The sequence below is a fragment of the Pseudomonas sp. EA_65y_Pfl2_P78 genome (assembly GCF_963970495.1).
Taxonomy (GTDB): domain Bacteria; phylum Pseudomonadota; class Gammaproteobacteria; order Pseudomonadales; family Pseudomonadaceae; genus Aquipseudomonas; species Aquipseudomonas baetica_A.
Genome location: NZ_CAXAON010000005.1, coordinates 53,434 through 168,776, shown reverse-complemented (window position 1 = coordinate 168,776; position 115,343 = coordinate 53,434). Strand labels below are relative to the sequence as shown.

Genomic DNA, 115,343 nt, shown 5'->3' with positions numbered 1-115,343 from the left:
CCCTGATACCCAGCATCGGATTCTGTTCCACGAGATAGGTCTTTTCCGCCGTAAGCGTAGCAGCCTCATCAGCCCACAAGTCGGCCAGGCGATACCAGACCGGCTTACCTTGAAACAACTCGCAGACCGCGCTCACGTACCGGGTAAGCGCCTCTCGAACAGAACGCTCCTTCAGTCCGGCCCCATACCTGCGCAGGACAAACTCGCTGCGCAGCAGACCTACTCCGGAAAAGAACTTCGCGACCGCTGGCGCAGGCAGCTCACCACTTAATGACAATCTGAAATTCATCTGACCCTCGTCGAGTATCCATCGCAGTACAAAAAGCCGAAATGATCAGCGGCCATGAATCCAAATCGTTTGTAGAACTCAATGACAGAGCCCTTCTCCAGCATGATAAAACCCATGCGGCTTCGGACGACTTCCGATAACCCGAGCACTTGATTGACCAGCCGTTCACCGAACCCGCGACCACGATACGCAGCCATCACAAACACACCAAACAACAGGAAGTCCCGGGCACCTGTCGCGTTTCGAAAAAAAACCACTGCGGCGCCCCCGGCGACCTCTCCCTCAGGGGTGCGCAGTATCAATGTCTGCCCCTGGTGACAATCCTTCAACAACCACAAAGGCACGGACGTCAAACCGCACTGGCGCTGCGAACACTGGTAGCGTTTCAGCAAGGCCGAAGCGGTGAAGTCATTCGTCAGTTCACAGCGCCAACCATCGGGCCACGAGCCTTGCCGACGGTCGCCCCATGCGGACTCGACAGGTACAAATCCTCCCGAAAGCGCGACTACGTTTTTGAATCCCTCTCTGGACAGAAAAGCAGAAGTAGAGCTGGCGGCCCTCGAAGGCACTTTTACCAGCAATCTGGCTCCCTCCCGACACCACAATCGGCGTCTGCGCTTGAGCACTGCCAGCGAATCAAAATACAACGTACGCCCCTGGGAACAGAGACCACGCTGCGAACGCGTCAAGTGCCGGATGTGGAACAACCAGTCGGACCATCCCGCATAGTGGCAACGTCCCAGGTGAAGGACAGGACCGGCGTGACGAATCATCCAGCGGTAACCGTGTGATAAGCAGCGAGAACATGCAGCGCCTGTTCCTCCCAATGATCAAGGACAAGCCCCGCTGTACCGAATGCATGGCATAGCTCTTGCGATACATCGACCTTGAACAGCGCCGGATCGCATGCAGCAATCATCGTATGGGTCATGCACACCAACCGATACCGATAGAGAGACTGCTTGAGCGATGCATTGTCCATCACTCCGTCCTTGCTGTTTTCATGCAGCGCGATGAAGTTCTTCTTGAACGGTGCAAGGGCCGACCACAAAAACCCTGCCTGATCTTGAGCCGCTTGCCGGGAAACATCCTTCGACAACTGGCGCAATCCATCGATCAACTTCAACAATTGATGTTTGTTGGCGAAAACGGGACTGCCATACAGACACGCTACTCCTCTTGCCAGAATGCTCGGTAATCCACTGAAGACCGAAGATGCCCTCTCCTCCCGGGCGTGCTGCCCCAGCAAACAGAGCGCATCGTTGTCCAGGGCGGCGTCCGCCAGATGTTTGATCCGGACAATGAACTCCGAACCAAACACTAGCTGCAGCTCATGTTCGACACCCTCGTTGTCGTCTGGACTGTGTACCACCGACAAACTGCGCTCGCACCATGCGGTGAGTGCTCGCAGTTTCCCGGCTTTTGGCTCAGCCATGCGACTGCTGCCTTTGAGGGATGCAATGTAAGGCTGAAGTCCCTGCGGGCGGGCTTGACGGGATCGGACGGCCAGCACGACTGAACCGCCTGCCGTAAAGGAGCGAGGTGAGAGCCAGTTCGACAGCGTCCTGCTCTCCCCGCGGTCGTGGGTGATGCGGTCCTGGTAGAGCAACAGCACCTGTGGCATCGAAAACCGATGAGACATCGCAGCAACCACATAGATATCGGCATCTTTCAAAGCCTCAAGGATGGGCTTGAGTAAATCCTGGTTTATGGCATCCGGCGTTACCGTAATCAGCCCCAGTTCTTTGTCAGGCGTAGGCATATGTTCCTCTCACTACAAGTTTCGGCTGATGCCCCGGGAAATAGTCTGGCAAAGCTCGAATGCCTCTTGCGGTGCAATTTCATTGACAATCGAGTACAAAAAACCACGCGAATGGGCCAATGCTTCATCGCTCATGTCCAGGCCATATTTTTTGGCGAAGCCGTAGATCGGAATATCTGCGGCGCGCTGCGCCAGCCGTACCGAGTCGAGGGTTTCCTGAAAGGAATCACGCCATATTCCGATGTTTCTGTCAGAGTCGAATTCCATGTCGGTCATCGTAGCGAGCAGAGCGCGGAACTGGTCCTCGTCCTCGGGTGGATCGATGACCGAGAAAAATTTCTGTAGGGCTACAAAGTGCGAAGGGCTTGAAAAGTGGTCGGCGATGATGATGTCCAACGCGTACTCAACAGCACTGTGATGAAAATCAAGGCGCCTTTTCTTGGTCCAGTCTTCTGGTAGCTCGGCACTGTCAAGGAGCAACCCGGAGCCTCTGAGACCTTTATAAAAGTCTCGAAATCCGTCAGCCGAAAGCCCCATCTTGCTGTAGGCCCAGCCACATTTTCTTTTCTCCAGCGTCGACCAGTCGCTGCCGTAATGAATGATCCAGTCAGCAATCAGGTGAGCCTTTATTTCTCGGAATGGCTGTGGTTTTTCAGCATTGGTTGCGCAGGTACTGGCGGTCCTCAGAATGTGTTGATAAGCCCAGTCATGGCAATGAAAGATATTCGGGATGAGCATCGTCAGAAATTTTCGAGTGTATATATCCGTCGACGAAAACTCTCCACTTAACTCCGCTACGTAACAATGTCCAAGCGTGTCCATGGTCGGTCCTATATACGATTGGACAAGGTACGGGAACGGACAAACTCGATGCATTCACCCAACATGGATGTCATGTCTTGATCCGATATCTGCGCCAGCCCACGGTCAATGCATGAAGCAAGCAAACTTAACGATTGGGGAGATTGAGCCAGCCCAAACTTCTTCAGCCCAGCAAACAATACCCACTCGCCGGTATTTCCAGCGCGCCCTACCCGCTCCTGAAAACTTTGCAAGTCATGGCGAAACACTTGACCGTCCATATCAAATTTATCAGCCATAAACCCCAGATTCTGCGCCAACTGCCTCGTATCTATCGCGCTGACGCCCTGCTGGACGGTGCGAAAGTAGCGCTCCACCGGTTGATTTCGGGAAATCCAGGTATCAATCGAATACTCGACCATCGTATGTGAGAAGCCCCGGTAAGAGTCTCTCTCGATCAAGGGATTTCTCATTCCTCGGGATTCGGCTGTGGCAAAGAACTCATCGTACAGCTTGGAAAAAATGCCCATTTTTCTATACGCCCAGCCTTTCCGCGCTCTTTCATCTCCCGGGCCGTAGTGCACCCACCAATCAGCCAACAAATGCGAGACTGCAAGCTCTTGGCTTTCAGAGCGTTGGCGTGGAATAAAACACTGTTGATAGCCGATATCATGGCCACGCGCATAATCCGGAAAAGTAATATAGCCGACGCCTTCACCGTATATATCTTGACTTGACCAGAGCTTACAACCATCAGAAATAAAGCAATGACCGGTGATATACATAGCCTACTCCTGAACAAACTCAAGCTCGCCAAAATCAGAACCGATGACAAGGCCTTTTTCTGCCCGCCACTGTGGACTGTAGATCGTACTTAAATATGACCTTCCGCCATCGGGAAGCAATGCCAGAATACGCTGATCAGTTCCTTCGTTCTTTTCAATATACTTTTTGGCCGCAGCCAGAATCGTCCCTGAAGAACCTCCCACAAATAAGCCTTCTTTCTGGAAACAATCAATGGCGGCTTCTACGGACTCCGCATCTGACACCAGGATGGTTTCGTCAATCAGCGACATGTCTGCGATATCAGGTCGAAAGTCCCCACCAATGCCTTCAATCCAGTAAGGTGAGGCGTCGACCTGTTCTTTCTGAAAATGATTGATATGTGTACTGCCCTGCGGGTCAGCAAGCACTACTCGCAATCGGCTGTTACGTTGTTTCAGGTACGTCGCAACTCCTGTCAACGTACCCCCGGTGCCCAATCCGCAGACCAGCACATCGAGCTTGTCGCCGAAGGTGTCCCAGATCTCTGGGCCCGTGGAAAGAGAGTGTGCTTCGACATTCGCCTGATTACTGAATTGATCACAAAACCAGCCGTTTGGAAGATCGCGTGCTATGCGTTTAGCCACATTGACGAAGTGCTGAGGCGAGGACGGTGCAACCGCATACGGACAAATCACCACCTTGGCACCGTAAGTGCGCAGCAAATTGATCTTCTCGGTACTCATCTTGCTGCTCATCACCGCAATCAAGGGATGATTATAATAAGCGGCCGCCATCGCGAGTCCCATAGCGGTATTGCCTGCTGTCGCTTCTACGATAACACCGCCTTGCGCCAGAACACCGCTGGCGCGTGCGCTTTCAACCATATGAAAACCAATGCGGTCTTTGATCGATCCGCCTGGGTTGAGGAACTCACATTTTCCATAAAGGTTGAATTGTCTTGAACCACTGAATTTTTCAAGTTTAAGAATAGGCGTGCGACCTACCATACTTTTTAGATCCGGAAGGATATCCATATTTACTCCCCGATAATTGCAGCCATTTCTTTTACGGTTATGGTCGACTTGTAGTCTTCATCGATAACGCCTAACTCATGCAGACGCTCAATCGCTTCCTGGCGTGCCGTCTCCTGCACCGAGTCAAATGAAGTTGACTGCCAACGCGCGATGCTCTTTACCCACTCCCGCCCCACTTTGACATGCATCAACTCATCGGCATTGGTGAAGTCCAGCGCATTGGCGGAAAACTCGTCTCCCGACAACCTTGCTTCAAGGGAAAAGCGGCGCAGGCTAGCCACCTGCTGAAGTTCTCCAAAGATATTGATCTGGGCGAATGCCGTATAAGGCTGCATGGTTGTCCGTACATCGATGCCAATTGTGCTGCAGGGAACTTCGAAGGGGTCATAGCCCGACCGGCTTAACCACTGCTGGCCCATTTCGGAGTGGCGTGCCTCATCGGAAACCAATCGCGCCAGAAACAATTCGAACTCGAAGTTTTTGCCCCCCAGGTCGAACAACACATTGGCAAATGTTTCGATGGCATCCAGTTCGTCACGTTGTGTGCGAAAGGTGTCCATGAATCTCGATACGCGCTGATTGCCACCTGGCACCGCACTCGGGAGATCGCCAGTGGAATAGTTGCGACTGTGCGAAAACACTTTCAGCCGCGGGTCTCGCCGAGCCTTGCACTGGCGCAATACAGATGTACCGGCCGGTGCAGATTGCTTCACGGAGGCTTTATCGCGTAACTCGACGAGGATCAATTCTCTGATGTATGCGGCAAACTCCTGACTCCAGGCGACAGAAACCTCACCCGCTGCATAACAGCATGAACTTTTAAACCACGTGAGGGCTTCTTCTAGAAATCTCTGTGTTTCTACAAGCATTTGTCTGGATGGCATGTCCAGGACGGGATCACTGAGCGACAGGTACTCGCTGATTTTGTGCTCAATCACTCGGAAATAGCCCAGATAGACGACACTGACAAACACAAGATCCGAACCTGCGTTCAAGGCTGTCGTGCATGAGGCGAACCCGGAAATACCCTGCCACTCTTCAATTCTGTCTTTATCGATCCTGAGTTCACTCAATCGTGTCCGAAACTTTTCGACCGACAGGGAACAGGCATAGAGGTGATGAGCCGCTTCGATTTCCAGCTCATAAGAGCGAATCGCTACTAGCGAGCCAGCAATAATGTGGCTCGCACGTCTGAGCAGATTCAGAATATCGATGAGTTTTTCAGCGGCCTGCGCAACGTTATATTCGGCGCGCATATGACGACCTGACGGTTCGAAAACAATCTCGCCCAATGCTGGAGACAGTCTCGTGAGCATGTCATTGATAGACGTCGCATGAGCGTCACTGCGCACATCAAATGGTTCCATGAGTTACCTCCCTGATTGAGTCGACTAGTTGTGCAGCAAGGCACATGACGGCACGTCGAGACTCCAGCCCCACCGATATCCTCATGTAGGAGGGAGCATTGGACTGGTTAAGTTGACTGCCTTCGTAACAGCGGATCGAGGTTTTCCTCCAGCCAAAGCCGGAACGAATATCAAATGTTTCTCCATGACGCCGACTGAACATCTGCCATTGGCAGACGACCGCACGATGACTCTCAACTAACTCGGGCGAAAAATAATCCTGTCCCTGACGAGGTATGAGCGCAAAAAAAATCAGACAACCGTGAGCACCCGAACCGTTGGCAGTATCGCCAAGAAAATCACGCTCCAGCGTTCGCAACAGAGAAAGCTCCTCCTTAACCTGTGTTAACGCATCCATGAACAACTGCACGTTCAGTTGGTGAAGCTCCATACGGTAGTGGACGCAGGTGATATCCGAATGCCGGATGAAATTGAAAGCATGCTCCTGAAGATTCTGTCCTGAAAACCTGGCGATCTTGCGACAACGATCGACGCTCGAAGCCCGGCCAAAAATCAAACCTGCACTGATGCTGTTCGTGACAAACTTTGAAAGACTGGCCAAGTAGACGACATCACCCGGGTAGTTCAGTGAAACGTCGGCATCGGGAAAGCCGACGATAGTCTGATCACAAATGATCATTGGCCACTTCTTCCCAAAATCCACCTGAGAGAAATTCGGCAATGATTCTGGTGTCGGGCAATTGGTCGCCGTTTCCACCACGAGCAACTTTGGTGAAAACTCGCGCAGTGCAGACTCAAACGCCGGAATGTCCAGAAAATCAATACTATGAATCCGACAGCCGATGACATCTACAAAATGCTCAAGGACTTCATTGGTTTCAAAATAGGAGCTTTTTCCGACAAACACGGCATCCGTCGGCTTCAATCCAACAGCATTGATTGCCACCGAGATGGCAGACATTCCGCTATTGAGCAGCAGTGCCGCCTCTACATTCAGCACTGCTGCGAAGCTGCCTTCCAGTCGTCGCCTCGAACCATGTTCGTAAATGTCCCAGATCGTATTTGAGCTTTTGCCATTTGCCTGGGCCTGAGCATCGCGCCAGTATTCGTCCATGGAGGAATAACAAGTCGCAATGGTTGCTCGGGCATTCAGAATATTGGCAAAGTTTACCGCTGCAGTTTCGTATTCTGTCCAGAGCATGGCTTCCTCGGCTGCACCGATATCGGCTCCATGCTGGTGGCGTCCCCAGTACTGATCGTGAATGCGGACAACATGCTCAACCAACTCGAGTAATGAATGCGAAATTTCTGCATGACGCAAGCACGTCTCTCGCAGCTCTTCTATTATCAAACGATACAGTCTTGACAAGTAATTTATGCTGATATCCGTATTCATGCCTTTGTCCGGTAATAAATTAACGAATGGCTGGGTCACCCACTCGGGCACGAACCTCATTCTTGATTTTTTTATAGTCCAGCTCACCATCTAGCGAACAAAAATCATCGGGAAACACGGTTTTCAAGTGACTGTAATGCACAACCACCGCATCTACGCCCGCCATATCCAACTGCTTGAAACTATCGGGCCCGATATAACCGGCGATATGTAAAGGAATATTTTTTTCCGCGGCTATTTCCACGCAATGCTTCAACAGCGTCATAACCGCGCCAGGGATTACATCAGCCGTCAATCTGTCCCTGGCTATACCCAGGCAAAGGCTGCGTAGATCATTCAAGCCCACGACAAAGAGTTCTGCGGAATTGAACTGCGCCAGATCCAGCGCCATTGCCGGCGTCTCGATCATGGCCCCGATCTTGTTAGAGAATCCAAGCGCTCGCATACGTGCGGCAAGCCTTTCGAACTGGGCGACCGAGGTGACATAAGGAATGATCACATGCAAATTACGATTTGCCTTTGCACATTCGACCAGCATGCTGACCTCCAGATCGAAGGTGGCGGGTATCTGCAAGGCCCTGGCTGCTCCACGCAAGCCCATCATTGGGCTCTTTTCATACAACGGCACATCGCACCCTTCAAAGGTGTTTACTTCACTGCTTTCCATCTCGACGAGCCGGTACCAGATATCTTTGTTTCGTGTACATTCACCAAGTTTTCCAATGTAGTGCCGAATACCGTCTCGCACTTGTTCGCTGGTAATGTAATTACCGAACAATCGACACAGGTATTCCCCCCGAATCAGGCCGACACCTGCCACATGCGAAATCACCTGCGGGGTAACCGGCTCGCCGTTCAACCCCAGATAGCGCGCCGTCATTTACTCGCGACCATGACAGTATGGGAAAGGGGAATGCCTGGAACTTGAGTAGTTCGCTCGACGACATCGACCTGACGGAACCCGAACTCATAAAGAATTGCGATCCATTCATCTTCCCGCAAATGAGCCCCGGGCGAATCGAGTTTTGTTTCATTCAGGCAAGTGTTAAAAAAAAGGTCGACGAACACCTGATATTCGGCGTCGAATACATCATCGATACAGTTTTCAATGACAACCAGTCTTTTTTTGGTCTTCTGAACAGCCGTGCGAATCAAGTCTCGCGGGAACTGTTCATGATGCAGAACGGTGGACAGCACAACAGTATCGGCTTCAATGCCTTCGAAACTCACGTCAATCGATTCAAATGGGCGAATTCTGTCAATCCAGGGTCGCCAAGTGTTAAGAACATCTTTTGGTCGCTCGACCAAATGCACCGGCTGCCCGGTCATTTTCTCCAGTTCGATAGCCAGTGCACCATCACCGCAGAGCAGATCCATCGTCACCCCTTCCACGTGAGGCGCAATCAATTCGGCGAGATAAGCAGAGCGGGCGTGATCGAGAACCCGATTCCAGGTATCGCGCAACCCCGTCCGAGTAAGTTCATGGCGCAAGTGTGACAACGCCAGATGTGACGAGTGCTCATAACAGTCAAGAAAGCCACGCTCGATTCTTTTGAGAACAGAATCGGATGCCCCCATGGTTTTCAATATCGGAAAAAACTGCTGGCTGATTTGCGTCTCCAGGCTGGAAAAGACGCGCTCCCTCACGCAACTATCCATTGAATTCACCGTTCATGTCCTTGGCGACGGAAACTCCCTGCAGCAGCTTTTTTTCCACGAACACTTTCAGATTTTCTGCCGAAACATCTTGAGGAATCTGGACAGACAAATAAAAAGCCAGGAACTGGGGAACGTTCATCGTCCTAAGTTTTGGCAGTCGCCATTTCCACCGGTCACAACTGGCCCTGCCTAAAAAAATCTGTGCATCAGCCAAGCTGTTGAGGAAATAACACAGCTTTAAATAAGCGCTTTCGGGATCTTCAGCCTTCAGGCTTCTTTTGGTTCCTTTGACAAAATCCTCGCTCTCCATCAGATGAAACAGCGCATTCCATGAGAAGAACGCGTCCTCGTCAAATCGAGCTTTCACTGAAGCGAATCCCGATTCATTGAAGAACGGTTTACCGATTCTGAAGCGATGCAGGATTTCGACAGCCTTGTCCCTGGGGACGTCACCCAACGACCGATAGTTTTCATGCAGGGACTGACGACTGATCGGTTTGAGGCGGTCCAGTGAATCAAACAACTTCAGCAAGTTTTCCTTGGCATGAAACTCGACATCGAATGACACACCCTCGACTTCGATGTACTGAATTCCAAACTTATAATTGTGCTGATCGTTTTTTCTTTCGCTGTCAAAATCCGCAGCGCGTCGCTGCAGGGAATCTGCAGTGGTCAACACATAGATATCAAAATCGGAATCTTCGTCGCCCAGTCCATCGAATAGAGAACCGCTGGCATAGCCAATGTCATCAGGCGCCAATGCGAGCACTTTGCTCAGTTGCTCAATGGCTCGTTTTATTTTTGGTTTATTGAAAACCCCATTGATCATATCGAGTTCCCCTCTCTGGGCTTGCCCAAGTCCGTGGTCAGTTTTGTTTTATTCGTTGTTTGGCGATATTTTTTAATGGCTCGTCTCCGACCCGATGCAGCGTGCCAAAAAAACCACCCCAATCGACTTCGGAAAACGACTCGAAAGCATTGATGACATTCGACTGGCAAGCAGAGGCTTCATACAATCGCGCGTCGACCGGCACACATTGAATCAATGGTGTACTCGTGCGAAAAATGACGGGCTCATTTTCTTTACGCAGTTTTATTACGGTAATAAGCGGGCCATGCCATCGTTCACTTTCAATGACGCCTTCAATCACTTCATAGGCACTGCGCTGCGGGTGATTGATCGGCCCTCTTACTTGCAAGGCAATATGTTGCGAACTGCGTACTGAATAACCGAGCCAGATCTGAATACAGCGTTCTTCCGGCAATGCGGTCAAAAAAGGAGGCGACGCGCCCTGATGGGCACCAAGCCGGGAGTCTACAAGACCGGCCATCCCTGGAAGTTGGGCACTTTCCAAAACATACCATTCGGTAAATGCTCCATAGCTCCAGAGAATTCGGTCCTCTTTGAGGACGACAGCGAAGTCTATGGGCGCATAAAACAACCAACCGATTTTGGAGGCCATTTTTACAGGGCGACAATAGCGCAACGCACGCGCACTTAATGCATGTTCGGCAAAGCCGGCTTTGACAGGATCCGGAGCGTCAGGGTAAATCCTGCAAAGATCAAAATTTGACATCTAACCTCCATAAATCCCTTTTGAGGCAAGTAATGCACCTCCCCTCCATGGGGAAAGGAGGCGCACCGGTACTTACTTGACCTTCTCGTGCCAAGCGCCACCACCGCCTACGGAAACATAACGCTTATCCGCAACATCCGATGGCACAACGAGGTGGGTGACGATATTTTCTCCAAAAGGAGTTTCAACGCCCTGAACGAGTTCCTGAGCCTCAACTTGAGCACTGACAAGACCTTTAGCGGCTGTATTCTCAGTCATGATTTTATTCCTGATGAATGTGAGGTGAGTTTCTTTTTTTGTGACTGTTGTTGCCGGTCTAAAAGTAAACACTTGCTCCGCCGTGTCAACGAGCAGCAATCAGCCGCCTGGCAAAAACCAACTCTTCGCAAGCTTTCGGCAACTATGCAAATCCATATTTTTTAAGGTTTTTCCAAAACGCCATCATCTAAAACCTAAAAATTAAATAACACTGAAATCAATTTGGTTGGCAAAAAAAATGTAAAAAAATTGGATCCAAGCAATTTTATAATCTATGGTTCTGCGACACACATACCTGTTCGCGTCGAAAACCTGCGAGTGCAAACTGCAAATCAAGTAACCATCCGGATACTCTACCTGTGCACTCCCGTGACCATTTTGTTAAGACTGGTACAACCCGCTCGCACCTTCATCGACTACCAATAAAAGACGAACGGGTTTCACCATCAGAGATTTCAGCTATGACAACCGACACACCCTCCGCCGATAGCAACATAGCGTTGATCGGCGACATCCGAAGGAATGTTGAGACTGACAATACATTCCGTCAGACCAAACGGAGTTTGAACTTCGTCTGCCTGGATCTCGTTTTCGACCTCATCACATCCTTTTTCAAGTTCTTTACTCATAGTGTTCTCCATGACAATGATCATTTACACCGCTCAGCCGAGCGGCTCCTTAACTGTTGATGAGTTATGAGATTCTGCAAATACCATATGATTCTAATGAGACATCTTCTTATGCCTCAAAAAGAATGTAGCCTTATAGGCTCGCTATTATCCATGGTAACTCGCCAGGCGCGCATCACTTCAATGTCAATTCACCACCCGGCTTGACGCCTTTTTGGATCTTACCTATTTTTATTTATTGAGGCAGTGTCGAGTACATTTTCTTACAGGGATGAACCAAGCACTTTATGGATAAAAAACACCAGCTGTACACCTATGCTTTTTTCTCCCGTGCCAGCGGACAGATCATCGGCGCTTACTTCGTACTTTACTTATCCCATGTCACTTCAAACAGCTTGCTAATATCACTACTACTGGCACTGCCCATTGCGGTTCAATTAACGGTTGGCCATCTTCTGGGCCAACTGACTAAAAGACTCGGGGCGGCACACACATGCAGTTCCGGGATGATCTTCCACGCACTGAGTTACTTGGTTCTGACGTTGACGCCTTCGCTATTTCTGACCACGACAAGTCGATTGTTAACGGGCGCTGGCAGTTCCCTGGGCCGAACAGTTGATTTATTGATCACCAGCGTTAGTCGTCACCTCGATCTTACGATCGAAATGTCCAAATACAATGCTGCTCGGTCTTTTGGTGCGTGTCTTGCGCCAGTATTGGGGTCCGTCATCATTCTGGTGCTTCCGATAGAACCTCTTGGTTACCGGGTTATTTTTGCGTTCTCGACTTTGTTCTGTCTTGTCTCGCTATTTTTTCTGATGTCTTTCATTTCTGCCAACCATCATCAGATTACCGAAGATGCAAAGGAAAACGGCGAGGCAAATTCGAGAAAATTGCGGCTGTCCGAACGGATTTTCTTCAGCGATACCTCTTTTTGCCTAATCCTCATGTTGATGCTTCTGACCATCGGCAATGAAGGTTTCTACCGGACTTTTCCATTATGGTTAACCGGCGTGTCCGGATGGAAAGATGAATATTTCGGCATCTTCGGGGCGGCACGCGCACTCTTGGGCGTCGCATTTCTGTTCTGGGTATCGCCAAAGATCAACGCACGCTACAAGCCTTATCTCAATCAGCTCAATGTCGCTGCAATCGCCCTCCTTCTGATGACCTTTGTCATGATGCAGAGCTCAAGCATCGCCGTCATTGTGGTATCGATTTCGCTCAACTCCCTTCTGTTTGCCTTCGTAACCAATAACCTTTATGCATCGTTCCTGACGTCCATTCCTCGCAGCGCTCGTGGCCCTGTTTTTTCAACTTACTTGAGCCTGAGCATGATTGCCCAAGCGGCCGGGCCGTTTGTTGTCAGCGGACTTGTGCCCGACAAAAGCCATATTCCCCTGGTGTCGGGCTTGATCATGTTTTTGACATTGGTCGGCTCGATCAGGCTGATGTACGCGAGGAGATCGGAAAGTGCTTATGGACAGTAGCCTGGATTCGATGCTGATACGGCACCTTGAACACAACCTCAGAGCCAACCTGCTGATCCGGTCGGCCCCCATGACCGGAAAGACCCAGGCAATCCATGCAGCGCGGCAATGGGCTACCTTGCATCCGCATTTCGACCTGGTCTGTTTCGCGGCACACCACACGCCGTTTGCCAAGATGCACAAGCAACTTTTGAATACCGCAGAATACGTACAAAACCGGCACACAGTATTCGTGATCGATGACATTCATCTGCTGGACACCTACCAGCTTGAGTGCATGGCAATGGCTGCAAAAAAATCGTCTCAGGTAAGTGTCATCGGACTGGGATTGCCTGTCGAGCCACTGGCGGACGCCTGCAGATCCAGTGCCCTCTTCGACTTGATCAATGAATACCGGGCAGCATCCGGGCTATCGACTCAGCAACGGATTCCGGCACTCGATCAAGAAGCTCTGCGCCACACCCTTTATATGGCCCACCAACTGGAGATGACCCATCGTGGTGAGCACGGCTCGAGCCCGGCCGAGAGGGTTTTGCGAGTTTTGCCCGAGGCAAAACACATTCGTGAATGTGTCGCCAGAGGGCTGGCCGCCCCCCACGAGATATTGGAGCAATGGCTGGGCAGCCGTAATCACTACAACAACATTCGCGTAACAGAAACCAACGCCTGTGGATTGGCTCAGGTCTGGCGCTGGACAGTTTCCCGGGAAAGCGGATCACCGCAAATCATTGCCCATGTGTTTGTCACCTACATTACTTGTTCAACAGGGGAGTAAGTCCATGGTTCAACAGGCCGATATGGCAGGAATGGAATTGTTGCGCGCCTATGTTCAAGGTGCCCCCCTCAGACATTCCTGTGCTGAACATGACGAGAGTTATTTTCAACGCACCCGCATAGAAGGCGTGCACGCCTTGATGACGGGCAATCCCACCAGTTCTTCGGCGCTGGCGAACCTCATCTGGACCCACCAGAAACAGGCGACTGAATTACTCTCTACCATCTCTGGCGACGAAGGACTGCCGCTGCTCTTGGCCAAGGGGGCCTATTACACTCTGGGCATCCATCAAGGCCATGTCATGGGCCGACGCGGCGACATCGACGTCTACATCAATAAAAAGGACTGGCCAGCCTGGCAGTCAGCCCTGGCAAAGTTCGGCTATGAAGAAAGTAAAATGGATACGCTTACCGGGCAGTTGATCCCTCTGACAGAGTCCGAGCGCGCCACGGCTTACGTCCGAGATACCGTGCAAATCGCTAAAGTCGCAAAGGCCTTTCCGTTTACGCCCGGGCAGGCGCTTCTGGATCACAGAACACTGAATACCAACGCCTATATCCATCCGACGTTCGTTACCCCGCATGATTCGAAGATCATCGTGGCCATCAACTTCCACCACTCCCTAGTAGCCGGCATGCCCAGTCAGCGCTTTTTCAGCCATTCGAAGATAGCGCACAGCCATCTCCATTGCCTGACACCGGCCGATGCCCTGTGGCACAGCTCGTTGCTGTATTACCTGGATGTGGCGTTGAAACTTTCCACCAAACTCCCCCCCCTGTTTGATATCGCTAAACTGGCCGGGGAGGTGGATATCGACTGGGAGCATTTCCTGGCGATCGCCAGGGAACTGCAAATCTACAAACCATTTTTTTATACGATGGACAGCATCAATCTGATCTGTGACGCCCAAGTGTTTCCGCAGTCTGTCGTCACGTCCCTACGCGACGAAACCTCGCGCCGGTTCGACTACGGCTATCAGATCCACAAACTGTTCTGCGTTCCAGAGTCCGCGCCACAATTCAATACCGCAAGATAATCCTTGAACCGGTCGATCCCGTCGGCTGTCAGCGATATCGACTCAAGGTTTCGCCAACCTTCGCAGCGGGGACTTTCTGCAATTTGCACAACAAATCATGGCTCAACTCCCGCACCCCATGCTTCTGCCGCAACTCATCCGCCAGATGCGCCAGCAAATTCGCCGCCATCTCCGCATCCGCCATCGCCCTGTGCGCCTGGCCGGTGTGTGGCAGGCGGGCGAAAGTGGTGAGCGTACCGAGTTTGTGATTCGGTGCCGCCGGCATCAACCGCCGGGCCAGCAGCAGCGAACAGGCGAAGTTCTGCAATCGGGTGCGTTTGATTCGCCCCAGTTCGAAGTCCCAGAACTTCTGGTCGAACGAGGCGTTGTGCGCCACCAGCGGCGTGCAGCCGACGAACTCGTTGACCTCTTCCATGACCTTTTCCGCCGAGGGTGCGCTGCGCAGCATGGCGTTGCTGATGCCGGTCAGTTGTTCGATAAACGCAGGAACGCGCACGCCAGCGTTCATCAGGCTCTGGTAACGCTCGACGATACGGCCGTTTTCCAGCATGACCACGGCGATTTCCGTGGCGCGACAGCTGCTGTTCGGCGACAGGCCGGTGGTTTCAAAGTCGATGACTGCAATGCGTTCCAAACCGGGTTCAACTCCGTTCAAATCAATTCTTGAGCAACGCTCAGTTTTTCAACAGCAGTGCGCCTTCGATCGGCACATAACGGCTGGCGGCGCGGATCAGCGAGTTGGCGGTCAGGCCGGGCACGCCGTAGGCGACTGCCTGTACACCGTGCTTGCTGATGATGCGTTCGAGCAGCATGTCAAAGTCACCGTCGCCGGAAGCCAGGACGATTTCGTCGACGTGGTCGGCGGCGTCCATGATGTCCAGGGTGATGCCCACGTCCCAGTCGCCCTTGGCCGAGCCGTCGCTGCGCTGGATGTAGGGTTTGAGCTTTACGGTGAAGCCGAGGTTGCGCAGGATCTGCTGGAACTGCTGCTGTTTGCTGTCGCCACGGTCGATGGCGTAGGCGTAGGCCTCGACAATCTGCCCATCCTTGCTGATGTCCGCCCACAGCGCCGCATAGTTGAAGTGGCAACCATAAGCCTGACGCACGGTGTAGTAGAGGTTCTGCACATCGGCGAACACTGCGATTTTTTTCACCGGAGTTCCTGTGGGCGCGCAAGCGCACGAAGCGGGATCAGGCGCTGGGCCCGAAAAAGGCGCTCAGTATGCCAGCCAACAGGAACGTTCCGCGAATAATCGCCCCGGAGCCCTCACAGGCTCCGGACGAATGGTTAATCAGACGAAGGAATCGTCGTCATCGAAGAACGATGAACTGTCATCGCTGTAGTCGGTGTCGTTAAATCCGCCCTGGTCATTGCCGTAGGAATCGTTACCGGCCATGCGCTGATCGTCACCCCAGCCGTTGTTGCTCTGGTCGGCGACTTGAGCCGGCTCTTCCTTGATCACCTCAACAATCTCTTGCGGCTGCTGATTGTGGTGGAACAGGCTGCTGATTCCCTGCGCCAGCATCACACCACCGGCTACACCGGCCGCGGTTTTCAAGGCGCCGCCGAGAAAGCTGCTGCCGGCCGCCGGTGCGGCTTGTTGCGCATAATTGGGCGGTGGCGCAGCAAAACCCTGTTGCGCAGGTGGAGCACCAACGTTCTGCTGTGGTGCAGGCTCGCGCCAGCCACCCGTGGACGCCGGAGCAGCACTCGGGGTCGGTGCCGGACGCGGGCTGCCACCAAAGATGCTCGACAGGAAACCGCCGCCACTGCTCGGCGCCGGCGCTGCACTCTGCGCTTTGGCCGCTTGCAGTTCGGCCTGCAACTGCTGGACTTGCCGGGTCAGTTGCTTGTTCTGCTCATCCAGGCTTTTGAGCGCCGCCTCTTGAACCAGAATCGCCTGGGTCATGAAATAACCTGCCGCCGGCTGGCGCGTCAGGTGTTCCTTGATCCGCGTCTCGGCCTGGGCGTCGCGCGGGGCTGCCTCCGTTTCGGCCTGTTGCAGCCGGGAAAACAGTCCATCGATCAGGGTTTGCTCTTCGCTGTTCATGGCGACCTCGTAGATTGCCGGGGATAACATGGCCCTCGCCCACTTTTGGACAAGGTGCTCGTCCGTAATGGAGGCTGCGACAAAACCTTTCAATGACCTTTACCGAATGTTTACGTTTGTGTGGGCTGGCGCATCATCGGTTAAAGTGAGCCACTGTTTTCGACCTGCGATACCGACTGATGAATGCCTTCGAAGTGCTGCGCGACTCTCTGTTCTTTTTCAAACGCCATTTGGCCAGCATCGTGCAGTTGTGCCTGCCGCTGGTGATCGTCGAAGCGCTGCTGCAACAAGTGGTGGATCACGCCAGCGACCCGGACAGTTTCTCATCCGTCAGTGTGATCGTCGGCTTGCTGGTCTATCCGTTGTACACCGCCGCATTAATCCTGTTTCTCGACGCCCGCACCCGTGGAGAAGCCCCGCGCACCCTTGATCTGCTGGCGATGTCTGCGCGGTTGTGGCCGCGTTTCGCCCTGCTCACCGCGCTCAACACGTTGCTGATTCTGCTGGGCCTTTCGCTGTATTTCCTGCCGGGCCTGATTTTGATGGTGATGCTGGCGTTCGGCGAATACCTGTTGGTGCTGCGCGGCCTCAATCCATTGCACGCCATGAAGGAAAGCCTGCGGCTGAGCCGCGGGCATTTCTGGCGGATTCTGCTGTGCATTCTGTGTGTGATGACGCCTTTGTGGTTGCTCAAGGGGGCGACGCTGGCGGTATACCCCGAGCCGCAGAACCCGATAGTGTCGGTGCTGATCGACAGCGGCCACAGCTTCCTGCAACTGTTCACCAGCGTGGTGCTGTTCCGCCTGTTCATGTTGATCAGCCAACTTCCGGAAAAACGTGACGGCGCGGTCTGACCGCTCCGCAATTGGGCTTCGAGACCGCCGTCAGGTATGCTCGGGGCCACTTTCTGTAACGCTATAAGCCGAGCCATGACCCGTCTACTGCGCTACACCCTGTTGCTCGCTCTGCTCGCCGTCATCTTGATCGGCGGGCTGATTTTCGGCCTGACCTGGCGCCCCGACGCCCGCGAAACCCTGCCGGTCAGTTGCACCGGCACACCGCCCATGCTGGTGCCCGGGCAAGCGCTGAAAGTCATGACCTGGAACGTGCAGTATCTGGCCGGCAAGCGTTATGTGTTCTGGAATGACCTGGCCCAGGGTAACGATGAAGCGCCGACGCTGGAGGACATGGCCTTCAGCCTCGATGAAGTGGCGCGGGTAATCCGCGACGAACAACCCGATCTGGTGCTGTTGCAGGAACTCGATGACGGCGCCAAGGCCAGCGACTATCAGGATCAACTCAAGTTGTTGCAGGAGCGGGTCGCCGATCTGTACCCGTGCAGCGCCAGCGCTTTTGACTGGAAAGCCGATTTTGTCCCTGAGCCCCATATCTATGGCAGCGTTGGCCGGCAACTGGCGACGCTGAGCCGCTATCGCATCGAACATGCCGAACGCCTGCAATTACCGGTGGCCCCAAGCAATTTCATCAGCCGCCAGTTCCAGCCCAAAGACGCCCTGCTCGCGACCAAACTGCCGCTCAGCGATGGCGGGCAACTGACCGTATTCAATACCCATCTGGAACGCGCCCACCGACCGGACGACACGTTGCATGCGCAAGTGACGGCCGTGGCCAAGGTGCTCGACAAGTATGAAAGTCAGGGCCTGCCGTGGCTGATCGGTGGCGACTTCAACCTGTTGCCGCTGGGCCAATATCGTCGTTTGCCCGCCGAGCAGCGCACGCCCTACTCCGCCGACAGCGAGCTGCATCTGCTGTGGGACAAGTACCCGATGATCCCGACCAACAGCGAAGCCAGCGGCATCGACCGCGCGCAATGGCTGACCCACTACCCCAACGACCCCGGCCTCAACGGCCCGGATCGCACGGTCGACTATCTGTTCTACAGCCCGAAGATCAAACGGGTGGAAGCGAAGGTGCGTCAGGACGACACGCTGCGCATTTCCGATCATTTACCGGTGATTGCGCGGTTCCTGCTGCCGGCTGCGCCTTAAAAACGCAGCATGGCCACAATCAGCTGCGGCGCTTGACCACACGCCGATGGCAATCCGCCGGGCCCAGCAACTCGCCAGCTTTGGAGCGCACCGTAATGGTCTCGACCGGCTCCGAGTGCTCGTTGTCCAGCAACACCGAATAACTCTCGCCCTTGCTGAACAGGAAGTCCTCGCCCCACTGGCGCATGCTGATCACGATGGGGAACACCGAACGTCCCATCTCGGTCAGCACGTACTCTTTGTAAGCGGTGCCATCGGATGCCGGCTGCACCTCAAACACGCCCAGTTCGACCAACCTCTTGAGCTTCGCCGAGAGGATATTTTTAGCTAGGCCCAGACGTTTCTGGAATTCACTGAAGCGACGCACGTCATCGAAAGCGTCGCGGATGATCATCAACACCCAACGATCGCCAATAGCCTCAAGCGTGCGGGCCACCGGGCATTCGCTTTGTGCCAGTAGCAACTGTCTGGCCATGAGACTCCAATTTTTGCGAGATCGTGCGCGTTAGAACAGTTCTAACGGCAGAAGAAAATATTGCGTGAAAAACCAGTTGCAGATTAAAACCCGTTTCGATAAAAATCAACGCATCGGTTTTGTTTTGAAACCTGTTATTCCCAAGGATGGAATGATGACGTTGAACCTCCTAAGGCCCTCGAAAAGCGACGTCAACGCCGAAAAGACAGCCGACGCCGTTACTGCTCCAGCCCCTGATGGACGCACAACTGCCCGTGGTTTAAGTCGTCAACAGACGTTTCTCTTCGCGATTACCTGCGCCATGGCCGTGGCCAATGTCTACTTCGCACAACCGCTGCTGGAGTCGATGGGCGCCAGCCTGTCAGTGTCGCCCGACACTATTGGTGTAGTGGTCACGGCGACTCAGGCCGGTTATGCAGTGGGCCTGTTGTTCATCGTCCCGTTGGGCGATCTGCTCAATCGCAAGCGGCTGATTCTGACGCAGATGCTGCTGTCGGCCGTGTCGTTGTGTGCGGTTGGGCTGGCGCAGAGTTGGGGCATGTTACTCGGCGCAATGGTGCTGGTCGGCCTGATGGCAGTGGTCGTGCAGGTGGTGGTCGCCTACGTGGCCACACTCGCCAGCCCCGAGCAACGTGGTGAAGCGATTGGCACGGTGACCAGTGGCGTAGTGTTGGGCATTCTGCTGGCGCGCTTTGTGTCTGGCGCGGTGGCCGATCTGGCCGGATGGAGAGGCGTCTACTTCGTCTCGGCAGCCTTGATGATCGGCATGGCGCTGGTGCTGTACCGCACGCTGCCGACATCGAACACGCCACCGGCCAAAGACAGTTACGTGCAGTTGTTGCGCTCAGTGTTCCAGTTGTATCTCACCGAACGGACGCTACGCGTCAGGGGCACCTTTGCCCTGCTGATATTCGCTGCATTCAGCGTGCTGTGGACCGCCATGGTATTGCCGCTAAGCGCACCACCACTGTCACTGTCGCACACCCAGACAGGCTTGTTCGGTCTGGCCGGGGTAGCGGGCGCGCTGGCCGCCGCAAGGGCCGGGCGAATGGCCGATCAGGGCCTGGGCAATCGCACGACAGGGATTGCGCTGGTGCTATTGACCCTGTCCTGGCTGCCCACCGCGTTTGTTGAAAGCTCATTGCTGGCGATGGTCGTAGGTGTGGTACTGCTCGACTTTGCCGTGCAAGCGGTGCATGTGACCAACCAAAGCCTGATCTTCGCCGCGCGGCCCGACGCGCAAAGCCGACTGGTGGGGGCCTACATGTGCTTCTACTCCGTGGGCAGCGGCATCGGCGCTATTACGGCCACCTACACTTACGCCCATTTTGGCTGGGGCGCGGTTTGCCTGCTGGGCGCGGCCTTCAGTGGGATAGCGCTGTTGTACTGGTTATCTCTGGAGCTGACCTCCCGTAATTGTCTGACTACCTGAAGGCGTACCTGTAATGAAACCACTGCACGTCGTATTGGCTGTACTGATCACCGCAATCTGGGGGGTCAACTTCTCGGTCATCAAGCTGGGATTGGCGACCGTAGATCCTTTTATTCTGGCGGGTATCCGCTTCAGCCTTTGTGCATTACCGGCGATCTTTTTCATCCGCAAACCGAATGTGCCATGGCGCTACATCATCGGTTACGGACTGGTGTTCGGCATCGGCTTGTGGGGCATCGTCAACCTGGGTATCAAGGCCGGGCTTTCGGCGGGCATCGCTTCGCTGGTGCTGCAATTGAGCGCGTTTTTCACGATTCTGTTGGGCGGCTGGGTGTTCAAGGAAGCGCTGACCCGATTTCAGGTACTGGGCATGCTGATCGCACTTGGCGGATTGTTGTGCATCATCATGATCAGCGATGGCTCGGTCAGTCTGCCCGGCGTGCTGCTGGTGCTGGTGGGCGCGGTGTCATGGAGTGTCGCCAACATCATCAACAAGAAGGCCAGCACCCTGGAAGTCTTCGGGTTTCTGGTCTGGTCCAGCGCCTTTGCACCGATCCCGTTGTTCGCTCTCGACTACACGGTGAACGGCAGCGCCGGCTTCACCTCGTTCGTCAATCAGGTCGATACGACCGCCGTGCTGTCGATCCTGTTTCAGGTCTACCCGAACACACTGTTCGCCTACTGGATCTGGAACTCGCTGCTCAAAACCTACCCGGTTTCGACCGTCGCGCCACTGTCGTTGCTGGTGCCGATTTTCGGCATGCTCGGTTCGGTGCTGATCTTCCACGAGAGCGTGCCAGCGAGCAAGGTGCTGACGGTGATGCTGATCGTGGTCGGCCTGGCCGTTGGCCTCTATGGGCAGCGTATTTTCAATGCGATGCTTGCGCGCCCTGCGCGCACTTCAATATGAATCGCCAGGGAGTAAGTATGGGGCCGGGGAGACGTGAATTCGTCAAGGGCCGCTGTTAGCCCCTGAATCGGCGCCTTGCATTGGCACAGCCCCGGATCAGGTCCCCCGGGGCTTCGCCCGTGCCGTGGCTTCAGCCACCAACGGATCATCTGGCCAATAATGCTTGGGATACCGACCTTTCAAATCCTTCTTGACCTCGGCATACGTGCTGCGCCAGAAGTTGGCCAGATCCTGCGTCACCTGCACCGGTCGTCGTGCCGGGGACAGCAGGTGCAACTTGACCACCTGCCGCCCGCCGGCAATCCTTGGCGTCTCGGCGAGGCCAAACAGCTCCTGCAAACGCACCGCCAGAATCGGCGGAATCTCGCTGTAGTCCAGACGAATCGACGACCCCGACGGCACGCTCAAATGGTGCGGTGCCAGCTCATCCAGTCGTTGCGGCAGCGGCCATGGCAGTAGATTGCGGACGATGCTGGACAGATCGAGGTTGGCAAAATGACTGAGCCGCGAGACCTTGCCCAGATACGGCATCAGCCAGTCTTCAAGAGTTTTCAACAGCGTCGCGTCGCTGACATCCGGCCATTGGCTTTCGTCCTGAGTGTTCAGATCAAGTTGCCGTAACAACGCAACACGGGCCTGCCACTGGCGCAGCTCCGGTGTCCACGGCAGCAGTTCCAGCCCCTTGCGTCGCACCAGATTGACCAGCGCCTGACTGCGGGCGGCTTCATCGAGACCGGTTAGCGGTTCGCGGCTGAGGATCAACTCGCCGACCTTGCGCTGACGCTCGGCGCGCAGCACGCCTTCGCGCTCGTCCCAGTCGAGTTGATCGACGTTGCGCACTTGTTCGGCGAGCACTGAGTCGAACAGCGCCGGATCGAAATCCGCTGCCAGATAAATCCGTTCCTCGCGCTGGCCCTGACGGCTGCCGAGGTCGGCAATGACAATCCACGGCTCTTTCATCAAGCTGTCCGCTTCGGCGAACAGCGCGGCGCGACCGTTGGCCAAGCGGTATTCGGCGCCACCGGCACGTCGTTGTTGGGCGACGCGGTCCGGGTAGGCCAAGGCCAGCAGTGCGCCGAGCCAGCGTGGGTGATCAGGGTCGCTGACCGGCTCGCTCGCCTTGCCCCGCAGGTAACCACGATATTGCCGCGCCAGTTGCCGTGCACGTTGCACACCGCCCTGCGCGCCACGAGCCGCACGTTCTTCGCCGGACAGCAGCACCAGGCGGCTGTGCAGATCCGCCCCGGCACCGCGCAAGATATCGCGCTCGCCAAGCAACGCGGCGACATCGCAGGCCATGTTTGCCAAGCCCAACGCTTGCCCCCGCAGCAACAAATGGCCGATACGCGGATGCGCCGGCAACTCGGCCATGGCCTGACCGTGCGAAGTCAGAGCCTCCCCTTCCAAAGCGCCGAGTCGCTGCAGCAGATCCTGCGCCTGTGCATAAGCCGCCGCCGGTGGCACGTCGAGCCAGACCAGTTCGCCCGGCGTAACGCCCCAGCGCCCCAGTTGCAGCGCCAGGCTGGCCAGATCCGCTGAGAGAATTTCCGCGCTGCCGTATGCCGCCAGTTGTTCGTGCTGATCCTGCGACCACAACCGATAACAAACACCCGACTCCAAGCGTCCCGCCCGACCCGCACGCTGCGTGGCGCTGGCCTTGGAGATGCGCTGAGTGTCGAGCCGCGTCATGCCGCTGCCCGGATCGAAACGCGGCACCCGCGCCAACCCGGCGTCGATCACCACGCGCACGCCGTTGATGGTCAGACTGGTCTCGGCGATGTTGGTCGCCAGCACCACTTTGCGCTGCCCGGCCGGCGCCGGATCGATGGCGGCGCGTTGGGCATTGAGGTCAAGTTCGCCGTGCAGCGGGCAGAGCAAGACGTCTTGGCGCTCGCCAATGGCATCGCTCAATTGCTGATGCACACGGCGAATTTCCGCCTGCCCCGGGAGGAACACCAACAGGCTGCCGGTTTCATCGTTAAGGGCTTCGAGCACGGTCTGCGTCACGCGCTGATCGATGTATTCGCCGGGCTGAAACGGCCGCCCCCAGCGCATCGTCACTGGATACATGCGCCCTTCACTGCGCAGGATCGGTGCGTCGTCGAGCAACCCGGCCAGACGCTCGCCTTCCAGCGTGGCCGACATCAGCAAAATTTTCAGCGGCTGTTCAGCTCGAAACAGCTCACGACCGTTCAAACTCAGGGCCAGCGCCAGATCGGCGTCGAGGCTGCGCTCGTGGAATTCATCGAAAATCAGCAGACCCACGCCTTCCAGCGCCGGGTCGTCCTGCAAGCGGCGAGTGAGAATGCCTTCAGTGACCACTTCAATGCGTGTGTTGGGGCCGACCTTGCTGTCGAGGCGGATGCGATAACCGACGGTTTCACCGACCTTCTCGCCCAGTTCGCTGGCCAATCGCTCAGCAGCGGCGCGCGCGGCCAAGCGGCGCGGCTCAAGCATCAGAATGGTTTGCCCGCTCAGCCACGCTTCGTTGAGCAAGGCCAACGGCACGCGGGTGGTTTTACCGGCGCCGGGCGGCGCTTCGAGCACCGCTTCGTGGCGTGTCGCCAACGCGTCACGCAATGCGGGTAAAACTTCGTCGATCGGCAAAGAAATCATGCTGGCTCCCAAACAGAGGCGCGAGTATAACGGCGAACTGCCGGGCGTTTGTCAGGGTCTTAACTTCACTCGACGACGCTTCGTTTACAAATGACTCAGGAGATATCCCATGCGTTTACCTTTTCGCCTGATCGGCGGTGTACTGGTCGCCACCCTGCTCACTCAAATCACCGCGTGCGGTTCGATTTTCTACCCCGATCGTCGCGGCCAGATCGACGGCAAGATCGATCCGGCGATTGCCGTGCTCGACGCCGTGGGCCTGCTGTTCTACGTCATTCCCGGGCTGATCGCGTTTGCCGTCGACTTCGCCACCGGGGCGATCTATTTCGAACCGGGCCACACCGCGCAGATCGACCCGGCCAAGCTCAAGCAAGCCATCGGCCCGGACGGTCAGGTCGATAACCACAAGCTGCAGGCTATTCTCCAAAGCGAGCTGGGCAGTGCTGCCGTTGAAATAAACAAGGCTCTGGATGACCCACGCCTGATCCAGCACAGAGGCAGCACGCAACAACTGGCGATGTTTGGCCTGCAACCTGCCGCATAAGGAATAACTGCACCATGACATCCAGCCCCGAACACGCCCGCCTGCTGCGCCTGGCAACCCGCGCCTCGGTAGCAGTGGCTTGTACGCTGATCATCGCCAAAGCCATCGCCTGGTGGCTGAGCGGCTCGGTGAGCATGCTCGCTGGCCTCACCGACTCGGCACTCGATGGCATTGCTTCGTTGATTAATTTGCTGGCGGTGCATTACGCATTACGCCCGGCGGATGACGACCACCGTTACGGCCACGGCAAGGCCGAATCACTGGCCGGCATGGCGCAGGCATTGTTCATCGGTGGCAGTGCGGTGTTGATTGCCTTCCAGGCCTATGAGCGAATCAAGCAGCCGGAACCGCTTGGGGCGCCGTGGATCAGCATTGGCGTGATCATTTTCTCCCTGGTGCTGACGGTCGCCTTGCTGATGTTGCAGCATCGAGTGATCAAGCAGACCGGCTCCAACGCCGTGCGCGCCGACTCGTTGCATTACCGCTCCGATCTGTTGCTCAACGGCAGCATCCTGCTCGCGCTGGTGCTGGCCGGTTTGGGATTCTCTCAACTCGACGCGTGGTTTGGCCTCGGGATTGCGGCTTACATCTTGTGGAGCGCGATCCAGATCGGCCGGGAAAGTTTTTCGGTGTTGATGGACGAAGAACTGCCGACAGATGTCAGCCAGCACATGCTCGACCTGGCCTGCAGCGTGCCGGGGGTGTTGGGCGCGCATGACTTGCGCACGCGGATTTCCGGCCACCACTGGTTCGTGCAGCTGCACCTGGAATTGCCGGGGGAATTGACCCTGTCAGTCGCTCACAGCATCAGCGATCAAGCGGCGGATGCGATTCACAAAGCCTACCCAAGGACCGAAGTGCTGGTGCACGCCGACCCGCAGGAAGTGGTCAAGACTGAACGGGTGCAAACCCGGATTCAGTAAGACACCTGGTAACCGCGACTGCTCAGGCAGTTGCCCTGCGCCTGACGGTAAGCCTGCACCACCTCGGGCGCCGGTTGATAAGTCGCGGTGCGCGGATCGAAACCGCTTTGCTGCACCGCGTACTGATAGCACTGATAGCCATCCTGCTGGACCTGTTCCGGCGACTGACCGTTAGCCGGATACGCCTCGACGTCATAACCTTGCGATTGTGGCTGCGGCGGCTGAACCGGCGGCTCGACCACCACGTAATCCTGCGTCGCTTCCTGATAGGCGTAGTAAGAACCGGCGGCGAGGAACAGCAGCGCGCCGCCGATCCATACTTCACGGGCGTAATCCGGCAAATACTGGATGCGGATCCCGCGCGGCGGTTGCACGACGATGTAGCGTGGGCCCTGCGGGCGATACCAGTAGCCGCCGGAATAAAAGTAATCCTGGCCTCGATACGGCACGCGATAGTCGCGATCCGGGAAGCGGTCGATCACATGCCCCGGCCGGTACTGCGGGCCTGGGCCCCAACCATTGCCATGCCCTTGCGGACGCCCCGGCCAGCGATTGTCGTTGGGCCGGTTGCCGTTCTGCCAATGCGGGTTTTTGTAGCCGTTTTGCGGACGCTCGTCGCGGTAGTAGCCCTGGCGCGGCTCCTGAGTCTGGCGCACGGTGTCGGGACGTGGCTGGATCGGCAGACTGTTGCCTGGCGGTGGTGAAGGCTGATGAACCGGATTCGGCTGATTTTGCGCACGATTGTGTGTCTGCCACTGACCCTCGTCGTGCGGCTGGCCGTTGTGTTCGAACTGGCGACTGTTGTCGCCACGAATGATCTCGTTGTTCTGCGCACGCGGCTGATCGTGGCCGCCATGCCCCCGATTATTGCCCTGATGATCCGGCCCGCGGCCACCACCATTGGGGGCGCGGCTTTCCGGGTCATCGGCCAGCACTTGCGCACTGACACTCACACACAGCAAACCAACACCGGCCAGACGCCAGATGCGCGACTTCATGCTATTCCTCACTGCGGGTTCAGGGCGTGTAACTAAGACCGGGAATGTACACACCGGGTTCTGCAACAGGTTATCAGTCACGAAACTTATTTATTGAGTCGCGTGTGGGCGAAGGCAAAAAATCGCAGGCAAGAAAAAAGGGAGACCCGTCGGCCTCCCTTCTAGAGAACTTCGTCCTGGCTCGACGCTTTTGACGTCGGCTCACCTCACGCCGTCTTCTGGACAGTGTGCAGCTCGGGGGCCGGCACAACCCCGGTGGGGGCGGCGGCCGCGGCGGGCCTGATAGGCGGGCCGCTGTGGACTGTGTTACCGAGCAGTGATTCTGGTGATAAGAATAGGCCTGAGCCGGCGACAGAGGATTGCGAATATTGCTCAAATAAACATCACTTGCGCAATTTTTAACCCTGGATAGATAATCCACCGCAATAGTTATGACAAAGGCCTGATTCATGAGCAAACTCGACCGTTACGACCTGAGCATTTTGGCGGAACTGCAGCGCGACGCCCGCATCTCCAACCAGGAACTGGCCGAACGTATCGGTTTGTCACCGTCGCCCTGCTCGCGCCGGGTCAAACAACTGGAAGACGACGGCTATATCTCACGTCAGGTCGCCCTGCTGGATCGCAAGATGCTCGGCCTGAGTCTGACCGCGTATGTACTGATCGGCATGGACCGGCACACGCCGGAGCGTTTCGAGAACTTCGAAGCGGCAATTCGCACATTGCCGCAGGTGCTGGAGTGCAGTCTGGTGACGGGCGTGGATGCCGACTATCAGTTGAAGGTGGTGGTGCCGGACATGGATCACTATCAGAAACTGCTGCTGGGGCACCTGACGCGGATTGAAGGGGTGACCAGTGTGCGCTCCAGCTTTGTGCTGAACCAGGTGCTCAATAGCACTGAACTGCCGCTGACTCATTTGCGTAGTTGAGATCGCCTTCGCGAGCAAGCCCGCGCCCACATTCTGGAGTGCATTCCCCTGTGAGAGCGGGCTTGCTCGCGAAGAGGCCGGAACAGGTCATCAACGACTGCGGCACACCGACGCAGGTCAATGCGGCTTCAGCCACCCTCGGCGTATAATCGCCAAGCCCTTTCAGCCGCGCCCACGCCGGAGATACCCAATGGATCCAGCCGTATTCGAAGAATGGATGATGACGGGCCTCGTCAGCATCCTGATCATTTTCATGGGTTTCATCGTCTGGGATCTGGCGAAGAAGTCCAAGGCCGGACGTTTCGGCTCGTTCATTCTGTTCTTCGTGCTCGGCCTGGGCGTGGCCGCGTTCGTCATCAAGAGCGTAGTAATTGGCCTGATCGAATCCGGCGCTCTATAACCGCGCCGGCACTTCCTTCCACTGGCCTTGATCGAGCCCCTCGATCGTCCAGTCGCCAATTCTGACCCGCACCAGTCGCAACGTCGGCAGTCCTACCGCCGCGGTCATGCGCCGAACCTGACGGTTGCGCCCTTCACGAATCACCAACTCCAGCCAACTCGTGGGCACGCTTTTGCGAAAGCGTACGGGCGGGTTGCGTGGCCACAACGCGGGTTCGTCCAGTTGCCGCGCCTCGGCAGGCAAGGTCGGGCCGTCGTTGAGTTCGACCCCATCGCGCAGGCGCTGCAATTGCTCAGCACTTGGCTCACCCTCGACTTGCACCCAATAGGTCTTGGCCAGTTTGTGCTTGGGGTCGGCGATCCGCGCCTGCAACTGGCCGTCATTGGTCAGCAGCAGCAAGCCTTCGCTGTCACGATCCAGGCGCCCGGCCGGATAGATGCCAGGCACATCGATGAAATCCTTGAGTGTCGCCCGCCCTCCTTCATCGCTGAACTGCGTCAGCACATCGAAGGGTTTGTTGAACAGGATCAGCTTCGGCTCGGCCGGCGGCGCCTTGGCAATACGGCGCGGGGAGGAAGACTGAGGCTTCGCGCCAGGGCGGCGGGAAGGTGGACGCGGGGGACGGGACATGGCGAAAAGAACATCTAACGGTCAGGGCTGCTAATGCTAGTGCCCTGACCGCCAAATGACCACGACAAACCGTTAACGGAACGGCGGTTCGTCGAAGCTGCGCAGTTTGCGCGAGTGCAGCGAGTTGAGTTCGGTGCGCAGCAGGTCCACCGCTTCGATGCCGATTTTCAAGTGCTGGCTGACCGCACGCTCGTAGAACGCATTGGCCGAGCCCGGCAGTTTGATCTCGCTGTGCAGCGGTTTGTCCGACACGCACAACAACGTGCCGTACGGCACCCGCAGGCGATAACCCTGCGCTGCGATGGTGCCGCTTTCCATGTCCACCGCCACGGCGCGGGACAGATTGATCAACGGACGCTCCTGCGCCCAGCGCAACTCCCAGTTACGGTCGTCGTAAGTCAGCACGGTGCCGGTGCGCAGGCGCTTTTTCAGCTCTTCACCTTTCTCACCGGTGATATTGGCTGCCGCTTGCTGAAGCGCGAGCTGTACTTCGGCCAGCGCCGGGATCGGAATGTTCGGCGGCACCACCCGGTCGAGAATCCCGTCGCGACGCATGTAAGCGTGGGCCAACACGTAGTCGCCGATGGTTTGCGACTGACGCAGCCCTCCGCAGTGACCGATCATCAGCCAGCAATGCGGACGCAACACGGCCAAGTGGTCAGTGATGTTCTTGGCATTGGACGGACCGACGCCGATATTCACCAGCGTCACACCATGACCATCACTGGCGATCAGGTGATAGGCCGGCATCTGATAACGGTGCCAGACCACACCCGCGGCAATCGCCGACGCTTCGCCGTGATCCATGCTCTTGTCGATGATCACGTTGCCCGGCAGCACCATGCGCACGAAACGCGGATCGCTGCGCAACTGCTCCAGACCATGGACGATGAACTGGTCGACGTAGCGGTGATAGTTGGTCAGCAGAATCCACGGCTGTACATGGCGCCAGTCGCTGCCGGTGTAGTGCACCAAACGACGCAGCGAAAAGTCGACGCGCGCCGCATCAAACAACGCCAGCGGCAGGGGGTCGGTGTTTTCCCAATCGTAGAGACCGTCGGCGATGCCATCGGTGGCGGCCGACAGGTCGGTACTGGGGAACACCCGCGCCAGCACTGCCGCCGTCACGCCGGAACCGGCGAGTTCATCGCCCTGTTCGACCACGTACGGATACGGAATATTTTGCTGACTGACGCCGACTTCCACGGTCACGGTGAAATCGTGCATCAACGGCGTCAGTTGTTCGAGCAGGTATTTGCGAAACGCCGCCGGGTGGGTGACGGTCACGCTGTAGGTGCCCGGCAGCTGTACTTTGGCGTAAGCGCGGGTGGTCTGCGGGACTTCGCCATGGCAGTGGTAGGTCAGACGCAGTTCGGGATAACGAAAAAGAGCACGCTGCTCGGCGTCGGGCTCGACGCGATCCTTGAGGTAACGCTTGAGCGCCGAATTCAGCGCAGTAGTGGCCCGCTCATGCAGCTGGGCCAGACGATCCACGGCTTGTTCAGCGGTTTGAACAACAATAAACGCTTCGGTCACGATCAGCTTCCTGTGTTCTGACTTGCAGAGCTTCATCTTGCCTGCATCGTGGCGCGACGGGAACAGTGGCGTTGTGGCTGTACCTCAATCTTTCAAACAAAGAAGATCCCCTGTGGGATTTGTAGTGTCTCAGAAACCTTGCGGGGTCGAGCGGGCGACAATGGCTTCGACATCAAGGCCCCGCGGTAGCGCGCCGTAGACCCTGCCATTGCCACCCAACCGACTGGCAATAAACGCATCGCTCACCGCCGCATTCCCCGCCTCCAGCAACAGCTTGGCCTGAAGCCCCAGCGCAATGTCCTCGGTCAACTGCCGCGCCCGATACTGAATATCGCCGGTGTCCTTGAACTGCGCCTGCAACTGCTGAATATGCGCAGCCAGGCGTTTGTCACCATGGCCGTCACCCAATTCATGGAACAACACATCCAGCACGCCCGGCTCTTTCGACAAGGCGCGCAGCACGTCGAGGCACTGCACGTTGCCCGAGCCTTCCCACGTCGAGTTGACCGGCGCCTCGCGGTACAGGCGCGGCAGGATGCTGTCTTCGACATACCCCGCGCCGCCCATGCACTCGGCCGCCTCGTTGATCATTGCCGGGGCGCGTTTGCAGATCCAGTATTTGCCCACCGCCGTCACCAGCCGGGCGAATTGCGCTTCGTGGCGATCGTCCAGATGATCCAGCGCACGGCCCATGCGCAGGCTCAAGGCCAATGCGGCTTCACTTTCAAGGGCCAGATCGGCCAGCACGTTCTGCATCAACGGTTGCTCGCTGAGCAGTTTGCCGCTGACCTTACGGTGCGCGCAGTGATGGCTGGCCTGAGTCAGGGCCTGACGCATCAAGGCGCTGGAGCCGACCATGCAATCAAAGCGCGTCATCGCCACCATTTCGATGATGGTCGGCACACCACGCCCTTCTTCGCCGACCATCCACGCCAACGCGCCGCGAAATTCCACTTCGCTGGAGGCATTGGACTGATTGCCGAGTTTGTTTTTCAGGCGCTGGATATAGAACTGATTGCGCGTGTCGTCCGGGCGATGGCGTGGCAGCAGGAAACAGCTCAAGCCCTTGTCGGTCTGCGCCAGCGTGAGAAACGCATCACACATCGGCGCCGAGCAGAACCACTTGTGCCCGACCAGTTCATACGCCTGCCCCGGCCCACTGGCGCCGACCGGATAAGCCTTGGTGGTGTTGGCCCGCACATCGGTGCCGCCCTGTTTTTCAGTCATGGCCATGCCGAGGGTGACACCGGCCTTGTGCGCCATGCCGACATTGCGCGGATCGTATTGGGTGGCAAGGACTTTCGGCAGCCATTGCTCGGCCAGGTTGGGTTGCAAGCGCAGGGCCGGCACACTGGCGAAGGTCATGGTCAACGGGCACCCGCTGCCGGCCTCGGCCTGGCTGTGCAGATAACTCATCGAGGCGCGGGCGACATGGGCACCGTCCTGTGGATGAGTCCACGGCGACGAAGTCAGGCCATGCTCGATCGCGGTACGCATCAGTTCGTGATAAGCGGGATGGAATTCCACCAGATCGATGCGATGACCGTAGCGGTCATGGCTGGCGAACACCGGTTTGTTCTGATTGGCGAGGAACCCGGCTTCCATCAACGGGCCGCCGGCCAGTTCACCGTAGGCATCGATCCGCGACTCGGCCCAACCGGCACCGAACCGCCGCGACCACTCCTGCAATGGCAGGTCGATGCGGTAGAGGTTGGTGCCGTCCAGCGACGGTGGCTGATTGGTGACTTCGTGGGTTTCGGCGAACTGATGCAGGTTCATGACGGGGCTCCTTGGGATCAGCCAGAGACACCAGTTAAGCACCGGCCCATCGTCGAACAAAGTGTCATAGCCGCCGAACTGGCGGCGCTTTTACCCTGTCAGCAGCACAATACCCATCGCTCCAGCGCCGACTGCAGATCTTCGAATTTCACCGGTTTGTTGAGGTAATCAATCGACGCGTCCGTGGCACAAGGCTCTCGATCAGCGCTCAACGCCAACATGAATACCGGCAGATGGGCACAGCCCGGCAAAGCGTGAATCTGGCAGCATAGCGAAACACCTTCGTGGCTGGGCAGTTGGCAATCGATCAGCACCGCGTCGAAGCTTTCACGCTGCAACAAGTCCAGCGCCACTGCAACGTTGTCGGCGGTACGCACGCGAAAACCGAGTTTGAGCAACATGCCGCGCATCACCAGTTGATTGACGCTGTTGTCATCCACCAACATCACCGTGCAGTCCTGCGGTGCGCGGATGCAATCGCGCAAAGGCGTGGGGGCAAGGGCAGGCTCGACCACCGGCAACTCGAACTCGACATCCAACTGGAAGCGACTGCCACTTCCGGGTTCAGAACGGTGGGTGAGCGTGCCGCCGAGCAATTCGACCAATTGCCGACAGATCGCCAGACCCACGCCCAATCCTCCATATTCGCGGGTCATCGAACCGTCGAGCTGGAAGAAACGCTGATACAGCGTCGCCTCGCCCAGATCGGTGAAGCCGATGCCGGTGTCGATCACCGCAAACGACAACGCCAGACGATTGTCCGTCGACGGCTTGCCGGTCACGCGCAGCGCCAGCCCGCCAACGCGGGTGAACTTGAGGGCGTTGTCCAGCAGGCATTCCAGGCATTGGGCCAGTTTCGCGCTGTCACCGTGCAGGCGGTCCGGCAGAGTCGGCAGAACATCGACCTTGAAGTCCAGCGACTTGCTCGCGGCATTACCGTCGAACTGCACACGCAATGCTTCAACCACACCGCGCAGGCTGAAACTGCCAGGGGTGGCCTTGAGCTTGCCGGCCTGCAATTCGGTGAGGGTAAGGATGCCATTGACCATGCGCATCATGTCCCGGGCAGAACCGGCGGCGGTCTGCTGGTATTGCTCAAGCTCGGGGTCAAGGTCGACGGTCTGCATCAGTTCCAGCGAGCCGATCACACCGTTCATCGGCGTGCGCAGTTCATGGGTCAGGGTCGCAAGGAATTCATCCTTGAGCTTGTTGCTGTGGGCCAGTTGCTGGTTGAGCACTTCAAGTTTCTGACCGGCGTCGTACAGCGTTTGCGCCTGCTGCTCGCGCATGGCGTTGATGCGATCCGCCAGTGCCAGCGACAACAGCGCCACTTCGATGGCCGAGCCGATCTGGCTGGCGTACATGGTCAGGAATACGTTCGGCAGCAAGCCCAGCACCATCAGCGTATTGATGACGCCGCCCAGCAGGAACGCCGACCAGGCAATGATGAAGTACCGCGCCACGCGCAAGCCGCGCCACCAGGCGAGAATCCCCGCCGCGAAAATCACCACGGTAAAGGTCAACGCCAGGGTCGTCGCCAGCCGCAGGGCCAGGGCGTAACTGGTCATCAGCGACAACCCGACCACCAATGCACCGAACGCGATCAGGGCGATCAGCAGGCGATCAAGCCAACGACTGTGGTTTTTGGTCTGCAAGAAGCTGCGGGCGAACTGGCTGCCGAACAGGCCGGCGCAACCGATAAAGAAGGGGGTGGAAGCGTTGGCCCACCACGGATTGTTCGGCCAGAAATACTCGACGGCGGCGCCGTTCACCGACAGTTGATAAAGACCGAACGAGGCAATGTAGAAGATGTAATAGAGGTAACTGGTGTCGCGCACACTGAGGTAGATGAACAGGTTGTAGACCAGCATCCCCAGCAACACACCATAAATGACGCCCAGCACATACAGGCGCACTGGCTGGTCTTCAAGGTACGCGGTGCTCGACCATAATGTCACGGGTGCCTGGATCGAGCCTTCACTGGCCAGGCGCAGGAACACGGTTTGTTGCTGATCGGGTTTGAAGGCGAGGTCAAACAGATAACTGTTCTGACGAATCTCGCGGCTGGCAAACGGCAGCGCATCGCCGGTCTGACGCACCAGGCGGTAGTCGCCCTTGGCATCGGGCAGATACAGGTCGAGATGGTCGAGTGGCGGATAAGCCAGTTCCAGCAACCAGGTGCGTTGTGCGGTCGGATTATTAGGACGGTAATGCAGGTCGATTTTCAGCCAGAACGCCGAACGCGAGTACCCGGCATTGAGCGTGGCTTTGTCGTTGGGTTTGAAATGGCCGGCAGCAGCCTGCGCGCGGACATCGGCAATGCTCGCCTGACCGCCCGGATCTTCGAACACTTGCAGTGACCGGCCCAGAGGGAGGCTCTGGGTAAACTCGTCGAATTCGACGGCGCTCGCCATGAGGGGCAAGCAGAACAGCAACATCAGCAAATAGCGCATTGAAGCCCCAGCGTGGCTCGTCCGGTTGTGTCAGGAAGCCCCCCCATTCCCTTTGAGTAGACGTAAAACCGGTATTACCTGTTATTGGTTTGGATCCAGCCTAGCATAGCCGTTGATGGCCATTGAGCACCATCGAAATTTTTCCTACAAAGGCTCTAGAACGGGCGTTTCAGAGCAAAGCAGCGAGCTAGAGCTGTTGAGTCGGTCAAGTTGTGACAATACGGTCGGGGTTCTATGCCCGGGCTATCGACAGGACACAACGGCACTGAACCGGAAAATCAGGTTTGGTGGTAAGCTCGCGCACCATGAATATCTACAGCTCACGCCCCGTTGTCCTCTGTCTCTCCGGCCACGACCCCAGTGGTGGCGCCGGCTTGCAGGCAGATATCGAAGCCCTGCTCGCGCAGGGTTGCCATGCGGCTCCGGCCGTCACCGCCCTGACCGTGCAAGACACCGTCAACGTCACTGACTTCCGCGTCCTCGACCGCGAGTGGGTGTTGGCCCAGGCCAATGCCGTGCTCAACGACTCCGACGTCGCTGCGGTCAAACTGGGCATGCTCGGTTCGCTGGAAATGGTCGACACCGTCGTCGAACTGCTTTCAGCGCATCCGCACTTGCCAGTGGTCTGCGACCCGGTGCTGCGCGCCGGCGGCGGCGGACGTCTGGGCAAGGACGAGGTCGGCTATGCGATGCGTGAACGTCTGCTGCCACTGTCGATCATTGCCACCCCCAACCTTCCCGAAGCCCGAATCCTCGCTGAACTGCCCGAAGGCACTGCCGACGAGTGCGCTGAAAAACTCTTGCCGTTCGTCAAAAACCTGCTGATCACCGGCGGCCACGGCGACGAAACTGAAATCCACAATCGCCTGTACAGCCGCGACGGCCTGCGTGAAACCTTTTATTGCCAGCGTCTGCCGGGTAGCTATCACGGTTCCGGTTGCACCCTCGCCAGCGCTCTGGCCGGTCGCCTGGCTCAGGGCGAAAACCTCGCCAGCGCTGTGCGCAGTGCACTGGATTACACCTGGCGCACCCTGCGCGACGCCGAACAACTGGGCAAAGGCCAGTTCGTGCCGCGTCGTCTGCCGCTGGATTTCTGCTCGTAACGTCGTGAGGTCTGCCTGATGAAACTACGTGGCCTGTATGCCATTACCGACAGCCAATTGCTGGCCGGGAAGTTTCTGTCCTACGTGGAGGCGGCGCTCGAAGGCGGCGTCACCCTGCTGCAATACCGCGACAAAAGCAGCGACGAGGCCCGCCGCCTGCGCGAAGCCGAAGCGCTGCGCGATCTGTGTGAGCGCTACAAAACGCAGTTGATCATCAACGATGACGCCGAACTGGCTGCGCGCCTCAACGTTGGCGTGCACTTGGGCCAGACCGACGGCCCACTGTCACCGACCCGCGCTCTGCTCGGCTCGAAAGCGATCATCGGCTCGACCTGCCACGCGCAGATCGAACTGGCCGAACAAGCCGCCAAAGAAGGCGCGAGCTACGTCGCCTTCGGCCGCTTCTTCAACTCCAACACCAAACCCGGCGCACCGACTTGTAGCCTCGATCTGCTCGATGACGCCCGTCGCCAACTGCATCTGCCGATCTGCGCGATCGGCGGCATCACCCTCGACAACGCCGCGCCGCTGGTGGCCCATGGTGTCGACCTGCTGGCCGTCGTCCACGGCCTGTTCGGCGCTGAAAGCACCGCCGAAGTGACCCGCCGCGCTCGCGCGTTCAACGAATTGTTCAAATCCTGAAGATTGAGAGCCCGATCATGTCTCGTTCCGAAACCCTGTTTGCCAACGCCCAGAAACACATTCCCGGTGGCGTCAACTCGCCAGTTCGTGCGTTCAAAAGCGTGGGCGGCACACCGCTGTTCTTCAAGCACGCCGAAGGCGCCTACGTTACCGACGAAGACGACAAGCGTTATGTCGATTACGTCGGTTCGTGGGGCCCGATGATCCTTGGCCACAGCCATCCAGACGTGCTCGACGCCGTGCGCAATCAACTGCAACACGGCCTGTCCTACGGTGCGCCAACCGCGATGGAAACCGAGATGGCCGACCTGGTCTGCTCGCTGGTGCCGTCGATGGACATGGTGCGCATGGTCAGCTCCGGCACCGAAGCGACCATGAGCGCCATCCGCCTGGCTCGCGGTTACACCGGTCGTGACAGCATCATCAAGTTCGAAGGCTGCTACCACGGTCACTCCGACAGCCTGCTGGTCAAGGCCGGTTCCGGCGCACTGACCCAAGGCGTGCCAAGTTCGGCCGGTGTGCCGGCGGCGTTCGCCAAACACACCCTGACCCTGCCCTTCAACGACATTGACGCCGTTGAAAAGATGCTCGCTGAAGTCGGCCAGGAAGTGGCCTGCATCATCGTCGAGCCCGTGGCCGGCAACATGAACTGCGTGCCGCCAGCACCGGGGTTCCTCGAAGGCTTGCGCTCGCTGTGCGACAAACATGGCGTGGTGCTGATTTTCGACGAAGTGATGACCGGTTTCCGCGTCGCCCTCGGCGGTGCTCAGGCGTACTACGGCGTCAATCCCGACCTGACCACGTTCGGCAAGATCATTGGCGGCGGCATGCCGGTCGGCTGCTTCGGTGGCAAACGTGAAATCATGGAGCGCATCGCGCCACTGGGCCCGGTGTATCAGGCCGGCACCTTGTCGGGCAATCCTCTGGCCATGGCCGCTGGCTTGACCACCCTGCGCCTGATCAGCCGTCCGGGTTTCCACGCCGAGCTGACCGACTACACCACGCGTCTGCTCGACGGTCTGCAACAACGCGCCGATGCCGCTGGCATTCCATTCGTGACCACCCAGGCGGGCGGCATGTTCGGCCTGTACTTCAGCGGCGCCGACGCCATCGTCACCTTTGAAGACGTGATGGCTAGCGACGCTGCACTGTTCGGTCGCTTCTTCCACCTGATGCTGGAGGGCGGCGTGTATCTGGCGCCGAGCGCATTCGAAGCCGGCTTCACGTCGATCGCCCATGGCGAAGCCGAGTTAAAACTGACGCTGGACGTTGCCGAACGCGCCTTCGCTGCGTTGAAGTAATTGCCGTACCGCTGACGTTGGCCATTGCCAGCGTCAGCCTTCACCTACATCCCCACGCTTTTTCCACGCCTCTGCCAAAAATCTTCCTGAAAGTGGGCGATATATTCCCCGCGCAGCAGAAAAACGAGTAAAGACTTTGTAAGGTTGGCCCTGCTTATTTCATAATGCGCGCTTATTGGATCCCTCGATGGGTCCGCGTGCCCTTCAGAGGTAAGTCGATTCCCATGAACCGCACCGGCCGCACCCTTGCCTTGGGCTGCCTGTTGCTCCTTCAGCCCCTGCTCGCGCATGCACAAGCAGGCGGCAACTCGTTGTTGATCCCGGCGATGGGTCGTTGCACCCTCAATACTCAGCCGCAAGACGTCACGCAGGCATTGGCTGCCTGCCAGAAAGCGGCGGATGAAGGGGATGCGCAAGCGCAATACGAGTTGGGCGAGTTCTACTACGACGGCAAGAATGCGCCGCGCGACCTCAATCAAGCCCTGAGCTATTTCGAAAAGGCCTCATTGCAAGGCCACGCCCAGGCGCAATTCAAGCTCGGCACCATGTTCTTCCACGGTGAAGGCGTGCAGGCCAACAACATTCAGGCGTACATCGTACTGAAGATGGCCGCGGTCAACGGCGCCGAAGAGGCGCTCGATACAGCCGACGAAGTCTCCGAAAAAATGTCCCGCGAAGATCTCGAAACCGCCACTCAGGTGCTCGGGCAAATTTTCCGTAAATACCTGATGGAACTGCAAAGCGCCGATGGGCGTACGCCGTTCTCGCCCCTTCCCTGAATTCTGTACGGATTTTTCTGGCCTCTTCGCGAGCAAGCCCGCTCCCACATGGGATCTTCTGAACACTGAAGATCAATTGTGGGAGCGACGGTGCGACGATTCGACTTGCTCGCGAATGAGGCGACTCGGTCCTGAGCCTTACTTCTCAGGCATCGGCATCGGAAACGGCATCACATTGCCGACCGCACCGCGGGCTTCGCTGATTTTCGGGGTGCCGAGGCGTTCGACTTCGTCGATGCGCACGATCGAATGCATCGGCACAAAGCTGCGCACAACGCCTTCAAACTGTGCCTTGAGCTTTTCTTCGCTCGGGTCGACGACCACTTGCGTGCGCTCGCCAAAGACGAACTCTTCCACTTCCAGGAAACCCCACAGATCACTTTGATAGATCTGCTTGGCGTACATTTCGAATACCTGGCCCTGATTGAGGAAAATCACCTTGTAGATTGGAGCTTCGCGTTTGGTCATGGCGGGCGGATAACATCGGGGATAAAAATGAGGGCGCAAACTATAGCATAGCCACCGGACGCACAGCGGTAGGAACCTGAGGGCTTGTTCCCTATAATGCGCGGTTCTTTGAATCACGTGACGATCAAAATCCATGGCCAAGAAGCTTTACATCGAAACCCACGGTTGCCAGATGAACGAGTACGACAGCTCGCGCATGGTCGATCTGCTGGGTGAACATCAGGCCCTGGAAGTCACCGCTCGCGCGGAAGACGCCGACGTGATTCTGCTCAACACCTGCTCGATCCGCGAGCGCGCCCAGGATCGGGTGTATTCGCAACTCGGCCGCTGGCGCGAATTGAAACTGGCCAACCCGGACATGGTAATCGCCGTCGGCGGTTGCGTGGCCAGCCAGGAAGGCGCGGCGATCCGCGATCGCGCGCCGTACGTCGACGTGGTGTTCGGCCCGCAGACCCTGCACCGCCTGCCGGAAATGATCGACGCGGCGCGCAGCAGCAAGCTGCCGCAAGTGGACGTCTCGTTCCCGGAAATCGAAAAATTCGACCACTTGCCCGAGCCGCGCATCGATGGCCCGAGCGCTTATGTGTCGGTGATGGAAGGCTGCAGCAAGTACTGCACGTTCTGCGTGGTGCCTTATACCCGCGGCGAAGAAGTCAGCCGCCCGTTCGATGACGTGATCGCCGAGATCATCCACCTGGCCGAAAACGGCGTGCGTGAAGTGACCCTGCTGGGCCAGAACGTCAACGGCTATCGCGGCACCACCCACGACGGGCGCCTGGCCGATCTCGCCGAACTGATCCGCGTAGTCGCGGCCGTCGACGGCATCGACCGCATTCGCTACACCACCTCGCATCCACTGGAGTTTTCCGACAGCCTGATCCAGGCCCACGCCGATGTGCCGGAACTGGTGAAGCACCTGCACTTGCCCGTGCAGTCGGGCTCGGACCGGATTCTGGCGGCAATGAAGCGTAACCATACGGCGCTGGAGTACAAATCGAAGCTGCGCAAACTGCGCGCTGCCGTGCCGGGGATCTGCATCAGTTCGGACTTCATCGTCGGCTTCCCCGGCGAGACCGAGAAAGATTTCGAACAGACCATGAAGCTGATTGCCGACGTTGGCTTCGACTTTTCCTACTCGTTCGTCTACAGCCAGCGCCCGGGCACCCCGGCTGCCGATCTGGCGGATGACACCCCGCAAGAGCTGAAGAAAGAACGCCTGGACGCGCTGCAACATCGTTTGAATCAGCAAGGTTTCGAAATCAGCCGACAAATGGTCGGTTCGATCCAGCGGATTCTGGTAACCGACTATTCGAAAAAAGACCCGGGCGAGTTGCAAGGGCGCACCGAGAATAATCGTATCGTCAACTTCCGCTGCGACAATCCAACGCTGATCGGTCAGTTCGCCGACGTGCACATCGACGCGGCGCAACCGCACTCGCTGCGCGGCTCGCTGATCCAGTAGCAACACATGTCCCTTGTGGGAGCGGGTTTGCTCGCGAAGACGTCGCTTCAGCCACTATCAACGTTGCTGACACACCGCTTTCGCGAGCAAGCCCGCTTCCACAAGGCCTGTGATTGACCTTGCGATATTTAAGAGCTTTCGCACCCACGCCACTGGCGTTATCCTTGATTTCATCCTAATTGCCCCAGGGCGGCTAAATACGACCTTGAACGCACCCATCGAACCACATCGTTTTATCCTCGAGCCCTTTGAGGCTCGCCGCTTCGCCAATCTGTGCGGGCAATTCGACGAGCATCTGCGCTTGATCGAACAGCGCCTGACCATCGAGATCCGCAACCGCGGAAACCAGTTCGAGCTGATCGGCGACCCCAAGCACACCACTTCTGCGGAAAACCTGCTGCGCCGCCTGTACCGGGAAACCAAAGGTACTGAGTTGTCGCCAGACATGGTGCACCTGTTCCTCCAGGAATCGGCCGTTGTAGAGCTGGACAACCACGCCCCCGCCGAAGCCTCCGTCGCCCTGCGCACCAAAAAAGGCATGATTCGCCCACGCGGCTTGAATCAACTGCGCTATGTGAAGGAAATCCTCGGCAACGACATCAACTTCGGCATCGGCCCGGCCGGTACCGGCAAGACCTATCTGGCCGTGGCCTGCGCTGTCGATGCTCTGGAACGCGAGCAGATCCGTCGCATCCTGCTGGTGCGTCCAGCGGTCGAAGCGGGTGAAAAACTCGGTTTCCTGCCCGGCGACCTGGCCCAGAAAATCGACCCATACCTGCGCCCGCTCTACGACGCGCTCTACGAAATGCTCGGTTTCGAATACGTGGCCAAGCTGATCGAGCGTCAGGTGATCGAAGTCGCGCCGCTGGCCTACATGCGCGGCCGTACGCTGAACAACAGCTTCATCATTCTTGACGAAAGCCAGAACACCACCGTCGAGCAGATGAAGATGTTCCTGACCCGTATCGGCTTTGGCTCCACAGCAGTGATCACCGGTGACATCACCCAGGTCGACTTGCCGCGCGGCACCAAATCCGGGCTGCACCATGTGATCGAAGTTCTCAAGGACGTGCCGGGCATCAGTTTCACGCACTTCCAGCCCAAGGACGTCGTGCGCCACCCATTGGTGCAGCGGATCGTCGAAGCCTACGAGCGCTTCGAAAGCCGCGCCGATGCACCCAAGGAAACTTCGCGCGATGCTTGAGCTAGACCTGCAAATCGCGACCGACGCGAACGCCCCGAGTGAAGCTGCGTTCCGCCAATGGTGCGAACTGGCCCTGCGCCAGCGCACCGCCGACTCGGAAATGACCATTCGCCTGGTCGACGAGGAAGAAGGCCGCGAGCTCAATCACACCTGGCGCCACAAGGACTACGCGACCAACGTCCTGTCGTTCCCCGCGGAAGTGCCCGACGAGTTTCTCGACATCCCGCTGCTCGGCGATCTGGTGATCTGCGTGGCGGTGGTCGAGCGCGAAGCTGCTGAACAGGGCAAGGAACTTAAGGCCCACTGGGCACATCTGGTCATTCACGGCTGCTTGCATCTGCTCGGTTACGACCATATAGATGACGAGGAAGCCGAAGAAATGGAAGCACTGGAACGCGAGTTGCTTGCTGAACTGGGCTACCCCGATCCGTACGCGGACGACGAACCCGAAACATCCCCTATCGTTACAACAAAGGATTCAGAGTAATCGCTATGAGCGAAGATCGATCGAGCAACGGGCAGAAGTCATGGCTGGGTAAACTGACCCAGGCTTTTGCCCACGAGCCGAAGAACCGCCAGGAGCTTTTAGAGCTGCTGCGCGATGCACATCAGAACAAACTGCTGGACAGCGAAGCGCTGGCCATCGTCGAAGGCGCCATTCAGGTGGCTGACCTGCAAGTACGCGACATCATGGTGCCGCGTTCGCAGATGATCAGCATCAAGGCGACCCAGACACCCCGCGAGTTCCTCCCGGCCGTGGTCGACTCGGCCCACTCGCGCTATCCGGTCATCGGCGAAAGCCATGACGACGTGATGGGCGTGCTGCTGGCCAAGGACTTGCTGCCGCTGATCCTCAAGGAAAATGGCGACAGCTTCAACATCAAGGATCTGCTGCGCCCGGCCACCTTCGTGCCGGAGTCCAAACGACTGAACGTGCTGCTGCGTGAATTCCGCGCCAACCACAACCACATGGCCATCGTCATCGACGAGTACGGCGGTGTGGCGGGTCTGGTGACCATCGAAGACGTGCTCGAACAAATCGTCGGCGACATCGAAGACGAGCACGACGTCGAAGAAGACAGCTACATCAAGCCGCTGCCAAGTGGCGATTTCCTGATCAAGGCCCTGACGCCGATCGAGAACTTCAACGAGTTCTTCGACAGCGAATTCTCCGACGATGAGTTCGACACCGTCGGCGGTCTGGTGATGAGCGCGTTCGGGCACTTGCCAAAACGCAACGAAATCACTGAAATCGGCGCCTATCGTTTCCGCATCCTGAACGCCGACAGCCGTCGGATTCACTTGCTGCGACTCACGCCAATCGCACGTTAATTCTAAGGACTGAAATGCGCTGGACAACCCGCCCCGGCTGGCCCGGTAACCTGCTGGCCGTGGCGGCCGGTGCAATCACCACGTTAGCGCTGGCACCGTTCAACATCTGGCCGCTGGCATTGCTGGCGGTCGGCCTGTTCTATGCCGGGCTGCGCGAGCTGAGCCCCCGCCAGGCACTGGGACGTGGCTGGTGCTTCGGTTTCGGCCTGTTCGGCGCCGGCACCAGTTGGATCTACTACAGCATCCACCACTTCGGCGGCGCTTCGGTGTTGCTGGCTGGTTTCCTGATGCTGCTGTTCACCGCCGCCATTGCCTGGTTCTTTGCTTTGCCCGCCTGGCTTTGGGCGCGCTGGCTTCGCCGTAATGAGGCGCCATTGGCCGACGCCTTGGCGTTCGCCGCGTTATGGGTCGGCCAGGAAGCGTTTCGCGGCTGGTTCCTCACCGGTTTTCCATGGCTGTATTCCGGTTACAGCCAACTCGACGGCCCGTTGGCCGGACTCGCACCGGTGGGTGGCATGTGGCTGGTGTCGTTCGTTCTGGCACTCACCGCTGCACTGATCTACAACGCCCCACGCCTGATCAAATCCGGCCGCAAGGGTTTTGTCGCGGCCGGCCTGCTGTTGCTGGTTGGGCCGTGGGTGGCAGGTATTGCGCTCAAGGGCCATGCCTGGACCAGCCCGTCGGGCGCGCCGTTGAGCGTCGCGGCGATCCAGGGCAACGTCGAACAAAGCATGAAATGGGACCCGGCACAGCTCAACGCACAATTGGCGCTGTACCGCGACTTGAGCTTGCGTTCCAAACCGGTGGACCTGCTGATCTGGCCGGAAACCGCCGTGCCGGTGCTCAAGGAGTCCGCCGAGGGCTACCTGAACATGATGGGCACTTTTGCCGCCGAGCGTAAATCGGCGCTGATCACCGGCGTGCCGATTCGCAAAACGGTTCGTCACGAAAAGCGCTTCTTCAATGGCATCACCGTGGTCGGCGAAGGCGATGGCACTTACCTGAAACAGAAACTGGTGCCGTTCGGCGAATACGTGCCGTTGCAGGACATTCTGCGCGGGCTGATCGCTTTCTTCGATCTGCCGATGTCCGATTTTGCTCGCGGCCCGGCCGATCAGCCACTGTTGCAGGCCAAGGGTTATCAGATCGCACCGTTCATCTGCTATGAAGTGGTGTATCCGGAGTTTGCCGCCAGCCTGTCGGCCCGCAGCGATCTGCTGCTGACGATCAGCAACGACACCTGGTTCGGAACGTCGATTGGTCCGCTGCAACACTTGCAGATGGCACAGATGCGCGCACTGGAGGCCGGACGCTGGATGATCCGTGCGACCAACAACGGCGTGACCGGTTTGATCAACCCGTTCGGGCAGATCACCGAACAGATTCCGCAGTTCGAGCAGGGCGTTTTGTACGGTGAGGTGGTACCGATGCACAATCTGACGCCGTATCTGCGATGGCGTTCGTGGCCGTTGATCATTGTCTGCTTGCTGCTGTTTGGCTGGGCACTGATGGCGAGCCGGATGTCAAAAACCCTTTAAAAGCTTCGCGAGCAAGCCCGCTCCCACATTTGAAATGCATTCCAAATGTGGGAGCGGGCTTGCTCGCGAAGAGGCCATTAGCAACACTCAATCAATCGGCGACTGCTTCACTCCGGTAAAACAGTGAATACCCGACCTGCCCCACCGCCTCATTCAACAACTGGCCGCTCTGCCAGATCGACTTGAATTCCGGCATCCAGCCGCCCAGCGGCCTCGCGTTGTCCGTGCCCAGGAACCCGACCGGTGCCGGCACTACTTCAAATCCCGCCTTCTCGAAACTCCAGACCGAGCGCGGCATGTGCCAGGCCTGTGTCACCACGACCACGCGCTTGATCCCCTGCGGCAGCAGCATATCGGCGGTGAACTTAGCGTTTTCCCAGGTCGTACGGCTCGCCCCCTCTTGCCAACGCACAGTCACGCCGAAGTCATCACGCAACGAGTCCGCCATCAATTTCGCCTCCGTCGGCGGCGTACCGTAATGCAGACCGCCACTGGTCAGGATCGGCAAACCCGATGCCTTGGCCAGTCGCGCCGCGTAGCGCTGACGTTCAAGCCCCACGCCGGTCGGCTGATCCGCGCCCCAGGCCAGATCGCCGCGCTCACGGCCCGAACCCAATACCACAATCGCATCGGCCCGCTGTGCCAGCGTCGCCCACTCGTCCCGGGCCAGCGGTGGCTCACGCTCAAGCGCCTTGGCGCCCCACTGCACGACCACCGGCAGGCTCATCAACCAGAACCCGCCAAAACCGATGGCGAAACACAATCCGGCCAGACGCGGACGGGAGCGGCGCAACCACCACGCCGCCAGCAACAGCAATAATAAAATGCCGGGCGGCAATAGAAGTTGTTTGATGAAATAACGAAAAGGCATCGGGCATCTCCAAAGATGCCCGAAGCGTAAGAGTGTTAATAATGCGTGACAACCGATAGGTGGGATCCTGTTGAAAAAGATCCGTTTTTTGACCTGCCATGCGCTTACTTGGCCTGCAAAGAGCGAACCTTGACGGATTCTCTGCCGGGCGCCCGGTCCTTAAGCCAGATGACCTTGGCGGAATGCGTTGCATCGAGCTGCTTCACTGCCTGCGACAAGCATCCGTGCGTTTCACGTTCGCTGCGATCCAGATAAGCCTTGACCAGTTTGAACTCGGCGGGGCTCAAGTCACGCAATTCCAGTTCCAGGGGGCGCTCATCGCGCAGCCGGCCAGCGGTTTTTGCAGCGTCCAGAGCCATGCCCAGACGATCCATCAACCGTTCGTACAACTCGGGTTTCGTAACGTTTTTTTGCTGTGACTCCACCATCCCTCACCTCATTGACAATAAGACTCACTCCCCAGTTAGAGCTTAGCTTCGCTGCACAAACCGGCTGTACGCCGCGACCAACGGCCCTCGCCATGGATTGACCGGGCCAAACAGCTGTAATCAGGGTTTCCCTAGGCCAAGCGCGGTCATGTATGCTACGGCGCTTCCTGTCATTCCACTTCCAGCTCGTCCGGGCCATCCCGAATGCCGCGTTGAAGAGGATTAGGCCACCCCTATCCAGTACAAAAGTAGCCATGCACGAACAATATCAGCCCCGTGAGATCGAAGCCGCCGCCCAGTCGTTCTGGGATGAGCAAAAGTCCTTTGAAGTCAGTGAACAGCCAGGCAAGGAGACTTACTACTGCCTGTCGATGTTCCCTTACCCCAGCGGCAAGCTACACATGGGGCACGTGCGCAACTACACCATCGGCGACGTGATCTCCCGCTACCAGCGCATGCAAGGCAAGAACGTTCTGCAACCGATGGGTTGGGACGCCTTCGGCATGCCGGCGGAAAACGCCGCGATGAAGAACAACGTGGCCCCGGCCAAGTGGACCTACGAAAACATCGCCTACATGAAGTCCCAGCTGCGCAGCCTGGGCCTGGCGGTGGACTGGTCCCGCGAGGTCACTACCTGCAAGCCGGATTACTACCGCTGGGAACAATGGCTGTTCACTCGCCTGTTCGAAAAAGGCGTGATCTACCGTAAAAACGGCACCGTGAACTGGGACCCGGTCGACCAGACCGTTCTGGCCAACGAACAGGTCATCGACGGTCGCGGCTGGCGTTCCGGCGCGCTGATCGAAAAGCGCGAAATCCCGATGTACTACTTCAAGATCACCGCGTACGCGGATGAGCTGCTGGAGAGCCTCGACGAACTGACTGGCTGGCCGGAACAGGTCAAGACCATGCAGCGCAACTGGATCGGCAAATCCCGCGGCATGGAAGTGCAGTTCCCGTACAACGTCGACTCCATCGGCGAAGCCGGCACGCTCAAAGTCTTCACCACCCGTCCGGACACCCTGATGGGCGCGACCTACGTCGCCGTGGCTGCCGAGCATCATCTGGCCACTCTGGCTGCGCAGAACAACCCAGCGCTGCAAGCGTTCATCGCCGAATGCAAGGGCGGCAGCGTCGCTGAAGCCGACGTCGCCACTCAAGAGAAAAAAGGCCTGCCGACCGGCCTGTTCGTCGAGCACCCGCTGACTGGCGAAAAACTGCCGGTATGGGTCGCCAACTATGTGCTGATGCACTACGGCGACGGTGCGGTCATGGCGGTGCCGGCTCACGACGAGCGTGATTTCGAGTTCGCCCACAAGTACAACCTGCCGATCAAATCGGTCGTGCGTACCAGCTCCGGCGAGACCAACCCGGCCCCGTGGCAAGACGCCTACGGCGAGCACGGCACCCTGATCAATTCCGGCGAATTCGATGGCCTGGACTTCGCTGGCGCGTTCGACGCCATGGAAGTGGCCCTGATCAAGAAAGAGCTCGGCGCCTCGCGCACCCAGTTCCGCCTGCGCGACTGGGGCATCAGCCGTCAGCGCTACTGGGGCTGCCCGATCCCGATCATCCACTGCGATGCGTGCGGTGACGTACCGGTACCGGAAGATCAACTGCCTGTCGTCCTGCCGGAAGACGTGGTGCCGGACGGCGCTGGTTCGCCACTGGCGCGCATGCCCGAGTTTTACGAGTGCACCTGCCCGAAATGCGGCCAGCCTGCCAAGCGTGAAACCGACACCATGGACACCTTCGTCGAGTCGTCGTGGTACTACGCCCGTTACGCTTCGCCGCACTTTGAAGGTGGCCTGGTCGAAAAATCCGCAGCCGACCACTGGCTGCCGGTGGATCAGTACATCGGCGGCATCGAACACGCCATCCTGCACCTGCTCTACGCGCGCTTCTTCCACAAGCTGATGCGTGACGAAGGTCTGGTGAGCTCCAACGAGCCGTTCAAGAACCTGCTGACCCAGGGCATGGTGATCGCCGAGACTTACTACCGCCGCGAAGCCAATGGCGCTTACACCTGGTTCAATCCGGCGGACGTCGAACTCGAACGTGACAGCAAAGCCAAGGTCATCAGCGCCAAGCTCAAATCCGACGGCCTGCCGGTGGAAATCGGCGGCACCGAGAAGATGGCCAAGTCCAAGAACAACGGCGTCGACCCACAGTCGATGATCGATCAGTTCGGCGCAGATACCTGCCGCCTGTTCATGATGTTCGCCTCGCCGCCTGACATGAGCGCTGAATGGTCCGACTCCGGCGTAGAGGGTTCGCACCGCTTCCTCAAGCGCGTCTGGCGTCTGGCTCAAGCCCACGTTACTCAGGGCCTGCCGGGCAAACTGGACATCGCCAACCTGAACGACGAGCAGAAAGCCGTTCGCCGTGCGATCCACCTGGCCATCAAACAGGCCAGCCACGACGTTGGCCAGAACCACAAATTCAACACCGCCATCGCTCAAGTGATGACGCTGATGAACGTGCTGGAAAAAGCCGCGCAAGGCACCGAACAGGATCGCGCACTGATTCACGAAGGCCTGGAAGCCGTCACACTGCTGCTGGCTCCGATCACGCCGCACATCAGCCATGAGTTGTGGAATCAGCTGGGTCACGCTGACGCCGTGATCGACGCTGGCTGGCCGGCGGTGGATGACAGCGCGCTGGTACAGGACAGCCTGCAACTGGTCATTCAAGTGAACGGCAAGCTGCGTGGCCAGATCGACATGCCGGCCAGCGCAACCCGTGAAGAAGTCGAAGCGGCAGCGCGCGCCAACGAAAACGTGCTGCGTTTTGTCGACGGCCTGACTATTCGTAAAGTGATCGTAGTGCCCGGGAAACTGGTCAATATTGTCGCCAGCTAATTGGATCGGGCGTCAGGTTCGCCTGGCGCCGAGTAAAACCTTTCGGGCCGCACGGTCGGCCCACCTGGTTTCAAGGGGAGCAACACAATGATCAAACGCAATCTGCTGGTGATGGGCCTCGCCGTCCTGTTGAGCGCCTGTGGTTTCCAGCTGCGCGGTACCGGCACCAACGAACTGGCGATCAAGGAACTCGACCTGAGTGCCCGCAACGCCTACGGCGATACCGTCACGCAACTGCGTCAGGTACTGGAGTCCAGCGGCGTCAAGGTTTACAGCGGCGCGCCGTACAAGCTCTATCTGGCTGACGAGCAGGAAAGCCAGCGCATCCTCAGCTACGCCGGTGCCGGTCGTACGGGCGAGTATCAGGTCAGCACTGTCCTGAGCTACGACATCCGTGGTGACAAAAACCTTTCGCTGCTGAGCGACAAGCTTGAAGTGCAGAAAGTGTTCATTCACGACGGCAACAACCTCGTCGGCTCCGATCAGGAAGCCAACGACGCCCGTCGCGAGACCCGTCGCGAACTGGTTCAGCGCATGATGCTGCGCCTGCAACAGCTGACTCCGGACCAACTGCAGCAACTGCAGCAAGCCGCCAATGACCGGGCCAAGGCAGAAGCCGACGCGCTCGAAGCGGCGCAAAAGGCTGAAGCGCAGACCCCGCGTCAGTCGCCGCTCGAAGTACCGCAGCAGTAAGACGTTCGGGGCGCTCAGGCGCCCCGTTCGACCGATCTTATGAAGCTCGCTCCCGCTCAACTCAGCAAACACCTGCAGGGCTCCCTTGCGCCGGTCTACATCATCAGCGGCGATGACCCGCTGCTGTGTCAGGAAGCCGCCGATGCCATCCGCCGTGCTGCCCGCCAACAAGGTTTTGACGAACGTCAGGTATTTTCCGCCGACGCCAATTTCGATTGGGGCACGTTGTTGCAGGCCGGTGCCAGCATGTCGTTGTTCGCTGAAAAGCGCCTGCTGGAACTGCGCCTGCCGTCGGGCAAACCCGGTGACAAGGGCGCGGCTGCGTTCATCGAATACTGCTCGCGTCCCGCTGAAGACACCGTGCTGCTGATCAGCCTGCCCAAGCTCGATGGCAGCGCGCAGAAGACCAAGTGGGGCAAGGCGCTGGTCGAAGGCCAGCAGACCCAGTTCATTCAGATATGGCCAGTGGATGCCAATCAACTGCCGAGCTGGATTCGTCAGCGCCTGTCTCAGGCCGGATTGTCGGCCAGCCAGGACGCCGTCGAACTGATTGCCGCACGCGTGGAGGGCAACTTGCTCGCCGCCGCGCAGGAAATCGAAAAGCTCAAACTGATGGCCGAAGGTGGGCAAATCACCGTCGAAACGGTGCAAGCCGCTGTCGCGGACAGTGCCCGCTTCGACGTGTTTGGCTTGACCGACGCCGTGCTCAACGGCGAACCGGCTCACGCCTTGCGCATGCTCGAAGGGCTGCGCGGTGAAGGTGTCGAACCGCCCGTGATTCTCTGGGCATTGGCGCGAGAGCTGCGCCTGCTGGCCAATATCTCGCTGCAGTACAGCCAGGGCACGCCGCTGGACAAGTGCTTCAGCCAGGCGAAACCGCCGGTCTGGGACAAGCGCAAACCCTTGATGAGCAAAGCCCTGCAACGCTACTCGGCGCAACGCTGGGCGCAGTTGTTGCTCGAAGCCCAGCGCATCGATGCGCAGATCAAGGGCCAGGCTGCCGGGTCGCCGTGGATGAGCCTGAGCCGATTGGCGTTGTTGATGGCCGGTCAGCGCCTTTCGTTGCCTGCCGAGTAAGTCGTTCAACCGCACAACGGCCCTTCGCGAGCAAGACCGCTCCCACACTTGACTGCATTCTCATAGCGCGAATTCGGTCGAATGTGGGAGCGGGCTTGCTCGCGAAAGCATCAGAACATTCCTACACAACAGAGACTGGACAGACGTCCAACATCGGCAGATTATTCGCCCCGCAACACCCACCCACCGAGAGATCCGTCATGAGCAAAAAGCCATCGAAACATGGCCCGAACAAGGCCAAATCCATTATCGCCCAACCCCTGTTCCGCAGCCGCCAGGAACGACCAACCAAGGGGAAAGGCAGCTACCGCCGCGAAGCCTTCCAGTCTGACAGCTGGGAGGCTTCTTACTTTCTGGCTGCTTGAAACGGATAATCAATTCACCGCCTGATCTTGCGCCTGAAACGCAAACGTCACTCTATCGGCCAGCGTTGCCGGCATTGTTACTTTGATAATAGGCAGCGTTTCACCAGTGAGCTCTTTGAATCGGCGCTGATCCCTCTGGACTTCCGCCAAGCCCGATGTGTTTCCGACAATCACGTAAAAGAACGCCTCAATTGGCAAGACTTTCGCCTGCCCCTTTGCCCATGTCGTCATTTTCACGTCATTGGGTATGTCAAAAGCTCTTGGCGTCACCAGACGTCCTGCCTGCATCCCCTTTACAAAATTGGGGCCCGCCAGCGTATTAGCCGAATCTCTGACATCAAAACTGCATACACCTGCCCTGTTGTGACTAGGAACAGCATGCTTGTTGTAATTCTCTGCCCATTTTTCAGGGGTATTGATGCCTTGGGCAGCGCAGGCAACGGTTGAGGGATAGCCGGAAATCCCGCCACAACCCCGATCACTACGATGATCAGAATCCCCGTCCACGGGAAAGAAGCACAGAACTTCAATCTTGAGTTTGCCTGACGGTGTTTTCAAAACAGGATAGAAAATCAGTCCTTTCTTGTAATTCATGGCCAGTCTTTTCATTTTGTAGTCTGAGCGGACAAACGAAAATGAGGTACCTCCCACCCTTTCAGCGGTGGGGCTAGGATCCCAGACATCAAAGCCGGCTGCAGTGGCCGTTCCACGCAGCAAAATACCACTGCAAAGAAAGGCAGGTCTGGAGTCCACACCATCACATCGAAGAGTGGTGGTATCGCTATAACGCCTCGTCAATTCGGAGGCTACTTCCGGGCCGCTGGTGGCTAACGCTGTAGCAGTCTGTACGCCCAGCTGAGTTTGAACAGGCTCCTGCGAAGGGCCTTTTACAGAGCACCCTGCCAGCAAAAGAAACAGCAGTAAAAGCGCTTTACCTTTCATATGAAATTCCTCGTCAACGTGCGTCAAGAGGCAGTGATCGAGAAATTCAAACCACCACAATCCTGCCGGCATGGGCTATTGAATCGAGGAAAAACACTGCTGAATAGCTGATAGAAATGACAGTTGCGCCCCGCTAATTCAGGGCATATGGTGAGTAGCCGGCTAAATAGACCTCGTCCAAATACCTGACCGATAACCGCTTCATTCCGCAGGCATGTTAAGGTCTGCACCTGATTCGTATCCCCTGGAACTGTGCATGCCCTTCAGTCTTTCCCGTCGTTGGCCCGTTCGCCAATTGATCGCCGCCACAAGCTTCATCCTGCTTGTCGCCTGCGCGGAAAAACCCACCGCCGCCGACGCCCAACCTCTTCAAGCCGCCCCTGTCGCCACGGCCCCAGCGATCATCCCGCCGGTAGTGCCGTCCGCCGACCCTCTCGATCTTCAGCCGACCCAGACCTTTGCCGAATGGCAGGCCGGTTTCCGCAAGGATGCGCTGGCCGCCGGGATCCGCGCCGATCTGTTTGATCGCGCGTTTGCCAATGTCAGCTTCGACGCCAGCGTTATTCGCGCCGACCGCAGTCAGCCGGAGTTCTCACGCCCCGTATGGGAATACCTGGACGGCGCGCTGTCGCCGCTGCGAGTGCGCAAAGGCCAAGCGCTGATCAACCAGTACGCCGACATTCTGCAAAGCATCGAACAGCGTTATGGCGTGGATCGTCAGGCGCTGGTGTCGGTGTGGGGGATGGAAAGCAACTTCGGTCAGTTCCAGGGCAGCAAGTCGGTCATCAATTCGTTGGCCACCCTCGCTTACGAAGGCCGTCGGCCGGGCTTTGCCCATGCGCAATTGATCGCCGCCCTGCAGATTCTGCAACAGGGTGATATCACGCCAGAGAAAATGCTCGGTTCATGGGCTGGCGCGATGGGACAGACCCAGTTCATCCCGACCACCTACAACACCCACGCCGTGGATTTCGACGGTGACGGTCGCCGCGACATCTGGGGTAGTCCGGCCGACGCGCTGGCCTCGACTGCACATTACCTGCAAAGCTCCGGCTGGCAGCGCGGCCAACCTTGGGGCTTCGAAGTACAACTCCCAGGCAGCTTCAATTACACGCTCGCTGACGGTGCCATTCGCAAAAGCGTGGCTGAGTGGCGTCAACTGGGCGTGATCATGCCCAATGGTGGTCAAGTGCCCGCAGGTACCGAACAACTGTCTGCCGCCCTGCTGCTGCCGGCCGGCTATCGTGGCCCGGCATTCCTGATCCTCGATAACTTCCGGGCGATCCTCAAGTACAACAACTCGTCGTCCTATGCACTGGCGGTCAGCCTGTTGTCGGAGCGCTTCAGTGGTGGCGGTTTGATCAACGGCACCTGGCCAAAAGATGATCTGCCATTGAGCCGTACCGAGCGGGTTGAGCTGCAAAGCTTGCTGAGTGCGCGCAATTACGATGCCGGTACGGCGGACGGGATCATCGGCGCCAATACCCGCAAGGCGATCCGCAGTGCGCAGCAGGCATTTGGCTGGCCGGCGGACGGGTATCCGACGCACAAGCTGCTTGAGAGCCTTCGTACCCAGTAGTCAGATTTTCGCAAGGCGCATATCGCTTTCGCGAGCAAGCCCGCTCCCACACTTGACTGCATTCTCATAGCGCGAATTCGGTCGAATGTGGGAGCGGGCTTTCTCGCGAAGGCTGATTGACTGGCGGTGCTTATCTACCGACGGACAACCACATCCTGCTCCAGCATCAGTTCTTTTTTCCCCGCATCCAGCCGCACCAAAGCCCCCATCGGTAGCGTCAGGTTCGGATCACAATGCCCGCTGCGCCATCCCGACAACACCGGTATCCGCAATGGTTCGAACGTCTGCTTGAGCAAGCGGTTCAACGCGTCGGTATCCACCCCCGCGACATCTCCGACCAGCACACCGCGCAATTTGGCCAGCTTGCCGGCCAGGCGCATCTGCGTGAGCAAGCGGTCGATGCGATACAGCGGTTCGTTGACGTCCTCGATCAGCAGAATCACCCCTTCTACATCGATTTCGTAAGGTGTGCCCAGCGTCGAGGCAATCATCGCCAGATTGCCGCCGAGTAAACGCCCGTGAGCGATGCCGGGTTCGACGGTGGTCAATGGATAGGCCACCGGGTGGCCCAGTACGCTGCCCACCTTCAACTGACCGCGCAGCATGGCGAAGAATGAGGTGACGGTCGGCGGCTCCTTGTCGCCCAGCAGATCGGCATTGAGCAACGGCCCGTGAAAGGTCACGAACCCGGCGTAGCGGCTGATCGCCAGATGCAGTGCGGTGATGTCGCTGTAGCCGACAAACGGCTTGGCATGACGGCCCAACAGGTCGAAATCAATCCGGTCCAGCAGGCGCGGTGTACCGTAGCCGCCGCGCAAGCAGATGATCGCGTCGACTTCAGGATCGGCGAAAGCGGCGTGCAGGTCGTTGAGGCGCACGTCATCGCTGCCGGCCAGATAGCCGTCCTTCTCGTAGACACCGGGAAATACTTTCAGCGCATAGCCGCGGGCACGCATCCACTGCACAGCCTTGTCAGTGTCCAGTGCGCCGGGGCCGGCAGGGGCAATCACGCCAATCAGCCCTTCGGATGGCAGCGCCGGTACGGGTTTATGCGGAAAAAGGGTGTGGGTCGGTCGAACGGTCATCCATGGTCTCCCTGTGAACTCATACACACAGTAGTCAGGTACAAAGACAAACAAAAGAGTGCGCGGCAGGCCCAAACAAAAATACCCGCCGAGGCGGGTATTTTTTAGACGCTATCAGCGCCGGATCAGGAACCCAGCAGCTCAGCCTTGACCAGCTTCGCCTGCTCGTCAGCGTGGTACGAAGACCGCACCAACGGACCCGACGCAACGTTCTTGAAGCCCATCTTGTAACCTTCTTCGGCGAACCAGGCGAAGGTGTCCGGGTGCACGAAACGCTGCACCGGCAGGTGGCTGCGCGACGGTTGCAGGTACTGGCCCAGGGTCAGCATGTCGATGTCGTGTTCGCGCATGCGCTTCATGACTTCGATGACTTCTTCGTCGGTTTCGCCCAGGCCCAGCATCAGGCCGGATTTGGTCGGGATGTGCGGCATCATCTGCTTGAAGCGTTGCAGCAGGGTCAGCGACCACTGGTAGTCCGAACCCGGGCGTGCGGCCTTGTACAGGCGCGGCACGGTTTCGAGGTTGTGGTTGAACACATCCGGCGGCTCGGCTGCAGTGATCTCAAGGGCGACGTCCATGCGGCCACGGTAATCAGGGACCAGGGTTTCCAGTTGCACGTTCGGCGACAGCTTGCGGATCTCGCGGATGCAGTCGGCAAAGTGCTGGGCACCGCCGTCGCGCAGGTCGTCGCGGTCAACCGAAGTGATCACCACGTACTTGAGCTTCAGGTCGGCGATGGCGATGGCCAGGCTTTGCGGCTCGTTGACGTCCAGTGGTTTCGGACGACCGTGGCCAACGTCGCAGAACGGGCAGCGACGGGTGCAGATGTCACCCATGATCATGAACGTCGCGGTGCCACCGGAGAAGCACTCGCCCAGGTTCGGGCAGGATGCTTCTTCGCAGACACTGTGCAGCTTGTGTTTGCGCAGCAGGCTCTTGATGCGGTCGACTTCCGGGGAAACCGGGATGCGTACACGAATCCAGTCAGGCTTCTTCGGCAGTTCGGTGGTTGGAATGATCTTTACCGGAATGCGTGCAACCTTTTCGGCGCCGCGCAGCTTGACGCCGGCTTCAACCTTGGGACGCGGGGCCGGGCGCTCGGTCACGTCGAGCGTCGGGATCATGGTTTGCACTGCATCAGTAGTCATATCAGTCGATTCCGCCCGTCAGGGTCGTCTGCTCAGCATAGTCGAGGTGTTTGACGAGCTGCGCGCGCAGCCGGGCACTTACCTCGGCAAATTCAATCGATCCTGCGTGATCGCTCAGCTGGGTCATCGCCAGCCCGGCATAGCCGCAGGGATTAATCCGTCGAAACGGTTCCAGGTTCATATCCACGTTCAGAGCCAGGCCATGAAAGGAACAACCGTGGCGGATCCGCAAACCCAGAGAAGCGATTTTCGCGCCATCGACGTACACGCCGGGAGCGTCTGGCTTGGCCGCGGCGGTCACCCCGTAGCTGGCCAGCAGTTCGATCAGGCAAAGCTCCATGCGACTCACCAGATCACGCACGCCGAAACCCAGCTTGCGTACATCCAGCAGCAAGTAAGCCACCAATTGGCCAGGGCCATGATAGGTCACTTGCCCGCCGCGATCGACCTGCACCACCGGGATGTCCCCCGGCAGCAACAAGTGTTCGGCCTTGCCGGCCTGGCCCTGAGTGAACACCGGAGGGTGCTCGACCAGCCAGATTTCGTCAGCGGCATCGCTGCCGCGTTCGTTGGTAAAGCGTTGCATGGCATGCCAGACCGGCTCGTAAGCCATCTGGCCGAGCTCACGAAAGCCCAGCGTGCCAGACATCACAGCACCATGTGCACAAAACCGGTCGCACGCAACTCGCTGTTAATGTCGTACAGCTGTTCTTGACCGGTGGCGATGATGTGCAACTGGATAGTCGTGTATTTGCCGTTGGTGCTTTGACGTTCGTCGATACGCTCATCATTGATGGTCGCGTGCTTTGTGACGATTGCGATGATCTTGTCTTTGTTGCCAACGCCAGTGTCGCTGATCACCTTGATCGGGTAATCAGTCTGGGGAAATTCGATCTTTGGCGCCTTTACTTCGGTATCGGTCATGGCGTAACGGCCTCTTAAGCCGTGGTAACGCGCATGGCCCCGCACCGGATCGGAGCAGGGCCATGCAGGTCAACACTAAATCAGTTGAACAAGCCGTAGAAGAATAGACGGATGCTATCCCACATGCGGCGGAAGATACCACCTTCCTCGACAGCGTCCAGAGCGATCAGGTCGGCGCTGTGCACAACCTTGTCTTCCAGTTTCACTTCGACTTTACCGATCACGTCGCCCTTGGCGATGGGCGCGGTCAGTTGCGGGTTCATGGTCATGCTGGCCGCAAGCTTCTTCAGCTGGCCTTTGGGCAGGGTCATGGTCAGGTCTTCAGCCAGGCCGGCCTTGACTTGATTGGTGGTGCCTTTCCACACCGGGGCCTGAGCCAGTTCAGTACCTTTCTGATAGAAGGTCTGGGTTTCAAAGAAGCGGAAACCGTAGGTCAGCAGCTTCTGGGTTTCAGCGGCGCGAGCCACTTCGCTGTTGGTGCCGAACACCACGGCGATCAGGCGCTGGCCGTCGCGTACAGCCGAGGACACCATGCAGTAGCCGGCTTCTTCGGTGTGACCGGTTTTCAGACCGTCAACGGTCTTGTCACGCCACAGCAGCAGGTTGCGGTTAGGCTGCTTGATGCCATTCCAGAAGAACTCTTTCTGCGAATAGATCGCATAGTGAGCCGGGTCTTCGTGGATGATCGCGCGAGCCAGGATCGCCATGTCGTGAGCCGACGAATAGTGCTCAGGATTCGGCAGACCGGTCGGGTTCATGAAGTGGGAATTGGTCATGCCCAGTTCTGAAGCGGTTTTGTTCATCAGGTCGGCGAAGGCGTCTTCGCTGCCGGCGATGTGCTCGGACAGCGCCACACTGGCGTCGTTGCCGGACTGAATGATGATGCCGTGCAGCAGGTCGCTGACAGTGACCTGCGAACCCACCTTGATGAACATCCGCGAGCCGCCGGTGCGCCAGGCGTTTTCGCTGACGGTCACCGGATCGTTTTCACCGATCTGGCCGCGACGGATTTCCAGCGTAGCGATGTATGCCGTCATCAGTTTGGTCAGGCTGGCCGGTGGCAGACGCTGATCACCGTTGTTCTCTACCAGCACATTGCCGCTGCTGGCGTCCATCAGGACGTAGGCTTTGGCGGCCAGTTGAGGGGGCGACGGCATCATCTCGGCCGCAAAGGCGGCGGGCGAGAGGAGCAGCGGGACTAGCAGACACAGGCGTTTGGCAAAGGTGGTGATGTTCATCCGTCTCTCGAAATCGCTAATGGAAACTTGCCCTAGGGCAAAACTATTCAGACAGCCTTCTAACGGGCCATCGCGTGTTCAGTTGCTCACTCCAGTCACCCTTGCCGGGCTTTTATTCTTCGACGAGCCAACAACCTGATTCACCCCCAATCGCTGGTGAATCGCAATCAAGTCCTGCGTATTGCTTACTCCGAAACCACACTTGGCGAACCAAGGTTGGCCAGGCGGACGCTGTTCTGTACCTGGGCAATCTCACCCGGCGAACCGATCGGCCCCAGACGTACCCGGTGCAGGGTCTGCTGATTGCGCACGATCGAACTGATGAAAACCGGAGCGCTCACCATCCCGCTGAGCTTCGCCCTCAGGAGCTCTGCAGCGTCCGGGTTGGCGAACGCGCCCACCTGCAGATACTGGCCAGATGCTGGTGCAGAAGCGTTTTTTTTTGCATCGAGCTGAACCGGCACGACGGCCGCGGCGTGTTGCTGCACCGGCGGCGTCCATTGCTCAACGGTGCCGGCCGAGGCCGTGATCACCGGGGCGCTATTTTGCGCGACTTGCGGCTCGTTGAGCATCAAAGGTGCCGGACGGCCCTTGGCAGCCCACCATTGTTGCGGATCAATGCCTTCGACCTTGACCCGCGCGGTGCCGATTTCGGCGTACCCCAGCTTCTTGGCGGCAGCGTAGGACAAATCGATGATGCGGTCGGAGTAGAACGGGCCGCGGTCGTTGACCCGCAGAATCACGCTCTTGTTGTTGTCCAGATTGGTCACCCGAACGTAACTTGGCAGTGGCAAGGTCTTGTGGGCGGCACTCATGCCGTACAGGTCATAGACCTCGCCGTTGGCGGTGTTCTGGCCATGGAACTTGGTGCCATACCAGGACGCTGTGCCAGAAGCGACATACGACTTCGATTCTTGCAACGGGAAATAGGTTTTTCCCAGCACCGTGTAAGGGTTGGCCTTGTACGGGCCGGTGTGCAGGGTCGGCGTGGCATCCGGGATGCGCGAGACATCGACGTCCCACCAAGGCGCGCCGTCTTTGTGCGCCCGGTTGATATCCAGACCCGGCTGCGCGCGCACAGCGGTAGACGATGTCTTTTGAGTCGGTGAACGGCTGGTCGAACAACTGGCGACCAGCACCGCCAACGCAGTGAATGCCACCAGTTTCAGGGGTTTGTTGATAGGCAATGCCCGCATTACTTGACGCCCCGTGCTTTTACCAGCTGTTCAGACAGTTGATGTACGGCCATGGCGTACATCACGCTGCGGTTATAACGCGTGATCGCGTAAAAATTCTTCAGGCCCATCCAGTATTCAGGGCCGTTTTCGCCTTCGAGACGAAATGCAGTGACTGGCATGTCATCGCGCAGCGCATCATGACTCGACCAGCCCAGCGCTCGCAACTCCCCAACGGTTTTCGTCGGCTCGATACCGGTGGTCAGGCCTTCATCGACCTGCTCGCCACGTACGTCTGCACGGCTGACCACTGGCTCGCCAGCGACCCAACCGTGACGCTTGAAATAACTCGCGACGCTGCCGATCGCATCATCCGGATTGGTCCAGATATTGATGTGACCGTCACCGTCGAAATCCACCGCATAGGCGCGAAAGCTGCTCGGCATGAACTGCGGCAGGCCCATGGCGCCTGCGTAAGAGCCTTTCAGGGTCAATGGATCGACCTGCTCTTCACGCGCCAGCAGCAGGAACTCACGCAGTTCCTTGCGGAAAAATTCGGCACGGGGAGGATAGTCGAATCCGAGCGTGGACAAGGCGTCGATCACCCGGAAATTACCGGTATTACGTCCGAAAAAGGTTTCAACACCAATGATCGACACGATGACTTGTGCCGGCACGCCGTACTCCTGTTCGGTACGGGCCAGCGTCGCCTCATGCTGACGCCAGAAGTCGACACCACGGGCGATACGTGCGTCCGTGATGAACATCGGACGGTATTCTTTCCATTGTTTGACTCGCTCGGCGGGACGGGAGATGGCGTCGAGAATCGACTGCTTGCGCTGCGCCTCGCGAAACACACCCATCAGTTGCTCACCGGCAAAGCCGTAGTCGCGGGTCATTTCACCGACGAATTCGGCCACCTGCGGCGAGCCTTCGTATTCGCCGGCCAGCGCGTCCTGCACGCTACCGAGGATGCCTACCAGGCCAACCCACGGCGCGCATCGAGTCGCCCAGCCACGCATTACTTGCATTGAAATCTTCACCTTATTCAAACCTGCGCGATCCACTTGCGATGGGTATGGATCGACATCAAAACCCCAAACGCTGACAGCAATGTCACCAGCGAAGTTCCTCCGTAGCTAATGAACGGCAACGGCACCCCTACAACCGGTAACAGGCCACTGACCATACCGATGTTGACGAAAACGTAAACAAAAAACGTCATGGTCAATGCACCGGCGAGCAATTTGCCGAACAATGTTTGTGCCTGTGCCGTGATCACCAGCCCCCGGCCAATCAACAAAAGATAGATCAGCAGCAGCACGCAAATGCCCACCAGGCCGAACTCTTCGCCAAGTACTGCAATGATGAAGTCGGTGTGACTTTCAGGCAGGAAGTCCAGATGCGATTGGGTGCCGAGCAGCCATCCCTTGCCGAACACGCCGCCGGAACCGATCGCCGCTTTCGACTGAATGATGTTCCAGCCCGTACCGAGCGGATCGCTTTCCGGGTCAAGGAACGTCAGGATTCGTTGCTTCTGGTAGTCGTGCATGATGAAAAACCACATGGCGACCGCCACGGGTACGGCGGCGGCCAATACGCTGAGAATCCAGCGCCAGCGCAACCCGCCCATGAACAGCACGAACGCTCCGCCCGCCAGAATCAGCAGCGAAGTACCGAGGTCCGGCTGACGCACGATCAGAATGAACGGCACACCGATCAGCATCAAACTGATGCCGACATGCTTGAGTTGTGGCGGCAATGTCCGTTTCGACAGATACCAGGCGATGGTCGCCGGCATGAGGATTTTCATGAACTCGGAGGGCTGGAAGCGGATCACCCCGGGAATGTTGATCCAGCGTGTCGCGCCCATGGCGTTGTGGCCCATGATGTCCACCACCATCAGCAACACCACCCCGATCACATAGCCGAGCGGCACCCAACGGGCCATGAAGCGCGGTTCGAACTGGGCGATGACGATCATCGACACCAGACCGATGCCGAACGAAGTGGCCTGTTTGGCCAGCAGATCCCAGTTCTTGCCGCTGGCCGAATACAGCACGAACAGGCTGCCGGCGGCGAGAATCAGCAACAGGATCAACAAAGGGCCATCGATATGCAGTTTTTGCAGCAACGTCGCGCGGCGACGCATCACATCCTCGCTGGAGAGCATGCGATCAAAGTTATTCATCACGGGCCGTAGCCTCCGCACTGATTGGACTGGCGTATTCGGCCTTCAAATGTCCGTCCTGATCCAGCAACCAGGCGTCCATGACCTGACGCACGACGGGCGCGGCAACACCGGAGCCGGACTCACCGTTCTCAACCATCACCGACACGACGATTCGTGGATCGTCGGCCGGGGCGAAACCGACGAACAACGCGTGGTCGCGATGGCGCTCCTGAACCTTGGAGCGGTCGTACTTCTCGCCCTGCTTGATCGCGACCACCTGAGCGGTACCCGATTTGCCGGCGATCCGGTATTGCGCACCGATTGCCGCTTTGCGCGCGGTGCCCCGGGCACCGTGCATCACCTGCTGCATGCCGTGGTTGACCTTGTTCCAGTCCGACGGGTCACGCAGGATAATGTCCGGCATCGGGTTTTCGTCCACCGGTTTCACCCCTTCGAGGGTTTTGGCCAGGTGCGGCCGGTTCCACACGCCTTTGTTCGCTACCAGCGCCGTGGCTTGGGCCAACTGAAGCGGCGTCGCTTGCATATAGCCCTGGCCGATCCCCAGGATCAGCGTCTCGCCCGGGAACCACGCCTGCTTGCGTGTCGCCCGCTTCCACTCACGCGAAGGCATCAGGCCTGGGGATTCTTCGAACATGTCCAGCGAGACCTTCTTGCCGATGCCGAACTTGTTCATGTAAGCCGACAGCCGATCAATGCCCAGCTTATGGGCCAAGTCATAGAAGTAGGTGTCGTTGGACCGCATGATCGCTGTGTCGAGGTCGACGAAGCCGTCACCGGTGCGGTTCCAGTTGCGGTATTTGTGATCGTAGTTGGGCAGCATGTAGTAACCCGGGTCGAACACCCGGCTCGACGCCGTCACAACCCCTGAATCGAGGCCGGCAATCGCCACCGCCGGTTTGATCGTCGAGCCCGGCGGGTACAGACCGCGCAGCACGCGGTTGAACAGAGGCCGGTCAATGGAATCACGCAACTCGGCGTATGCCTTGAAGCTGATCCCGGTCACGAACAGGTTCGGGTCAAAACTCGGCTGACTGACCATCGCCAGCACTTCGCCAGTTCTCGGATCGAGCGCGACCACCGCACCGCGACGTCCGCCCAATGCCGCCTCGGCCGCTTCCTGCAACTTGATGTCCAGGCTCAGAACGATGTCCTTGCCGGGAATCGGATCGGTCCGCTTGAGCACACGCAAGACGCGGCCACGGGCGTTGGTCTCGACTTCCTCGTAACCCACCTGACCGTGTAACTCCGGCTCGTAGAAACGCTCGATGCCGGTCTTGCCGATGTGATGGGTGCCGCTGTAGTTGACCGGGTCGAGGCTTTTGAGTTCTTTCTCGTTGATCCGCCCCATGTAACCCACCGAGTGCGCAAAATGCGCGCCCTGCGGGTAGTGACGGACCAGTTGCGCAATCACTTCCACGCCCGGCAGACGGAACTGGTTCACGGCGATGCGGGCGATCTGCTCCTCCGTCAATTCGAACAGGATCGGTACCGGCTCGAACGGCCGACGCCCCTGACGCATGCGCTTCTCGAAGATCACCCGGTCTTCGGGCGTCAGCCCTAGCACTTCGACGATCACGTCGAGCACTTGCTGCCAGTCGCCGGAGCGCTCGCGGGTCATGCTCAGACTGAAGCTTGGCCGGTTGTCGGCCACCACGACGCCATTGCGGTCGAAAATCAGCCCACGCGTCGGCGGGATCGGCTGCACATGGACGCGGTTGTTCTCCGAGAGGGTCGAGTGGTACTCGTACTGGATCACCTGCAAGAAATAAAGCCGTGCGATTAGCACACAGATCAGCGCCACCACCACAACGGCCCCGAATATGACGCGGCTACGCACCAGGCGTGCGTCTTTTTCGTGGTCCTTGATGCGGATCGGCTGAGACATGAGGGCAGGCTTACTTGTGGTAAGGGTGACCGGACAGCACGGTCCAGGCACGGTACAACTGTTCGCCGATCAGAATCCGCACCAGCGGATGCGGCAGCGTCAGCGGTGACAACGACCAGCGTTGATCGGCACGAGCACAGACTTGCGGCGCCAGCCCTTCCGGGCCACCAACCATGAAATTGACCGTGCGCGAATCCAGCCGCCAACGGTCGAGTTCGACCGCCAGTTGCTCGGTACTCCAGGGTTTGCCGTGGACTTCCAGCGTGACGATCCGCTCGTTCTGCCCGACCTTGGCCAGCATGGCTTCGCCTTCCTGGCGGATGAAACGAGCCACGTCAGCATTCTTGCCACGGGTATTGAGCGGTATTTCCACCAGTTCCAGCGCCAGCTCGGACGGAAGACGCTTGGCATATTCATGCCAGCCTTCTTCCACCCACTTGGGCATGCGTGAACCGACGGCGATCAGTCGCAGTCGCACAGCGATCCCTTAGAGCTGGTCTTTGTTGAGCTTGGTGAAATGCTCGTGGGTGTTTTCCGGGCTGTGGTGTTTGGCGTCGGCCGCGCGGCTTTGCTCGGCACCGGCCCACAGGCGTTCCAGGTCGTAGAACTGACGCGCCGAGGCGGTCATCATGTGCACGATCACCAGGTCCAGGTCGAGCAGCACCCAGTCGCTGTCGCCCTTGCCTTCTTCGCCCAGCGGCTTGGCGCCCTGCTTTTTGACTTCTTCGCGAACCTTATCCAGCATCGCGTTGATCTGGCGATTGGAAGTACCGGTGGCGATGATCATGTAGTCAGTGATGCTCTGCTTGTCGCGAACATCGATGATCTGGATATCTTGCGCCTTGACGTCTTCCAGTGCAGCCACGGCCAGCTTGACCAGGTCGTCACCTTTCAGCGGCTCGTTGGTGTTGACCGGCTCTGGCAGCGGGGCGCTCTTGAATGTGCCTTTGCGCTTTACTTTGGTTTGGTCTTTGTCAGTCATATAAAACTCGTTTTGCTCATGTATTCGGCGGCTTGGCGACACGGTGATCCGTATCAGTGAAGCACGCCTTGTTCAGTTCGACGCACGGTAAAGACCGTGCGCATCGATGTAGGCCAGGACCGCGTCGGGCACCAGGAAACGTACCGACTTACCGCTGGCCAGCAGTTGACGGATCTGGGTGGCGGAAACCGCGAGCGGTGTCTGCCAGACGAATGCAATCTGTCCGCTCGGCCCTTTCAGGGCCAGCGGGTCGCTCACCGAACGCGCTGCCAGCAGGTTGCGCAAGGCATCCGGCGGTTCGCTGTCGGCGTCCGGGCGCTGTAGCACCAGGATGTGGCAATGCTGGAGCAACTCTTCCCAGCGATGCCAAGTGGGCAGGCCGCAAAATGCGTCCCAGCCCAAAAGCAGAAAAACCTGGGTCTCGGCGGCCATTTCGGCACGCATCAACTCCAGGGTATCAATGGTCCAGGACGGTTTGTCCCGCTGCAATTCGCGGGCGTCCACCACCAGCGGTGGCACTCCGGCCACCGCGCACTCGACCATCGCCAAGCGATCCTGCGCCGACACCTGCGGTGTATCGCGATGCGGCGGTCGCGCGCTCGGCGTCAGACGCAACTCATCCAGTGCCAGCGTTTCGGCCACTTCCAGCGCGCCGCGCAAATGGCCAATGTGCACCGGATCGAAGGTGCCGCCCAATATGCCAATGCGCAGTGGGCGGGGCTCGCTGCCCGATGGCGTCGCTGTCAGGTCGAGGTCGGCCAAGTCAGACCGTCGCCTGGCCGCGTAACTGGCCATCACCGACCACGATGTACTTCTCGCAGGTCAGCCCCTCAAGACCCACCGGGCCGCGGGCGTGCAGCTTATCAGTAGAAATGCCGATCTCGGCACCCAATCCGTATTCAAATCCATCGGCGAAGCAGGTCGGCGTGTTGATCATCACCGACGCCGAATCGACTTCAGCCACAAACCGCCGCGTGTCTGCGAGGTTTTCGCTGACGATCGAGTCGGTGTGATGGGAGCCGTAATGGTTGATGTGTTCAATGGCCTGATCGAGACCGTCGACCACACGGATCGACAGGATTGGCGCCAGATACTCGGTGTTCCAGTCGTCTTCACTGGCCGGCACGGCGTCGATGATCGCCCGGGTGCACTCGCAACCACGCAGTTCGACGCCTTTTTCGCGGAACTGGGCAGCCATCGATGGCAGGAAATCCTTGGCAACGGTTTGATCGACCAGCAAGGTCTCCATCGCGCCGCAAATGCCATACCGATAGGTCTTGGCATTGAAGGCGATGCGCTGGGCTTTGTCCAGGTCGGCGTGTTCGCTGACATAGACGTGGCAGATGCCGTCCAGATGCTTGATCACCGGCACGCGAGCATCGCGACTGATGCGTTCGATCAGACCACGGCCGCCGCGCGGCACGATCACGTCGACGTACTCGGGCATGGTGATCATCGCGCCAACAGCGGCACGGTCAGTGGTTTCGACCACTTGCACCACCGCTGCCGGCAATTGCGCCTCGGCCAGACCACGCTGGATGCATGCGGCAATCGCACGGTTGGAATGAATCGCTTCGGAGCCACCGCGCAAAATGGTCGCATTACCCGATTTCAGGCACAGACTGGCGGCATCGATGGTCACGTTGGGGCGTGATTCGTAGATGATCCCGATCACGCCCAGCGGCACGCGCATCTTGCCGACCTGAATGCCCGACGGGCGAAAGCTCATGTCACGGATGGCGCCGACCGGGTCTGGCAGCGCGGCAACCTGACGCAGGCCGACGATCATGCCGTCAATGCGCGCCGGGGTGAGTTCCAGGCGCTCCAGCAATGCGGGCTCCAGACCATTGGCGCGACCGGCAGCCAGATCCTGTTCGTTGGCTGCCGCCAGCTCGGCGCGTGCGGCGTCCAAAGCATTGGCAGCAGCCTGCAGGGCGCGGTTTTTCTGCGCGGTGCTGGCACGGCCGATGACCCGGGAAGCCTCGCGGGCGGCGCGACCCAATCGGGTCATGTAGTCAAGAACGGACTCAGTCATGGTCTGCTGGGGTCTTGGCGAAGAGGAAAGCGGCAGATTATAGCTGTCGCATCCCGGGACTAACAGCGGTGACGGGCGGATGGTCGAAATGAACAGTGATTGGCCGATGTTCAGGCGTAATTAAGCCTTGGATTGTTATCATCACGACCTCCTCCGCCTGGATAAATATCGCCTGCCATGCCCAACCAGACCGTTCGCACCCGCGCCGGACACCTGCTGCAGGGACTCCCGGACGCTTTTTTCGACCGCGATGCCCAAACACTGGCCAAGGATCTGCTCGGCAAAGTCATCCGCCATCGCGTTGCTGATTTGTGGCTCAGCGCGCGCATCATCGAAACCGAAGCGTATTACTGCGCGGAAAAAGGCAGTCATGCATCGCTCGGCTACACAGAAAAGCGTAAGGCTTTGTTTCTGGATGGCGGGCACATTTATATGTATTACGCACGCGGCGGCGATTCGCTGAACTTCAGCGCGCAAGGGCCGGGCAATGCGGTGTTGATCAAGTCGGCCTATCCGTGGGTCGATGAGATCAGTGGCCCGGCGAGTCTGGCGCAGATGCTGCTGAACAACCCTGATGCTCAAGGTCAGGCGCGACCGTCGCAAAAGCTCTGCGCCGGACAGACGTTGCTGTGCAAAGCGCTGGGATTGAAGGTGCCGGTGTGGGACGCCAAGCGTTTCGATCATCAGTTGCTGCTCGTTGAGGACACGGGGCCTGCGCCCTCGCACGTTATTCAAACCACGAGACTGGGCATTCCCCATGGCCGTGACGAACACCTGATGTACCGTTTCGTCGACGCGACCTATGCGCAATGGTGCACGCTCAACCCGCTGCGACGGGGTCAGGTCGAAGGCCGGGATTATTTTGTATTGCCCTGAACACGCTCCCGCATTGAGCGGTGTGCCGTTGAAGGTTAAGCGCCCCATGGGCTATTTGAAGATTTGATGGAGTTTGTCTGTATGGGCCCATGGCTCGATAGCGTGACCGGTTGGCTGGCGGCCAATCCACAGTGGCTGGCCGCAGCGGTGTTCATTGTTGCCTTTGCCGAATGCCTGGCGATTGTCGGGCTGATCGTGCCCGGCACGGTGTTGCTGTTTGCCGTGACCGTGCTGGCCGGCAGCGGCGCGCTGTCGTTGAGCGAAACCCTGTTGCTGGGTTTCCTCGGCGGGATATTCGGTGATCTGGTTTCGTACTTCCTCGGCCGACACTTTCATCAGAACATCCGGCGACTGCCCGGACTGCGCCATCACCCGGAATGGATGGCCGGCGCCGAAACCTATTTTCAGCGCTACGGCATCGCCAGCCTGCTGGTCGGACGCTTCATCGGCCCGTTGCGGCCCATGCTGCCGATGGTCGCCGGGATGTGCGACATGCCCTTCCCGCGCTTCGCCGCCGTCAGCCTTCTGGCCGCCGCCGGCTGGAGTCTGGCCTACCTGCTGCCAGGCTGGGCCACCGGAGCAGCGATCCGCCTGCCATTGCCCGAAGGGTTCTGGCTTGAGGCCGGGATTGTCGCCGGCTGTATCGCAGCCGTGGTCGGCCTCAGTGTGAACAGCAGCCTGCGCCGGCATCGCCGCGCAACGATCTGGATCAGCAGCATGAACCTGTTGATTCTGATCGGCCTGTTCATCGGCTATCCGCACCTGACAGCCCTCGACCAAGGCGTGATGACGCTGGTGCAGGAGCATCGTCAACCCGTGCTGGATGAAGTCGCGGTCACGCTCACCCTGATCGGCGAGTTCCGCAACATGCTGATGTTCAGCATCCTGCTGACCGTCCTGCTGTTGCTTTGTCGGCAGTGGCGTCAGGCGATTTTCGTCGGCAGCACCCTTCTCTGCACCGCCCTGGCCAACACCGCGACCAAACAGCTTTTCGCCCGGGTACGCCCGGACGTGCTGACCGACCCGCTTACCAGTTACAGCATGCCCAGCGGCCACGCCTCGGGATCGTTCGCCTTGTTCCTGGCTCTGGCCGTCCTCGCCGGACGCGGGCAGCCGTCACGCATGCGCCTGACGTGGCTGATGATCGCCTGCATTCCGGCCTTGGCAATTGCTCTGTCGCGCGTCTATCTGGGAGCGCACTGGCCGACGGATATTCTCGCCGGCGCCATGCTGGCCGCTGGCGTGTGTGCGGCGAGCCTGTGGCTGAGCCAACGCAAATTACCGCTCAATGCAATGCCGGTAAAAGTCTGGTGGCTGATTCTGCCGGCCATGGTGACACTGTTCGGTTTTTTCGTACTGCGTCATTTGCCACATACACTGTTGCGCTACGCCTACTAATAAATCGATTTACAACTATCACGCCCTCCGCACTGCTCTTTAAGGAAACTTCCGACGAGAGCAGTGTTATCCCCCTACTCCAACTTACCGACGCCAAGTAAATATTCTTGATTCACAGCGCAAGAACAGCGTCATACTTCGAATCCAACAATCAAAGTTACATATTTTGCTTGAGAGCAAGGCCGTGGCGCCTTTCATATCTGTGGAATTCAGTTAAATTCGACTCAGCAACTTATTCACCAACAACCACCCGCATTTTTTATCAATAAAAACGACACGATATTTTCATATATCCAGTACTGAGTAGTTCATGAGTCCGAAGTTACCTCGAAAACCCCCAACATCAAACGTAAAAGCGCCAGATCCAATGACGCCTGCATCACAACGCCCCGACGTAATTTTCGATCCTTTTGTACCCTATAGAGCCGGGCTCACTGATTCACCGAATCCTACGAATTCATCTATAAAACCTGTCACAGGCACCGATCTTTCCCGGCAGCCTGCTGTTGAAGTCACTCCCGCGCCGCGGCAAGGCTTTGCCCCCCGCAAAAACGACGGCTCCGTGAGTGACTACTGGCTTTCAGAAAATTTTCTGCGCGGCATGAAACCCGCGGATGCAGAAGGTTTTCGCTGGGTCGTCGGGCGCAGGTTTGTCGACGTGGAATACGAGGGCACTTTGCAAACCATGCATGTCGCCCTTGACGAGTTCGGTAACTATCGCGGCAAGTTTCTGACAGAGCGAACACCGTCGGGTCCCCTCCTCTATAAAAACGACGGACTCCCCACCTGGCGGCTGACACAACAGGTCAGCGAACGTCCCGTGGTCAGCCCTGAGCGTCAGACGCAAAACATCGCCTTGCCCAAAAGGCCCGCTCCGCCAACCAGCGAGCGGCCTGATCTGATGTCCACCGCCAAAAGACCTCGCCCACTCGACACACCCACATACATTGATCAAAGCCGATACTCGCCAACAGGACGCTCTCCGGATTCGCAGGGTTATTACGAACTAAGGCCCGTCTTCGGTTCGAAGGACTCCAACATGCTTTTTGCATTCAGGGATCAGTTCGCCAATTGGGTTCAGGTCGACCCGCCCGCCAACGGTTTCGGCTCACACCCCACGCACTTGAAGCAATGGACCGATCACCAGCTATGGGAGGTCTACGGGATTGAAGGTCAGGACATCGTGCGTTTCAGGGCTCAAGCCCAGTCCAGCGGAAGACCTGCGCAATGGGCCGAGCCTCGCCCTGCCAAAAACCCGGTGACAGACTTACTGCGCAACGGCCTGCGCTGGATGCTGCCGGACTCGAACCTCACGCAACGCGAGACGTTCCTGCAATCGTTCAACCTGCTGCCGAGCCAATTGATCCGTTTGCAGCGACACCTGCAGACCGAGCTGACAATGCCCCAATGGGCGCTGGCGCACAAACGCCTGACCGAAGACATCAACAATCCCCAACGACTCGATCAACTGAGCCGCGATGCCGTCGAGGAGTTGAATCTCAAACGCAACGCACGTCACGACTGGTACAACCCCGAGACCAGCATGACATTCGAACTGCGCGAAGCACTCTTGAGCAAAATGGGTTATCTGCGCAACAAGTACAACTGCCTGTACCGGACCGACATTCCAGCGCTCTTTCGGGGCGACGAGCGTACGCCGTTCGAACTGGCCAATGACGACACCATGCTGCCTCGTTACCACCACGAACCCGGCGCTACGACTCACAAGCCGATGAGCGCGACCTTCAGCCTGAAAGAAGGCCAGATGTACGCCAGCGCGCCCGATCCCGAGTACTTGCAGTTCAACAGCCAGACCAACAAGTACCCGGGACGGGACGCCGACGCCAGCGACTCGGACAGTCATGCCAGTGACGCCAGCGACATAGAAAACGCCGACTCGTCAGACTGGTCCGAGGCCGATAGCCCGATTGCCTGGGATTACGAGCGCGATTACGAGCCCATCCGAACGCGGCAAAAGGAAATGTTTCTGTATGCCCTGGACACCCGCAATCTGGAAGTTGTCCCGCATGAAGAAAATTACCTGTTCAACTCCGCGGCCCGCCTGACGCCTCCGACCTGGTTTCCTTCCGACGATTTCGAGGGTTTGATTTCGGTCACCAGAAGCGGGCTTGAGGCAGACCGTATCTGGCTGTTGAACTCGACACTGACCAAGGGCGCCAAGGTCGAGGACATCACGCTACAAGCAGGTACACATGCCGAGCGCATCGAAGCGGCCACCCATGCGGGTCACCGCAATTACCCGGAATATGACCAACTGATCGACAAGGTCGAGGCGGCTGGCCTGCCGATACTTAGACTGTCGGGCAACAAAAACGAGTTCGGTCATGACATCACCTGGCCCGGAGTCACGGGCACCTGACAAATCATCAGTCATGCAAGTTCAGCGGCACACCGGTACGGAAACCGGACGTCATCGCTTCATCATTAAAGGATTAATACGTGTCAAAAATCATCGCTCCACCCCTGCACATTTCAAACGTCCAGCCCATTGAGGTGACGCCCATCGATGCCTCGGCCAATCTCCATGCGCCACCGGCCGGCCGGGTGGACAGCGCAGCAACACTGGCAGGCACTGCACCGATATCCGACGCCGACGCCGACGCCGACGCACCCTATCGACGCACCCTCAAGTCCCTCGACAAACACTTCGGCCCACTGCGCATCGGTGAAGTGCTGACCAGTCGCGTCGAGCTCCAGGCCTTGGGGGCGACGGTCAATGGCCAGCCCATCAGTCCCGCGAACGCCGGTATGCCGATACCTGATCAAACCTTTCTGGACGGACTCAACTTCCACTCGGCGTCCGTCGAGAGCCGATTGAAGTCAGTCGATATTCCAGACAGCGGCGTGGTGGCGATGCTTTTCTATGAAATTGCCTGCAAGCGCTCGCCCGATGCCATGCCGTTGTTCGTCAGCGATACGCCGCTGGCCTCCGGCAGTGCAATGGAGCAACTCAATCGATTGGGTCAGGCCGCGCAGAAACTGGATATCCACCGGGCCGATTCGTTTGACAACGCTCCTGGCTGGGTCAACGGGAGGGCAAGCTACCTGATGAATGGATTCGGCGTCGGCCTGCAAGCATTCGGCGTCTACAGCGGATTCATGGGGGTACTGGACGGGATCAAGAAAGGTGACGCAGGGGAAACGATATTCCAGGGCGCGTCGATCGCCGCAGAGTTCGGCTCACTGATCATCGAACAGGGGTTTAACAAGGGTGGCGAAGCGATGCTCAGACACGGCTCGACCACCTTCAAGCTTTTTCCTGGCACCTCGGCAGGCAAATTCCTGAGTCGAGGTGCCGGACTGTTTGCCAGTGCGATCACCTTGCCCTTCGACATCATCGATGCCGTCAAATCCTTCAATGCGGCGGCACAAGCCGAAGGCAAGGAAGCGCAGGATCATTACGTCAACGCGAGTGTGAGTGTAGCGGGCGCAGGTATCAGCCTGGTGCTGGGCGTGGCGGCGATCGCGGGGTTCGGCAGTACCGCCGGGCCTGTCGGCCTCGTTGCCGCAGCGATGCTTATATTCGGCTCGATGATTTACTCGGCGGCCCGAGTCGTGGACGACATCGATGACTACATCGAGCTGAGCACCCTCGAACGCTTGCGCTCCGGCTGGTTCGCCTTTACCGGCAAGGATCTGGACAAGGAAGTCATGGATCGCTTCAAGCTCTCCAAAGGTTATCGTGACCACCAGGCACAACTGGAGATGTCAGCCAAAGAGCTGCTCGACGGCGCCTACAAAAACGCCATCGAACACATCGTCGACGGCGCTTTCAAAACTGAATTGAAGACAGTGGAACTCTGGCGCTATCAGTGGGACGAAAGCGCCGGCGAAAAACCGTTCAAACTCGACAGTCAGGCCGTCATCGTTGGCGCAGACGACGTGATTGATGCCAGCAACGGTCTGCCTGAGGATCTGAAAGGCAAAGTCAGCGGCACTGCTGGCGATGACAAAGGGGTTTTCTGGCGCCTGGGTGACGGCAATGACCGGGTCATCGGCGTCAAGGCCAAACCCAACCTGTTTGCCTATCGCGAGGGTCACAAGGCGCTGACCGGGGGCGACAAGAATGACGCGTTTTACCAGGCGGTCACCGAACAGGAACTTGATCGTCTGACCAAACCGCCTCATATCAGCGTGCTGGATGGCGGCGCAGGCTCTGACACCCTGGTCTTCGAGGGCAGCCGTCCGCTCAGTGATACCCGCCACGTCGGCCACGACATCGACCTGCAAAGCGGCCAGATGAAATTGCGCAGACTCGACGCGGCAGTCGATGCCGTCGAAGTCGCGCATCTCACCTCGATCGAGAACGTCTCGACCTTGCGCAAAGGCACAAGCCACGTCACCGGAAACGACGACGCCAATCGAGTGGCGGCCAACGGTTACGACCGCATCAGCACTGGCGGCGGAAACGACAGAATTGACATCTTTGGCCCCGATTGTCATGTCGATGGCGGCAGCGGCGCCGATCACTATTACATCGCCGACACCAACGCCCGAACGACAATTGTCGAGGACGGCGAACAATCGAGCGTCATCGAATTGGGCTGGCCAAGAGAAATCATTCAGCGCTGGGAGATCGTCGGAACCTCGCTGATCGTCAGTTCGTTGCGCGACAGGGATGGAAGAGATCCCCTGCACGTATTGACCATTAAAGACCTCTACGAATCGATCGACGGACAGCGCCAGTTGAAAAATGGACGGTGGCTGTTCAAAACCCAGGACGGGTATGAACTGTTGCCGCTCCTGCCCCAGCAATTAGGTGAATCGTTGAGCCAAGCGATTGAAGTCGCGCAGACCGTCAAGGGCCGACCGGCTCCCGATGCCGATATTGTCAATCACGGTACTGTCGTGATCACGGAGCAGGGTTCAAAGCGGCATTTTGTGTCACGCGCAGACGGCAGGGTCGAGTTTCTAGCCGCGCGTCACACACCGCACACCTCCCGAGAGGTTTATCTCGACTTCAAGGATTCGGAAATTGTCGAAGTGGTCGTCAGTTATGACGTCGAAACGCGTAAAGGCGTCTCGGGCAACACCCACTTGATCTACAAGGACATCAACCTCTCGATTTTGCTGCCATCAAAAGTGGTGGTGTTCAAAGGGATTATTCAGCCCATTACCGCCGCCACCGGCTACAGCGGCAGAAACAGTCTGAAAGTCACGACGCCGCGCCTGGTGCAAGACATTGCCGTGATCCTGCAAGACCAGGTGTCGTATCGACTTCAAGTTCCCTCACTGAACTACGAAGATGATTCCAGAAATCCCGGCAACAGGATTTACACCACCCGCAGTTGCCTGAAGCGCCGCAATGGCAACTATCTGTGTATCCAGCCACGACTCGCAAAGGCCATTGCGCTGCCCCCGGCCCCCAGAAAGATTGTCATCGAACCCCGGCCCCACACCGGCATCTATCTGCTGCAAGGCCAGAGCTCAAGTTACGATGTCTACCTGGCCAGCAACTCGATCATTCGCCTGTCCACCCCGCAAGCAGCGGCTGGAACGGCCGACGCCTCGACCTGGACCCTCTACAGCGAAACATTGACGGAAACGGTCACACGCGACGATATACGACTGGACTCCAATCGCTTGCGCGTCGGCAGTTGCGTCATCGAACTGCCAGGCATCGAAGGCGACATTGCGGTGGAGTCGATCAGCGTAGCGACTTCATCCGGCAATATTTATGAAGTGTCACTTCTGTTTGAAGTCATCCAGCTCTACGTCATCGACGCCCGACACTATTCCAGTATTGAAGCACTGCAAGCCGATATCCGTGCGCATCAACAGCGCAACGAACTGGCCGTAAAAGTTCATATAACCAACATCGGCTTCAAAACGGGAACCATCGGCACTGTGTACTACAGCTCGTTGAGGAACGGCTGGGGCGTCGATACTGATCCGCATCAGCCAATCAAACCCGAAGAGCTGACAATCGCGCCGATCGGCCAGGCCTGACCGCTCTCTTCTCACACTCAAGGACGCGCCGGTATGGATCTGATTGCCATGCCGGCCAACCCGATTCAGCCAACGGATGGCTGATTCACTGACATGGAGTCAAATCTTATGCGAAATAAACCCAAAGCCCCTCAACGCTCCCCAGTGGTCGATACGGCCCAACCGTCGCTCACCCGCCCGAACTCGCCCGAAGTCGCGGGGGACAATCTGGATTTCGGGCTACCTCCCCGCGTCAGGCCCCACGGATCGGTTGATTTGAACGTGTCGTCAGAGGTGAAAACCGGCAATCCCACGCCTGGAACCTCGCCCACACAGGTCCACCTGTCGGTAACGCAAAGGGATGACCTCGCCCCGACGCCACCCACTATCAGCCAATCTGCGCTGCATGACTATGTCCAGCACCCGCCGGCCAATCTCGCCGTCGATCACGATGCCGCTGGTTTGAGACTCTTCAAGGGCAAGCCGTTTGCCGACGTTGTCGGCGATAACGCGCAAAGCGACATCAAGACCGTGATGGTAGGGTTCGATGACAAAATGAAAGCCTACCGGGCCCAGTTGCCCAGTAAGCGAACCCCCTGCGGACCACCGCTTTATCGCATCGGCGAGAGCAACACCTGGACCTTGCAAAAACCGGTTGATTACTACAATACCGAACGGCTCGCGTTCTCCCATCTACCGGATGCCCAAGGCTACTACGCCGTTTCCTTTCGCGATTTTTTTGACCCGAACAAAATGCATAAGGGTTACGGCTTCGCCCTTCGCGATGAGCATGACAATTGGTTCAAGGTCGATCCGCTCGAAGCTCGGGGAGAGGCGTCCATACCCTTGAAATTTGAACACTTGACCGATGGCGACATCTGGAACATGTATCGCCTGCGAGGTACAGAAACACTGGTCTTTCGGGACGAAGCGCAAGCCATCGGCAGAGTGCCTGACTGGGTCCGACGCGTTCAGGAGCCAGACACTTTCAAATACGTGACAGGTTCATTGCGATTGCTCTATCCGCAAAAGTCCGCCGTAGAATGCGAGCGACTGCTCAGAAGCTACAACCTGAGCGTCACTCAACAGGCTCGTCTGAGGAAGGATCTGGACATCGGCCCTATTCCCGAATGGGCAGAACAGCACAAGCGACTGACCAACAGCGATGATGATCAGCGATTCGAGCAGATCGCGCAGGAACTTGACCCCTTCATTGTCAGATTGAGAACCGAAGGCGGACTTTCTTCCAGCGATTTACCCGACGTCGGGCAGCGCTATGAAGCCCAATTCCTGAACGGGTACTTAAAGCGTGCAGGCTATAAACAAAACCGGCACGGCTTCCTGTACCGAACCGACATCCCTGCCATGTTCCGGGCCGATCTGCGCACCCCTTTTGAACTGGCGCGGGACAAACGCCTGGTGAGATTGAAGGGCAACCCCTCCGACTCCACGACCCGATGGGCTTTTAGCGCGACATTCGGCCTGGCCAATGGGTTGACCTACATGGGCTTTGGTTACTACTCCAACCCCCGGAATTACAACAGCCAGGCCAACCGGTATCCAGGACATATCAGTTCTGACAGCGATTCACCGAGCGACTATCGATTTGAATCGGCGGGGGAATCCGACACGTCGTTTGAAATGGACTACTCGCGTGACTATCGATTGCTGCGGCGCAAACAGACACTTGGCTTCCTTTATGTCATCGACACCCGCGGCATCGAGGTGGTGCCCGGAGCGGAAAACGTTTACCTGAACAACAAGGATTTTGAAGCGGATAACATGGAAGGCCGGATATCAATGCCTACGAGGGGTATCAGCGCAGAGAGGATCTGGCTGGTGCACTCGAATCGGAACAAGGCCGCAAGGGTTGAAGATGTCTTGCGACAGGCCGGTGATGACGCCAAGGCTATCGAGAAAGCCACGTGGGACGGAACCGACGGCAACTCAGTGTGGTTTTCGGGCGAAACACCTTATGACCGCTTGATCAATCGAGTTGCCGATTCCGGCGGCGTGATCCTGCATTTGCCGAAAGGCGAAGTCACGCTCTCCGGCGACGTTGTCTGGCCCGTTCCCGAGCATTTCAGGCCTTGACCGTCTAGCGGCCCCAAACACCCAAGCGCCAGCGATCTCTGTTGTGACTGGCGCTGCTTTCACGCAAAAGAACGATACAAACCCGACAGCCTACGGACAGGCTGTTTTATCCAAAAAGGAGTTTTATTGCATGCGACCCAAACCGGGCTCACGACCAAATTCAAAGATGGATACACCCGGCCCCTCCGCCCCCCGCCCAATCACACCTGACAACAGACCAAACGATTCGGTTTTCCACCCGCCCGGTCGACTCAGCCCGGGCAGCTCGAACACGATTTCGGCTGGAGTGAGCGCCGACAGCCCGATCGCAGGAACAGCGCACCATGGGGCCACCGTCACCGTCACGCCGATGCCCGATCTCGTTGCGCCCCGGCCTGCTGTCACGACCTCTCCCCTGGAACCCTACGTACTGAACGTCGGGAACCATCTACCCGCGCCGGCTGCAGACGGACTGAGAGCCTACAATGGCAGACAATTTGCGGACGTCACCAGCGATGATCCAGACACGGCCATCCAGACGGTGATGGTGATGTACCACGCCCCCATGAAAGCCTATCGGGCAAAGTCGCTGAGCAAGCGTGATCTTTGGGGGCCACCGCTTTACCGAATAGCCGACAGCAATGCCTGGAGCCTGAAAAAACCGAGCGAGTACTTTGATATCCGTCAGCACACCATTTCCCAGCTTCCAGATCACGATGGCTACTATTCGGTTCGCCGGCACAGTGAGGCTGATCCCAATCTTTTTTATCCGGGAACCGGTTACGCCTTCAGGGATGAAAAACAAAGGTGGGTCAAGGTCGACCCGCGTGAAGCTCGGGGCGACCGTTCTGTAACCGTGAAACTTGAGCAATGGACCGACGGCGATATCTGGCGCATGTATCGCTTGCAGGGTGCAGAGGCGTGGGTGTTTCGTAATGAGGCGCAAGTCAGCGGCACGGCGCCTGATTGGGCCCGCCGCTTCAAGGGCGTGAAAGCGCACGACTATCTGATTGATTCACTGGGATGGCTTTATCCACAAATGTCTGCCAGTGAACGTGCGCAATGGCTGCGCAGCTACAACTTGACCGTGGCACAGCAGATCCGCTTGCGTCAGGAGCTGGAAAGCGGACCGTTTCCCGAATGGGCGGAACAACACAAACGATTGACTCAAAACAAGGATGACAACCAGCGGTTTAATCTGATCGCACAAGAATTGGAGCCTTACCTTCTCAAGTTGAGAAATCATGGCTTTGAGTATGTGAAGGAGCTACCTCCCGCACAGCAACGATATGAAGCCGAGTTTCTGAAAAACTACACGGACCATGCGGGGTATCAGCGCAATGTGCATCTCGCTTTGTATCGAACCGACATCCCTGCCATGTTCCGGGGCGACCACCGCACGCCTTTCGAGTTGGCACGGGATAAACGCATGGTCAGGCTCAAGGGCAATCCCTCTGGCATTACCACCAAGTGGGCCTTGAGTGCGACATTCAGTCTGGGCAAGGCCCTGTGGTACAAAAGCGAGTTGGGCGGATACTCCCACCCCCTGCATTACAACTCCCAGGCCAATCGGTATCCGGGCAAGATTTCCGATGGCGATATCTCACCCGGTAGTCGCGATGGTTCAGATGCAGAATCTGACACCTCGTTTGAACTGGATTACTCCAAAGACTACCCACTGGTTCGGCGCCAGCAGACCCAAGGCTTCCTTTATGTCATCGATACCCGCGGCATCGAAGTCGTACCCGGCGCGGAAAACCTCTACCTGAACGATCTGGATTTTGAAGCCGATCCGACAGAGGGGCGCCTGTCGATGCCGACACGGGGCATCAGTGCCCAGCGGCTCTGGCTGGTGAACTCGCAACTGACCCGTGCAGCGTGCGTCGAGGATGTATTCAAATGTGCCGGCGGCAGTGTCAGCGCTATCGAGAAAGCAACCTGGAACGGAACGCTCACTTACAGCGAGCAAGGCACCACGATTTATGACGCACTGATAGACCGAGTAGGCGCCGATGGCGCGAAGGTACTGTTCTTGCCGAAAGGACGCGACACATTTGCAGGTGACATCACCTGGCCGACACCCGAGCATGAAAGACCTTGAACTGAAGCCAGCGGTTTGACCGAATGAATCGCGCCATACTTCTAATCGAGGCATGGCGCTTTTTATCAGGTAACGGCTGAAAGCTTTTCAACAACTTTAATTACAAACACAGCAGAACTGTAATTAAAGGCATCGTGTTTCGACAGGTTGGGATTGACATTCAGGAACGTGCTCATGCCCTTGACCACATTGCAATACAAAGGCCTGTTATTCGACTCACTGACCAAACCAATATAGGCCGCCCCGAATTCGATATCGCTAAAAGTAGTGCTCGACACCCCAAGCTTATTGATCGAAAAATAATCCGTTTTATCAGCCGTGCTGGCCAATAGATTATGTGTTTTGTTTTCGAAGGCTAATCTGGCGTTATCAAACATGCCGCGCTGCACGACGTGGATCGCGTACCGGTCGCCCTGCGCAACGAACTTCAACAGTAAAGGTTCGTCGTGTTCGTGATCAGCAAGGGTGAGTAAACTGGCAACACGAGAATCTGCCAGATTAACTTCGGCATCCAGTTGCTCGCGTTTGGTAAGACGCGGACTGCGCAGACGCTGTTGGAGGCGCTGTTGATTGAGCACTACTGGCAGACCGTCAAGGTACAGGTTTGCAGTAAATGTGATGTCGGTGTTTATCGATACAGTCATAAAATTTCCATCCATGGAGGCCTGGCGCCGTAATCGTCAGGGTGCCAGGCCATCTGAAAAAACAGTCAGGCGGTCGCCGCTGCCACTATGGTTTTCGCGGTTGCAGACATACGCGGAACTTCGCTGACAGGAATTTTTTCAGATTTACGCTTACGCCGCGCAACCACCATCAAATCGGCATAGACGCAGGCCGCTTCAATCACATTGGCAACGTTATGATCAGCCCCGGCATGTTTCAAAATATACTTGCCAGCGATGTCATCCCAAAACGCCCACTCATCTTCATATACCGTCATGACGTCTTCCTTATTATTGTTCATATCACCCGCTTCCTGCGGGGAACTTGAACTTAAGATAAAGACAGAAGCAAAACAATACTGGCAGGCATTGTGAGTTGATTCAAAGTACAACTAGGTGAACAACTCTCCCTGTAATTCATCGAGCAACGCCTGGATGGCATCCAGTCGTTGTTGTGGATCATCAAGTTGCAGCAGATCGATCTTGTCTTCTTCGGCGAACGGCAGCAGATACGCCAACTGATTGGCGAGCGACTGCTGACCCGGCGCGTCAGTGCCCATGTTCAACGCCTCGACCATCGGGTGCTCGGCCAAAGCCTTGAGCAAGGCAACCAGGTCGGCGTCCTCGTCCTGCAACGGTTGCTCGGGATCGTCGTCCAGCCACTCAACGTCGGCGAGGATCAACTGATCGCGCTGCACGTCGGTGCGCAGCACATTGAAACGCCGTCCACCCTGTACACGAATGCCCAACAGCCCATTGTCCTGCTGCTGGAAATCGGTGATCCGCGCCTCGCACCCGACCAAGGCAAAACCTTGCGGCGCAACGCCGACTTCATGGCCGTCGAGGATGCACACCACACCAAAGCCACCGCCCTGTTTCATGCAGCGACCGATCATGTCCAGGTAGCGCGCCTCGAAGATCTGCAAGTCGAGGTTGCAGCCGGGAAACAGCACTGTGTTCAGCGGGAAAAGCGGCAGACTCATAGACATTTCCTTACACCACCATCGACACCGCCAACGGCAGGAACACCGCCGTGGCCACGCCCATCAGACTCATCGCCAGCGCCGCGAAGGCGCCGCACTCATCACTTTCCTGCAACGCCACCGAAGTGCCGACCGCATGCGCGGTCATGCCCAGCGCCATACCGCGCGCCTCGGGGCTATGCACGCCTAGCCGGGTCAACAACGCCGGGCCGAAGATCGCCCCGATCACGCCGGTGATCAACACAAACACCGCCGCCAATGCTGCGACACCGCCGATCTGCTCGGCCACCAGCATGGCGATCGGCGAAGTCACCGACTTGGGCGCCATGGTCATCAGAATCATGTGATCGGCGCCGAACCACCAGCCCAGCAAGACGCCCATCCCCGTGGCAACCACCCCGCCTATCACCAGCGTAGTAAAAATCGGCCAGAACAATTGGCGGATGCGTTTGAGGTTCAGATACAACGGCACCGCCAACGCCACCGTCGCCGGCCCCAGCAGAATGCTGAGGATCTCGGTGCTCTTGCGGTATTCGGCGTACGTCAGGCCACAGCCCACCAGCACACCGATCACCAACAGCATGGAGACCAGCACCGGTTGCAAAAAGATCCAGCGGGTTTTCTCGAACGCTGCCAGCACGAGTTGATAGGCACCCAGGGTGATGCCGATGCCGAACAGCGGATGGTGGATCACGGAGTCCCAGGCACCTTGCCAGTCGAAAAGCATCAGGACTCCTCCGAGCGGTGCGTGTGACGCCTGACCATGCGCTGCATCAGCATTCCGGCGAAGGCCATCGACAGAATCAACGACACCACCAGTGCGCCGACAATCGCCCAGAAGTCGGCGGCAATCGCCGCGGCGTAAACCATCACGCCCACTGCCGGTGGCACCAGCAGCAACGGCAAATAACGCAGCAGGCTCGCGGCCGCGAGATTCAGCGGTTCGTCGACCTCACCACGCATGATCAGGAACACCAGCAACAGCAGCAGGCCGATGATCGGCCCCGGCAGCACCGGCAACAGCAAGTGATTGAGCGCCGTGCCGAGCAATTGAAACAGCACCAGCAGGGTCAGGCCACGTAGCAACATCCGACATCTCCGTCTTACTTTCCGCCCAGCAGGGGCTCGGCATTATAAGCACGCCTGCGCTATGGATCGGCATTCGCCAAAAGCATGGTCAGTTGACCTGAGCAAATCGCCATGATGATCTACAGTGGTTCGCAGGGCGGTCAAATCCCCCACCTGAAAAACTATAAAACCGATGAACCCAAGGAGAGTCTCAATGCCCTATGTTCCAGTTGCAGAGCTCAAAGATTATGTCGGCAAGGAACTCGGACGTTCCGAATGGCTCACCATCGATCAGGAGCGCATCAACCTGTTCGCCGAAGCCACCGGGGATTATCAGTTCATTCACGTCGACCCGGTCAAAGCCGCGCAAACGCCATTTGGCAGCACCATTGCCCACGGTTTCCTGTCGTTGTCGCTGATCCCGAAATTGATGGAAGACATCCTCGTGCTGCCGCAAGGCGTGAAGATGGTGGTCAACTATGGCCTCGACAGCGTGCGTTTCATCCAGCCAGTGAAGGTCAATTCCAAAGTTCGCCTGAAGGTCGACCTGGGCGAAGTGACCGAGAAAAAACCTGGCCAATGGCTGCTCAAAGCCACAGCGACACTGGAGATAGAAGGCTCGGACAAACCGGCCTACATCGCCGAACCCCTGTCGCTCTGCTTCGTTTAAGCGCCGGGATGCGAAGCAGCGCACGCTGTTTCGCATCCACTGTCTTAGCGGCGGCTGTATAAGGTCACATAGCTGCGGCATACTCGGTCGCCTAATTGCCCGGATCCCGCTATGCGCTCACTCGCCACTCTTGCCCCCCTAGCCTTGACCCTGTTGCTTGCCGCTTGCGGCGACGGCGAATCGCTGTTGCCTCCTGATGCACGCCTGCCGGATGGCGGACGCTATCGCGGCGAACTGGTCGACGGTTTGTTGCAAGGCCAGGGGCGCGTCGACTACCCCAACGGCAGTTGGTACGCCGGGCAGTTCGACAAGGGGCAGTGGCACGGGCAGGGCGAATGGCATGGCAGCAATGGCGAGGTCTATCGCGGCCAGTTCCAGCAAGGTCTGTTCGACGGCCAGGGCAGCCTGACCACCAACGCCAGCAGTTACACCGGCGGTTTCAAGCAGGGCCGACGGGACGGCGAAGGCACCCTGAAAGAAAACGCCATGACCTACCGTGGCGAGTTCAAGGCTGATCAATATTCCGGGCTCGGCCGTCTCGAAATGGACGATGGCAGTTCCTATCAAGGCCAGTTCGCCCATGGCAAACCCAACGGCGAAGGCCAGCGTGGCGACTCCAGCGGCAACTCGTTCACCGGCCATTTCGTCAATGGTCAACTGGAAGGCAACGGCACCTTCAACAGCGCTGACGGTGACGTCTACGTCGGTGGTTTCAAGAACAACCAGTTGCACGGTAAGGGCCGCTACGAAAACGCCGACGGCGACGTTTGGCTCGGACAGTTCAAGGAAGGAGCGCTGACCGGCAAGGGTGAACTGATCGGCGCCGACGGCAGCCACTACGTGGGCGAATTCAACGACTGGCGCTTCAGCGGTCAGGGACGCTTGAATCTGTCTGACGGCAGCTTCTACATCGGTGGTTTCGACAGCGACAGTTACTCTGGACGCGGCATCCTGGTGCTGACCGATGGCAGCGTGATGAGCGGCACCTGGGTCAATGGCCAGCGAGTGCGCGATGCCGACGGCAAGTTGCTGCCCGACATCCTCGAACTCGGCTTGCTGGCCCAGGGCCGCTTGCTTGATGACGCCCTGGCGGCCATCCCGGCCTCAACCCCAGCGGTTGAGCTGTACACCCTGACCTTGGGCGGCGATGGCAAGCAGAGCGTGTTCCTGCGCGAATCCGACTACGTCGCCAACATGCTCAAAACGCGGTTTGGGGCTTATGGCCAGATCCGCCTGGTCAACCACCGCGACCACCTCGCCGACCGACCGATGGCCACTCGCGAGAATCTGCGCCGCGCCGCGCAAACCCTCGCCGAACGCAGCGGCCCGGAAGACCTGCTGTTTATCTACCTGACCAGCCACGGCACCGCCGAACACGAACTGGTACTCGACCAGCCGCGCATGGAACTGGCCGAGCTGCCCGCCGACGAACTCGCCGCCGTGCTGGCACCGCTGAAAAACCGCGACAAGATCATCGTGATCTCAGCGTGCTACTCCGGCGGCTTCATCCCGGCCCTCAAAGACGAACGCACGCTGATCATGACGGCTTCGCGCGCCGATCGCGTGTCCTTTGGCTGCTCCGAAGAAGCCAACTTCACCTACTTCGGCGATGCACTGTTCGCCCAGGCGCTGAACCAGACCGACGATCTCGAACACGCCTTCAAACTGGCCAAAGCCACCGTCGCCGAGCGTGAACTGGCGGACAATTTCGAAGCCTCGGAGCCGCAAATCTGGGCGCCGAAAACCGTGCTGTCACATTGGCAACTGCTGCGCAAACAGCAAGCCAGGAAAGCGTTGCAAAGTGCTGCATTGAACGACGCAGCGATAAAGAGCAACTAAGCTGAACAGTATCAAGGGAGAGACACTATGTACTTGACGCCTCAGCACGTATTGCTTGCCGGAGCCACCGGTTTGACCGGTGAACACCTGCTCGACCGTTTGCTCAACGAACCAACGATTTCTCGCGTGCTCGCCCCTTCCCGTCGGCCATTGGCGGAACACCCGCATTTGGAAAACCCGGTCGGCGACCCGCAGGTTTTTCTGCCGCAGCTCAGCGGCCGTGTCGACATCGCCTATTGCTGCCTCGGCACCACCATCAAACAGGCCGGCTCCGAAGCCGCCTTTCGTGCGGTCGACCTGGACATGGTGGTGGCGTTCGCCAAACGCGCACGGGAGATGGGCGCACGGCACCTGATCGTGATCAGCGCGCTGGGCGCCGATCCGAATTCATCGATTTTCTACAATCGGGTCAAAGGTGAAATGGAACAGGCATTGCGCGCACAGAACTGGCCGCAACTGACCATTTGCCGGCCATCGCTGCTGCTCGGTGAACGCACCGAACCGCGTCTGGGCGAGCAGCTTGCTGCGCCGTTTTCAAAATTGATCCCCGGTAAATACCGTGGCATCGAGGCCTGCCAACTGGCCCGCGCCATGTGGCGCCTGGCGCTGGAAGAACAGGATGGGGTGCGGGTGATTGAATCGGATGAGTTGCGCAAGCTCGGCAAGTAGTTTTGTGGTGTCTGGGCTGGCCTCTTCGCGAGCAAGCCCAGACACCACAGTAATCTTCAGCGAATACAGACCTGGCGTAAGACTCAATCCCTGTGGGAGCGTGGCTTGCCCGTGCCCGCCAATGGAGTGCGAGCACTCCCCTACAATCCACCAGTTGCCTGAAATCCCACGCCAATCACCGTGAGCAACGACAACGGCAGTAACAGCGTATCGAGCAACGCACTCGCTGGCAGATCCACGCCCGGATAGCTCGGCGCCTCAGCCCCGAACCGATCCATCGCGCAACACCCGCCATTGATCGCATACAAATCCAGCCGCGTACCGGCATACACCACCGGCGCCCCCGGTTTGGCGGCATCGAGCGTGCGTGCCGTAGCGCAACCGGCCAGTTGCAGCGCCAGCACAACGATCAGCAGCTTATTCATCGCTGCTCAGATGATGCTCACCCCAACGCGGCAGCATGTCTTGGGGAATGCCCAGCAGATTGAGAATCCGCGCCACGACGAAATCGATCAGGTCATCGATGGTCTGCGGCTGGTGATAGAAACCCGGCGACGCCGGCAGGATGGTCACGCCCATGTTCGACAACTTGAGCATGTGCTCCAGATGAATGCTCGAATACGGCGCCTCACGCGGGACCAGAATCAACTGGCGGCGCTCCTTCAGCGTCACGTCGGCGGCGCGCTCGATCAGGTTGTTGCAGGCACCGGTGGCAATCGCCGACAGCGTGCCGGTGGAGCATGGCACGACGACCATCGCCGCAGGTGCACCGGAGCCTGAGGCCACTGGCGACATCCAGTCTTCCTTGCCATACACGCGGATCTGCCCGGCGGCCGCTCCGGTGTATTCGGTGAGGAATGCCTGCATCGTCTGCGGTTTGGGCGGCAGCGACACATCGGTTTCGGTGGCCATCACCAATTGCGCAGCCTTGGAGATCAGGAAGTGCACCTCGCGATCTTCACGCACCAGACAATCGAGCAGGCGCAAACCGTACTGCGCGCCTGAAGCGCCGGTCATGGCCAGGGTGATGCGTTCGGGGCCATTGCTCTCCAAACGAGTGTTCATTGCAGCGCCTCGGCGAGTTTGCCGTGCAGGCCGCCGAAGCCGCCGTTGCTCATGATCACGACGTGAGTGCCGGGCTGAGCCTGGCTCTTCACCCGCTCGATGATGCCTTCCAGTGAATCGCTGACAATCGACGGCACCGTGCATAACGCAGCGGTGGCGGCCAGATCCCAGCCGAGGTTGGCCGGGGCGTACCAGATCACCTGATCGGCATCGACCACGCTGTCCGGCAAACCGTCGCGGTGCGCGCCCAGCTTCATGGAGTTGGAACGCGGCTCGATGATCGCGATCAAGGGTGCATCGCCGATGCGCTTGCGCAAGCCGTCGAGGGTGGTGGCAATCGCGGTTGGATGGTGAGCGAAGTCGTCATAGATGGTGATGCCGCGCACCTCAGCGACTTTTTCCATCCGGCGTTTGACGTTCTTGAAGGCGCTCAGCCCGGCAATGCCCATCGACGGCACCACGCCAACATGACGCGCCGCTGCCAGCGCGGCCAGGGCATTGGCGACGTTGTGCTGACCGGTCAGCTCCCATTCGACGGTGCCTTGGGACACACCTTCGAACATGACTTCGAACGCCGAACCGTCGTCCTTCAGCAACTTGACCTGCCACTGCCCGCCGGCACCGGTGGTTTGCACCGGGGTCCAGCAACCCATCTCGATCACACGCTGCAAGGCAGGCTCGGTGGTCGGATGAATGACCAGGCCTTCACTCGGGATCGTGCGCACCAGATGGTGGAATTGCCGCTCGATCGCTGGCAGATCCTGGAAGATGTCCGCGTGATCGAACTCAAGATTATTGAGGATCGCGGTACGCGGGCGGTAGTGAACGAACTTCGAGCGTTTGTCGAAGAAGGCGCTGTCGTACTCGTCGGCCTCGATCACGAAGAACGGCGTACCGCCCAAACGTGCGGACACCGAGAAGTTCTGCGGCACGCCGCCGATGAGGAAACCCGGGCTCATGCCGGCGTGTTCCAGCACCCAGGCAAGCATGCTGCTGGTGGTGGTTTTGCCATGGGTACCGGCGACGGCCAGCACCCAGCGACCTTGCAGCACATGATCGGCCAGCCATTGCGGGCCGGACACATACGGCAAGCCTTTGTTCAGCACATATTCCACCGCCGGATTGCCGCGGGACATGGCGTTGCCGATCACCACCAGATCCGGTGCCGGATCGAGCTGGGCCGGGTCGTAGCCCTGAGTCAGCACAATGCCTTGGGCCTCAAGCTGCGTGCTCATCGGCGGATAGACGTTGGCGTCGGAGCCGGTCACATGATGGCCCAGCTCTTTGGCCAGAACCGCCATCGAGCCCATGAAAGTCCCGCAGATACCCAGAATATGAATGTGCATAGTCGACCTCGTAAAACATGGCCGCAGGTTAGCGTAGGGAGGGGGAAATCGCACCTTGTGTTTCGCGCCTTAGCGAGCAAGCCCGCGCCCACAATGTCAGCGCAGTCCTTGCGGGCGCGGGCTTGCTCGCCAATGGCGCGACCCGGTTTAGCGGGCGATAGCGTGTTTGCGCAGCTTTCTGTAAAGCGTATTGCGACTGACCCCAAGCTGTTGCGCCGTTTGTGTCATGTGCCACCGCGTCTGTTCCAGCGCGGCGAGCAAGGCCAAGCGTTCGGCATCTTCAAGGGGATGCTCGGCCGCACAAACCTCCACAGCCACCCTCGGTCGCACTTGTCGAAACATCGCCGGCAAATCCTCCAGCCCAACCCGCCCGTCATCACACAACGCCGCCAACGTGCGCAGCACATTGCGCAACTGCCGCACATTGCCCGGCCAGTTGAACGCCAGCAACGCCTCACGCGCCGGCGCTTCAATCAGGATTGGTTCGCCGCTTGCCTCTTCGGCCAGCAGAAAATCCAGCAATTGCGACTTGTCACTGCGATCACGCAATGCAGGCAGCGCCACTTCCAACCCATTGAGCCGGTAATACAGATCCTCACGAAAACTGCCGTCCTCGACCCGGCCCAGCAGATTGCGATGGGTCGCGCTGATGATCCTCACGTTGACCGCTTCGGGCTCACCGCCAATCGGCACCACCTGCCGATCTTCCAGCACCCGCAACAAGCGAGTCTGCAAGGCCAGCGGCATGTCGCCGATTTCATCAAGGAACAACGTACCGCCATCGGCCTGCTGCAACTTGCCGCGCATACCGTCCTTGCGGGCACCGGTGAAGCTGCCGCCGCGATAGCCGAACAGTTCGCTCTCGATCAGGCTCTCGGGGATGGCCGCACAGTTGAGGGCAACAAAGGCTTTGCTCGATCGTTGGCTGGCCTGATGCACAGCCTTTGCGAAAGCCTCTTTGCCGGAGCCGGTTTCACCGTTGATCAGCAGCGGTACATCGCGTTCGAACACGCGCAGGGCTTTACGAAAGTCCGCTTGCAGCGCCGCATCACCGAGGCAGATCCCCGACAGACGCGCAGGCTCGGGTTTGATGGGGGCCGGGATGATCGGCAGCGGCTTGCGCGACTCGCCACGCAACACGGCAAACAGATGTCGCCCGTCGCGGGTGCGCAGCGGCCAACTGGCGCTGGCATTGGCACTCGCGCGGCCCAGCAACTCATCCAGCGAACAATCGAAAAACGCCTCGACCGGTTGGCCGAGCAACCCACCGCGAATATGCCCCAGCAGGTTCAGCGCACTCTGGTTGACCGCACTGATCCGCCCTTCCCCGTCAAACGCCAGCAAGCCTTCGCTGAACAGGCCGACGGACTCGGCCTGCAAATGAAAACGCAACAACCATTGGTTATCGAAACAGCGCAGGAAGTAGCAACTCTCGATCATCTTCGCCGACAGATTGACCAGCGCCATGGTGTGGAACTGGCTCTGGCGCGAGACATCGTGGCGCGCCGAAGACACATCGAGCACCGCCAACAGTTCGCCGTGCGGGTCGAACACCGGGCTCGCCGAGCAGGTCAGGCCGGTGTGACGACCGCGAAAGTGTTCATCCTGATGGATGGTCAGCGCCTGACGCTCGACCAGGCAAGTGCCGATGCCATTGGTGCCTTCACAGGCTTCGCTCCAGTCAGCCCCGAGCCAGAGGCCGGCGCGCTCGAAAATCCTGCGCTCGGCGGGCGCGGTGACGCAGTTGAGGATCACCCCGCGCGCATCGGTCAGCAGCACCGCGTGGCCGGCGCCGGACAGTTGTTGATGCAGGCTGCTCATTTCATTGCCGGCAATCTGCAGAACCTGTTGCAGACGCTCGCGGCTTTCAAGCACGCGCCCGTGTTCGAGCACGGTGGGCGCCATGGCCAGGGCCGGGTCGAGGTGATAGTCCTCAAGACAACGCAGCCAAGAGCGGGCAATCGACGGATCGGCACCGGGCCCGTGCAGGTGCGGTTTGCCCTGGGTGGCCGTGAGAACCTGCTGGGCATGGCGACTCAAATGGTTGTCGTGCATTTCTTATTGTTCTCCCCGAGGCTCGACGGCCCAATGCTTGAGGTGACGCCCAGCATCCTCCAGCCACCGGCGCATTGCAATGCTGGCGAGACTGTCCGGTCACAGGCTGTGCCAAGAACGGTACAAACTGTCACCCCCGCTGTACCGAAACCGTCACAGGCGCGCTCCGCCCGTCCGACAAAAACCACCCAAGGCCTTGATTTACCTGACCTGCACGGCAGTGGCCCAACCTTTGCTCTACGCTTATAGCAAGCGCACTTGCGCGTTTCTCTAATAAGTACAAAGCCAAGGAGAACATCATCATGCGTTACGCTCACCCCGGTACTGAAGGCGCCAAAGTCTCGTTCAAGAGCAAGTACGGTAACTACATCGGCGGCGAGTTCGTCGCGCCTGTCAAAGGTCAGTACTTCACCAACACCTCGCCAGTCAATGGCCAACCGATTGCCGAATTCCCGCGCTCCACTGCCGAAGATATCGACAAGGCACTGGACGCTGCCCACGCCGCCGCCGATGCGTGGGGCGCGACCTCCGTGCAGGCGCGCTCGCTGATCCTGCTGAAAATCGCCGACCGCATCGAACAGAACCTCGAACTGCTGGCGATCGCCGAAACCTGGGACAACGGCAAAGCCATCCGCGAAACCCTCAACGCCGACATTCCGCTGGCCGCCGACCATTTCCGTTACTTCGCGGGCTGCCTGCGTGCCCAGGAAGGCAGCGCTGCCGAAATCGACGGCAACACCGTGGCGTATCACATTCATGAACCGCTGGGCGTGGTCGGTCAGATCATCCCGTGGAACTTCCCGCTGCTGATGGCCGCGTGGAAACTCGCCCCGGCGCTGGCCGCCGGCAACTGCGTGGTGCTCAAACCGGCCGAGCAAACGCCACTGGGCATCTGTGTGCTGATGGAAGTGATCGGCGACCTGCTGCCACCGGGCGTACTCAACGTGGTGCAAGGCTTCGGCAAAGAAGCCGGCGAAGCCCTCGCCACCAGCAAACGCATCGCCAAGATCGCCTTCACCGGTTCGACCCCGGTCGGCTCGCACATCATGAAGTGCGCCGCCGAGAACATCATTCCGTCCACCGTCGAACTGGGTGGCAAGTCGCCGAACATCTTCTTTGAAGACATCATGCAGGCCGAGCCGACCTTCATTGAGAAGGCCGCTGAAGGTCTGGTGCTGGCGTTCTTCAATCAGGGCGAAGTCTGCACCTGCCCGTCCCGTGCGCTGGTGCAGGAATCGATCTACGAAGAATTCATGAAAGTGGTGATGAAGAAGGTCCTGTCGATCAAACGTGGCGACCCGCTGGACACCGACACCATGGTCGGCGCCCAGGCGTCCGAGCAACAATTCGACAAGATCCTGTCGTACCTGGAAATCGCCAAGGGCGAAGGCGCCGAACTGCTGACGGGCGGCAAGGTGGAAAAACTCGAGGGCAATCTGTCGACCGGTTATTACATCCAGCCGACCCTGCTCAAGGGCACCAACAAAATGCGCGTGTTCCAGGAAGAAATCTTCGGCCCAGTGGTGAGCATCACCACGTTCAAGGACGAAGCCGAAGCCCTGGCCATCGCCAACGACACCGAGTTCGGCCTCGGTGCGGGCCTGTGGACCCGCGACATCAACCGCGCCTACCGCATGGGCCGGGCGATCAAGGCCGGTCGCGTGTGGACCAACTGCTACCACCTGTACCCGGCGCATGCCGCGTTCGGCGGGTACAAGAAGTCCGGCGTTGGCCGCGAAACCCACAAGATGATGCTCGACCACTATCAGCAGACCAAAAACCTGCTGGTGAGCTACGACATCAATCCGTTGGGCTTCTTCTAAAACCGGGGGCAACACAGAGGTTTGTGTTGCCCGTTCAATCGCCTTCGCGAGTAAGCCCGCTCCCACAGGGGCCTTGCTTCGGCCCACATGGCTGGATTCGGCACAGATCCGATGTGGGAGCGGGATTGCTCGCGAAGGCGTCCTTAATGACACAACACACAAGGCCTGGCCGCTCTGGCACGGCCCTTGCGTACCCGTCATTCAGGATTTGCAGAAAAACTGCCGCTGCGTGAACAGCCTCCATCCACCCCAACCGCGACACCCGAAAGTCCAACAGATCAAACAATAAAAAAGACAGCGAGGACTTATGACTACCACCACACAACTCAAACCCACACTCGGCACCCTGCACCTGTGGGGCATTGCCGTCGGCCTGGTGATTTCCGGCGAATACTTCGGCTGGAGTTACGGCTGGGGCACCGCAGGCACCTTGGGTTTTCTGGTCACGGCGCTGATGGTCGCGACCATGTACACCTGCTTCATCTTCAGTTTCACCGAATTGACCACCGCGATTCCCCACGCCGGCGGGCCGTTTGCCTACAGCCGTCGGGCGTTCGGCGAAAAAGGCGGATTGATCGCCGGCATCGCTACGCTGATCGAGTTCGTCTTCGCACCACCGGCCATTGCCATGGCCATCGGCGCCTATCTGAATGTGCAATACCCCGAGCTTGATCCGAAGATCGCTGCGGTCGGCGCCTATTTCGTGTTCATGACCCTGAACATTCTCGGCGTGAGCATCGCCGCGACCTTTGAGTTGGTGGTCACGGTGCTGGCCGTCGCCGAATTGCTGGTGTTCATGGGCGTGGTCGCGCCGGGCTTCAGTTTCAGCAATTTCGTGCTCAACGGGTGGTCGGGCGCCAACGAGTTCACCCTGGGTTCGATCCCCGGGATCTTTGCCGCGATACCGTTTGCGATCTGGTTCTTCCTCGCCATCGAAGGCGCGGCCATGGCGGCGGAGGAAGCCAAAGACCCGAAACGCACGATTCCCAAGGCTTATGTCAGCGGCATCCTGACCCTGGTGTTCCTCGCCATCGGCGTGATGGTGATGGCCGGTGGCGTTGGCGACTGGCGCCAACTGTCGAACATCAACGATCCGCTGCCGCAGGCCATGAAAGCGGTGGTCGGCAACAATTCGTCATGGATGCACATGCTGGTCTGGATCGGCCTGTTCGGTCTGGTGGCGAGTTTCCACGGCATCATTCTTGGCTACTCGCGCCAGTTCTTCGCCCTCGCCCGCGCCGGTTACCTGCCGAAAAGTCTGGCCAAACTCTCGCGGTTCCAGACGCCCCATCGCGCGATTCTGGCCGGTGGCGTGATCGGCATCGCGGCGATCTACAGCGACGGCCTGGTCAATCTGCAAGGCATGACGCTGACCGCGGCGATGATCACCATGTCGGTATTCGGCGCGATCGTGATGTACATCATCAGCATGCTCAGCCTGTTCAAACTGCGCCAAACCGAGCCGAACCTGGAACGCACCTTCCGCGCCCCGGGCTATCCGGTGGTGCCGGCCATCGCGCTGTTTCTGGCCGTGGTGTGCCTGGTGGCGATGGCGTGGTTCAACACGCTGATCGGCTGTGTGTTCCTTGGTTTCATGGCCATTGGGTATCTGTATTTCCAGTTGACCGCCAAGCAACGCGCCGACGCACCGACAGACGCTATGCTCGAAGGTATCTAGTTGCACCGGTACCGGGCCTTGCGCCCGGTGCCCGCCTTATTGAAGTGCATGGAGATCCCGCTCCCACAGGGGAACCGAGTTATCCACAGAATCAGGAGGACACCGCCCCATGGCCGCATTTGCCCATTGCGTCGGCGCCCAGACCTATCGCTTCGACAGCCTCAAGGACGTCATGGCCAAAGCCAGCCCGGCACGTTCCGGGGACTTTCTCGCCGGTGTCGCCGCGCTCAACGACGGTGAGCGCGTGGCCGCGCAAATGGCGCTGGCCGATATCCCGCTCACGCACTTTCTGCAAGAAGTGCTGATTCCCTATGAGTCCGATGAAGTCACCCGCCTGATCATCGACACCCATGACAAACAGGCCTTCGCCGTGGTCAGCCACCTCACCGTCGGCGGTTTTCGCGACTGGCTGCTCAGCGAGGCCGCCGATGAAACCAGCCTGCGTAATCTCGCGCCCGGCCTGACCCCGGAAATGGTCGCCGCCGTGTCGAAGATCATGCGCGTGCAGGACCTGGTGCTGGTGGCGCAGAAAATCCGCGTAGTGACCAAGTTTCGCGGCACCCTCGGCCTGCGCGGGCGCCTGTCAACTCGCCTGCAACCCAACCACCCGACCGACGAGCCGTCCGGCATTGCCGCGAGCATTCTCGACGGTCTGCTGTACGGCAACGGCGACGCGATGATCGGCATAAACCCGGCCACCGACAGCATCGCCTCGATCTGCGCGATGCTGGAAATGCTCGACGCGATCATCCAGCGCTACGACATCCCCACCCAGGCCTGCGTGCTGACCCACGTCACCACCTCCATCGAAGCGATCAACCGTGGCGTGCCGTTGGACCTGGTGTTCCAGTCGATCGCCGGCACCGAAGCGGCCAACGCCAGTTTCGGTATCAACCTGAATGTGTTGCAGGAAGGCTACGACGCCGGTTTAAGCCTGAACCGCGGCACCCTTGGGCAAAACCTGATGTATTTCGAAACCGGTCAGGGCAGCGCCCTGTCGGCCAACGCCCACCATGGCGTCGACCAACAGACCTGCGAGACCCGGGCCTACGCTGTGGCGCGCCATTTCAAGCCGTTTCTGGTGAACACCGTCGTCGGATTTATCGGCCCGGAATACCTCTACAACGGCAAACAGATCATTCGCGCCGGCCTCGAAGACCACTTCTGCGGCAAATTGCTCGGCGTGCCGATGGGCTGCGACATCTGCTACACCAACCACGCCGAGGCCGATCAGGACGACATGGACACCCTGCTGACCCTCTTGGGTGTGGCGGGGATCAACTTCATCATGGGCATCCCCGGCTCCGACGACATCATGCTCAACTACCAGACCACCTCGTTCCACGACGCGCTCTACGCCCGCCAGACCCTGGGCCTGAAACCGGCGCCGGAATTCGAGCAATGGCTGGCGAACATGGGCATTTTCACTCAGGCGGACGGCAAGGTTCGCTTCGGCAACAACCTGCCGCCGGCCTTCCGCCAGGCCTTGGCGCAACTGGGATGAGTCTTATGGAAAACCCGCCCCTCGACCCGCAAAACCCATGGCTGGAACTGCGTCGCCTGACCCCCGCGCGGATCGCCCTCGGCCGCACCGGCACCAGTCTGCCGACCCGCGCACAACTGGATTTCCAGTTCGCCCATGCTCAGGCGCGGGATGCGGTGCACTTGCCGTTCGATCATGCCGGGCTCAGCGCCCAACTCAATGAGCGCGGGCGCCAGACGTTGCTGCTGCACAGCGCGGCGGTGGATCGCAACAGCTACCTGCAACGCCCCGATCTGGGGCGCAAGTTGAGTGATGACTCAGCCCAGGCTCTGCGCGACTACGCGGCGACCAATCCCGGCGGCGTGGATCTGGCGATTGTCGTCGCCGATGGTTTGTCGGCGCTGGCCGTGCATCGCCACACGCTGCCACTGCTGACCCGACTTGAAGAGCAAATGGCCGCCGATGGCTGGTCCGCCGCGCCGGTCATCCTCGTGGAACAGGGCCGCGTCGCGGTCGGCGATGAAATAGGTGAACGGCTGGGCGCAAAAATGCTGGTGATGCTGATTGGCGAACGCCCGGGCCTCAGCTCACCCGACAGCCTGGGGGTGTATTTCACCTACAATCCAAAGATCGGGCTGACCGATGCCTACCGCAACTGCATTTCCAATGTGCGGCTTGAGGGCTTGAGCTACGGCATGGCGGCACATCGTTTGCTGTACCTGATGCGCGAAGCCTGCCGACGGCAACTGTCGGGGGTCAATCTGAAGGACGAAGCACAGGTTCAGACGCTGGAGTCGGACACCGGTGCGGACATGAAAGGAAACTTCCTACTCGGCCCGTCGACAACCTGAACCGATTCCGCATTGCGTTTCTGCGCCGGTATCAGGCAGGATCGACGCACGGCCGCCAGGGTTTCCCATCGCCGTCAGAGCAGTTGAAGACAGCCACTTGAAGACGAGACCTATCATGCGGATTATTCAAGCGACCCTCGAACACCTGGATTTACTGACTCCGATGTTCGTCACCTATCGTGAGTTCTACGGTTCACTGCCTTACCCGGATTCCTCCCGCGCGTTTCTCGAAAAACGCCTGCGCCGCAAGGAATCGGTGATTTATCTGGCCCTCGCCGACGATGACGACAAGAAGCTGATGGGCTTCTGTCAGCTCTATCCAAGTTTCTCTTCGTTGTCGCTCAAGCGCGTATGGATCCTCAACGACATCTATGTCGCCGAAGACGCCCGCCGCCAACTGGTCGCCGACAACCTGATCCGCACCGCGAAGAAAATGGCCAAGGAAACCCAGGCCGTGCGCATGCGCGTTTCCACCAGTGCCGATAACGAAGTGGCACAGAAAACCTACGAGTCCATCGGGTTCAAGGAAGACACCGAGTTCAAGAACTACGTGTTGCCAATCAGCGACGAACTCTGACCCAAGAAATCGCAGCCTTCGGCAGTTCTACAAAAGAACGCATTCCAATGTAGTCGCTACCGAAGGCTGTGATCCTGCAGGCCTTCTCCTCTCTCGTCGTCCCTGACAATTGTTCACACCCGGACATCCCTCGCTACAAAACCAACGCGCTTTTCACCTCTCAGACCGTATAATCCCGAGCTTTCCGGCTTGTAAGAAAAACTACACCTCGATGTAGGCTTACACGAAGTCATCCGCACAGGCCTGCAGAGTCGGGCCGCCACACAGGTGCCCCCATGGATTTCAACCCGCTCGACCTTATCCTGCATCTCGACGTTTACCTCGACTTGCTGGTGAACAACTATGGGCCCTGGATCTACGCCATTCTGTTTCTGGTGATTTTCTGTGAAACCGGTCTGGTGGTGATGCCCTTTCTGCCAGGCGATTCGCTGTTGTTCATCGCCGGTGCGGTAGCGGCAGGCGGTGGCATGGACCCAGTCCTGTTGGGCGGTCTGCTGATGCTGGCAGCGATCATGGGCGACAGCACCAATTACGTGATCGGACGAACAGTCGGCGAAAAACTGTTCAGTAACCCCAACTCGAAAATCTTCCGTCGCGACTACCTGCAACAGACCCACGACTTCTACGACAAGCACGGTGGCAAAACCGTGACCCTGGCGCGCTTCCTGCCCATCATTCGCACCTTCGCGCCATTCGTCGCCGGTGTGGCGAAGATGCCTTACCCGCGCTTCTTCGGCTTCAGTGTGTTCGGCACGGTGCTGTGGGTCGGTGGTCTGGTGACCTTGGGTTACTTCTTCGGCAACGTGCCATTCATCAAGAAAAACCTGTCGTTGCTGGTGCTCGGCATCATCCTGCTGTCGCTGGTACCGATGATCATTGGTGTGGTACGCAGCCGACTCGGCAGCGCCAAAGCCCAATCGCACTAAGCCGATGTGGTCGCTGAGCGCCTGGCGTCGCCGGCGCATCCTGGCCAGGCACCCGATTGCCGACGACCTGTGGCAACGGGTGCGCCATCACCTGAGCTTTCTCGACGGCATCAGTGCAGCCCAAGACCAATGGCTGCGTGAAGCCTGCGTGCTGTTTCTCGAAGACAAACACCTGACCGCCCTGCCCGGTGTCGAATTGCATCAGGAACAACGCCTGCTGCTTGCGGCTCAGGCGCAATTGCCACTGCTCAATCTGGGCGATCTGAACTGGTACCAGGGTTTTCACGAGATCGTCCTCTATCCCGACGACTTCCTCAGCCCGCAGCGCCATCGCGATGCCAGCGGCGTCGAACATGAATGGGATGGCGAACACAGCGGCGAGGCCTGGCAACAGGGGCCGATCATCCTGGCTTGGCCGGGTGTAATGGCCAGTGGTGGCTGGGAAGGTTACAACCTGGTCATCCACGAACTGGCGCACAAACTCGACATGCTCAACGGCGATGCCAACGGCCTGCCGCCGCTGCACGCCGACATGCGCGTCAGCGACTGGGCCGAGGTCATGCAAAAGGCCTACGACGACCTCAACCGCCAACTGGACCGCAATCCGGACGCCGAAACCGCCATCGATCCCTACGCGGCCGAAAATCCTGCCGAGTTCTTCGCCGTCACCAGCGAATACTTCTTCAGCGCACCCGATCTGCTGCACAAGGCTTATCCACAGGTCTACTTGCAACTGAAGCTTTTCTACCGGCAGGATCCACTGGGCAGGCTGCGGCAACTTCAGGCCCAGGCCCCGGTCTATCAGGCTCACGACTAAGGTCTGCACGACTTTCGGTGCGTGGCATCGGCGGCGGAATATGCCTATAATCGCCGCCACTTTTTGGTCAATCCGGCCAAGTGTTTTTGGTCAACTACGGGGGCAACGCCCAATGAGCTACAGCAAGATTCCGGCTGGCAAAGACCTGCCGAACGACATCTACGTCGCGATCGAGATCCCGGCCAACCACGCGCCGATCAAATACGAAATCGACAAAGACAGCGATTGCCTGTTCGTTGACCGTTTCATGGCCACCCCAATGTTCTACCCGGCCAACTACGGTTACATCCCGAACACCCTGGCTGACGACGGTGACCCCCTCGACGTGCTGGTTGTGACCCCTTACCCGGTTGCGCCAGGCTCGGTGATCCGCGCACGTCCAGTGGGCATCCTGAACATGACCGACGACGGCGGCGGCGATGCCAAAGTCATCGCAGTCCCACACGACAAGCTGTCCCAGCTGTACGTCGATGTGAAGGAATACACCGACCTGCCGCCACTGCTGATCCAGCAGATCGAGCACTTCTTCGCGAACTACAAAGATCTCGAAAAAGGCAAATGGGTCAAGATCGAAGGCTGGGCCGGTGCAGACGCCGCCCGCGAAGCGATCACCAAGTCGGTTGCTGCCTACAAAGGCTAAGCGCCTGCAACCTGCGTGATGCTTGAAGAAGACCCCGTTTGATACGGGGTTTTTTATGCGCGAGAACATCCTGCTTAAACGCAACGTTTAAAACACACGCAACAAAGTTTTAACCCGTTTAATTTCCCACAAGACGGGCTTACATCCCGTCGCAAAATTCAGCCTTTTTTTGAACGCCAAGTTTATTCAAACCGCTCTAGCACGGCCGTAGACTCCGTGTTTATGAGAAAGAACACTAGCGGTCCAAGATTCAAGGCACTCCTGGAAGCAGCGAACATCACCACCACGGGATTCGCAAAGTTCTGGGGCACGGAAGCCCAAAATGTCCACAACTGGTACACCCGGGGCGTCCCGGCGTATCGCATGGAAGAAGTCTCACGCCTGCTGTCCGTTAACAGCGAATGGCTGAAGACCGGCGAAGGCATAAAGGAGTTGCCGAGCCTGACGCCGCCCGCCAGCAATGGCGACACCTTCGACGCCCACGCCATCCGCGGCGTCTACGCCGTCATCGACCCCAACGACGTCGACCTGGTGTTCTTCAAGGAAACGCCCCTCACCGACGGCTCCGGCAAAACCCACGTCATCCACGACACGGACCAATCCATCCGCCTGCTGCGCGCGCACCTCGATCAACTGGAAATCCGTCACTCCGACGCCATCTGCGCGCACATGATCGGCAACAGCATGGCCGACCGCATCGAAGACGGCTCCATCGTCGCCATCGACCGCGGCCTGACTCAAGTGGTGGATGGCGAGATCTACGCCATCGAACACGACGGCATGCTGCGCATCAAATACCTGCACCGCATGCCCGGCAACGGCCTGCGAATGCGCAGCCACAACAGCGCCGAATACCCGGACGAAGTGTTCCGCCCCGCGCAGATAGAAGAGCAACGGATTCATATATTGGGCTGGGTGTTCTGGTGGTCGACGCTGAGCAAACGCCGGCCGGTGGTACCGTTTCTATGATCGGCCAGCACACACACAACCCTGTGGGAGCGGGCTTGCCCGCGAAGAGGCGCTGAAAAACAGTTCAAATACCGGTTCTGTACTGCGTCAGTCGCTCTAAACCGCACTTCAGGCTGGGAATTCCCAACAAAACTCAGTATCCTGCGCCCCACATTCGCGCATCGCCCCGCTCCCGCGGCTCAGATGACGCCCGACGCGGCAGACCAACGTCTGACCAAGTCCCACAGCCGGACGCAGATCCGGATGTACGTTTTGAAGGCTGGCGCGGTTTACCAAAAATAAACCAAGCCAGTCCCCGAGAAGCCGGCCACAAGCCGGCTTTTTAATGCCTAATGCCTTCCTAGCAACAGCGGCTCACGCTTTCACAGCCCCAGCGCTAACGCTCAGAGCCCCCCTCAGCGAACGTTAATTTATACTCGCCTGCCGGTCAGTTCAAAAACACCCACCAGCACAGGGATGCGCCCATGTCCGTTCCAACCTACGATCAGTTCATCGAACCGATCCTGCGGTTTCTCGCCACAAAACCCGACGGTGCAATTGCTCGGGACGCCCACGAAGCGGCAGCCAAAATGCTGCAGTTAACAGAAGCGCAGCGTGAGGAGCTGATCGCGAGTGGTCAGGCCACCTACAAGAACCGATCTGGCTGGGCGCACGATCGTCTCAAGCGCGCCGGTCTTTCCAGCAGTGCCAAACGCGGTTATTGGAAGTTGACTGACGCAGGAGTGCAGTACGCCCAGGAGCATGCATTTCCACTGTCAGCCAAGGATGTGGAGCATTTGGCAATCGGTTACATGAATGTGAAGCTGAAAGTCGCGCCAGATGCCGAGCCACTGGATGACCAACCAAATGTGGAGCCAGATCTGGCCTCCGCCACCGAAAGCCCCGACGACCGACTGGAGCGAGCGCTAAAGGAACTGCGCGATGCCACGGCGGCCGACCTTTTGGACAACATGCTGCAAGTCAGCCCCAACCGTTTCGAAGTGATCGTGCTGGATGTGCTTCATCGCTTGGGTTACGGCGCCAGTCGCAATGATCTGCAACGTGTCGGCGGTTCCGGTGATGCCGGCATCGACGGCATTATCTCGCTCGATAAATTGGGGCTGGAGAAGGTTTACGTTCAGGCCAAGCGCTGGCAGAACACGGTTGGCCGGCCTGAACTGCAGGCGTTCTATGGGGCGCTTGCTGGGCAGAAAGCTAAGCGTGGCGTGTTCATTACCACCTCTGGCTTTACAGCGCACGCTGTCGACTTCGCCAAATCGGTGGACGGCATTGTGTTGGTAGACGGCACGCGGCTGGTGCATCTGATGATGGATCATGAGGTGGGTGTGACATCGCGTTTGTTGCGGTTGCCGACGCTGGATCGCGATTATTTTGACGAAGAGTGAGCTCAGGCGTTTTGCTGCTTGACCCTGCTAACCAATTTCCTTAGTGGGCTTGTGGGTAAAAGTGATGGCACACTAGAATCACGGCGAATGTTCTACCAACCCCCACGGATCGAGGGTTACATCAGCGCGGGGCAAGGCCGGGACTGAATTCAGTTTAGGTTGATGTGCAGGTCAAGGAGACCACTATGTCGGACGTTAAAAGCATCAAGGATCAGAAGCTTCTCTACCACCTTACTTCTGTTGAAAACCTGGATGGAATTTTCAGAGATGGCTTGAAACCTCGCGCTGGCCTCTCGGGTTTCAAAGACGTCGCAGATGCTGAAATCCTGAAAAAGCGGCAGACTCTGCAGCTCGACAACTACGTGCCCTTCCACTGGTTTGCGAAGAATCCATTTGACGGAAGCGTGCAGCGCAACAGGCCAGAGGCCCGATTTGTGTTGATCTCGGTCTACAGATCAACAGCCAAGCAATACGGCTGGAAAGTCATTCCACGCCACCCGTTAGCAGGCGACTCAATACAGCTACTTGATTACGAACAGGGTTTCGAAGCCATCGAGTGGGATGTCATGAGCAGTCGCGATTACCTGGACCCTCATTGCAAAAGCATCTGCATGGCAGAGTGTCTCGCACCGGGGGTTGTTAAACCTGATGCCTTCTTCAAAATCTTCACCCCCAGCGAAGAAGTCGATGCACTTTGCGTAGCTAAATTGCAGGCGGCCGATGTTAATGTGCAAACCAGCGTGAACCAGAGAATGTTTTATCAATGAACTACACCAGCCTGAATCCAGAGAAAGCTCTGATTTGGCGTATCGTCCATCGCGATAACCTGCCCTGGATTCTGGACAACGGTCTGCATTGCGCAAACTCGGAAGCACAGGCACCTCAGTACGTGAATATCGGTAACGCCGACTTGATCGACAAGCGCCGTTCCCGTCAGGTGCCCATCGCTCCCGAAGGCGTTCTGGCCGACTACGTGCCCTTCTATTTCACGCCCTTCTCAGTGATGATGCAGAACATTCACTCTGGCTGGAGTGTTCAGCAACGCAGCAATGACGAGATCGTGATTCTGGTCTCAAGCCTGTATCGCGTTGAAGAGCTCGGCCTACCGTTTGTCTTCACAAACGCACACGCCTATCCGAGTTGGACAAACTATTACAGCGATCTGGCCAATCTCGACCAGATCGATTGGTCTATCCTTCAACGGCGCGACTTCAAGCGCGATCCTGATGATCCTCGCAAAATGGAGCGTTATCAGGCTGAGGCGCTGATCCACCATCACTTACCGATTACGGGACTACTGGGCATCATGTGCCACACCGATGCAATGAAAGCACGCATAGAAGCAGACGTCGCCGCTAGAGGCCTGACGCTGCCTGTCCATGCGCGTCCCAAATGGTATTTCCAATGATCCGATTCACCCAAGGCAACCTGCTGGAAGCCAACACCGAAGCCCTCGTAAACACGGTGAATACCGTGGGCGTGATGGGCAAGGGCATCGCATTGATGTTCAAAGAACGCTTTGCGCAAAATTACCGTCTCTATGCAGCAGCGTGTAAGGCGAAGGAAGTAGAAACCGGCAAGATGCATGTGACGGCCACCAATGAACTCGATGGCCCTCGCTGGATCGTGAACTTCCCAACCAAACGCCATTGGCGTTCTCCGTCGCAAATGGCATGGATCACTGAGGGCTTGCATGATCTGCGTCGGTTTCTGCTTGAGAACGACGTGAAATCTGTCGCCGTCCCGCCTCTAGGTGCTGGTAACGGCGGCTTGAAGTGGCCTGAAGTCCGTGAGCAGATTGTCGAAGTGCTGGGGGATCTGGACGCTGATGTCTTGGTATTCGAGCCCTCGAACCAGTATCTGAACGTCGCCAAACGTTCGGGCGTAGAAACGCTCACGCCAGCCCGCGCGCTTATCGCCGAACTGGTTCGTCGCTACTGGGTGTTAGGCATGGAGTGCAGTCTGCTAGAGATCCAGAAGCTGGCCTGGTTTCTTGAGCGCGCTATCGAGAAGTTGCCAAATACCGAGAACCCTCTGAATCTGAAGTTTGTCGCGCACAAATATGGGCCGTACGCCAACCGGCTGGAGCACCTGCTCGATAACCTCGATGGCAGTTATCTGCACTGTGACAAACGCATCAGTGACGCAGGCATTAGCGATGTGATCTGGTTTGATCAAGAGCGCAAAGCCTTTTTGCAGACTTATCTGAAGACGGAGGCCAAGGAATACTCTCAAGCCCTGGAACGGACTGCCGAGTTGATTGACGGTTTTGAATCGCCATTCGGCATGGAGTTGTTGGCGACGGTGGATTGGCTGTTGAGCCAGGAAGGGGTATCTGCGACCGTACCTGCAGTGCGTGAGGCGTTGAAGCAGTGGGACGGTGGCGCTGGTGCTGCTGCTCGCAAGAGCAAACTGTTCGATGATCAGGCACTTGATATTGCGCTCAAGCGTCTGACCTCCAGCAGTTTCCGACCTGAACTGGCGGCCTGAGTGATTGAAAGGAGTTGGGCAGCAACCTGCTGCTCAATTCCCCATCACGGATAACTAAACGCCTTCACCAACGTCAACTCCCCCACCGCCCGCATCGGGATCAAAAACGTCTCCATCTTCTCGCTTGGTGTGCCTTCCTCGGTAATCACCGTTACCTGCGCCGTCGTCAGCGGTTGCGCGGCTTCATCCCCGCCATCTTCATCGCTGCGATACCCGCCACCGTAGTAATTCACATACACCAGATACTGCCCCTTGATCGGCGCCGGCATGGCGAAGATTTCCGGGCCGTAGCCGGTGGTGACGTCGACGTCGAGGGCGCCCCCGTTGGGGGCGACGCGGTTGCCGTACCAGATGTGGGCGCCGTCGGGGGTGACGAGGTGCAGGTCGAGGTCGGTGCCGTCGCTGTCCCAGGCCAGCAGCACGCGCAGTTTTGGCGGGGTAGCACCGCCGCTGGTGTTGAGGAATTGAGTGCGGCGGCGTTGTTGGCCGTCGGGGCTGCGCACTTCGACGCTGTTGCTGCCGTTGGGGAAGGAGAACGGACGGTCGAAGCGGCCGGCGGCGTCGATTTTCAGCGGCATGCTGACGCCGTTGACGATCAGTCGACCGGGCTCATTATTCTTCGGACTGGCGTTGATCTGGCCGCTGATGCGCGCTGTGTTGGCCTGGCCGACCGGGGTGTTCACCGAGGAGGCCGGGTAGTTGACGGTCTGACGAAAGCTTTCGCCCTCGCCTTGCGGAGCGCCGGTGCGCCAGCCCCCGACCGGGGTGTCGAGTTTGATGCTGTCGGCGGCCCTAGTCGGCGATAACGCGGTCAGCGTGCAGAGCAGCAACAAGACCTGTGGATAACGGAGTGTCATGGTCTATTCCAGCAAAAGGTGACGGGCGAGCCCTTCGATGTAGGTTTCATCCTGGCCGTTGGGATGCGCTTCAAAGGCCAGGTGCAGATATTCGTGGGTCAGGTCGAGGCGGTCTTGCAAGGTCAGTACGCCGCGCACATAGATGCGCTGGCGTTCGCGGTCGACAAAGGGGCGGCCGAACGCGAGTTTGCACACGGCGAACGTGCTGACTTCGTTGTAGCCGGTTTCGCTTTCAAGCTTCTGACGCCAGCCGCGTCGCTGTTTTTGCAGCCAGTCTTGCGCGGCGGGCAGTGCTTCGCAGGAAGCGACCGGGTTGTCCCAGCGGCTGAGGCTGGCGCGGGGATAGGCATGGAGCAGGATTGCGTCGTAGCGCTGGCCAGCGTTGGCTTGTTCGACGGCTTGCTGCCAGGCGAGTTTGTCCGGGCCGGGTTGGTCGGAGTGATAGGTGACGGTGCTGCCAGCCAACACCAGATCGGCCGTCCAGGCGGCGATGTTGCGCGATTGCGCCGATGCCGGGCGTGGAGCAACCCGCTGGCGATTGCTGCTGTCGTCGATGCTCAGGCAATCGCCGTGGCGCGTGGCGTTTTGCAGCAAATAGGTACGGATCGCCACGGCCAGTGCTTTGGCGGCTTCGCCAGGTTCGGGTTTGGCTTCGCGATCAAGGACACGGGCGACGTATTCTTCGCGATCCAGCCTTGCGACGAGTTTGTCATTGAGCAGAAACAGTTCGCCGTCGCTGTGGATATCCAGCGCGTTGCCGTTGGCGAAATCAACACGGTAGTCGCCCTGCAACGGGCCAGACGTCACGACCCGTTCGCCCGCCAGAACCCGTACAACGGGATAGCGCGAGAACAGTCCGACTTCGACACAACGCCTCGCCTCTGCCGGCCACGCAACCGGCAACACCGTCGCCAACGCAGCGCCGTAATGCCGTAAAACCATTTGACTGGTGCCGCGCCCTCCGGCCCAAACCGGCGAGCCGTCCGCTGTCCATCCGGCAAATCCGCCCTGCCGCGACTGCCGGTCGTGATCGCCGAGCCAGCTCCAGGTTTTCACCCGCAAGCGCGCGCCGAGTTCTCCGACGACATTGCCGTCGGCAGCATTGAGCACCACGTCGAGCAACACGCGGCGCATCTGTTCTTGAGCTGGCAGCAACGCCAGAACGCTCAGCAACTCACTCACCGAAACCCGCGTGGCCGGTTGCACCGATGGCAAATCCTGCAACCACAATGGCGCCTTACGCGCCTGCCAGTAGGTTCGCCAGTCATCGGCTGCAATCCCCAACCGCGCCGGCTCGAAATACAGCCCACACGACTTCACCAACGCCTGATCCCGCTCGATCTTGCCGCCCGCCGAGCAGCAATAGACTTCCTCTTTCGACTGCCCGCGACATTCATATGCCGGCTCCCGAGCGCCGGTATCCACCAGCCACGCGTAGACAAACAGCTTCCAAAGACTGCCCAGCGGCGCATCCAGGGTCGAAGGCAACGGTTCACGAGCAATCAGTTGCGTCGTACTCAGTGACAACAGCTCACCTTTGTACGCCACGCGCAGTGGCTCATCCTGCGCCGTCGCCAGCGCAGGAATCATCCACAACAGCAGCCACAGCAGCGGCCGGGTCATGTCAGTTGACCGTGACCTGACCGAGGGCGGCTTTCGCTTCCTGGGCTTGATGCTGTGGCGCGTACACCTGAGTGAAACGCACCGGCGGCAGGTTGAACCGGCCCTTCTGCGAGAAGCGCACCAAATGGCGCAGACGCAACTCGCCGCTCAGGGCATCCACCGGCACCGCGTAGGCCAGTTGTCCCGGCTCGAAACGCGCCTTCTCCAGCGAGGTCGGTTCGGTACCGTCCTTGCCCTGCAACTTGATACCCCACGTTGTGCGCTCGACATCGGCGCCCGGTGGCAGCGGCACTTCGAGCATGCCGTAGCGCAGCGGTTTGGGCGCTTTGCTGGTGAGGATCACTTCGTCCAGATACAGGCTGTCGCTGGACAGCGGTTTGGTGCCGACCGGCTCCAGTTTGAAAGTGAACGCTTCGTCGCCCGGCACCAGTCGCGACAGGCGACGGGTGATGGTCACCGCCATCGGATCGACGGCCGGTTGCTGGGTCTGGAAACTCAGCGCCGCACGCAGCGGACGCTCTTGAGTGCCAGACACCGTCAACACGCTTGGCACCGCTGCATTGCCCTGCCACGTCCAGTACATCTCACCGGTTGCGCCGTAATTTTTCTTCCAGCCTTCACCCGGTGTCAGGGCGATGGTCGGCGACGCCTGGGCGATGCTGCGTTGCAGCCAGCTCAGCGCCAGCGCACGTTCGAGGGTCGATTGCTGTGGCAGCAGACGCTGCAACAACGCCGTCGCACGGGGCTGATCAAACGCTTGCAGCGACAGGTTCAGCGCTTCGGCAAACGGCTGCGAGCTGACGGCCAGACGCTGTTGTGCCGCACTCACCTGACGACTGAAGGCTTCAGGCAAGGAGACTTTCGATTGCGTGGCCAGCGAGGCGGTCAAGACCCGCGCCGCTGCCAGACCCAATGCCGAATCCGGATCGCTCATCACCAGGCTGTCCTGGCCGTCGTCCATCAGCGTCTCGGCATTACCTTCACCGGCCCTCGCCAGATCCTCCATCAAACCGCTGAGCAACGTGTTGACCGGCAAGCGCATTTGCCTGGCGAACGACAATATCAGCGCCCGTTGCAGCAACGGCGTGTTCGGCGCCTGTTTGGCGTAAACCTCCAACACTCGCTGCCAGTGCTCTGGCGGCAAGGTCAGTTCCAGCACCTGGCTGGCGTTCCAGTCGGCGTAGTACGCATAAGCGGTGAGGAATGCATCGGGTTCACCGGCATAGCCCCACCAAGTGAAGCTCGCCGATGGCCCGGCCATTTGCACCAGACGTAGGCGGCTGTTCTGCATGATCAGGCGCAAGCGATCACGGATCTGCGGGCTCGAGGCCAGCGATGGATAGGCGATGCTCAGTGGCAGCAAACGGCTGGCGGTTTGCTCGACGCCGCCGTACGGGTAGCTCAGCAGATCGTCGAGGGCAGAACGGAACAGCGCTTGCGGGCTGTCATCCAGACGCAGGCGAATATCGGTGGCGTCCGCCGGCAGGCTCAACGGCGTGTCGCCGCTGGCTACATCAAGGCTTTGCGTCTGCGTCACTTGCCAGCCATCGCCGGTCGCGCTCAAGCGCACGGCCAAGGCATCAGCGATTTTGCCGTCCTGCACCAGTTCCGCTGTCCACTCGCCCGAAGCCAACGCAAATGCCGGCAGCGGCACATAGTTGATGCCGTTATTCAGGGTCACCGGCAGGCGTTGTTCGGCGCCGGCGTAATGGGTCACCAGTTCAGCCTTGACCGGTTTCTCGGCCTGACTGAAGGCGAATACACCGAGTTGCGGCTGATCGCCCTTACGGAATTTGCTCGGCCCGCTCCACTTCAGGTACAGCGGTTTTTCCGAACGGACGAACTGTTTCTTCTGCCCGACCTGACCGTCATCGGCAATCGCCCGAGCCGTGATGCGCCAGCGGGTCAGCGAGTCCGGCATTTTGAAAGTGAAACGGGTTTTGCCGTCGGCGCCGGTCAGCAACTCTGGTTGCCATGCGGCGGTGTCGACGTCTTCGCGACGCGGACGCTCCAGCACTTTCACGCCACGCTCGCTGCGGTTGGCCTTGCCCGGCGCGCCAGGACTGCCCGGCAACGCTACGTCGTAACTGATGAACGACAGGCTGGCGCTGGTGCGCACGTTGTTGCGGCGTGGGTGGTAGAAGAACTGGTCGATGCTCGGCGCAACTTCCGGTTGCAGCGCGTAGACCATTTCATCGACGACGCTGACGGTCAGGTGCGCCGGTACGGCTTTGCCGGCGAACTGCGTGGTCAGGTCGACGGTGACGGTGTCGCCTGGCAGATACACCGCTTTGTCGGTGCTGATCGCCACGTCGATTTGCGGCGCGACCACTTTGATCCCGGCATTCTGGAAGCTGTACTGACCGCCCTTGGTGTACAGCACGGAGAAGGTCAGGTTCGGCGCAAAGTTGTCCTTCACCGGGATGCGTGCGCGGTATTGGGTGTCGCTGAGTTTTTCCAGTGTCAGCCAGTCGCCGCCCTTGGCCAGCAGCGCGGTGGCTTCGACCTTGTCACGCTCCAGCGACAGCAAGGCATCGCTGACCGGTTCCGGGAAGGTGATCAGCGCCAGCGCTTCATCGCCAGCCTTGTACTCGGGTTTATCGAGGACGATTTCCACGGTGCCCGGCACGGCTTTGACGCCGTCGCCGGTGACCGAATGCGCGTTAACGCCGAGGACGCGACCGTGCTGATCTTTCAAGGTCAGGTTGTAGGTGCCCGGACGTTCAAAAGCGAGGCTGAAGCCTTTATCGCTGGCCGCCAGTTTGCCTTCGCCCGTGCTCTGATCCTCCAGACGCACCCAGCCATAAGAGCTCGGCGTCACGGCTTTGCTTTGCTCGCTGCCACCTTCGTTGGCGTAGCTGAACGCGACTTTGTCGCCGACCGCACTGAAGCGTTGCGGCGCGCTCAAGCGAAAACTCGCAGCGCCACGGTCGATAAGGATTTCCTTGGTGGTCTTGACCCGATACGCCGCACCATCGCTGGCGAACACGGTGAGCATGTAGCGGCTCGGTTTGTCGGCGGCCGGCAGGTCGAGGCTGGCGTTGCCCTTGCTGTCGGTGGTCAGTTCGGTGCTGGTCAATTCCACCGGGAATTGCCCCAGGTATTGCAGTTCGTTGTCGACCATCGACAGTTGCTGGGCGCGCAGGCTCAGGCTCAGTTTGGCGTTGGCCACCGGTTTGCCGTCCGGGTACAGCAACACCAGACTGCCTTTGACCGGTTCGCCGGTGCGGTAATCCTGTTTGGCCAGATTCAGCGAGATTTCGAAGTGCGGCTTGATGTACTCCGCCACACGGAACGCACTGCTGTACGCCTGATCCTTGTAGTTGAAACGGAGTTCATAACCACCGGCCACGGCGTTGTCCGGCAACTGGAAACGGCCCTGAGTGCCGGCCTTCGAATCGAGCTTCAGATCCATTCGTTGCAGTTCGGTGCCGGTGGCGTCGAGCACGCTGACGTTGACGTCCGCCGCACCCGGCAGCACCGAATCCCGTGCGTTCTTGAACTCACGACCGACGATCTTCAGCGACACCCAGTCGCCCGGGCGATACAACGGGCGGTCGGTGAACGCATAGAGCTTGGTGTCGTAGATTTCGCTGTCGTAATAGAAGTTTTCAGAGACGAACACCCCGCCCTCTTCGTCCTCGCCGATCACGAATGAACGCTCAGGGCTGACGTGTTTCAGGCGCAGCAAACCCTCGGCATCAGTAGCACCGCTGCTCATCACGCCGAGGCCGTCAGTCCACAGCACATTGACCTTCGGCACCGAACTGCCTTCGTGCTTGCGCGCCGCCCAGACCAGTAATTCATCACCGGCGATTTTGCTCACCGCCACGGTGTTGGAGACGAACACCATGGTGGTTGCGCGGTATTTGCCGATCAGCGCTTCGACCAGGTACAGACCGGGTTTCAGGTTGCCCAGCGGAATGTAGACGTTGCCCGGCGCGACGCTGACGAAATCGCTGGAGGAGCCGGCCAGATTGACCCCGGCCGGCGGCTGGATCGGTTTGGCCTGCCACAGCGGATAACGGAACTGGCTGACCACCGGCAAACCCGGAATCAGTGCGAATTGCGGTTGCGCGTCATACGGGGTCGGTGCGGCGATGGCGTTGCCCATCTTCAGTTCCGGGACTTCTTCGGTGACCTGTTTGCGCGACTCGTAGGAGAACGCACGCTGCATCACCCGCCGCGATTTGCGGTACCAGTTGTCCCACAGATACGCGAGGGTGTTGGACAGGCCTTCGCCCTTGAACTGGCCATCGCTGACCACGCGGTGCAGGTTCTTCTGGCGTTTGAGGAAATCCAGTGGCTTGTCGATGCGATACACGCGAATGTCGGCGCCACCGTAGGGTTCCATGCGGAAACGACGGTAGTCACGGCCCGGTGCTTCGAGGCGCACCATCGCCTGTTCGTCCGCCGCAAAACTGCTGTCGGCCAGCAGGAAGAAGCTTTCACCGGACACCGGCGTGTAACCGCTCGGTTCGACCGAATCGTCGGCATTGACAGTCGCCAGCGGCAGCAGCAGTGCCAGCAACAGAGGAATTTTTGCGCAGAGTCGCAACATGCGGGCACCGGTCATTGGGAGAGAAAGTTCAGTCGATAGACGCCGATGAAGTTGGGGTTGGCTGCGTCGGGTATCCATCGGGTGTCCTTCCATGTCATGAGTTGCTGCAGGCTTGCCGAACGCATGCCGTTGTCAGTGGGGGTTGTGGTGCCGGTGTGATAGGCGATGTAGCGGCCCATCCAGATCATCAGGTGCTGGTCGTCGCCCTGATCGAAAAACATCAGGTCACCGGGGCGCGCCTGTGACACGTCACGGCTGACCAGATGACTGTTGAACTGAATCAGTTTGATTGCGTTGACGTACGGCCCGACTTTGCCCCCGCCCTGTTGCCATTGCTGGGCGAGCTTGCGCTGGTCATCGCTCAGCGACAGCTCCGGCGGCAGATAGCGGTTGGACAGGCCATTGCTGCGCAGCCATTTGTTGTCATGGACTTTCAGCGCTTCGTTGGCAGCGAAACGCACCAGGCCGGCGCAGTCCTGCTGGTACCAACGCGGGCTCGGCCCCTGGCTCAATTGCTCTTGGGCGATGCGGACAAACCAGGCGCGGAACACCTGTGATTGCGCCGGATCGAGCGCCGGTGCCTCCATGGCGCGGGCACCCGCGCTGAGCAACAGCGCGAGCAGGCCTAGGCTGCGGATCAGTGCCGTCACAGCGCTTTCCATTCCAGCGGCAGCCATTGCCAGTGGCCGTCGGGTTCGCTGCCTTCGGGCAACGTCAGGGCATATTTGCCATAACCGCCGAGGGTGCGCAGTTTCGGGATCAGGTAGGTTTGCGCGGCGTTGTAGAACACCGGTTCCATGTCCTGCGGCAGGCTGTCGAGGGTTTCCTGCTGCATCAGTTGCGCCATCGAGTCAGGGCCGAAATAGATCGGCATCAGTACGTCTTTGGGCAGCACATCGGCCATCGGCGGGAAGCGTTTGTCGAGGGTGCCGAGCGCTTTGTCGACCAGTTTGTCGTCGAGGGAAAACAGCAGCGTCGAACCGTGGCGGGCGAGGCTGACGTTCATGAACGCCCGACCACTGATCGCGTCCGGGTTCTCGGCGGTTTTTGCTGCGTATGGGCCGAAATTCGAGCTGACCTGACGCCGCCAGACATGGCTTTGGCCTTCTTGCTTCTCGATCACCGGGAAGACACTTTCTTCGACGTTGGGCTCGAAGGCGCCGACCATCGAGCCAAACAGTTTGCCGAGATCACCGTCGAATTGGCTGTTGCCCTCATCCTTCAAACTGGCGACCAACAGTGGCGTGTACAGCCGCGAATCGGCGTACCAGCATAGGCCCGCCGCGCCAGCCACGTGTTCGGTGAGTGTCTGCGCTACCGCCTCTTCGGCGCCGAGTTTCACCAACAGCGGTTTCTGCGGTTCGGCCGCCACCGGCAAGGTCACACAGGCACTGGCGCCCAGCGGCATGGCTTGCCACACCGGTTTGAAATCGAAGTCCGGCTGGTTGTCCAGCTCGTCCATGGCCAGGTAGCTGTGCCAGCCCTTGTCGTCCATGTCGAAACGCAGCCCGGCGAAGTTCGGGATAAAGCGCTGATACCCCATGGCGAGCACGCTGGAATTCACCGACAGGCGTTGTTTGATCTCTGGCGCCTTGGCCGGCAGGCCGAACGCTTGCGGGAACAGTTTGTCGCCATTGAGCAGTGCCGCCAGCGCTTGAGACGAAACGTGCCCCCACTCTGCGGATGCGCCGTTTTCTGCCTCGTAGTATTTCGCAGGATTGGACAGCACCACCAGTTTGTCGCCATGCGAGGCGAACAACAGGGATTTACTGGCGTTGTAGCTGAGCTGATAAAGCGGCACCTCGTCGCTGCCGACTTCAAGTTTGCCGAACACGCTGAGCTGCGTGTCATCCAGCGCCACTTTCGCCAAAGGCTCCAGCAGTTTCGCCAGCCCGCCGCGATCCATCACCAACAGGAAATCCTTCAACCGGCCATCAGCCCCGCGCCATAGTGCTACGTCTGCCGGTTGATCAAAAAGCTGCTCGATCAGGCTGTCCTGCAGTTTCAGGTCGTGCTCGTAAATGATCCGGCGCAGGCTGCCGATCAGCCCGAGTCGGTCGCCGTGGGTTTCGTAATAGAAGACGAAATCTTCGGTAAGCGTGGCTTTGAGAAACGGCACCGTCAGCAGGTCTTTGGGCAACTGGCTCAGGGAGCGGGTTTCCAGCAGCGCATCGGGACGGCTCAGGCCGAGCTTGTCACTGGCCAGCTCGGCCGGCGGTGTTTTGGGCTTGAGCAGCAGCCAGCCAAAACCACCCACCACGCCGGCGACCAGGCATAGCCCGATCAGCAGCGCCGGCCAGCGTCGGGAAGGTTTGCCGGCCGGTGTCGGGACGGCCGGAGAAGCAGCGTTATCACTCATATTCACAAAACCCGAAGTTCATCCGTGTTGCGGGATGCTTAATAGTTGAAAGTCTTGACCAGCAGCAGATCACCGATCGCCCGCAGGGGCACGATGAACGTCTCGCGTTTTTCGTCGACAGTGTTTTCGTTGAGTACCAGCGTGATTTGCGAGGTGATCACCTCGTTCTGGTTGCTGGTCTCCTCGAAGTTATAGCCGCCGTTGCCGAAGTTGCCCCAATAGTTGACGTAAACCAGATAGGTACCGTGCAGCGGAGCAGTCATGGTGAACATTTCCGGGCCGGGGCCATCGACGCCATCCGGGTCCAGACCGCCGCCATTGCTCAGCGCCGGCCGCGCCCAGAACGCATGCTGACCGTCAGGCGTGACAATGTGCAGATCGAGTTCGGCTTTCGGATCGTCCCACCCCAAGACAAGACGAATTCGCGCCGGCGTGCGCAGGTTATTTGCTTCATAAAATTGCACGCGCTTGAGCGACTGGCCTTCGGCGCTGATCACTTCGACACTGTTGGAACCGGCGCCGAACGCGTACGGCCGGGCGAAACGCCCCTGATCGTCGGTGTACAAATTCAGCGGATTGCCATTCACAGCGAGACTGTGCGGCGGGCGCATGTGGCCGATGGCCTTGAGCTGGCCTTGAATCATCGTGCGATTGCGCTGGATGCCGCGATCGATTGGCGGCGTCGGATAGGCGACTTGCGGGTTTTCACTGCGATCAAGCAACCCGTGATAGCGCCAGCCACCCACCGGTTCGGACAACTCGGCACTCGGCGCAGCCCTCAGCGCAGGCGCACAGGCCAACCCGATCAGCAGCCAAAGAAATGAACGCATGTAACGCCTCCTGCCATGCCTGAACGAAACCTTGCACCCGATCCTCGGTACTTCACAGCGGTAGAAACTGCGTTTCGTCTGAAAGACCCGTGACTGCCAGGTCGTAGAAGGCGCGAAGAGTAGCGATTTAGTAGTTTTTTAACAATCGGATACATCTGCTTTTGCGGTGGGAATCACGCACATTTATTGGGTGTGAGCCGAATAGCGGGCTTATTCGGCTCACGAAATGAGCCGAATAAGCAGCCTGATCCAATCACCCCACGCGAAATGGCCAATCCTGGCTGGCAAGACCTCCGGTTTTGCCTTGGCCAGAGGCATGACTGGCGCGAACTCAAAGCACTATTTCAACTGGAGCTCAAGGTCATCTCATGGTCAACTACTGCCAGAAAAACCGTCGGCAAGGACGGTAGGAGACCAGAGGTGGACCTGTGAAGCTGCGCAAACTGAAATTAAAGGATTTCCGTCGATTCGAACAGATCGAAATCGATTTCCATCCTGAACTGACGGTCATTGCCGCACGTAACGGGCAAGGTAAAACTACAATTCTTGAGGCCATCGCAACCGCTCTTGGACCATTTGTCGGTGCTTTTGATATGGGAAAATCCAAACATATCGAGCGGACAGACGCTCGTTATGTGCGTCTGGGCAACAGTTTCGAAAATGAACAAAACTTTCCTGTCATTATCGATGCAGCGCTTGAGGAGCCAGATATCGAGTGGCAAAGAGCATTGCATGGCCCCAAAAGCCGTACTACGACAAAAGAAGCATCCGCTCTGGCGAACTGGGGCAAAAAACTCCAGGACTCGCTGCGTTCCAAAGTAGCAACAGCCTTGCCGCTGGTTAGCTATTACCCTGCCGGACGATTGTGGATAACCCATAACAATAGCTCGCGTAAAGCCGTGGTTAGCGCCAGCCGAACCATGGGCTATGAAGACTGCCTGTCCTCTGCTTCCAACTTTGTACAAATGCAGCAATGGATGCGCAAGGCGACAATGGCACTTCTCCAGCAGCGGGAATTACCGGGGTATGAAGAGTCAGATCTACAACCCAGAATCGCCGGGATTCAAAATGCCGTGAATCTGGTTCTGGAGAATGAAGGGTGGAGTAACTTTCATTACAGCCTCAGTTTCGAAGATCTCGCAATGTCCCACCCAGATCATGGACTGTTACCTATCAGCCTGCTCAGCGATGGTGTTCGAGCCATGATTTCGCTTACCGCCGACATGGCCTTTCGTTGTGCACGCTTGAATGGTCAGTTTCAAGATCAGGCGCCTTTGCTGACAGAAGGCATTGTTCTCATTGATGAAGTCGACCTGCATCTGCATCCTGCCTGGCAACAACAAGTTCTGGCAGCCTTACGCAGGGCATTTCCCAAGATCCAGTTCATCGTGAGCACGCATAGTCCTCAAGTACTGACCACCGTGAACCGTGAACAGATCCGTGTGATTCATAGAGACGAACAAGGATGGATCTCGGAACAACCGGCAATGAGTCCTTTGGCACAGAAGTCAGGAGATGCCCTGGCCGGGGTCATGAATGTGAGCACCCGTCCACCGATGCCGATAGTCGAAACAGCGCACGCCTATGAACAGCTATTTCGAGATGGCGCGGGCATGACTCCGCAAGCGCAACAGTTGAAACAGGAACTGGACGAAGCGGGTTATGAAATCTCCGAAGCCGATATGACGCTCTGGACATTCCTTGCGGCGCAAGTCAGGAAGACGCGCAATGATTGAGTTGGCTCACAACCCCGTAATGCCGCAAGCGCTTCTGGACTTCAATGCTGCCTATCCACAAGCAGGGCCAAATGAATTCGATGGCGCTGCTTTTCACTTGGTGAAAAAAATCGTGAAGGCAAGTCTCCATCACGATCAGGGTGGGCTTTGTGCCTACTGCGAAACGCCATTGGAAGCCGATACCGGACAAATCGACCACATCAAGCCCAAGCGCGGCAATGATGGGCATCCTCACTTGACGTTCACCTATACCAACTATGCACACGGATGTATTCGGTCAGATGGGTGCGGCCAACGAAAGGGTGACCGGCTCCTTCCGATTGAGCCTGCACCCGGCTGTAACGAACAGTTCTCACTGTCGTCGGATGGCTCACTGGAGCCTATGCCTACTCTCAGCAGAAGGGAGAAGCATGTGGTTCGTCAAACGAGAGACATGCTTGGCCTTCAAAGCGCTGCGCTCGTTCTTGAACGGGAAAAATGGATAAAAGCCTTTGTTAGCCTGCTGCAAGAACAACCTCTGGTCGCGAATGATTTTTTGAAGGAGGCACCTTTCCGCTACATATTGCTTCGTTTGATCAGCTAGATATTTCGTCATACCCGATCATTAACGCGTCCCCGCTCATTTGCCCATAAACCCCCTATCTGCTAGTGTCGCGCCGGTTTAACGTCAACCGGAAATAGCCGCCATGGCCCGCAAAAAAGCTGCACTGGATTTCGAACAGTCCCTCGCCGACCTGCAAACATTGGTCGAGCGTCTGGAGAACGGTGAATTGTCGCTGGAAGACTCGCTGACCGCTTTCGAGCAGGGCATCGGGCTGACCCGTGACTGCCAGGCAGCGCTGGCCCAGGCCGAGCAGAAGGTGCAAGTGCTGCTGGAGCGTGATGGCGAACTCGCCGAGGAACCCTTCGACGCGGAACAGCCAGAATGATTGCAGCGTATTCGGCGACCAGCCAGGCCCGGGTCAACGCGGCACTGCAAAGCCTGTTCAACGCCCCGTTGCCAGAACTGGCGCGCCTCTATGAGGCCATGCGCTACAGCGTGATGAACGGCGGCAAACGCGTGCGTCCGCTTTTGGCCTACGCCGCGTGTGAAGCGCTCGGTGGCAAGGCTGAGCAGGCCAACGGCGCAGCGTGCGCCGTTGAACTGATC

General features: G+C 58.5%; 107 protein-coding genes (2 of these 107 only partly in view). 51 read left to right on the top strand and 56 right to left on the bottom strand.

The features are described 5' to 3' along the window. From AACY02_RS07480 to AACY02_RS07415, 14 genes are all read right to left on the bottom strand, one after another. A protein-coding gene (locus AACY02_RS07480; protein ID WP_339431389.1) for a putative PEP-binding protein crosses the window boundary here: on the bottom strand, positions 1-289 show its beginning. It extends 575 nt beyond the left edge of the window; 289 of the gene's 864 nt are visible here — the first part of the coding sequence; its start codon is at positions 287-289; the stop codon falls past the left edge of the window. Beyond that, complete coding sequence (locus AACY02_RS07475) at positions 286-870, bottom strand: GNAT family N-acetyltransferase (protein WP_339431388.1); 585 nt, start codon at positions 868-870, stop codon at positions 286-288. Before AACY02_RS07475 ends, AACY02_RS07480 begins: the two co-directional genes overlap by 4 nt. 188 nt (positions 871-1,058) lie before the next feature. Next, positions 1,059-2,051 (bottom strand): hypothetical protein, encoded by a 993-nt coding sequence (locus tag AACY02_RS07470; RefSeq protein WP_339431387.1) that lies wholly within the window; start codon positions 2,049-2,051, stop codon positions 1,059-1,061. 12 nt (positions 2,052-2,063) lie between these two features. After that, positions 2,064-2,873: a hypothetical protein gene (locus AACY02_RS07465; protein WP_339431386.1), complete on the bottom strand. Its 810-nt coding sequence runs from the start codon at positions 2,871-2,873 to the stop codon at positions 2,064-2,066. A gap of 8 nt (positions 2,874-2,881) precedes the next feature. Continuing rightward, the gene (locus AACY02_RS07460; RefSeq protein WP_339431385.1) at positions 2,882-3,637 is read right to left on the bottom strand and encodes a hypothetical protein; all 756 of its coding nucleotides are present in this window, start codon (positions 3,635-3,637) and stop codon (positions 2,882-2,884) included. A 3-nt stretch (positions 3,638-3,640) separates the two neighbouring features. Then, positions 3,641-4,651 carry a PLP-dependent cysteine synthase family protein gene (locus tag AACY02_RS07455; RefSeq protein WP_339431384.1) on the bottom strand — a complete coding sequence of 337 codons (1,011 nt, stop codon included), beginning with the start codon at positions 4,649-4,651 and terminating at the stop codon, positions 3,641-3,643. A gap of 2 nt (positions 4,652-4,653) precedes the next feature. Next, positions 4,654-6,018, bottom strand: coding sequence for a hypothetical protein (locus AACY02_RS07450; RefSeq protein WP_339431383.1), 1,365 nt, complete (start codon positions 6,016-6,018; stop codon positions 4,654-4,656). Beyond that, complete coding sequence (locus AACY02_RS07445) at positions 6,005-7,414, bottom strand: PLP-dependent transferase (protein ID WP_339431382.1); 1,410 nt, start codon at positions 7,412-7,414, stop codon at positions 6,005-6,007. Before AACY02_RS07445 ends, AACY02_RS07450 begins: the two co-directional genes overlap by 14 nt. A 19-nt stretch (positions 7,415-7,433) precedes the next feature. Further along, positions 7,434-8,294 carry a putative PEP-binding protein gene (locus AACY02_RS07440; RefSeq protein WP_339431381.1) on the bottom strand — a complete coding sequence of 287 codons (861 nt, stop codon included), beginning with the start codon at positions 8,292-8,294 and terminating at the stop codon, positions 7,434-7,436. Continuing rightward, the gene (locus AACY02_RS07435) at positions 8,291-9,082 is read right to left on the bottom strand and encodes a class I SAM-dependent methyltransferase (protein ID WP_339431380.1); all 792 of its coding nucleotides are present in this window, start codon (positions 9,080-9,082) and stop codon (positions 8,291-8,293) included. Before AACY02_RS07435 ends, AACY02_RS07440 begins: the two co-directional genes overlap by 4 nt. After that, a complete protein-coding gene (locus AACY02_RS07430; RefSeq protein WP_273897726.1) occupies positions 9,066-9,902 on the bottom strand; it encodes a hypothetical protein in 837 nt (278 codons plus the stop codon). The genes AACY02_RS07435 and AACY02_RS07430 overlap by 17 nt, the downstream gene beginning before the upstream one ends. Before the next feature lie 37 nt (positions 9,903-9,939). Further along, positions 9,940-10,650 carry a hypothetical protein gene (locus AACY02_RS07425; protein ID WP_339431379.1) on the bottom strand — a complete coding sequence of 237 codons (711 nt, stop codon included), beginning with the start codon at positions 10,648-10,650 and terminating at the stop codon, positions 9,940-9,942. Positions 10,651-10,722: 72 nt separating this feature from the next. Beyond that, positions 10,723-11,007 (bottom strand): hypothetical protein, encoded by a 285-nt coding sequence (locus AACY02_RS07420; protein WP_339431378.1) that lies wholly within the window; start codon positions 11,005-11,007, stop codon positions 10,723-10,725. Between the two features lie 356 nt (positions 11,008-11,363). Further along, positions 11,364-11,537, bottom strand: coding sequence for a hypothetical protein (locus AACY02_RS07415; RefSeq protein ID WP_273897723.1), 174 nt, complete (start codon positions 11,535-11,537; stop codon positions 11,364-11,366). Between the two features lie 287 nt (positions 11,538-11,824). Here AACY02_RS07415 and AACY02_RS07410 point away from each other — a divergent pair, with 287 nt between their 5' ends. The 3 genes from AACY02_RS07410 to AACY02_RS07400 are packed head-to-tail and all read left to right on the top strand — an operon-like array spanning position 11,825 to position 14,838. After that, complete coding sequence (locus tag AACY02_RS07410) at positions 11,825-13,027, top strand: MFS transporter (RefSeq protein ID WP_273897722.1); 1,203 nt, start codon at positions 11,825-11,827, stop codon at positions 13,025-13,027. Then, entirely contained in the window at positions 13,017-13,802 is a 786-nt protein-coding gene (locus AACY02_RS07405) for a CAP domain-containing protein (RefSeq protein ID WP_339431377.1), read from the top strand. Before AACY02_RS07410 ends, AACY02_RS07405 begins: the two co-directional genes overlap by 11 nt. Positions 13,803-13,806: 4 nt before the next feature. Further along, entirely contained in the window at positions 13,807-14,838 is a 1,032-nt protein-coding gene (locus AACY02_RS07400; RefSeq protein WP_339431376.1) for a nucleotidyltransferase family protein, read from the top strand. A 28-nt stretch (positions 14,839-14,866) separates the two neighbouring features. Here AACY02_RS07400 and AACY02_RS07395 read toward each other — a convergent pair whose 3' ends face one another. The 3 genes from AACY02_RS07395 to AACY02_RS07385 form a co-directional block, all read right to left on the bottom strand. Continuing rightward, entirely contained in the window at positions 14,867-15,472 is a 606-nt protein-coding gene (locus AACY02_RS07395) for a 3'-5' exonuclease (RefSeq protein WP_339431375.1), read from the bottom strand. A gap of 40 nt (positions 15,473-15,512) precedes the next feature. After that, positions 15,513-15,992 (bottom strand): LabA-like NYN domain-containing protein, encoded by a 480-nt coding sequence (locus AACY02_RS07390; protein WP_007949802.1) that lies wholly within the window; start codon positions 15,990-15,992, stop codon positions 15,513-15,515. A 138-nt stretch (positions 15,993-16,130) separates the two neighbouring features. Then, positions 16,131-16,889, bottom strand: coding sequence for a DUF2076 domain-containing protein (locus tag AACY02_RS07385; protein ID WP_339431421.1), 759 nt, complete (start codon positions 16,887-16,889; stop codon positions 16,131-16,133). Between the two features lie 179 nt (positions 16,890-17,068). Here AACY02_RS07385 and AACY02_RS07380 point away from each other — a divergent pair, with 179 nt between their 5' ends. Continuing rightward, a complete protein-coding gene (locus AACY02_RS07380; protein ID WP_221730160.1) occupies positions 17,069-17,743 on the top strand; it encodes a YciC family protein in 675 nt (224 codons plus the stop codon). Between the two features lie 75 nt (positions 17,744-17,818). After that, on the top strand, positions 17,819-18,898 hold the full coding sequence (locus AACY02_RS07375) for an endonuclease/exonuclease/phosphatase family protein (protein WP_339431374.1): 1,080 nt from the start codon (positions 17,819-17,821) through the stop codon (positions 18,896-18,898). Positions 18,899-18,917: 19 nt separating this feature from the next. Here the strand turns inward: AACY02_RS07375 and AACY02_RS07370 are convergent, their stop codons facing one another. Then, positions 18,918-19,373: a winged helix-turn-helix transcriptional regulator gene (locus AACY02_RS07370; protein ID WP_221730162.1), complete on the bottom strand. Its 456-nt coding sequence runs from the start codon at positions 19,371-19,373 to the stop codon at positions 18,918-18,920. Positions 19,374-19,527: 154 nt separating this feature from the next. Here AACY02_RS07370 and AACY02_RS07365 point away from each other — a divergent pair, with 154 nt between their 5' ends. Then, positions 19,528-20,805, top strand: coding sequence for an MFS transporter (locus tag AACY02_RS07365; RefSeq protein ID WP_339431373.1), 1,278 nt, complete (start codon positions 19,528-19,530; stop codon positions 20,803-20,805). Positions 20,806-20,818: 13 nt separating this feature from the next. Continuing rightward, positions 20,819-21,715: an EamA family transporter gene (locus AACY02_RS07360; protein ID WP_339431372.1), complete on the top strand. Its 897-nt coding sequence runs from the start codon at positions 20,819-20,821 to the stop codon at positions 21,713-21,715. A 96-nt stretch (positions 21,716-21,811) separates the two neighbouring features. Here AACY02_RS07360 and hrpB read toward each other — a convergent pair whose 3' ends face one another. Next, a complete protein-coding gene (gene hrpB / locus AACY02_RS07355) occupies positions 21,812-24,331 on the bottom strand; it encodes an ATP-dependent helicase HrpB (RefSeq protein ID WP_339431371.1) in 2,520 nt (839 codons plus the stop codon). Between the two features lie 109 nt (positions 24,332-24,440). Here hrpB and AACY02_RS07350 point away from each other — a divergent pair, with 109 nt between their 5' ends. Next, positions 24,441-24,875 carry a polyribonucleotide nucleotidyltransferase gene (locus AACY02_RS07350; protein WP_339431370.1) on the top strand — a complete coding sequence of 145 codons (435 nt, stop codon included), beginning with the start codon at positions 24,441-24,443 and terminating at the stop codon, positions 24,873-24,875. Positions 24,876-24,889: 14 nt separating this feature from the next. Beyond that, the gene (locus AACY02_RS07345) at positions 24,890-25,798 is read left to right on the top strand and encodes a cation diffusion facilitator family transporter (protein ID WP_339431369.1); all 909 of its coding nucleotides are present in this window, start codon (positions 24,890-24,892) and stop codon (positions 25,796-25,798) included. On the opposite strand, the gene AACY02_RS07340 is transcribed toward AACY02_RS07345, so the two are convergent. Beyond that, on the bottom strand, positions 25,792-26,796 hold the full coding sequence (locus AACY02_RS07340) for a DUF6515 family protein (protein WP_339431368.1): 1,005 nt from the start codon (positions 26,794-26,796) through the stop codon (positions 25,792-25,794). The two genes, AACY02_RS07345 and AACY02_RS07340, sit on opposite strands and share 7 nt — an antisense overlap. A 449-nt stretch (positions 26,797-27,245) precedes the next feature. On the opposite strand from AACY02_RS07340, the gene AACY02_RS07335 reads away from it, so the two are divergent. After that, positions 27,246-27,725 carry an Lrp/AsnC family transcriptional regulator gene (locus tag AACY02_RS07335; protein WP_007909658.1) on the top strand — a complete coding sequence of 160 codons (480 nt, stop codon included), beginning with the start codon at positions 27,246-27,248 and terminating at the stop codon, positions 27,723-27,725. A gap of 190 nt (positions 27,726-27,915) precedes the next feature. Next, positions 27,916-28,125 (top strand): DUF2788 domain-containing protein, encoded by a 210-nt coding sequence (locus AACY02_RS07330; protein WP_003185724.1) that lies wholly within the window; start codon positions 27,916-27,918, stop codon positions 28,123-28,125. Here AACY02_RS07330 and AACY02_RS07325 read toward each other — a convergent pair. The 4 genes from AACY02_RS07325 to AACY02_RS07310 form a co-directional block, all read right to left on the bottom strand. Next, on the bottom strand, positions 28,120-28,686 hold the full coding sequence (locus AACY02_RS07325) for a pseudouridine synthase (RefSeq protein ID WP_221730278.1): 567 nt from the start codon (positions 28,684-28,686) through the stop codon (positions 28,120-28,122). The genes AACY02_RS07330 and AACY02_RS07325 overlap by 6 nt on opposite strands. 141 nt (positions 28,687-28,827) lie before the next feature. Continuing rightward, the gene (amn, locus tag AACY02_RS07320; RefSeq protein WP_339431367.1) at positions 28,828-30,327 is read right to left on the bottom strand and encodes an AMP nucleosidase; all 1,500 of its coding nucleotides are present in this window, start codon (positions 30,325-30,327) and stop codon (positions 28,828-28,830) included. A 93-nt stretch (positions 30,328-30,420) separates the two neighbouring features. Next, on the bottom strand, positions 30,421-32,070 hold the full coding sequence (locus AACY02_RS07315) for an acyl-CoA dehydrogenase family protein (RefSeq protein ID WP_339431366.1): 1,650 nt from the start codon (positions 32,068-32,070) through the stop codon (positions 30,421-30,423). A gap of 98 nt (positions 32,071-32,168) precedes the next feature. After that, positions 32,169-34,523, bottom strand: a complete 2,355-nt coding sequence (locus tag AACY02_RS07310) for a 7TM diverse intracellular signaling domain-containing protein (RefSeq protein ID WP_339431365.1) — start codon at positions 34,521-34,523, stop codon at positions 32,169-32,171. Between the two features lie 305 nt (positions 34,524-34,828). Between AACY02_RS07310 and AACY02_RS07305 the strand changes: the two genes are divergently transcribed. From AACY02_RS07305 to AACY02_RS07290, 4 genes are all read left to right on the top strand, one after another. Then, on the top strand, positions 34,829-35,626 hold the full coding sequence (locus tag AACY02_RS07305) for a hydroxymethylpyrimidine/phosphomethylpyrimidine kinase (protein WP_339431364.1): 798 nt from the start codon (positions 34,829-34,831) through the stop codon (positions 35,624-35,626). An 18-nt stretch (positions 35,627-35,644) separates the two neighbouring features. Further along, positions 35,645-36,268, top strand: coding sequence for a thiamine phosphate synthase (gene thiE / locus AACY02_RS07300; protein ID WP_339431363.1), 624 nt, complete (start codon positions 35,645-35,647; stop codon positions 36,266-36,268). A gap of 17 nt (positions 36,269-36,285) precedes the next feature. Continuing rightward, positions 36,286-37,569, top strand: a complete 1,284-nt coding sequence (gene hemL / locus AACY02_RS07295; protein ID WP_339431362.1) for a glutamate-1-semialdehyde 2,1-aminomutase — start codon at positions 36,286-36,288, stop codon at positions 37,567-37,569. Positions 37,570-37,793: 224 nt separating this feature from the next. Then, positions 37,794-38,348: a tetratricopeptide repeat protein gene (locus tag AACY02_RS07290; protein ID WP_042561233.1), complete on the top strand. Its 555-nt coding sequence runs from the start codon at positions 37,794-37,796 to the stop codon at positions 38,346-38,348. A gap of 138 nt (positions 38,349-38,486) precedes the next feature. Here AACY02_RS07290 and AACY02_RS07285 read toward each other — a convergent pair whose 3' ends face one another. Further along, positions 38,487-38,816, bottom strand: coding sequence for a DUF1820 family protein (locus AACY02_RS07285; RefSeq protein ID WP_003185742.1), 330 nt, complete (start codon positions 38,814-38,816; stop codon positions 38,487-38,489). A 133-nt stretch (positions 38,817-38,949) separates the two neighbouring features. On the opposite strand from AACY02_RS07285, the gene miaB reads away from it, so the two are divergent. The 5 genes from miaB (at position 38,950) to lnt (ending at position 44,352) form a co-directional block, all read left to right on the top strand. Beyond that, the gene (gene miaB / locus AACY02_RS07280) at positions 38,950-40,278 is read left to right on the top strand and encodes a tRNA (N6-isopentenyl adenosine(37)-C2)-methylthiotransferase MiaB (protein ID WP_339431361.1); all 1,329 of its coding nucleotides are present in this window, start codon (positions 38,950-38,952) and stop codon (positions 40,276-40,278) included. A 205-nt stretch (positions 40,279-40,483) separates the two neighbouring features. Further along, positions 40,484-41,482, top strand: a complete 999-nt coding sequence (locus AACY02_RS07275) for a PhoH family protein (RefSeq protein ID WP_339431360.1) — start codon at positions 40,484-40,486, stop codon at positions 41,480-41,482. Next, complete coding sequence (ybeY, locus tag AACY02_RS07270) at positions 41,475-41,969, top strand: rRNA maturation RNase YbeY (RefSeq protein ID WP_339431359.1); 495 nt, start codon at positions 41,475-41,477, stop codon at positions 41,967-41,969. The genes AACY02_RS07275 and ybeY overlap by 8 nt, the downstream gene beginning before the upstream one ends. 5 nt (positions 41,970-41,974) lie before the next feature. After that, a complete protein-coding gene (locus AACY02_RS07265) occupies positions 41,975-42,814 on the top strand; it encodes an HlyC/CorC family transporter (protein WP_007909641.1) in 840 nt (279 codons plus the stop codon). A gap of 14 nt (positions 42,815-42,828) precedes the next feature. Continuing rightward, complete coding sequence (lnt, locus tag AACY02_RS07260) at positions 42,829-44,352, top strand: apolipoprotein N-acyltransferase (protein ID WP_339431358.1); 1,524 nt, start codon at positions 42,829-42,831, stop codon at positions 44,350-44,352. 91 nt (positions 44,353-44,443) lie between these two features. On the opposite strand, the gene AACY02_RS07255 is transcribed toward lnt, so the two are convergent. Then, a complete protein-coding gene (locus tag AACY02_RS07255; protein WP_339431357.1) occupies positions 44,444-45,223 on the bottom strand; it encodes a YdcF family protein in 780 nt (259 codons plus the stop codon). A 104-nt stretch (positions 45,224-45,327) separates the two neighbouring features. Next, positions 45,328-45,651, bottom strand: a complete 324-nt coding sequence (locus AACY02_RS07250; RefSeq protein WP_339431356.1) for a hypothetical protein — start codon at positions 45,649-45,651, stop codon at positions 45,328-45,330. A gap of 254 nt (positions 45,652-45,905) precedes the next feature. Between AACY02_RS07250 and leuS the strand changes: the two genes are divergently transcribed. The 4 genes from leuS to arfA all read left to right on the top strand — a co-directional run bounded on the left by leuS (position 45,906) and on the right by arfA (position 50,647). After that, a complete protein-coding gene (leuS, locus tag AACY02_RS07245; protein WP_339431355.1) occupies positions 45,906-48,512 on the top strand; it encodes a leucine--tRNA ligase in 2,607 nt (868 codons plus the stop codon). An 87-nt stretch (positions 48,513-48,599) separates the two neighbouring features. Continuing rightward, entirely contained in the window at positions 48,600-49,205 is a 606-nt protein-coding gene (locus tag AACY02_RS07240; RefSeq protein WP_221730181.1) for an LPS-assembly lipoprotein LptE, read from the top strand. A 39-nt stretch (positions 49,206-49,244) separates the two neighbouring features. Beyond that, positions 49,245-50,282 carry a DNA polymerase III subunit delta gene (gene holA / locus AACY02_RS07235; RefSeq protein ID WP_339431354.1) on the top strand — a complete coding sequence of 346 codons (1,038 nt, stop codon included), beginning with the start codon at positions 49,245-49,247 and terminating at the stop codon, positions 50,280-50,282. Between the two features lie 200 nt (positions 50,283-50,482). Further along, complete coding sequence (gene arfA, locus AACY02_RS07230) at positions 50,483-50,647, top strand: alternative ribosome rescue factor ArfA (protein WP_003228536.1); 165 nt, start codon at positions 50,483-50,485, stop codon at positions 50,645-50,647. 9 nt (positions 50,648-50,656) lie between these two features. Here arfA and AACY02_RS07225 read toward each other — a convergent pair whose 3' ends face one another. Then, on the bottom strand, positions 50,657-51,589 hold the full coding sequence (locus tag AACY02_RS07225) for a hypothetical protein (RefSeq protein WP_339431353.1): 933 nt from the start codon (positions 51,587-51,589) through the stop codon (positions 50,657-50,659). A 256-nt stretch (positions 51,590-51,845) separates the two neighbouring features. Between AACY02_RS07225 and AACY02_RS07220 the strand changes: the two genes are divergently transcribed. Then, positions 51,846-53,168 (top strand): lytic murein transglycosylase, encoded by a 1,323-nt coding sequence (locus AACY02_RS07220; RefSeq protein ID WP_339431352.1) that lies wholly within the window; start codon positions 51,846-51,848, stop codon positions 53,166-53,168. A gap of 134 nt (positions 53,169-53,302) precedes the next feature. On the opposite strand, the gene AACY02_RS07215 is transcribed toward AACY02_RS07220, so the two are convergent. The 13 genes from AACY02_RS07215 to AACY02_RS07155 form a co-directional block, all read right to left on the bottom strand. After that, positions 53,303-54,253: a S66 peptidase family protein gene (locus tag AACY02_RS07215; protein ID WP_339431351.1), complete on the bottom strand. Its 951-nt coding sequence runs from the start codon at positions 54,251-54,253 to the stop codon at positions 53,303-53,305. 125 nt (positions 54,254-54,378) lie between these two features. Next, positions 54,379-55,377, bottom strand: coding sequence for a lipoyl synthase (gene lipA / locus AACY02_RS07210; RefSeq protein ID WP_167394918.1), 999 nt, complete (start codon positions 55,375-55,377; stop codon positions 54,379-54,381). Positions 55,378-55,402: 25 nt separating this feature from the next. Continuing rightward, entirely contained in the window at positions 55,403-56,050 is a 648-nt protein-coding gene (gene lipB / locus AACY02_RS07205) for a lipoyl(octanoyl) transferase LipB (protein WP_038361904.1), read from the bottom strand. Then, on the bottom strand, positions 56,050-56,325 hold the full coding sequence (locus AACY02_RS07200) for a DUF493 domain-containing protein (RefSeq protein WP_221730186.1): 276 nt from the start codon (positions 56,323-56,325) through the stop codon (positions 56,050-56,052). Before AACY02_RS07200 ends, lipB begins: the two co-directional genes overlap by 1 nt. 80 nt (positions 56,326-56,405) lie before the next feature. Continuing rightward, on the bottom strand, positions 56,406-57,563 hold the full coding sequence (locus AACY02_RS07195; RefSeq protein ID WP_221730187.1) for a D-alanyl-D-alanine carboxypeptidase family protein: 1,158 nt from the start codon (positions 57,561-57,563) through the stop codon (positions 56,406-56,408). Positions 57,564-57,748: 185 nt separating this feature from the next. Then, entirely contained in the window at positions 57,749-58,759 is a 1,011-nt protein-coding gene (locus AACY02_RS07190) for a septal ring lytic transglycosylase RlpA family protein (protein ID WP_339431350.1), read from the bottom strand. Continuing rightward, on the bottom strand, positions 58,759-59,769 hold the full coding sequence (mltB, locus tag AACY02_RS07185) for a lytic murein transglycosylase B (RefSeq protein WP_339431349.1): 1,011 nt from the start codon (positions 59,767-59,769) through the stop codon (positions 58,759-58,761). Before mltB ends, AACY02_RS07190 begins: the two co-directional genes overlap by 1 nt. Before the next feature lie 17 nt (positions 59,770-59,786). Beyond that, entirely contained in the window at positions 59,787-60,890 is a 1,104-nt protein-coding gene (gene rodA, locus AACY02_RS07180) for a rod shape-determining protein RodA (RefSeq protein WP_221730279.1), read from the bottom strand. Between the two features lie 31 nt (positions 60,891-60,921). Beyond that, entirely contained in the window at positions 60,922-62,817 is a 1,896-nt protein-coding gene (gene mrdA / locus AACY02_RS07175; protein ID WP_339431348.1) for a penicillin-binding protein 2, read from the bottom strand. A gap of 10 nt (positions 62,818-62,827) precedes the next feature. Further along, complete coding sequence (gene rlmH / locus AACY02_RS07170) at positions 62,828-63,295, bottom strand: 23S rRNA (pseudouridine(1915)-N(3))-methyltransferase RlmH (RefSeq protein WP_339431347.1); 468 nt, start codon at positions 63,293-63,295, stop codon at positions 62,828-62,830. Between the two features lie 9 nt (positions 63,296-63,304). After that, the gene (gene rsfS, locus AACY02_RS07165; protein WP_187678819.1) at positions 63,305-63,799 is read right to left on the bottom strand and encodes a ribosome silencing factor; all 495 of its coding nucleotides are present in this window, start codon (positions 63,797-63,799) and stop codon (positions 63,305-63,307) included. A 72-nt stretch (positions 63,800-63,871) separates the two neighbouring features. Further along, a complete protein-coding gene (gene nadD / locus AACY02_RS07160) occupies positions 63,872-64,594 on the bottom strand; it encodes a nicotinate-nucleotide adenylyltransferase (protein WP_339431346.1) in 723 nt (240 codons plus the stop codon). Beyond that, on the bottom strand, positions 64,563-65,834 hold the full coding sequence (locus AACY02_RS07155) for a glutamate-5-semialdehyde dehydrogenase (protein WP_339431345.1): 1,272 nt from the start codon (positions 65,832-65,834) through the stop codon (positions 64,563-64,565). Before AACY02_RS07155 ends, nadD begins: the two co-directional genes overlap by 32 nt. A gap of 177 nt (positions 65,835-66,011) precedes the next feature. On the opposite strand from AACY02_RS07155, the gene AACY02_RS07150 reads away from it, so the two are divergent. From AACY02_RS07150 to AACY02_RS07125, 6 genes are all read left to right on the top strand, one after another. Continuing rightward, positions 66,012-66,710: a DNA-3-methyladenine glycosylase gene (locus AACY02_RS07150; RefSeq protein ID WP_339431344.1), complete on the top strand. Its 699-nt coding sequence runs from the start codon at positions 66,012-66,014 to the stop codon at positions 66,708-66,710. An 81-nt stretch (positions 66,711-66,791) separates the two neighbouring features. After that, positions 66,792-68,108 (top strand): bifunctional DedA family/phosphatase PAP2 family protein, encoded by a 1,317-nt coding sequence (locus tag AACY02_RS07145; RefSeq protein WP_339431343.1) that lies wholly within the window; start codon positions 66,792-66,794, stop codon positions 68,106-68,108. Between the two features lie 1,039 nt (positions 68,109-69,147). Further along, positions 69,148-70,488 carry a hypothetical protein gene (locus AACY02_RS07140; RefSeq protein WP_339431342.1) on the top strand — a complete coding sequence of 447 codons (1,341 nt, stop codon included), beginning with the start codon at positions 69,148-69,150 and terminating at the stop codon, positions 70,486-70,488. Positions 70,489-70,568: 80 nt separating this feature from the next. After that, entirely contained in the window at positions 70,569-74,078 is a 3,510-nt protein-coding gene (locus tag AACY02_RS07135) for a calcium-binding protein (RefSeq protein ID WP_339431341.1), read from the top strand. A gap of 108 nt (positions 74,079-74,186) precedes the next feature. Beyond that, positions 74,187-76,151 (top strand): hypothetical protein, encoded by a 1,965-nt coding sequence (locus tag AACY02_RS07130; protein WP_339431340.1) that lies wholly within the window; start codon positions 74,187-74,189, stop codon positions 76,149-76,151. 286 nt (positions 76,152-76,437) lie between these two features. After that, positions 76,438-78,231: a hypothetical protein gene (locus AACY02_RS07125; protein WP_339431339.1), complete on the top strand. Its 1,794-nt coding sequence runs from the start codon at positions 76,438-76,440 to the stop codon at positions 78,229-78,231. Positions 78,232-78,296: 65 nt separating this feature from the next. Here AACY02_RS07125 and AACY02_RS07120 read toward each other — a convergent pair whose 3' ends face one another. The 5 genes from AACY02_RS07120 to AACY02_RS07100 all read right to left on the bottom strand — a co-directional run bounded on the left by AACY02_RS07120 (position 78,297) and on the right by AACY02_RS07100 (position 80,965). Then, complete coding sequence (locus tag AACY02_RS07120) at positions 78,297-78,875, bottom strand: hypothetical protein (RefSeq protein WP_339431338.1); 579 nt, start codon at positions 78,873-78,875, stop codon at positions 78,297-78,299. 65 nt (positions 78,876-78,940) lie between these two features. After that, entirely contained in the window at positions 78,941-79,195 is a 255-nt protein-coding gene (locus tag AACY02_RS07115; protein ID WP_339431337.1) for a hypothetical protein, read from the bottom strand. 90 nt (positions 79,196-79,285) lie between these two features. Continuing rightward, on the bottom strand, positions 79,286-79,876 hold the full coding sequence (locus AACY02_RS07110) for an LON peptidase substrate-binding domain-containing protein (RefSeq protein WP_339431336.1): 591 nt from the start codon (positions 79,874-79,876) through the stop codon (positions 79,286-79,288). A 10-nt stretch (positions 79,877-79,886) separates the two neighbouring features. Continuing rightward, positions 79,887-80,603: an LrgB family protein gene (locus AACY02_RS07105; protein ID WP_221730200.1), complete on the bottom strand. Its 717-nt coding sequence runs from the start codon at positions 80,601-80,603 to the stop codon at positions 79,887-79,889. Beyond that, entirely contained in the window at positions 80,603-80,965 is a 363-nt protein-coding gene (locus AACY02_RS07100; RefSeq protein WP_339431335.1) for a CidA/LrgA family protein, read from the bottom strand. Before AACY02_RS07100 ends, AACY02_RS07105 begins: the two co-directional genes overlap by 1 nt. 193 nt (positions 80,966-81,158) lie before the next feature. Between AACY02_RS07100 and AACY02_RS07095 the strand changes: the two genes are divergently transcribed. From AACY02_RS07095 to AACY02_RS07085, 3 genes are all read left to right on the top strand, one after another. After that, positions 81,159-81,614, top strand: coding sequence for a MaoC family dehydratase (locus AACY02_RS07095; RefSeq protein ID WP_034153755.1), 456 nt, complete (start codon positions 81,159-81,161; stop codon positions 81,612-81,614). Positions 81,615-81,725: 111 nt separating this feature from the next. Further along, entirely contained in the window at positions 81,726-83,453 is a 1,728-nt protein-coding gene (locus tag AACY02_RS07090; RefSeq protein ID WP_339431334.1) for a C13 family peptidase, read from the top strand. A gap of 27 nt (positions 83,454-83,480) precedes the next feature. Then, a complete protein-coding gene (locus AACY02_RS07085; RefSeq protein WP_339431333.1) occupies positions 83,481-84,122 on the top strand; it encodes an oxidoreductase in 642 nt (213 codons plus the stop codon). Positions 84,123-84,262: 140 nt separating this feature from the next. On the opposite strand, the gene AACY02_RS07080 is transcribed toward AACY02_RS07085, so the two are convergent. From AACY02_RS07080 to AACY02_RS07065, 4 genes are all read right to left on the bottom strand, one after another. Beyond that, positions 84,263-84,547, bottom strand: coding sequence for a YceK/YidQ family lipoprotein (locus AACY02_RS07080; protein ID WP_339431332.1), 285 nt, complete (start codon positions 84,545-84,547; stop codon positions 84,263-84,265). Then, positions 84,540-85,187 carry a flavin prenyltransferase UbiX gene (gene ubiX / locus AACY02_RS07075; RefSeq protein ID WP_221730205.1) on the bottom strand — a complete coding sequence of 216 codons (648 nt, stop codon included), beginning with the start codon at positions 85,185-85,187 and terminating at the stop codon, positions 84,540-84,542. The genes AACY02_RS07080 and ubiX overlap by 8 nt, the downstream gene beginning before the upstream one ends. Next, positions 85,184-86,533 (bottom strand): UDP-N-acetylmuramate:L-alanyl-gamma-D-glutamyl-meso-diaminopimelate ligase, encoded by a 1,350-nt coding sequence (mpl, locus tag AACY02_RS07070; protein ID WP_339431331.1) that lies wholly within the window; start codon positions 86,531-86,533, stop codon positions 85,184-85,186. Before mpl ends, ubiX begins: the two co-directional genes overlap by 4 nt. A 147-nt stretch (positions 86,534-86,680) precedes the next feature. Further along, complete coding sequence (locus tag AACY02_RS07065) at positions 86,681-88,588, bottom strand: sigma-54-dependent Fis family transcriptional regulator (protein ID WP_339431330.1); 1,908 nt, start codon at positions 88,586-88,588, stop codon at positions 86,681-86,683. A gap of 302 nt (positions 88,589-88,890) precedes the next feature. On the opposite strand from AACY02_RS07065, the gene exaC reads away from it, so the two are divergent. The 13 genes from exaC to darG all read left to right on the top strand — a co-directional run bounded on the left by exaC (position 88,891) and on the right by darG (position 102,227). Continuing rightward, positions 88,891-90,411, top strand: coding sequence for an acetaldehyde dehydrogenase ExaC (exaC, locus tag AACY02_RS07060; RefSeq protein WP_339431329.1), 1,521 nt, complete (start codon positions 88,891-88,893; stop codon positions 90,409-90,411). 307 nt (positions 90,412-90,718) lie between these two features. Further along, on the top strand, positions 90,719-92,089 hold the full coding sequence (gene eat, locus AACY02_RS07055; protein ID WP_339431328.1) for an ethanolamine permease: 1,371 nt from the start codon (positions 90,719-90,721) through the stop codon (positions 92,087-92,089). Positions 92,090-92,198: 109 nt separating this feature from the next. Next, complete coding sequence (locus AACY02_RS07050; RefSeq protein WP_339431327.1) at positions 92,199-93,593, top strand: ethanolamine ammonia-lyase subunit EutB; 1,395 nt, start codon at positions 92,199-92,201, stop codon at positions 93,591-93,593. 5 nt (positions 93,594-93,598) lie between these two features. Then, positions 93,599-94,423 (top strand): ethanolamine ammonia-lyase subunit EutC, encoded by an 825-nt coding sequence (gene eutC / locus AACY02_RS07045; RefSeq protein WP_339431326.1) that lies wholly within the window; start codon positions 93,599-93,601, stop codon positions 94,421-94,423. 115 nt (positions 94,424-94,538) lie between these two features. Beyond that, the gene (locus tag AACY02_RS07040; protein WP_221730212.1) at positions 94,539-95,000 is read left to right on the top strand and encodes a GNAT family N-acetyltransferase; all 462 of its coding nucleotides are present in this window, start codon (positions 94,539-94,541) and stop codon (positions 94,998-95,000) included. Between the two features lie 275 nt (positions 95,001-95,275). Next, entirely contained in the window at positions 95,276-95,926 is a 651-nt protein-coding gene (locus tag AACY02_RS07035) for a DedA family protein (RefSeq protein WP_339431325.1), read from the top strand. A gap of 4 nt (positions 95,927-95,930) precedes the next feature. Further along, positions 95,931-96,743, top strand: coding sequence for a M90 family metallopeptidase (locus AACY02_RS07030; RefSeq protein ID WP_339431324.1), 813 nt, complete (start codon positions 95,931-95,933; stop codon positions 96,741-96,743). Positions 96,744-96,855: 112 nt separating this feature from the next. Then, positions 96,856-97,383, top strand: a complete 528-nt coding sequence (gene ppa, locus AACY02_RS07025; RefSeq protein WP_003205933.1) for an inorganic diphosphatase — start codon at positions 96,856-96,858, stop codon at positions 97,381-97,383. A gap of 222 nt (positions 97,384-97,605) precedes the next feature. Further along, positions 97,606-98,352 carry a S24 family peptidase gene (locus AACY02_RS07020; RefSeq protein WP_339431323.1) on the top strand — a complete coding sequence of 249 codons (747 nt, stop codon included), beginning with the start codon at positions 97,606-97,608 and terminating at the stop codon, positions 98,350-98,352. A gap of 464 nt (positions 98,353-98,816) precedes the next feature. Next, complete coding sequence (locus AACY02_RS07015; RefSeq protein WP_339431322.1) at positions 98,817-99,737, top strand: restriction endonuclease; 921 nt, start codon at positions 98,817-98,819, stop codon at positions 99,735-99,737. A gap of 185 nt (positions 99,738-99,922) precedes the next feature. Next, a complete protein-coding gene (locus AACY02_RS07010) occupies positions 99,923-100,504 on the top strand; it encodes a DarT ssDNA thymidine ADP-ribosyltransferase family protein (protein WP_339431321.1) in 582 nt (193 codons plus the stop codon). Beyond that, complete coding sequence (gene darT / locus AACY02_RS07005) at positions 100,501-101,145, top strand: type II toxin-antitoxin system toxin DNA ADP-ribosyl transferase DarT (RefSeq protein WP_339431320.1); 645 nt, start codon at positions 100,501-100,503, stop codon at positions 101,143-101,145. The genes AACY02_RS07010 and darT overlap by 4 nt, the downstream gene beginning before the upstream one ends. Beyond that, on the top strand, positions 101,142-102,227 hold the full coding sequence (darG, locus tag AACY02_RS07000; protein WP_339431319.1) for a type II toxin-antitoxin system antitoxin DNA ADP-ribosyl glycohydrolase DarG: 1,086 nt from the start codon (positions 101,142-101,144) through the stop codon (positions 102,225-102,227). The genes darT and darG overlap by 4 nt, the downstream gene beginning before the upstream one ends. 44 nt (positions 102,228-102,271) lie before the next feature. Here darG and AACY02_RS06995 read toward each other — a convergent pair whose 3' ends face one another. From AACY02_RS06995 to AACY02_RS06970, 6 genes are read right to left on the bottom strand one after another with little or no spacing between them, the layout of a single operon-like run. Then, the gene (locus tag AACY02_RS06995; protein ID WP_339431318.1) at positions 102,272-103,084 is read right to left on the bottom strand and encodes a YfaP family protein; all 813 of its coding nucleotides are present in this window, start codon (positions 103,082-103,084) and stop codon (positions 102,272-102,274) included. A 3-nt stretch (positions 103,085-103,087) separates the two neighbouring features. Then, positions 103,088-104,707, bottom strand: coding sequence for a DUF2300 domain-containing protein (locus AACY02_RS06990; protein WP_339431317.1), 1,620 nt, complete (start codon positions 104,705-104,707; stop codon positions 103,088-103,090). A 1-nt stretch (position 104,708) separates the two neighbouring features. Then, positions 104,709-109,283, bottom strand: coding sequence for an alpha-2-macroglobulin family protein (locus AACY02_RS06985; RefSeq protein WP_339431420.1), 4,575 nt, complete (start codon positions 109,281-109,283; stop codon positions 104,709-104,711). Then, on the bottom strand, positions 109,280-109,930 hold the full coding sequence (locus AACY02_RS06980) for a DUF1175 domain-containing protein (RefSeq protein ID WP_339431419.1): 651 nt from the start codon (positions 109,928-109,930) through the stop codon (positions 109,280-109,282). Before AACY02_RS06980 ends, AACY02_RS06985 begins: the two co-directional genes overlap by 4 nt. Then, positions 109,915-111,627 (bottom strand): DUF2138 domain-containing protein, encoded by a 1,713-nt coding sequence (locus AACY02_RS06975; RefSeq protein WP_339431316.1) that lies wholly within the window; start codon positions 111,625-111,627, stop codon positions 109,915-109,917. The genes AACY02_RS06980 and AACY02_RS06975 overlap by 16 nt, the downstream gene beginning before the upstream one ends. A 38-nt stretch (positions 111,628-111,665) precedes the next feature. After that, complete coding sequence (locus AACY02_RS06970; protein WP_339431315.1) at positions 111,666-112,457, bottom strand: YfaP family protein; 792 nt, start codon at positions 112,455-112,457, stop codon at positions 111,666-111,668. 428 nt (positions 112,458-112,885) lie between these two features. Here AACY02_RS06970 and AACY02_RS06965 point away from each other — a divergent pair, with 428 nt between their 5' ends. The 4 genes from AACY02_RS06965 to ispA form a co-directional block, all read left to right on the top strand. Next, entirely contained in the window at positions 112,886-114,193 is a 1,308-nt protein-coding gene (locus AACY02_RS06965) for an AAA family ATPase (protein WP_339431314.1), read from the top strand. Further along, positions 114,186-114,776 (top strand): retron system putative HNH endonuclease, encoded by a 591-nt coding sequence (locus AACY02_RS06960; protein ID WP_339431313.1) that lies wholly within the window; start codon positions 114,186-114,188, stop codon positions 114,774-114,776. Before AACY02_RS06965 ends, AACY02_RS06960 begins: the two co-directional genes overlap by 8 nt. A 103-nt stretch (positions 114,777-114,879) precedes the next feature. Next, positions 114,880-115,122, top strand: a complete 243-nt coding sequence (locus AACY02_RS06955) for an exodeoxyribonuclease VII small subunit (protein WP_003228627.1) — start codon at positions 114,880-114,882, stop codon at positions 115,120-115,122. Beyond that, positions 115,119-115,343, top strand: the 5' portion of a protein-coding gene (gene ispA / locus AACY02_RS06950) for a (2E,6E)-farnesyl diphosphate synthase (RefSeq protein ID WP_339431312.1). 663 nt of this gene lie beyond the right edge of the window; only the first 225 of its 888 coding nucleotides appear in the window; its start codon is at positions 115,119-115,121; the stop codon falls past the right edge of the window. The genes AACY02_RS06955 and ispA overlap by 4 nt, the downstream gene beginning before the upstream one ends.

Excerpts from the sequence above, each read along its gene's own strand:
- AACY02_RS07470 (WP_339431387.1), bottom strand. The coding sequence starts at position 2,051 with ATGCCTACGCCTGACAAAGAACTGGGGCTGATTACGGTAACGCCGGAT.
- AACY02_RS07465 (WP_339431386.1), bottom strand. The coding sequence starts at position 2,873 with ATGGACACGCTTGGACATTGTTACGTAGCGGAGTTAAGTGGAGAGTTT.
- AACY02_RS07460 (WP_339431385.1), bottom strand. The coding sequence starts at position 3,637 with ATGTATATCACCGGTCATTGCTTTATTTCTGATGGTTGTAAGCTCTGG.
- AACY02_RS07455 (WP_339431384.1), bottom strand. The coding sequence starts at position 4,651 with ATGGATATCCTTCCGGATCTAAAAAGTATGGTAGGTCGCACGCCTATT.
- AACY02_RS07450 (WP_339431383.1), bottom strand. The coding sequence starts at position 6,018 with ATGGAACCATTTGATGTGCGCAGTGACGCTCATGCGACGTCTATCAAT.
- AACY02_RS07445 (WP_339431382.1), bottom strand. The coding sequence starts at position 7,414 with ATGAATACGGATATCAGCATAAATTACTTGTCAAGACTGTATCGTTTG.
- AACY02_RS07440 (WP_339431381.1), bottom strand. The coding sequence starts at position 8,294 with ATGACGGCGCGCTATCTGGGGTTGAACGGCGAGCCGGTTACCCCGCAG.
- AACY02_RS07430 (WP_273897726.1), bottom strand. The coding sequence starts at position 9,902 with ATGATCAATGGGGTTTTCAATAAACCAAAAATAAAACGAGCCATTGAG.
- AACY02_RS07425 (WP_339431379.1), bottom strand. The coding sequence starts at position 10,650 with ATGTCAAATTTTGATCTTTGCAGGATTTACCCTGACGCTCCGGATCCT.
- AACY02_RS07415 (WP_273897723.1), bottom strand. The coding sequence starts at position 11,537 with ATGAGTAAAGAACTTGAAAAAGGATGTGATGAGGTCGAAAACGAGATC.
- AACY02_RS07410 (WP_273897722.1), top strand. The coding sequence starts at position 11,825 with ATGGATAAAAAACACCAGCTGTACACCTATGCTTTTTTCTCCCGTGCC.
- AACY02_RS07405 (WP_339431377.1), top strand. The coding sequence starts at position 13,017 with ATGGACAGTAGCCTGGATTCGATGCTGATACGGCACCTTGAACACAAC.
- AACY02_RS07400 (WP_339431376.1), top strand. The coding sequence starts at position 13,807 with ATGGTTCAACAGGCCGATATGGCAGGAATGGAATTGTTGCGCGCCTAT.
- AACY02_RS07385 (WP_339431421.1), bottom strand. The coding sequence starts at position 16,889 with ATGAACAGCGAAGAGCAAACCCTGATCGATGGACTGTTTTCCCGGCTG.
- AACY02_RS07380 (WP_221730160.1), top strand. The coding sequence starts at position 17,069 with ATGAATGCCTTCGAAGTGCTGCGCGACTCTCTGTTCTTTTTCAAACGC.
- AACY02_RS07375 (WP_339431374.1), top strand. The coding sequence starts at position 17,819 with ATGACCCGTCTACTGCGCTACACCCTGTTGCTCGCTCTGCTCGCCGTC.
- AACY02_RS07370 (WP_221730162.1), bottom strand. The coding sequence starts at position 19,373 with ATGGCCAGACAGTTGCTACTGGCACAAAGCGAATGCCCGGTGGCCCGC.
- AACY02_RS07365 (WP_339431373.1), top strand. The coding sequence starts at position 19,528 with ATGACGTTGAACCTCCTAAGGCCCTCGAAAAGCGACGTCAACGCCGAA.
- AACY02_RS07360 (WP_339431372.1), top strand. The coding sequence starts at position 20,819 with ATGAAACCACTGCACGTCGTATTGGCTGTACTGATCACCGCAATCTGG.
- hrpB (WP_339431371.1), bottom strand. The coding sequence starts at position 24,331 with ATGATTTCTTTGCCGATCGACGAAGTTTTACCCGCATTGCGTGACGCG.
- AACY02_RS07350 (WP_339431370.1), top strand. The coding sequence starts at position 24,441 with ATGCGTTTACCTTTTCGCCTGATCGGCGGTGTACTGGTCGCCACCCTG.
- AACY02_RS07345 (WP_339431369.1), top strand. The coding sequence starts at position 24,890 with ATGACATCCAGCCCCGAACACGCCCGCCTGCTGCGCCTGGCAACCCGC.
- AACY02_RS07340 (WP_339431368.1), bottom strand. The coding sequence starts at position 26,796 with ATGAAGTCGCGCATCTGGCGTCTGGCCGGTGTTGGTTTGCTGTGTGTG.
- AACY02_RS07335 (WP_007909658.1), top strand. The coding sequence starts at position 27,246 with ATGAGCAAACTCGACCGTTACGACCTGAGCATTTTGGCGGAACTGCAG.
- AACY02_RS07330 (WP_003185724.1), top strand. The coding sequence starts at position 27,916 with ATGGATCCAGCCGTATTCGAAGAATGGATGATGACGGGCCTCGTCAGC.
- amn (WP_339431367.1), bottom strand. The coding sequence starts at position 30,327 with ATGAAGCTCTGCAAGTCAGAACACAGGAAGCTGATCGTGACCGAAGCG.
- AACY02_RS07315 (WP_339431366.1), bottom strand. The coding sequence starts at position 32,070 with ATGAACCTGCATCAGTTCGCCGAAACCCACGAAGTCACCAATCAGCCA.
- AACY02_RS07310 (WP_339431365.1), bottom strand. The coding sequence starts at position 34,523 with ATGCGCTATTTGCTGATGTTGCTGTTCTGCTTGCCCCTCATGGCGAGC.
- AACY02_RS07305 (WP_339431364.1), top strand. The coding sequence starts at position 34,829 with ATGAATATCTACAGCTCACGCCCCGTTGTCCTCTGTCTCTCCGGCCAC.
- thiE (WP_339431363.1), top strand. The coding sequence starts at position 35,645 with ATGAAACTACGTGGCCTGTATGCCATTACCGACAGCCAATTGCTGGCC.
- hemL (WP_339431362.1), top strand. The coding sequence starts at position 36,286 with ATGTCTCGTTCCGAAACCCTGTTTGCCAACGCCCAGAAACACATTCCC.
- AACY02_RS07290 (WP_042561233.1), top strand. The coding sequence starts at position 37,794 with ATGAACCGCACCGGCCGCACCCTTGCCTTGGGCTGCCTGTTGCTCCTT.
- AACY02_RS07285 (WP_003185742.1), bottom strand. The coding sequence starts at position 38,816 with ATGACCAAACGCGAAGCTCCAATCTACAAGGTGATTTTCCTCAATCAG.
- miaB (WP_339431361.1), top strand. The coding sequence starts at position 38,950 with ATGGCCAAGAAGCTTTACATCGAAACCCACGGTTGCCAGATGAACGAG.
- ybeY (WP_339431359.1), top strand. The coding sequence starts at position 41,475 with ATGCTTGAGCTAGACCTGCAAATCGCGACCGACGCGAACGCCCCGAGT.
- AACY02_RS07265 (WP_007909641.1), top strand. The coding sequence starts at position 41,975 with ATGAGCGAAGATCGATCGAGCAACGGGCAGAAGTCATGGCTGGGTAAA.
- lnt (WP_339431358.1), top strand. The coding sequence starts at position 42,829 with ATGCGCTGGACAACCCGCCCCGGCTGGCCCGGTAACCTGCTGGCCGTG.
- AACY02_RS07255 (WP_339431357.1), bottom strand. The coding sequence starts at position 45,223 with ATGCCTTTTCGTTATTTCATCAAACAACTTCTATTGCCGCCCGGCATT.
- AACY02_RS07250 (WP_339431356.1), bottom strand. The coding sequence starts at position 45,651 with ATGGTGGAGTCACAGCAAAAAAACGTTACGAAACCCGAGTTGTACGAA.
- leuS (WP_339431355.1), top strand. The coding sequence starts at position 45,906 with ATGCACGAACAATATCAGCCCCGTGAGATCGAAGCCGCCGCCCAGTCG.
- AACY02_RS07240 (WP_221730181.1), top strand. The coding sequence starts at position 48,600 with ATGATCAAACGCAATCTGCTGGTGATGGGCCTCGCCGTCCTGTTGAGC.
- holA (WP_339431354.1), top strand. The coding sequence starts at position 49,245 with ATGAAGCTCGCTCCCGCTCAACTCAGCAAACACCTGCAGGGCTCCCTT.
- arfA (WP_003228536.1), top strand. The coding sequence starts at position 50,483 with ATGAGCAAAAAGCCATCGAAACATGGCCCGAACAAGGCCAAATCCATT.
- AACY02_RS07225 (WP_339431353.1), bottom strand. The coding sequence starts at position 51,589 with ATGAAAGGTAAAGCGCTTTTACTGCTGTTTCTTTTGCTGGCAGGGTGC.
- AACY02_RS07220 (WP_339431352.1), top strand. The coding sequence starts at position 51,846 with ATGCCCTTCAGTCTTTCCCGTCGTTGGCCCGTTCGCCAATTGATCGCC.
- AACY02_RS07215 (WP_339431351.1), bottom strand. The coding sequence starts at position 54,253 with ATGACCGTTCGACCGACCCACACCCTTTTTCCGCATAAACCCGTACCG.
- lipA (WP_167394918.1), bottom strand. The coding sequence starts at position 55,377 with ATGATCCCGACGCTCGACGTGACCGAGCGCCCGGCCCCGCGTCCCAAG.
- lipB (WP_038361904.1), bottom strand. The coding sequence starts at position 56,050 with ATGTCTGGCACGCTGGGCTTTCGTGAGCTCGGCCAGATGGCTTACGAG.
- AACY02_RS07200 (WP_221730186.1), bottom strand. The coding sequence starts at position 56,325 with ATGACCGATACCGAAGTAAAGGCGCCAAAGATCGAATTTCCCCAGACT.
- AACY02_RS07195 (WP_221730187.1), bottom strand. The coding sequence starts at position 57,563 with ATGAACATCACCACCTTTGCCAAACGCCTGTGTCTGCTAGTCCCGCTG.
- AACY02_RS07190 (WP_339431350.1), bottom strand. The coding sequence starts at position 58,759 with ATGCGGGCATTGCCTATCAACAAACCCCTGAAACTGGTGGCATTCACT.
- mltB (WP_339431349.1), bottom strand. The coding sequence starts at position 59,769 with ATGCAAGTAATGCGTGGCTGGGCGACTCGATGCGCGCCGTGGGTTGGC.
- rodA (WP_221730279.1), bottom strand. The coding sequence starts at position 60,890 with ATGCGTCGCCGCGCGACGTTGCTGCAAAAACTGCATATCGATGGCCCT.
- mrdA (WP_339431348.1), bottom strand. The coding sequence starts at position 62,817 with ATGTCTCAGCCGATCCGCATCAAGGACCACGAAAAAGACGCACGCCTG.
- rsfS (WP_187678819.1), bottom strand. The coding sequence starts at position 63,799 with ATGACTGACAAAGACCAAACCAAAGTAAAGCGCAAAGGCACATTCAAG.
- nadD (WP_339431346.1), bottom strand. The coding sequence starts at position 64,594 with ATGGCCAGTTACGCGGCCAGGCGACGGTCTGACTTGGCCGACCTCGAC.
- AACY02_RS07155 (WP_339431345.1), bottom strand. The coding sequence starts at position 65,834 with ATGACTGAGTCCGTTCTTGACTACATGACCCGATTGGGTCGCGCCGCC.
- AACY02_RS07150 (WP_339431344.1), top strand. The coding sequence starts at position 66,012 with ATGCCCAACCAGACCGTTCGCACCCGCGCCGGACACCTGCTGCAGGGA.
- AACY02_RS07145 (WP_339431343.1), top strand. The coding sequence starts at position 66,792 with ATGGGCCCATGGCTCGATAGCGTGACCGGTTGGCTGGCGGCCAATCCA.
- AACY02_RS07140 (WP_339431342.1), top strand. The coding sequence starts at position 69,148 with ATGCTTTTTGCATTCAGGGATCAGTTCGCCAATTGGGTTCAGGTCGAC.
- AACY02_RS07130 (WP_339431340.1), top strand. The coding sequence starts at position 74,187 with ATGCGAAATAAACCCAAAGCCCCTCAACGCTCCCCAGTGGTCGATACG.
- AACY02_RS07120 (WP_339431338.1), bottom strand. The coding sequence starts at position 78,875 with ATGACTGTATCGATAAACACCGACATCACATTTACTGCAAACCTGTAC.
- AACY02_RS07115 (WP_339431337.1), bottom strand. The coding sequence starts at position 79,195 with ATGAACAATAATAAGGAAGACGTCATGACGGTATATGAAGATGAGTGG.
- AACY02_RS07110 (WP_339431336.1), bottom strand. The coding sequence starts at position 79,876 with ATGAGTCTGCCGCTTTTCCCGCTGAACACAGTGCTGTTTCCCGGCTGC.
- AACY02_RS07105 (WP_221730200.1), bottom strand. The coding sequence starts at position 80,603 with ATGCTTTTCGACTGGCAAGGTGCCTGGGACTCCGTGATCCACCATCCG.
- AACY02_RS07100 (WP_339431335.1), bottom strand. The coding sequence starts at position 80,965 with ATGTTGCTACGTGGCCTGACCCTGCTGGTGCTGTTTCAATTGCTCGGC.
- AACY02_RS07095 (WP_034153755.1), top strand. The coding sequence starts at position 81,159 with ATGCCCTATGTTCCAGTTGCAGAGCTCAAAGATTATGTCGGCAAGGAA.
- AACY02_RS07090 (WP_339431334.1), top strand. The coding sequence starts at position 81,726 with ATGCGCTCACTCGCCACTCTTGCCCCCCTAGCCTTGACCCTGTTGCTT.
- AACY02_RS07085 (WP_339431333.1), top strand. The coding sequence starts at position 83,481 with ATGTACTTGACGCCTCAGCACGTATTGCTTGCCGGAGCCACCGGTTTG.
- AACY02_RS07080 (WP_339431332.1), bottom strand. The coding sequence starts at position 84,547 with ATGAATAAGCTGCTGATCGTTGTGCTGGCGCTGCAACTGGCCGGTTGC.
- ubiX (WP_221730205.1), bottom strand. The coding sequence starts at position 85,187 with ATGAACACTCGTTTGGAGAGCAATGGCCCCGAACGCATCACCCTGGCC.
- mpl (WP_339431331.1), bottom strand. The coding sequence starts at position 86,533 with ATGCACATTCATATTCTGGGTATCTGCGGGACTTTCATGGGCTCGATG.
- AACY02_RS07065 (WP_339431330.1), bottom strand. The coding sequence starts at position 88,588 with ATGCACGACAACCATTTGAGTCGCCATGCCCAGCAGGTTCTCACGGCC.
- exaC (WP_339431329.1), top strand. The coding sequence starts at position 88,891 with ATGCGTTACGCTCACCCCGGTACTGAAGGCGCCAAAGTCTCGTTCAAG.
- eat (WP_339431328.1), top strand. The coding sequence starts at position 90,719 with ATGACTACCACCACACAACTCAAACCCACACTCGGCACCCTGCACCTG.
- AACY02_RS07050 (WP_339431327.1), top strand. The coding sequence starts at position 92,199 with ATGGCCGCATTTGCCCATTGCGTCGGCGCCCAGACCTATCGCTTCGAC.
- eutC (WP_339431326.1), top strand. The coding sequence starts at position 93,599 with ATGGAAAACCCGCCCCTCGACCCGCAAAACCCATGGCTGGAACTGCGT.
- AACY02_RS07040 (WP_221730212.1), top strand. The coding sequence starts at position 94,539 with ATGCGGATTATTCAAGCGACCCTCGAACACCTGGATTTACTGACTCCG.
- AACY02_RS07035 (WP_339431325.1), top strand. The coding sequence starts at position 95,276 with ATGGATTTCAACCCGCTCGACCTTATCCTGCATCTCGACGTTTACCTC.
- AACY02_RS07030 (WP_339431324.1), top strand. The coding sequence starts at position 95,931 with ATGTGGTCGCTGAGCGCCTGGCGTCGCCGGCGCATCCTGGCCAGGCAC.
- ppa (WP_003205933.1), top strand. The coding sequence starts at position 96,856 with ATGAGCTACAGCAAGATTCCGGCTGGCAAAGACCTGCCGAACGACATC.
- AACY02_RS07020 (WP_339431323.1), top strand. The coding sequence starts at position 97,606 with ATGAGAAAGAACACTAGCGGTCCAAGATTCAAGGCACTCCTGGAAGCA.
- AACY02_RS07015 (WP_339431322.1), top strand. The coding sequence starts at position 98,817 with ATGTCCGTTCCAACCTACGATCAGTTCATCGAACCGATCCTGCGGTTT.
- AACY02_RS07010 (WP_339431321.1), top strand. The coding sequence starts at position 99,923 with ATGTCGGACGTTAAAAGCATCAAGGATCAGAAGCTTCTCTACCACCTT.
- darT (WP_339431320.1), top strand. The coding sequence starts at position 100,501 with ATGAACTACACCAGCCTGAATCCAGAGAAAGCTCTGATTTGGCGTATC.
- darG (WP_339431319.1), top strand. The coding sequence starts at position 101,142 with ATGATCCGATTCACCCAAGGCAACCTGCTGGAAGCCAACACCGAAGCC.
- AACY02_RS06995 (WP_339431318.1), bottom strand. The coding sequence starts at position 103,084 with ATGACACTCCGTTATCCACAGGTCTTGTTGCTGCTCTGCACGCTGACC.
- AACY02_RS06990 (WP_339431317.1), bottom strand. The coding sequence starts at position 104,707 with ATGACCCGGCCGCTGCTGTGGCTGCTGTTGTGGATGATTCCTGCGCTG.
- AACY02_RS06985 (WP_339431420.1), bottom strand. The coding sequence starts at position 109,283 with ATGACCGGTGCCCGCATGTTGCGACTCTGCGCAAAAATTCCTCTGTTG.
- AACY02_RS06980 (WP_339431419.1), bottom strand. The coding sequence starts at position 109,930 with ATGGAAAGCGCTGTGACGGCACTGATCCGCAGCCTAGGCCTGCTCGCG.
- AACY02_RS06975 (WP_339431316.1), bottom strand. The coding sequence starts at position 111,627 with ATGAGTGATAACGCTGCTTCTCCGGCCGTCCCGACACCGGCCGGCAAA.
- AACY02_RS06970 (WP_339431315.1), bottom strand. The coding sequence starts at position 112,457 with ATGCGTTCATTTCTTTGGCTGCTGATCGGGTTGGCCTGTGCGCCTGCG.
- AACY02_RS06960 (WP_339431313.1), top strand. The coding sequence starts at position 114,186 with ATGATTGAGTTGGCTCACAACCCCGTAATGCCGCAAGCGCTTCTGGAC.
- AACY02_RS06955 (WP_003228627.1), top strand. The coding sequence starts at position 114,880 with ATGGCCCGCAAAAAAGCTGCACTGGATTTCGAACAGTCCCTCGCCGAC.